The organism is Mycoplana dimorpha (assembly GCF_003046475.1).
Lineage (GTDB): Bacteria > Pseudomonadota > Alphaproteobacteria > Rhizobiales > Rhizobiaceae > Mycoplana > Mycoplana dimorpha.
The window spans coordinates 221,211-336,104 of record NZ_PZZZ01000006.1 but is presented as its reverse complement, the minus strand read 5'-3'; the positions used below and the strand labels follow the sequence as shown (position 1 = coordinate 336,104).

Genomic DNA, 114,894 nt, shown 5'->3' with positions numbered 1-114,894 from the left:
GGAGATGCAGACGTCGACGTCGCGATCATCGGGGGCGGCTATACGGGACTGTCGGCGGCGCTCGCTCTCGCTCGCGACCATGGCATCAAGGCGACTGTCCTGGAGGCGCGGTCGTCGTCGTGGGGCTGCAGCGGCCGCAACGGGAGCTTTGCCCGGATTTCTGGCGGTCGCGTTCCCTGGTCGCGACTTGTCAAGACCTATGGCGCCGACGTCGCCCGCGCTTATTTCCAGGAGCTCAGGCAGGGTCTCGATACCGTGCGCGGCTTGATCGCGGATGGAGAAATCGAGTGCGCCAAGCAGCCCGATGGGGTCTACAAGGTGGCCACCTTCGGCCCCCACGCCGACTCGCTTCGGCGCGAGGAGGAGCTTTACAACACGGTTCTCGGCTACCCGGCCCGCTATGTCGAGGCCAGCGACTTGCGCGGCATCCATGAGGGCCCCGAGAGCAACGGCGCCCTGTACCTGCCTGACGGGTTCTCGCTGAATCCGCTCGCGCTGGCGCGCGGCCTGCATCGCATGGCGCGCGGCCACGGGGCCCGCATCCATACGAATTCTCCGGTGACGCAGTGGATCGACGAGGGCGGGGTGCACCGTCTGGTGACGCCGACCGGCACCATCCGTGCCCGGCGCGTCATCGTGGCGACGAACGGCTATACCTCGTCCCGGCTGCACCCGCGGCTTGCCGCGCGCGTTCTGCCCGTGCATTCGCAGATCATCGTCACGGCTCCAATGAGTGACGCGCAGGTGGCGGCGAGCCTCCCGTCCGGCAAGTGCATGTTCGATACCCGCGAGCTGCTCTTCTACTATCGCCGCCTGCCGGACAACCGCATGCTGTTCGGTGGCCGCAGCGCGATCTCAGGGGCCGATGCTTCGGCCCCCCGCCATCGTCAGTATCTCTATGACGCGATGGTGAGGAAGTTTCCGGCGATTGGCGGGATCGGCGTCGAGCACTGGTGGGGCGGCTGGGTCGCCGTCACCCGCAATTCACTGCCATTCTGCTACAAGGTGCCGGGAGCGGGTGACGTGTTCACGGCGGGTGGCTATGCGGGCAGCGGCGTCTCGTGCTCGATCCATATGGGTACCAAGCTTGCGATGATGGCGGCTGGCCGCCCGTACGAAACGGCCGCGTCCTTCCTCACGAGTCAGCCCGGACGCTATCCGTTCGCCTCCTTCCTGCGGCTCGGCCAGTGGATGGCGTATCGCTGGCTGCATGCCAAGGACGCCCGCGAAGCGAAAAGGGCAGGGTGACGTTCATGCGGAAGGTGACGCAAATGCTCTCAGGATACGCAGGTTCGGACTTTGGAGGCCCGCGGGCGCTGCCATGCGGCAGGTCGTTCGGAGTGCCGGCAGGGAAGGAAATCTCATGAGCGCAGATCCGTCCAACCTGATGCGATCGGTGACGACGCCGGACGCCGAAGAGTCGCCACTCTACGTTACCGCGCTTGCCAAGGGCCTGTCGGTGTTGACGGCATTCGGTCCGTCCCGACCCGCGATGAACCTGCTCGAACTGGCCGAAGCCACCGGCTTGAACAAGAGCACGATCCAGCGCTCGGTGTTCACGCTCGAGGCAATGGGCTATCTGGCGCGCGAGGGCGGTTCCAAGCGCTACCGGCTGACGGTCAAGTCGCTGGAGATCGGCACCGGGTACCTGCAGACGGCAGAGTTGATCGAGCGGGCCAATCCCTTCGTCCAGCAGCTGAACCGGCAGACGGGCGAGAGCTGCAACCTGCTCGAGCCCTGGGGCACGGACATGGTCTATGTGGCGCGCTTCACCAGCCACAAGGAAATGCCGATCCATGTCCCGATCGGGCAGCGCCTGCCGATGTACTGCACGGCGGCCGGACGCGCCTACCTCTCCGCCCTCCCGACCGAAGCCGCCATGTCTTATATAGAGCGGTCCAATCGGGTGGCATATACGGCGCATACGGTGACGGACCCTGAACAGCTGCTGGCGCTGCTGCGGCGCGCGCGTACCGACGGGTTTTCCCTGATCACCGAGGAAATCTATGTCGGCGACATCGCCGTCGGCGCGTGTGTCGTCAATGCGGACGGGCAGCCGCTCGCGGCGATCAACATTTCCGTGCCCTCCAGCCGCTGGCGCCCGGAGGACGTAATCGCGGAGCTTGCTCCGCAGCTCGTCAACGCGGCCCGGGCGGTATCAAGCGCGGCCAAGGGACTGAAACCCCAGGCGCGCTGAAGAACAAACCACAACGATCGACAATATTCTCAGGAGGAAACATGCCGATCCAACGTTTCGAACCCAATGGAAAGCGCCTCAGCCACGTGCTCGTCCATAACGGGATCGCCTATGTCACGGGCCAGGTGCCGGCAGACCGCGACCAGGACGTCGCCGGGCAGACGGCCCAGGTGCTCGCGCGGATCGACGAACTGCTCGCCAAGGCCGGCACGGACAAGTCGAAGATCCTGTTCGCACAGATCTGGCTGAAGCATGCCGTCGCGGATTTCGCGGCCATGAACAAGGTCTGGGAGGACTGGATCCCCGCGGACGCATTGCCGGCGAGAGCGACGGTCGAGGCCAATCTGGCCGCCGAGAACATCCTCGTCGAGATCGCGGTGCAAGCCGCAATCGAATCCTGAAAGCACGATCAACAACCATCAACTCGATACTACAAGGGTGGGAACCAAAAATGCGTAAGACCTTAGCAATAACGGCCGTGGCAGCGCTCCTTACGAGCACTGCGGCCAATGCTGCCGAAACGACCCTGACGATCTCCAGCTACGGCGGCGGATACCAGGAGGCCCAGTCGAAGTCCTATTTCCAGCCTTTCATGGCGCAGAATCCTGGCATCAAGATCGTCGAGGACAGCTCCTCGAGCAACGCCAAGCTCAAGGCGATGGTCGAAACCGGCAACGTCACGCTCGACCTTATGCTGACCGACGACAGCTTCGGCCTCGACGCGGACGCGCAGTGGCTCGAGCCGATCGACTACTCGATCGTCGACAAGTCGAAGTTCATTGAAGGCGCGGCCGGCACTTATCGTGTCGCTTCGGACATCGAGGCCACGGTATTGGCGTACAATGCCAACGAGTACGGCGGAGAGGCACCGAACGGCTTTGCCGACTTCTTCGATACCGAGAAGTTTCCGGGACTGCGCGCCGTATGGAAGTATTCGGCCTCGGGCATCTTCGAAGCCGCCCTCATCGCAGACGGCGTGAAGCCGGAGGACCTCTATCCGATCGACGTCGAACGGGCGCTCAAGAAGCTCGACAGGATCAAGGACGACCTCGTCTGGTGGGAAAGCGGCTCGCAGTCCGAGCAACTGCTCGCCAGCGGCGAGGCGAGCATGGCTCTCGTCTGGGTCTCGCGCGCGCTCAGCGTCGGCGAGAAGGGCGTGAAGATCGACTGGACGAACTGGACGTCGCAGACCGGCTACTGGGTGGTCCCTAAGGGCACCAAGAACAAGGAAGCCGCCATGAAGGCGATCAGCTTCTTCACCGAGCCGGCCCAGCAGATCGAGTTCACCAAGTACATGCCGTATGGTCCGTCGAACAAGCACGCCGTCGATTCGGTTGACGCCAAGTTCAAGGGCAACCTGCCCACCGACCATCTCGACACCCGCATTCTCATGGACGCCGAGTGGTGGGCTGAGAACGGCGCGAAGGTCGATCTCCGCTTCCAGGAGTGGCTTCTCCAGTAAGCCGTCACGGAAAGTGGCCCGCCTGCATTGGCAGGCGGGCTCCATCCCAATATTTCGTTCGGAATTACGATGACCGCAACAACTAACGATCGCAGCGTGCCCGTGAAGGCGGGATCATCGCGGGGCTTCCGGTTGCCGCCGGCGTTCTGGCTGATCGTCCCGTCCGTCCTGTTCCTCGCCCTGTTCTTCGTGTTTCCGCTGTTGAAGCTCGTGGCGATCTCGCTGCCCGACGGCAGCCTCGAGTACTACCATCAGATCTTCACGACACCGGTCTTCCTGCGGGTCATCGGCGAGACGTTCCGGGTTTCGCTCATCGTAACCGTCGTTACGGTCGCAATCGCCTATCCTTATGCATACGCCATGGCGCACGGGGGACGGGCGGTGCTGCTCGTCCTGACGATCGCCTTGCTCATTCCTTTCTGGGTGAGCCTCCTGCTGCGCAGTTTCTCTTGGGTCGTGTTGCTCCAGAACAGCGGCCTGGTCAACGACTTCCTGATCGCCACCGGGTTGATCGACAGGCCGCTTCGGCTTATCCGCACGCCGTTTGGCGTGATCATCGGGATGGTGCATATCCTCCTGCCCTACGCGGTTCTGCCGCTCTACACCGTCATGAAGAAGATCGATCTCCGGCTGATGGAGGCCTCGTCCATCTGCGGCGCGAGCTGGCTGCGAGGGTTCGCGCGCGTCTACTTCCCGCTGTCGCTGCCGGGCGTCATGGCCTCTGCCATCCTGGCGTTCACCCTGGCACTGGGCTTCTACATTACCCCCGCCCTGCTCGGCAGCCCGCGCGACATGATGATCGCCCAGATGATCGCCGGACAGTTCAACGAGCAACTGAACTTCGGCCTCGGCGCCGCCCTCGCAGTCGTCCTCATGGTGCTGACGGCCATCGCATTCGGCCTGTTCGGCGCGGTGCGGGCCGCCCTGCAAATGCGCGGCCGCCGGACCGGGGAGGCGTGACATGGACAAGCTGAGACGTATTTTCTTCTGGGTGGTGGTCAGCCTGACGGCGCTGTTCCTGCTGTTGCCGACGCTGATCATCGTTCCGATGTCGTTCACGACGACGTCGACGCTCGAGTTCCCCCCCGTCGGCTTCACGATGGAATGGTATGGCAAGGTGATCGGCGCGCCGGACTGGCAGGCCGCGCTGATGAACAGCCTTGTCGTCGCCTTTGCCGCAGCGATCCTCGCCACCGTCATCGGGACGGCGGCGGCGCTCGCGCTGCACGCCAACCGCTTCCCCGGCAAGCCCATAGTCATGGGCCTGCTGCTCAGCCCGATGGTCACGCCTGTGATCGTGCTTGCGGTCGGCATGTACATGGTCTTCTCCGGATGGGGACTGGTCGCCACCCGGCTCGGACTGGTCTTCGCCCATACGGTGCTGGCGATCCCGTTCGTCGTCGTCTCGGTGCTGGCGAGCTCGCGAATGGTGAACCCATCGCTGGTGCCGGCCAGCCTCGGGCTTGGGGCGGGCCACTGGTTCACCTTCCGGCGCGTCACGCTGCCGCTGATCATGCCCGGCGTGCTGTCGGGCGCGGTGTTCGCCTTCATCACCTCATGGGATGAGGTCGTGATCGCGCTCTTCCTCGCCGATGCCCAGACCCGCACCGTTCCGATCATGATCTGGAACCAGGTGCGAACCAACCTCGACCCGGCCACGGCCGCCGTCGCCGCGATCCTCATCGTGCTGTCGGCCCTTGGCGTCCTCCTCTCGTATAAATTCAGGGAATCCAGATGATGAATGCCGCTCATCAGAACATCGCGGGAACGGCAATGAAACTCGAGGGGGTTTCGAAGCTCTACTGCGCCGTCAAGGCTCTCGACAACGTGTCGTTCGAACTTCGCAAGGGCGAGTTCCTGACCATGCTCGGGCCATCCGGGTCCGGCAAGACGACCTCGCTGCGGGCCATCGCCGGCTTCATCCAGCCGACCTCGGGAAGGCTTTCCATCGACGGCCGGGACATGACCGGGGTGCCGCCGCAGAAGCGCAACATCGGCATGATGTTCCAGGACTACGCGCTCTTTCCGCACATGACCGTCCTGGAGAACATCGGCTATCCGCTGGAAACGCGCGGCATCAAGCGGGCCGAGCGCGAAAAGCGCAGCTTGGAGATGCTCGAAATCGTCGGCCTTGCGCATTGCGCCAAGCGCTATCCGAAGGAAATGTCCGGTGGCCAGCAGCAGCGCGTGGCGCTGGCCCGCGCCCTCGTGTTCAAGCCCGACATCGTCCTCCTCGACGAGCCGATGGCCGCCCTCGACAAGAAGCTGCGCGGCCAGATGCAGATCGAGATCATGCACATCACCCGGCAGGTCGGCGCCACCGTGGTCTCGGTCACGCACGACCAGGAGGAGGCGCTGGTGATGAGCGACCGCATCGCGATCTTCAAGGACGGTCGCCTCGAGCAGATCGGCACGCCGCATGAGCTCTATCTGCAGCCGCGGTCGGAATTCGTCGCCGACTTCATCGGCGAGGCCAACCTCCTGCGCGGCGCCGTCCGAGCCACGGACAATGGGGTTACAGTGGAAGGCGAAGGCTGGAAGGCCAGCCTGCCCAAGTGCGACCCGCGCTGCGCGGCCCTGAAGTCCGGCCAGGGGGCCTGCGTGGTACTGCGCCCCGAACGCATCCATGCGGTGCCGGCGGGGACGGCGACGGACAATGCCGGCGAGGGGGTGATCGAGGACAAGATCTACCTCGGCGTCGAATACCGGCTCGTCGTCCGGATGGGTGACGGCGGCAAGGTCAACCTTCGCAGCCGGGACGTGGCTTCCATCGCCGCAATGCAAGCCGGTGAGCGGGTAGGCCTTTCCTGGAGCGCCGAAGACATCGTGGTCATCGGCGGCTGAGCGGGCGGGGAGGGGAAAACATGAGCCATGACAACCAGCACGCGGAGGTGACGTTCTTCTGGAACGGCTCCTGCATCAAGGCGCGGCAGGGTGATAGCGTTGCGGCAGCCCTGTGGCGGGCCGGAATCACCACGCTCGCCCGCTCGCGCAAGCTGCACCGTCCCCTCGGTTACAGCGGATCGTATCCGACCGGCGTCCTTGCCCGGGTGAACGGCCGTCCGAATGTCCGCCTCGACCAGGTCCGCGCACAAGAGGGCCTGGTCGTCGAGACGCAGAATACCTGGCCGTCGCCGCGCTTCGATCTTCTCAAGCTCGCTCAGCTCCTGCCGGCCAAGGCCGTCTACGGCGGCTTCGAGCACGGCGCCTGGATGCCGACGTCGGGGCTCGGCTATCGCTTGGCCGAACGTGCAATGGCCAATCTCGCCGGCGTGGCCCGGCCCGCCGATGTCTCCGTCCAGCCTGCTGCGGTTGCCGGGGAGCGCCTCTCCGTGGATTGCCTGGTCGTCGGCGGCGGCCCTGCCGGTATTGCGGAGGCAAACCGACGGGTCCAGGCAGGTGAGACGGTCGCCCTCGTCACGCGCGGGGATCGGCTCGCCCGCTTCGCAGATTCGTTCGGCGCATCCCTCGAGCCGCTCAGCCCCCAGGTCCGGCTGTTCGCCGGCATGGAGCTGTTCGGCGTCTACCGCGAGGGCGCGCTCATGGTCGCAGCGCCGCATGACAACACCCGCGGCGCTGTCGTGTTCGATCCGAAAGCGGTGGTGTTGGCGACCGGACGGCGGTCCATACCGCCGCTGGTCAAAGGCAATCAGTTGCCGGGCGTGCTGGATGCTCATTCCGCGCTCCAGCTGGCCGCCGTCCACGGCGTCATGCCAGGCCGGCGCGTCGCAGTCGTGGGGACCGGTGCGGAAGACGCGATCGCGGCCAGACTTGCCTCGCTCGGCGTTGAGGTGGTCCACAAGGGGCGTGTCGAGGAACTGAAAGAGATCAAGGGTCGCAGCCGCGTCGCGGCCATCCGCGCCGCCGCCGAGATCCGCTGCGATGCCGTGGTTCATGGCGGACCTTGGCGGGTCGACCCGAGCCTTGGGTTCCAGGCCACGGGCGAGGGGATGTTCCAGGTGCAGGCGCATCCCTTGCCGGAAACGATGTCCGTCGTCGGTGCCGCGGCGCTGGGCGACGAACGCATTTCCGCCCACCGGCATCTTCACCCCGACACGCTGATCTGCCCGTGCATGGACGTGACGGCCGGCGAACTCTACTGCCACATCGATGACGGCGAGACGGATCCTGAAGTCCTGAAGCGGCTGACATCCTGCGGCATGGGAACCTGCCAGGGCTTCCCGTGCTGGGAACACATGCTGGCGATGCTCGCCGCGCGCATCGGCGTTGAGCCGGAAGCGTTCGCCCGCCCCACCCATCGGCCGCCGCGACGTTCGATAACCGTCGCGCAGGCGGCCGGACTTGCCGGACTCGTGGAGCCTGACCGATGAGCAAGCCGCTTCCCAAACGTGCATCCGTCGTCATCATCGGCGGCGGCGTACAGGGTCTCTCCGTCGCATTCAACCTGGTGGAGCAGGGGCAGCGCGACATCCTCGTTCTCGATGCGGGCTATTGGCAGGGCGGCGCCTCGGGCCGCAACGGCACGCTGATCCGGCCGGGCTTCGCATCCGTGGCCTGGACCGAGCTGTTCGTGCTGACCGTCAACGAATGGCAGACCTGGTCGAAGCGTCTGGGCGAGAACGTCATGTTTACGCGGCGCGGATACTCCGTGGTTTCCGAGGCCGAAAAGAGCGAGGCGATGCTGCTCGAGGGCCTGAAGGTCCAGAAGAGCCTCGGCGTCAACAGCTGGATGCTGTCGCGCCGGGAGATCGATGAGCTTCTGCCGGCGATCAACAAGTCGCGCGTCAGGGCCGTGCAACACCAGCCGGACGGCGGCGTTGCCCCGCATCACGCGGTGATGAAGGGCCTTCTGGCGTTCTGCCAGCGTAACGGTGTCGACGTTCGATACCGAACGGCGATCACCGGCCTGGAGCGGACCGGCTCGCGGGTGAGCGCCGTGCTGGTCGGAGACCATCGCATCGAGGCCGATTGCGTCGTCTCCTGCGCCGGACCGAACAACCCGGATATCGCCGCCATGGCGAACGTGCCGCTGAACGGCTTTGGAATGCGCATCGAGGCGATGGCGCTCGAGCCCACCCGGCCGCTCATCAAGCCGGCCATTGCCCTGATTGACAGCCTCGCCTACTTCCACCAGACCTCGCGCGGCGAAGTCGTCGGCGGGACCGAGGTGCCGGAGCGACCGCGCATGTCGTTGAAGGTCGATGTCCCGGTGATGGCGAACATGGCGAAGGTCTATCTCGAGATGTTCCCGCAGCTCGGCGAGGTCCGCATCCTGCGCCACTGGGCGGGTCAGCTTCATGCGTCATCCGACTATGCCCCGCTGCTGGGCGAACACCCGGACCTGAAGGACTTCTGGTTCTCGGCCGGATGGTCCTACGGCTTCGCGGGCGCTCCGGCGGCCGGAAAGCTCCTGGCGGAAGCGATCGCCAAGGGCCGCATCGACCACCGGATGAAGCCGTTCGCACTCGACCGTTTCGAGAAGACAGGACCGATCGTCGAAGGTGGCATCGTGCTCGCGTGACGTCCGGCAACCGGTCGCAATCTCCACACAGACACAGAAAGGACAGCTCCGATGAGCAATCACGAGAAGTTTTACATCAACGGCGAGTGGGTTTCCCCCGTCAAGCCGCAGACCCTCGACGTCATCAATCCGGCAACGGAGGAGCCGTTCACGCGGACCTCCGTCGGTTCTGCGGCCGACGTGGACAAGGCGGTCGCTGCGGCGAAGGCCGCGTTCGAGACGTTCTCGCGGACCAGCCACGCCGAGCGGCTCGCCCTGCTCAAGCGCGTCCTCGAGGTGTATCTCGACCGCTTCGAGGACATCGCACAGGCCGTCTCCGCGGAGATGGGTGCTCCGCTTTCGTTCGCTCGCGATGCACAGGCATGGGCGGGCCGCGGCCATCTCGAGTCCACGATCAAGGCGTTCGAGACCTATTCGTTCAGCGAAAAGCGCGGCACGACGATGATCGTCAAGGAGCCGATCGGCGTCTGCGCGCTGATCACGCCCTGGAACTGGCCGCTGAACCAGATCGTCTGCAAGGTCGCGCCGGCGATTGCGGCCGGGTGCACCGTCGTGCTCAAGCCGTCGGAGATCGCGCCGGTCTCGGGCATCGTCTTTGCGGAAGTCATGGATGCGGCGGGCGTGCCGAAGGGCGTGTTCAACCTCGTCAACGGCACGGGGCCGGACGTCGGACAGGTCATGGCCTCCCATCCCGACGTCGACATGGTCTCCTTCACCGGATCGACCAGAGCCGGTGTTATCGTCGCCAAGGCGGCGGCCGACACGGTCAAACGCGTGGCGCAGGAACTCGGCGGCAAGTCGGCGAACATCATCCTCCCCGACGCCGACTTCGAGACCGCAGTGACGAAGGGCGTCCGCGGCTGCTTCAGCAACACCGGGCAGTCCTGTGACGCGCCGACCCGCATGCTGGTTCCGAAGGACCGGCACGACGAGGCGCTTGCCATTGCCAAGACCGCAGCCGAGGCCTTCCGCACCGGTGACCCGAACTCCGAAGAAACCAACCTCGGGCCGGTCGTCAGCCAGCTCCAGTTCGACAAGATCCAGCGGCTGATCGAAACGGGCATCAGCGAGGGCGCGACGCTCGTGACGGGCGGTCCCGGACGTCCCGACGGCCTGAACCGCGGCTACTATGTGCGGCCGACGGTGTTCGGCAACGTCACCCCCGACATGACGATCGCGCGGGAAGAAATCTTCGGCCCCGTCCTTTCCGTCATCTCCTATGAGGATGAAGAGGATGCGATCCGCATCGCCAACGACACCGTCTACGGGCTGGCCGCCTATGTCCAGTCGCAGGACATCGAGCGGGCTCGCCGGGTGGCGGCGCGCATGCGGGCGGGTTCCGTCTACCTGAACTATCCGGCGTGGGACACGATGGCGTCCTTCGGTGGCTACAAGCAGTCCGGCAACGGGCGCGAATACGCGGATTTCGGCATCCACGATTTCCTCGAGATCAAGAGCATCGTCGGCTACGGCGACGAGTAATCGCAGGACGCGGCGCTCGTGCGCCGCGTCTCCCGGATGATCGAACGGTGGTTCGATCGTCCGATCCCGCGACGATCAGGCTGTTCTCGTGATATAAGCTGTTTCGCGTTGCGGCGCCGGCAACTATCATTGTGGGCTCTGAGCGCCCCTAAGGCGCAATGCGCACTGTCGCTCATAGGCAGATGACCAACGCTGCTGAACGTCAAAGGCGCTGAAAGGTTCCGGGCAGCGACAGATTAAAAAGATACTTCCCAGGGGGAAATTGGCGGAACGATCCCGATCAGGGCGCATTCCAAATAATTGATCCGAAGGAAGCCGTCATGTCGTCGACAAGAAACGAGCGGACCCGCGCGGAGATCGTGGCCTATATGCCGGCCCTTCGCTCTTTTGCCTACAGGTTCCACCGAAGCCGCACCGATGCGGAAGATCTCGTCCAGGAAACGCTGGTAAAGGCACTCGCCAATCTGGACAAGTTCCAGGAAGGTACCAACCTGAAGTCCTGGATGTTCACCATCATGCGCAACACCTTCTGCACGCGGGCCAAACTGGCCAAACGCGAAGCGCCCGGTCGCGACGAGGATTGCGGGACCCTTGGGGGAGCGGCGCCCGCCAAGCAGGAGTGGCATCTGCGCGGCCGCGAGCTGGAGCGGGCCATCGCCCGCCTTTCCCCGGCGAGCCGAACGGTCATCGAAATGGTGGCCATCGAGGGTGCAACATACGAGGCGGCCGCGGCCCGGCTGAACTGCGCCGTCGGCACGGTCAAGAGCCGCCTCAACCGGGCCCGGGTCCGCCTTGCCGCCGAACTCGAAGGCTCGACCCCGCGGTAAGCCCGCGCGGCCCGCGGGTAGGCGGCCGCCACACGATCATCCAGCCTCGCCTTGCCACCTCCGGAACAAAAGCGGTTCCTCGGAACTTTGAGAAGGTGTTCCAACTTGAAAAAGCGAGGAAAGACCATGAAAACCATCTGCCTGGCAGGCATCGCGCTGGCGTTGGCCGCTGCCCCTGCGTTTTCCCAGAGCAACCCGCCGGCCGCTAAATCCGGCGACACGCCCGCGATCGCGACCCCTGGTGAGCAGAATCCGGCTGCGCCGGTTCAGGGCGAAAACAGCTTCACCGAAGATCAGGCCAAAAACCGCATGGTCGACGCAGGATACAGCGACATCACCGATCTGAAGCTGGACGATACCGGTGTGTGGCGCGCCAAGGCCAAGAAGGACGGGAAAGCCGTGGTCGTCTCGCTCGACTACCAGGGCAACATCGTCATCAACTGAACAATGGGAGAAGCAAGATGCGAACCGTAACAGGGCTTTTTGATTCATACGACGACGCCCACCGTGCCGTGTCCGAGCTGGAGACCGCCGGTGTCCCCTCATCCGATATCAGCATCGTTTCCCACGCGGGCGATCGTGACCGAGACGGCGACGACAGCCTGGCAGCGGAAGGTGCCGGGACCGGCGCCGGCATCGGAGCTGTCGCCGGCGGAACCGGCGGGCTGCTGGCCGGGCTGGGCATCATGGCCATTCCGGGCGTCGGGCCCGTGGTTGCTGCGGGCTGGCTTGCGGCCACCGCGGCCGGCGCGGTTGCAGGCGCTATCGCTGGCGGCGCCGCCGGTGGGCTTGTCGGCGCAATGATGCGGGCCGGCGTCCCCGAGGAGGACGCGCACGTCTATGCAGAGGGCGTTCGCCGCGGTGGCACGATGGTGGTCGCCAAGGTCGATGAAGGGCAGGTTGCCGTCGCCGAGGATATTCTTCAGCGCGCCAACCGGGTTGACATTGATGCCCGCCGTACCGCTTACCGGCAGGCAGGATGGGAGCGTTTCGACGAGAGCGCGGAACCCCTCGATGATCTCGAAGCCGAACGGGCGCGTTGGCGCCGCTAGCGGCAGGTAGGGTCCCCGGACGCGAGATTGATACGCGGCAAAGGGGCACCATCAGCGCCATCCGTGCCAACCGGCACGGATGGCGCTTGATTTACAATCTGGAATTGTGGGCTGCCCAGAGCCTTCTGGCTGCCCACCGACTATTTAAATCACGCGGGTCAAATCACCTTCGCTGGGTTGCATTGCGCTCTGGGTGGGCGAGGTAACCTGCAGGGGGCGGAGTGGTTACATGGAGGCCCGCCTCGAGGCAGGCGGCCACGAAGGCTTCCCGTCCGACGGCCAGAGGTGTGGTTCGTTCAAGTGCAGAGCGGCAAAGGCGGACCGCCCGTTCGTAGTTTCGGCCATGGCGGAGCGGCCATTCGTTTTCCAGGAAGTCGAGAGCGTCGTAAGGGCTTTTGAACAGGTGATAGGTGCCGTTCTGGAGCCTTACCGAGAGCGGGTTGGACCACGGTAAATCCGGAATGCGCATCTGCTTCCTCCTTTCATTACAGACCGGACTAAACGAAGTGCAAAACATATCGGCGGGGCGTGCCCCGTCTTCAAGAGCCGGCCCTGCCCGGAGGGGCCGGCTTCGTGCTGCCGAGGTCGACGGTTCCAGCGGCGCCAGAGACGCCGTCAGGTTCACCATCAGCATGGACGCAACTATAGGTAAAGATACCTCCTTCCTTCCCTGACGCACATCGCTTTCAGCATCGCTAGCCCGAAATAGCCACAAACAGAAGGGGAACAACCGGGCCGACGGCGCGCATCCCCCTGTTGCCGGCGGCGCCGGTGCGCCTGGCGGGACGGGCACCGAACGAGTGCCCGTGCCGGGCTAGAATGCCGCCCTTGAGCCTGACCTCGCTGCGGCCGCAGTGGTTCGGCGTGGGTCTTCGGCTGGAACTGGGGCTGCCCAGACCGGCACCAATTCGCCGCCTTAGCAGAGGGAACTTTCGCATTGCTCCGCGGTTCTGCCCCACTCATCCAGACAAGGGAGACATCAGCGATGGCAGATGATTGGTACAGGCAGGACAGGCGCGACGACCGCGAAAACAGCTCCCGCGAGGGAAGAGGCTCGCAAGGCCGCTGGCAGGGCGGCGGATACCAGGGTGGCATGTCCTCCAATGACGAGAACCGGGGCAATTATGGCCGTGGCTGGCGCGGTTCTGACTATGATCGCGGCGACCGCGACAGGTGGACGAGCGACGATCTGGGCTATGGGGACCGCGGCTCTGGTTACTATGGCGGCGGCCGGTACGGCACGGGCGGCGGCGGCTACGGCGACCGTAACAGCCGTTATGGCGATTACGGCGGCTTCGGCGACCGCTACGGCGGCGGCTACGGCGGACAGGGGCGTGGCGGTGGCCAGTTCGGCTATCGCGACTACGATCGCAACCGCGACTACGATCGCAACCGCGACTACGATCAGGGTCGCGACCGCGGCTTCATGGACAAGGCCGGCGACGAGGTGGCATCCTGGTTCGGCGATGAAGACGCGGCCCGGCGGCGGCAGATGGACCAGTACCGCGGCAAAGGCCCGCGCGGCTATACCCGCTCCGATTCCCGGATCGAAGAGGACATCAACGACCGCTTGAGTGACGACCCCTATCTCGATGCCAGCGACGTGGAGGTCAAGGTGTCGAAGGGCGAGGTCACCCTGAGCGGATACGTTTCCAGCCGCCAGGACAAGCGCCGCGCCGAGGACTGCGCCGAAGCCATCTCGGGCGTTTCCAATGTGCAGAACAACCTGCGCATCAGGACATCCGCCGAGTCGAGTTCGACGACATCGAAGACCGGCGCGGCGGGCGCGACCGGGACCACCGGCAGTGCCGGGTCGGGGGCTGCCGGGACGACGGGCGGATCCTCCAGCACCTACGGCACCGGCAGCAACCAGACGTGAACTGCCAGGCCCCCGATCTTCCACGGGGGCCCTGCGCACTAGAAACCCAGATGAAAATGCGTCCGGCGCCGTGTATTGCGGCGTCGGACGACTGATTGACCGCCCCCGGCCCCGCGGACGTCAGATTGTGGGCCATCGAGGCGCCGCTATGGCGCCCGTATCCCACGGAAGAACAACCGCGAGGAACCTCCATGGCAAGAAACCTGCGTGACAGCGTCGTGGTCATCACGGGCGCCTCGAGCGGCATCGGCCAGGCGACGGCGCTGGCCTTTGCAAGGGAGGGCGCAAAGCTGGTGCTTGCCGCGCGCGACGCGGCGGCGCTGCAACAGGTGGCGAAGAGCTGCAGGGAGTATGGCGTGGACGTGCTTGTAGCGCCCACCGACGTCACCGACGCCGACGCCGTGCGGGCGCTCGCCGAGCGGGCGATGAGCTTTGGCCGGATCGATGTCTGGGTCAGCAATGTCGGGGTGGGCGCAGTCGGCCGCTTCCACGAGACGCCGATCGAAGCCCACCAGCAGGTGATCCGCGCCAATCTGGTCGGGCACATCAATGACGCGCACGCGGTCATTCCGATCTTCATCAAACAGCGCCGCGGCACGTTCATCAACATGGTCTCGGTCGGCGGCTTCGCCGCGACACCTTTCGCCGCTGCCTACTCGGCCAGCAAATTTGGCCTGCGCGGCTTTTCCGAGGCCTTGCGGGCCGAGCTTTCCGCCTTCCCCGACATCCACATCTGCGACATCCATCCGAGCTTCGTCGACACGCCAGGACTGCTGCACGGCGCCAACTATGTCCGGCGGGCGGTTCGACCGCCACCCGGTATGTCGGACCCGAGAGCAGTCGCGGCCGCGATCGTCAGCGCGGCCCGCAATCCGCGCGACGTCGTGACCGTCGGTCCGCTGACAAACCTGATCCGTTTTGTGCATTTCCTGTCACCCACTTTGAGCGCCCGGGCCGCCGAATGGGTCATACGGCAATACTTCCGGCAGGCCGACAGGGTACCCGCCTCCAGCGGCAATCTCTACCGGCCACCCGTCGATCCCGGCGGCATCGACGGGGGCTTCCGCTCGAAACACCGTAACGGCTATGCGCCCATCTTCCTGATCTCCCTTTGCGTCGGCATGGCGCTGGGCGCGGCGGCGCAGCGTCGGGGCAACCGTTTCCATCCGGCCCGCTAACCGGCCGGAGCGTTTCTTGCTCCAAATGTGAGCTGGCTTCAGAAAAGACTATCGCCGGCAGCCATGCGACGATATGTCGACAGGGATCGTGAACCTGATGGTCGCGACGGTGGATGGAACAACGGGAGGAGACGGTTGTTCAGCTTTTATTCGAGGGGGGAAACCCTCCGGCGGAAGAGACACAAATGAAGGAAGCGTATAGCTACGCCCGGCTCTTCAATGGAAAACGTATTCTAGTCGTCGAGAACGAGTATTTCCTGACCCGCCAGGCCCGCTTGAAGATGGAGGAATTCGGGGCGATAGTGGTCGGGCCTACCGGCAGCGTAGAGTTGGCACTGAAATTCATCCACGAACAACCGATCGACGCGGCGATACTTGACGTCCACCTGGCAGCCGAGCTGGTATTGGCCTTGTCCGACCGCCTGATAGAGCTTGGGATCGCATTCGTCTTCGCCACCGCCTACGACCCCTCGCTGGTCGCCGACCGCTTCCCCGGATATCTGCTCTGTGACGATCCCACAGCGCTCGGGCAGATCGCCAAGGCGCTCTTCGCGACCAAACGGCCAATTCACTAAGAATTTCGCTGCGGAAGCCGCCGCAGAGGCGGGCCCGGGGCATACATTGCTGCGGCGCAAGCCGCGGTGCCATCTGCGCAATGGGCGCGTCTTCGTCGGCTTTGCCTGCCATCACCAATCTCGCCTGCCTGCGGAACCAACGCACAGAAGACCCGCCGCCGGGGAATGGGGAACAAACCGCCGTCGCCACCGTTCGAACTCATCAGCACGTACACTTTGCCGGCCGGCCGGCGACACGGTTCCTCAAGCAGGGAGTTGGCGATGAGCGAGGCAAAAAAGACGTCGAACCATTCTGAGATCAGGAAATGGGTCGAAGAGCGCAACGGTCGCCCCTCGCGGGTCAAGGGGGCCGGTGAAGGCGGAGTGCTGCGGATCGACTTCGGAAAGCCGGAAGACAACCTCGAGGCGATCTCCTGGGACGATTTCTTCCGCATCTTCGACGAGAACCAGTTGGCGTTCCTTCACCAGGACAAGACCGCGGACGGCAAGGTGAGCCGCTTCAACAAGTTCGTGGAAAAGGACTGAGTGCGGCCTTTGTCGTCGCCCGCGCTCGGCGGAATGTTAGCTTAAGATGTCGCTGCCGTTGACGATCGTAAATGTATTGGCCGTGACTGGCAGCAAATGAAACGCAGTTTGGCAGCAAAGATGAATATGATACAAGCTAGCCCATGTCGTCTCTGACACAGCTTATTGCGGCATCGGAACCCGACGCCGGAAAAAACTTCCTCCTCACAGCTCTCTCGACGGAACTGGACGGCTGGGCTCTGTTCCTGGATGTCGATGGTACGCTGCTTGATCTTGCGGAAACACCGAACGCCATCGCTGTTCCGCAATTGCTGCCTGCGAATCTCGAGGCTCTGTCGAGCAAGCTCAGGGGTGCTCTGGCGCTCGTGACGGGGCGGCGGCTCGATTATGTCGATCAGCTTTTCTCGCTCCCATCGCTGCCCGTTGCCGGGCTTCATGGAGCGCAGCGCCGCGACCCGGATGGCCGTTTGCACTCACCGGTGGAGACGCCGGAGTTCGGGCAGCTGAAAGCCGAGCTTGTCGCCGACGTTGCCGGTTGGCCAGGCGTTCTGATCGAGGACAAGGGGCCGGCCGTCGCCGCCCATTACCGGCTTGCGCCGGAAAGAAAACATCAGGTCGAAGCGCTGATGCAACGGGCACTGGCCCGAGCCGGGCCGGATTGGACGATCCAGCATGGCAAGATGGTGTTCGAAATCCGCCCCGCCGCTGCCGACAAGGGTCAGGCCGTCTTGGAATTTCTCAAGCAGCCGCCCTTTGCCGGCAGACAGCCGATCGCGATCGGCGACGATGTGACCGACGAGGCGATGTTTCGCGCCGTCAACCGCCTCGGCGGCTGTTCGATCCGCATCGGATCTCCCTCAGCCGCCAGCGAGGCGCTCGGCTACATCCCCTCTGCCGCGGTGTTGCGCGACGTCATCGCGGCGTCGGTCTCGTGAATATTCAAATGTATTTTCTGATGTGAAAGGACTCCGGCATGGGCCGTCTCGTCATTGTTTCCAATCGTGTGCCAGTTCCCGAAAAGGGCGGCGCTGCGGGCGCCGGCGGACTTGCGGTTGCGCTGAAGGCTGCCTTGGAAGACCGGGGCGGCATCTGGATGGGCTGGTCGGGAAAAACCAGTGGCGAGGACGAACCGCAGCCGCTTTCGCACCAGCAGCAGGGAAACATAACCTATGCGTTGACGGATCTAACCGACACCGACGTGGAGGAATATTATCGCGGTTTCGCCAACCGCGTTCTCTGGCCCATCTGTCATTACCGCCTGGATCTCGCCGAATACGGACGCAAGGAGATGGCCGGCTATTTCCGCGTCAACCGTTTCTTCGCCCACCGGCTGGCGCCGCTGATCAAGCCCGACGACGTCGTCTGGGTGCACGACTACCATTTGATCCCTCTCGCCGCCGAACTGCGTGCCATGGGCTTGAAGAACCGCATCGGCTTCTTCCTCCACATACCGTGGCCGCCTGCGGACGTGCTCTTCACCATGCCGGTCCATGAAGAGATCGTGCGAAGCCTGTCCTACTATGATCTCGTCGGCTTTCAGACCGACCATGATCTTGAGAATTTCGCCGGCTGCCTGAGGCGGGAAGGCATCGGCTATGAAGTCGGCCAAGGGCGCTTCAGCGCTTACGGCCGCATCTTCAAGGGCGGCACGTATGCAATCGGCATCGAGACTGCGGCCTTTGCCAACTTCGCCAAGAAGGCATCGGCGAACAAGACGGTGAGGAGGGCGCGGGAAAGCCTTCAGGACCGCAGCCTGATCATTGGCGTCGATCGGCTAGACTATTCCAAGGGTATCACTCAACGCATCGATGCCTTCGAACGCTTCGTCCTGGCCAATCCGGCCCATCAGGGACACGTCACCTATCTGCAGATCACCCCGAAATCCCGCTCCGAAGTGCCGGAATACGAAGCCATGCAGAGCATGGTTGCCGAACAGGCCGGCAGGGTGAACGGGGCGCTCGGCACTGTCGATTGGGTGCCCATTCGCTACGTCAACCGCTCGGTGGGCCGGCATATTCTCGCGGGGCTCTACCGGCTTGGCAAAGTCGGTCTGGTGACACCGCTTCGGGACGGCATGAACCTGGTGGCCAAGGAATATGTGGCCGCACAGGATCCCGAGGATCCCGGCGTGCTTGTGCTTTCACGATTTGCGGGAGCCGCGCGTGAGTTGAAGCAGGCGCTGCTCGTCAATCCCTACGACATTGAAGGTACGGCCAACGCCATCGCCCGCGCCCTCAGCATGCCGCTGGAAGAGCGCCAGGAACGCTGGAAGACAATGATCGACCAACTGCTGGAGCACGATGTCTCCTCCTGGTGCCGTGTCTTTCTCGAAGACCTGACGGCGTCGCCGGTCCAGACCTGTTAGAGCATTTGCCCGCGTGGCTTTCAGGTTGCAGCACTACTTCAGGCTGGCCAATCGGGTCTTCAGCGAGCCGATGATGCGTTGGGCAAGGGCCTCGTAATCGCCATCGAAATGGTGACCGCCGTCGATGCCGATCGCTTCAACGCCCCTGCGGGTAAGTGCGGGGCAGGGGTCGTCATCCTCGTCCCTGCCGTAGATGCATTGCACGATGCGCGGATCGATCTTCTCGATATCGGCTACCGGATCGCCCGTGCTGGCGCCGCCGGCGAGGCCGAGCCAGCCTTCGACCGAGATCTCGTAATCGACGCGGCGGGACAGCGCCATGAGGGTCAGCTGCCTCACCCGCGCCTTGTCCTCATCGGACAGCAGGTTGTAGGTGGCAGGCAGAAGGTCGGCGCCGAACGAGTAACCGGCGAGCAGGACATGGCGAACGTTCCATTCCTTGCGATACGCCTCAATGATGCGGGCCAGATCATCGGCGGTTTCCTGCGGCTTCCGCTCCGACCAGAAGTAGCGCAGCGAATCCACGCCGATCACCGGGATCCCCATGCCCTGCAGTGCGCCCCCGACCTGCTTGTCGAGATCGCGCCAGCCACCGTCGCCCGAATAGATGATCGCCATGGCATCCATGGTCGGCTTGGTCTCGAGCACCGTGATCGGCAGGCCGAGCGGATCGTCGCTGCCGCTCGACACGTCGATGCGATCGGCGAGGATCTGCGCGAGGGCATCCATCGGCGCTGCATCCGCGTCGTTCAGGTCGATTGCGGGATGGGTCTGCGCCAGTTGCCTGACATGATCACGCCCGGCCAGCGGGGCGGCCCTTGAGAAACGGACGGTGACCGCCGCAGGCAGGCTTCCGTCGACGAAACCGTAGATGGTCCTGCCGTCGCTGCGAGTCTTCGAGGCAGGGGTGCAGAGCACCTTGTCGAGCGGGATGCCGGCTTGCGGATCGACTGCCACCGCTTCGCCGATCGTGGCGGCCGGGCTCTGGGAAATCATCGCCAGCGCCAGCGCCGCGCCTTCGCCGACACCGGCGATGATCGGCGGCTTGTAGCTTGTGGCGCCGGCTGCGCGCTGCACCTGATGGGCCAGCGCCTCCACATCGGAAATCATGTAGACGCAACTCCCGGCGTCCGATTGCAGAGCCCGCAGGTAGGACGGGAAGTCGATGCCGACAATGGCCGCGCCCTTTGCGACCAGCGCCTCGGCCTTTTCCTGCTCGAGCGCCCCCCAGCCGCCGGCATCCGATATCAGGAACACGTTGGCCCGCAACTCGCCGTCCGGCAACAGGATGTGGCCGCCGGGAATCATGCCGGTATCGAACGTCTGCTGGGGCTGCTGGCCAACGGCTGTGATCGGCAACAGGCTTGCCAGCAGGGAGATGGCCGCAAGGAACTTCCAGGTTCTCATTTTCCGATCACTCCCCTCACTCCGCCGCCGATGAGCAACGTGACGTCCATGAGTGCAAGCGCGGCTCCCGTCCCGTTCGACACGGCGAGATAGCGCGGCTCCCAGCGCGGATGGAACTTCGATTTGAAGGTACGCAGACCCTTGAAGTTGTAGAAGCGTTCGCCGTGTTCGAACAACAGTCCGCCGAGTCGGTCCCAGACCGGGGCCGCCTCGCGACGCGCCATCCCCGAGAGCGGCGCCATGCCCAGGTTGAACGTCCGGTAGCCCTCGGCCTTCAGATGGTTCAGGATGCTGACGAAGAGAAAGTCCATGGTCCCTCGCGGCACGTCGGGGCTGAACCGCATCAGGTCTACCGTCGCCTCGACCATCGTGTCGGTCAGCATCAACGTGGCGAAAGCGATGATCCGGTCATGCCTGCTGACCACAGCGACGGGTTGCGACATCACGTAGCCCCGTTCGAAGGCGCCGAGCGAGAAGGTCTTCTCCCGGGTGTTGTGATGGGCGAGCCAGGCGTCGGAAATAGCCTGCAGTTCGTCGATGATGCCCGGGACATTCGCCGTCGCGACGATCGAAAACGACAGGCCGTCGCGCACGCCGCGATTGAAGGACTGCCGCAGGCCGGAGAAGCGGCTGCCCGTCAGTTCGAACCGGGTGAGATCGACGACGGCAAGCTCACCGAGCTTGAATGCCCGCAAACCCGCATCGGCGCAGGAGGACAGCAGCAGCGGCGAGATCTGGTAGAAGGCCGCGCGGCCGCCGCCGGCACGCGCCGCCTCGACCAATTGCCAGACCAGTTCGTCGAAGTCCTGTTTGGCGCCGACCGGATCGGCAAGCGCAATCCACGAGCGTCCCTGTATCCCGTACATCAGGAAGGCGTCGCCCGACTGGGAGAACAGGATGCTCTTGTCGCCCATCCTCACGAGGTTCGCGTCGGCGACGTGCTGCCGCCGGACGATCTCGACGGCCCGGGCGATCTCTTCCAGGGCGGGAGGCTTCGGTCGATGGGCCGCCGGGCGCAGCAGGCTGAAGATTGCGACCACCGATGCGCCGATCGAAAGCCCCAGCAATGCGCGCAACCCGCGCGGCGCCTCTTGGGAGAACTCGAACTGCCACCAGAGCTCATGGGTGTATTCGGTGTCCCGGTAGATGAACAGCAGGATGACAAGGGCGGCCACGATGATGACGGCGATTGCCGCGAGCCAGGTGGGACCAAGCGCCTGGCGTATCAGCGAGGCCGGCCGGGTGAAGCTGGCTCCGCTGAAGATTAGGGCCATGATGAACAGCGCCAACAGCGCGGCCTCGAAAACCGCAACCGCCTTGAGAAAGGACAGGACGAGCGCCGCCGCGGCACTGACAAGCGCCATCCACCAGGCACCGTCCAACCTGAGCGCCAAGCCACGCGAAGTCACGAACAATCCCAGCCCCAATAGGCTCGAAAGGAAGTGCGCCGCTTCGACGATGGGCAAGGGCAGCATCGCGGCGAGGAAGTCGAGGTCGGCGTCGGGCGTCGGCACCACGCTCGAGAAGATCAGCATTGTTCCGAGCAGCAGGGCAAACGCGGACAGCAGCGCCGGAGACAGCCGCGTCGCGATCTGCCCGACCTCGGCGGCAACCGGCTGGGACGCCAGCTGGCGCATCTCGCTGACAAGCATCACGACGACGGCGATGAGCAGCGGCAGCACATAGTAGATGAGCCGGTAGAGCACGAGGCTGCCAAGCAACTGGTCGACGCTGATGGCGTTCGAGAGACCCGCCATGATCACCGTTTCGAAGACGCCGAGACCGGCCGGCACGTGGCTGAGCACGCCGATGCCGACAGCCGTCGCATAGATCGCCAGGAAGGTCGGCCAGCTGACGTGTGTCTCCGGCAGGAGGACGTAGAGTGCGGAGGCGGAAGCCGCGATATCGAAGGCGGAGACGAGAAACTGGCGGGACGACGTCCGGCTATCGGGCAGGTGCAGTGTGAGGCCCTTGAGCTTGATGGTCCTGCCGTTGCGCGACAGGAACAACACGATCCCCATCACCGCGACGACGGCGAGGGCGGCCGCCTGCAGCCAGGCCGGGCTCATGCCGACCGTACGCGATATCTGCCGCGCCACGGCCAGTGTCGACAATGCGCTGACCATGAAGAGGCCGAGACCGAACGAGAGGGTCACGAAAGCGATGACGCGGGCGATGTCGCCGGGCGCGAGGCCGAGCCGCGAATAGGCGCGGAAGCGGATCGCGCCGCCGCTCAAGGGGCCGAAGCCGACCGTGTTCCCGACGGCATAGGCGACGAACGCACTGGCCGCCACCGAGGGCCACGGCAGCCTTCGGCCGATGTATTCAAGGGCGTTCAGGTCGTAGAAGACCAGCGCCACGAAGCTCAGGCCGGTGAAGAACACGGCGAGCGCGATGGCGGACCAGGGTGTCGCCGCGAGAGCAGCCAGCACGTCCTCGTAGCGCACCTCCGACGTCAGCCGGTAGATGGCGACCGAAACCAGGCCGAACACGGCGATGACGCCGGCCGCCGCCGCGTAGAGCCTGTACCGAACGAAGAACTGACCGACCTGGCCGTCTTGGGAGGTGCCCGCCGAATGGCTTTCCGTTGTCATGCCCTCGTGTCTCACATCCTCGAGATCGATCCGTGCGCATCGGGCCGCCGCATTAGGGAAATGCCTCGCAACGCGCTAGTCAAGTGCAACTCGCCGCGGGCATGACCCGTCGGGCGGCGCGGCGCCGCAGCTCTCGGCGGATGCCAACGGGGAGCGCCACTTCTGCAAGTTTCTTTAAATGAAAGAAAATTGAATGGCAGTTGACTTGTGCGTGGCTCAACTGTTAGAAAGCGGGCCGCAGGATCTCGCAGCCCCATGGCTGATATGCCTCGTAGCACCTTGGGCCAGGAGACCTTGTCGGGAGGGATGACGGCACAATGGCGACAGTGATTGATGGCAAGGCGGTCGCGGCGGATGTGCTCGCCACGATCAAGGCGGCATCACAGCGCCTGACCGCGGAAACCGGCGTTGTCCCCGGTATCGCCGTGGTCATTGTCGGGCACGATCCTGCCAGCCAGGTCTATGTCGCCTCCAAGGGCAAGAAGGCCAAGGAGTGCGGCTTCAACTCGATCGAGCATGCGCTGCCATCCGAGACCACCGAAAAAGAATTGGTGGCGCTGGTCGAAAAACTCAACGCCGATCCCGCCGTCCACGGCATCCTCGTGCAACTTCCGCTACCTGATCACATCGACTCGGGCAGCATCATCCAGACGATTGCGCCTGAGAAGGACGTCGACGGCTTCCACTTCATCAATGTCGGCAAGCTCGGCACCGGTGAACTGGATACAGCCTTCGTTCCGTGCACGCCCGCCGGTTCCATGCTGTTGATCGAACGCGCGCTTGGCCGCGACCTGTCCGGCCTCACCGCCGTAGTCGTCGGACGCTCCAATATCGTCGGCAAGCCGATAGCCAACCTCCTGCTGAACGCCAACGCCACCGTGACCATCGCTCACAGCCGCACCAAGGATTTGCCGGCGCTGTGCCGCAGCGCCGATATCCTGGTGGCCGCCGTCGGCCGCCCGGAGATGATCAAGGGTGACTGGGTCAAGCCCGGTGCGACTGTCATCGATGTCGGCATTAACCGCATTGCCGGTGGCGATGGAAGGGCCAGGCTGGTTGGAGATGTCGCCTACGCGGAAGCCGAAGCGCGGGCCGGTGCGATCACACCAGTGCCCGGAGGGGTCGGCCCAATGACCATCGCCTTGCTGATGGCCAACACACTGACTTCGGCCAGACGGGCCGCAGGCCAGACGCCGCCGCCCTTATAGGAGCAACATCCGGCTCCCATTGACTCGCCTCTAACCCCCAACTGTTAACCCCATCATCAAAGGCAGAAGACATGGCCGAAGTGAAATCCGACATTGAGATCGCGCGCGCTGCCAGGAAGAAGCCGATCCAGGAGATCGGTGCCAAGCTCGGCATCCCGGACGAGCATCTGCTGCCCTATGGCCATGACAAGGCTAAGGTGTCGGCCGAATTCATCGCCGCCGCCCGGAACAACAAGACCGGCAAGCTGATCCTCGTCACCGCCATCAACCCGACGCCGGCCGGCGAGGGCAAGACCACCACGACGGTTGGCCTCGGCGACGGGCTGAACCGCATCGGCAAGAAGGCCATCGTCTGCATCCGCGAAGCCTCGCTCGGCCCCAATTTCGGCATGAAGGGCGGTGCGGCCGGCGGCGGCTACGCCCAGGTTGTGCCGATGGAGGACATGAACCTCCACTTCACCGGTGACTTCCATGCCATCACCTCGGCGCACAACCTGTTGTCGGCGCTGATCGACAACCATATCTACTGGGGCAATGAACAGGGGATCGACACCCGCCGCGTCGTCTGGCGTCGCGTCATGGACATGAACGACCGGGCGCTGCGCGACATCATCGCCTCGCTCGGCGGCGTCGCCAACGGCTATCCGCGCGAGGCCGGCTTCGACATCACGGTGGCCTCGGAAGTGATGGCGATCCTGTGCCTGGCCACTGATCTCAAGGACCTGGAAAAGCGCCTCGGCGACATTGTCGTCGCCTACCGCCGCGACAAGACGCCGGTGTTTGCCCGCGACCTCAAGGCGCCCGGCGCCATGGCCGTGCTGCTCAAGGACGCCATGCAGCCGAATCTGGTGCAGACGCTGGAGAACAATCCGGCCTTCGTGCATGGCGGCCCCTTCGCCAACATCGCGCATGGCTGCAATTCGGTGGTCGCCACCAGCACGGCGCTGAAGCTTGCCGACTATGTTGTCACCGAGGCCGGCTTCGGCGCCGATCTGGGGGCGGAGAAGTTCTTTGACATCAAGTGCCGCAAGGCCGGCTTGAAGCCGGCGGCGGCGGTGATCGTGGCCACCGTGCGCGCCATGAAGATGAATGGCGGCGTCAGGAAGGAGAACCTCGGCACGGAAGACATTGCGGCGGTGAAGAAGGGCTGCGCCAATCTCGGCCGCCACATCGAGAACGTAAAGCAGTTCGGCGTGCCTGCGGTGGTCGCCATCAACCATTTCCACTCCGACACCGAAGCCGAGATCCGGGCGTTGAAAGACTACGTTGCCTCGATGGGCGAAGAAGCGATCCTGTGCAAGCACTGGGCGCAAGGCTCGGCCGGGATCGAGGAGCTCGCGCACAAGGTGGCGGAGCTGGCCGAATCTGGCGCGTCGCAGTTCGCGCCCCTCTATCCCGACGCGATGCCGCTGTTCGACAAGATCAACACCATCGTCCAGCGTATCTATCGCGGCTCGGAGGCCATCGCCGACAAGAGCGTGCGCGACCAGCTTCACGCCTGGGAAAAGGCCGGCTACGGCCATCTGCCGGTCTGCATGGCCAAGACGCAGTACTCGTTCTCGACCGATCCCAACCTGCGCGGCGCGCCGAGCGGGCACACGGTTCCGGTGCGCGAAGTGCGGCTCTCGGCCGGCGCCGGCTTTGTCGTCGCCATCTGCGGTGAGATCATGACCATGCCCGGCCTGCCGTCGAAACCGTCGTCGGAAAACATCTTCCTCAATGAACAGGGGCAAATCGAAGGCCTGAGCTAGATGCAGCTTGCGAGCAGACCTGCTCTGTTCGCATGCTGCATCGGCTGCATCTCCGTGGCCGCGGCGTTGCCCATTCAAATATCGCGCTACCGTCCTGCCCGATGCCGGTGTTGTAACGCGGCGGGAATATGTTTACCTGAGGTGAACATTGTGGGTTTCGCAGCGTGGATGGATTTGACATGGCAAAAACGAAAAAAGGTGACATTGGCACTAAGACGTCGGTCGCCCCAGCCCCAGTCAAGAAAGCCGCGTCGGCTGCAGCGGCGCCTGCGCGTCCGGTTCCGTTGACGCAGGATCCCCACGCCGTTCGGGACACCAGGGAGAAAGTCCTGGAAGTCGCGATAGGTCGCGAGGTCCGCGCCTTCCGCAAGAAGCTCGGCATCACTGTCGCTGATCTTGCAAGCGCCACCGACATTTCGCTCGGCATGTTGTCGAAGATCGAGAACGGCATAACATCGCCATCGCTGACGACCCTTCAGACGCTGTCCCGTGCGCTTGGCGTACCGCTCACCGCCTTTTTCCGCCGCTTCGAGGAAGAGCGTAACGCCGTTTTCGTCAAGGGGGGCGAGGGCGTCGACGTCGAACGGCGCGGCACCCGGGCCGGTCATCAGTATACGTTGCTTGGCCATATCGGCTCGAACACCAGCGGCGTCGTGGTCGAACCTTATCTCATTACACTGTCGGAAGACTCCGATGTTTTTCCGACGTTCCAGCATGACGGCATGGAGTTTCTCTACATGCTCGAGGGTGAGGTCGTGTACCGCCACGGCAGCAACCTATATCGGATGCTGCCGGGAGACAGTCTGTTCTTTGACGCCGACGCGCCGCACGGTCCGGAAGAGTTAAGCAAGCTGCCGATCCGCTATCTCTCGATCATTTCCTACCCCCAAGGCGGCGGGCACGAGTAGCCTTTCCAAGCGGTCGGAAGACGACAAGGCGTCGAAAGCTTCCGCGCTGCTTCGCCGTCGTTGATGATGGCAAGGCTTCGGTGAATGGCGAGCGCTTGCTTGCCCGCCATCGATCAATTTTCGTTTTGACTTTCCCTCTGGTCCGGCATCCGGATCCGGCAGCCTCGTGGCCGTCGGCAGAGCCAACAGCCGAGTTGTGCCCCTCATTGCATGGCGGACGGGGCGGACTGGGCTTGCACAAATGGCAGATCCGCCTGGCGTGACTTCGGTCGAGAGGCAAGGCGTCGCCGGCTATCGACCCGTGTTTGCTCCTATGAAAATAAAATTCATCGGAGTTGAATTGCGCTTCCGAACCTGCTACCAGTTTCTTCAGCTGCAATTGCATTGGGGTAATCGTCATGTGCGGAATTGTAGGACTCTTCTTGAAGGACAAGTCGCTTGAGCCCCAATTGGGCGCGATGCTGTCGGAAATGCTTGTCTCTCTTACTGACCGCGGACCCGACAGCGCGGGCATCGCCATCTACGGGCCGGCCCGGGCCGGACGGGGCAAGATCACCATCCAATCTCCTTCGCCGCGGTCCGATTTTTCCGGTCTTGCTGCCGAGCTCAGCAGCAAGATCGGCGCCGAGGCGACGATCACCGTCAATTCGACGCATGCGGTCATCGAATTGCCGCCGGCAAAGCTTGACGAGGCACGTGCCGCACTTGGCGAACTGCGTCCTTCCGTTCGCGTCATGGGCTCGGGCGATACTGTCGAAATTTACAAGGAAGTCGGCCTGCCGGAGGAGGTGGTCAAGCGTTTCGACCTGACCAAGATGGCCGGGTCGCACGGCATCGGCCATACCCGGATGGCCACGGAATCCGCTGTGACGACCATGGGCGCGCATCCGTTCTCGACCGGGCCGGATCAGTGCCTGGTTCACAACGGCTCGCTGTCGAATCACAACAACATCCGCCGCGAACTCAAGCGCGAAGGCATGAAGTTCGAGACCGAGAACGATACCGAGGTGGCGGCTGCCTATCTTTCGTCAAAGATGGCTCACGGCATGAAGCCCGGCGATGCGCTCAAGCATACGCTCGATGATCTCGATGGTTTCTTCACCTTCATCGTTGGCACCAAGACCGGTTTCGGCGTCGTCCGCGATCCGATCGCCTGCAAGCCCGCCGTCCTCGCTGAAACCGATCGGTACGTGGCGTTCGGTTCGGAGTATCGGGCGCTCGCGATGCTACCGGGCATCGAGGAGGCCAAGGTATGGGAGCCGGAGCCCGCAACCGTTTACTTCTGGGAGCATTGAGGCCATGCACACAACCAATCTTGCAACGGCTGCCATATCGCGCGAATCCGACCATTCGCCCGCAAAATACGATCTGGCCAGGACGCCACTGCGGGAACTCAACCAGGCGCTTCACAATGTCCAGCCCGGCTCCAACGGGACGGCTTTTGAAGTCATCAACCCCAAGGGCAGCCACGCGGTGGCGGTCGGCGTCAATGCGCCCATAACCGTCGATGTGCGCGGCAGTGTCGGCTATTACTGCGGCGGCATGAACAGCGAGGGCACGATCACCGTGCATGGCTCCGCCGGCCCCGGCGTCGGCGAGAACATGATGTCGGGCACCATCATCGTGAAGGGCGACGCGAGCCAGTATGCCGGCGCCACCGGCAGGGGCGGGCTCCTGGTCATCGAGGGCAACGCTTCGTCGCGCTGCGGAATTTCGATGAAGGGCATCGACATCGTCGTGCACGGCAATATCGGACACATGTCCGCGTTCATGGGGCAGTCGGGTCACCTCGTTGTTCTCGGCGATGCCGGCGACGCGCTCGGCGATTCCATCTACGAAGCCAAGCTGTTCGTGCGCGGCAAGGTCAAGAGCCTGGGCGCCGACTGCATTGCCAAGGAGATGCGGCCGGAGCACATCGCCAAGCTGCAGGAGCTGCTCGACCGGGCCGGCGTCAAGGATGTCAAGCCCGAGGAATTCACGCGCTATGGTTCGGCGCGTACGCTCTACAACTTCAACATCGACAACGCCGCCGCGTATTGAGGCTGACCATGACCTATCAGAATCCGCCAACGATCCCGCGTAAATCCGCGACCTTTGACGATTATACGCTTTCGGAAATCCGGCGCGCAGCGGCGACCGGCATATATGATATCCGCGGCAGCGGCGCCAAGCGCAAGGTGCCCCATTTTGATGACCTGCTGTTTCTCGGCGCTTCGATCTCGCGTTACCCGCTCGAAGGCTACCGCGAAAAATGCGACACCACCGTCGTCCTCGGTTCGCGATACGCCAAGAAGCCGATCACGCTGAAAATCCCGATCACCATTGCCGGCATGAGCTTCGGGTCGCTGTCGGCCCCGGCCAAGGAAGCGCTTGGACGCGGCGCCACGCTGTCAGGCACCTCGACGACGACCGGCGACGGCGGCATGACCGAGGAAGAGCGCGGCCATTCGGAAACGCTGGTCTACCAGTACTTGCCGTCGCGCTACGGTATGAACCCGCGTGACCTTCGCCGTGCCGATGCGATCGAGATCGTTGTGGGCCAGGGCGCGAAGCCCGGTGGCGGCGGCATGCTGCTCGGCCAAAAGATTTCCGATCGCGTCGCCGAAATGCGCACCCTCCCAAAAGGAATCGACCAGCGCTCCGCCTGTCGCCATCCCGACTGGACCGGCCCGGACGATCTGGAGATCAAGATCCTCGAGATCCGTGAAATCACCGACTGGGAAAAGCCGATCTACGTCAAGATCGGCGGCGCGCGCCCCTACTACGACACTGCCCTTGCGGTAAAGGCAGGCGCCGACGTGGTGGTGCTCGACGGCATGCAGGGCGGCACCGCCGCAACGCAGGAAGTGTTCATCGAGAATGTCGGTCAGCCGACGCTCGCCTGCATCCGGCCCGCCGTTCAGGCGCTTCAGGATCTCGGCATGCACCGTAAGGTGCAACTGATCGTGTCTGGTGGCATCCGCAACGGCGCCGATGTCGCCAAGGCGCTGGCGCTTGGCGCCGACGCCGTTTCGATCGGAACGGCGGCGCTTGTGGCACTGGGCGACAACGACCCGCGTTGGGAAGACGAGTACCAGAAACTCGGCACCACCGCCGGCGCCTATGACGACTGGCATGAGGGCAAGGACCCGGCCGGCATCACGACGCAGGATCCGGTGTTGATGAGCCGCGTCGACCCGATCGCAGCCGGCAGACGGCTTGCGAACTATCTGAAGGTGATGACGCTGGAGGCGCAAACGATCGCGCGAGCCTGCGGCAAGAATCACCTGCATAATCTTGAACCGGAGGACCTTTGCGCCCTGACCCTTGAGGCCGCGGCGATGGCGGGTGTTCCATTGGCTGGCACGAACTGGATACCGGGCAAGAACAATTCCTAAAACAACGATCTGGGAGGAGGGTGTTTATGGGAAGTGCGTTCGAAAGCAAAACGAAACCCGCGGCAATACGGGATCTGACGGAGTTTGCCAGGGCGAGAAACATCAACTACTTCATGATCTCTTACACGGATCTGTTTGGCGGTCAGCGCGCCAAGCTGGTTCCGACCCGCGCCATCGCGGAGATGCAGAAGGATGGCGCCGGTTTTGCCGGTTTCGCCGGCGGCATGGACATGACGCCAGCGGATTCCGACATGCTAGCGGTTCCGGATCCGAGTTCGGCCATCCAGCTGCCCTGGAAGCCGGAAGTGGCTTGGGTCGCGTCCAATTGCGTGATGAACGGCAAGAGCGTCGATCAGGCTCCGCGCAATACGCTGATGCGCCTCGTCGAGGAAGCCGCCGCGCAGGGCGTGCGGGTGAAGACCGGCGTCGAGCCGGAGTTCTCCTTCGTCAGCTTTGACGGCAAGTCCCTCTCGGACGAGAACGATAACTCCAAGAAGCCTTGCTATGACCAGCAGGCCTTGATGCGCCGCTTTGACATCATTCGCGAAGCCAGCGATGCGATGCTCGAGCTTGGTTGGGAGCCGTATCAAAACGACCACGAGGATGCCAACGGCCAGTTCGAGATGAACTGGAAATATGACGACGTCCTGGTCACTGCCGACAAGTACTCCTTCTTCAAGTTCATGATCAAGTCGCTGGCCGAAAAGCACGGTTTCCGCGCCACGTTCATGCCGAAGCCGTTCCCGAACCTGACCGGCAACGGTTGCCATGCGCACATCTCCGCGTGGGATCTATCGGGAAAGACCAACGTCTTCGCCGATGACAGCTCGCCGGACGGTCTGTCGCAGAAGGGCATGTACTTCCTCGGCGGCATCATGAAATACGCCGCCGTCATGACGGCCATCATCTGTCCGACGGTCAATTCCTACAAGCGCATCAACGCGCCCCGCACGGTTTCCGGCTCCACCTGGGCGCCGAATGCCGTGACCTGGACCGGCAACAACCGCACGCATATGGTGCGCGTCCCCGGCCCCGGCCGCTTCGAGCTCAGACTTCCCGATGGCGCCGCCAATCCCTACCTGATGCAGGCGGTGATCCTGGCCGCGGGATTGAAGGGTCTTCGCGACAAGATCGAACCCGGTCCGCGTAGTGACATCAACATGTACACCGAAGGGCACACCATCAAGGATGCTCCGAGGCTGCCGTTGAACCTGCTCGATGCCTTGCGTCTGCTCGACAGCGACAAGGAGTTCAAGTCCGTCTTGGGCGAAGATCTCGTGAACGGCTTCGTCAAGATGAAGACTGCGGAATGGAATTCCTATACCTCGCATCTCACGCAGTGGGAACTCGACCACACGCTGGACTGCTGAACCACGCCTCCAGGAACCGGAACAGCAGGCCGTGTCGCGGAAACAAAGTGATGAAATACTCGATCTTTTCCTTGGCGCGAGCTGCGCTTTCCGGTCACAAGTCCTGGGCGCGCACATGGCGCGACCCAGCCCCCAAGAGCCACTATGACGTGGTGATCATCGGCGGCGGCGGCCACGGATTGGCCACTGCCTATTTCCTTGCCCACACATATGGCATCCGCAACGTCGCGGTGCTGGAAAAGGGGTGGATCGGCTCCGGCAACGCCGGCCGCAACACGACCATCATCCGCTCCAACTACATGCTTCCCGGCAACACCGGCTTTTACGAGCTGTCGATGAAGCTGTGGGAAAGCATGGAGCAGGACCTCAACTACAACACGATGGTGAGCCAGCGCGGCATCATCAACCTGTACCACTCCGACGCCCAGCGTGATGCCTTTGCCCGGCGCGGCAACGTCATGCGCATCAACGGCATAGACGCCGAACTGCTCGATGCTGTGCAGATCCGCAAGATGCTGCCGTTCCTGAACTACGACAATGCGCGCTTCCCGATCCAAGGCGGCCTGCTGCAGCGCCGTGCCGGCACTGCGCGCCATGACGCTGTCGTGTGGGGCTATGCTCACGCCGCCGACAAGCTCGGTGTCGATGTCATTCAAAACTGCGAGGTCACCGGCTTCACCCGCGACGCCAACGGCAAGGTGACCGGCGTCGAGACATCGCGCGGACGGATCGGTGCGGGCAAGGTCGGCATGGCGGTGGCCGGAAGCTCGTCACGGGTCGCGGCAATGGCCGGCCTGCGCCTGCCGATCGAAAGCCATGTGCTGCAGGCCTTCGTGTCGGAAGCGATCAAGCCGCTCATTCCCGGCGTCATCACCTTCGGCGCCGGTCATTTTTACGTCAGCCAGTCCGACAAGGGCGGCCTGGTCTTCGGCGGCGATCTCGACGGTTACAATTCCTACGCCCAGCGCGGCAACATGCCGGTGATGGAAGACGTCTGCGAAGGCGGCATGGCGCTGATGCCAATGATCGGCCGCGTACGCCTGCTGCGTCAGTGGGGCGGCATCATGGATATGTCGATGGACGGCACGCCGATCATCGACCGGACGCCGGTCGACGGCCTCTACATCAATGCCGGCTGGTGCTACGGCGGCTTCAAGGCGACGCCGGCATCGGGGCTGACCTTTGCGCATCTGCTGGCTCGCGAAGAACCGCACGAGGAAGCCAGGCGCTTCCGCCTCGACCGCTTCCAACGCGGCCTGATGATCGACGAAAAGGGCCAGGGCGCCCAGCCGAACCTTCACTAGGACCAGAACAGGACGATCGGAAATGCGCATAGCATGTCCCTTTTGCGGCGAGCGCGAAAACGGCGAATTCACCTATCTCGGCGACGCCAAACCGCAACGGCCGGCCATGGTCGCGCTCGAGGTCGCCGGTGGCGCCGCCGGCGAGGCGGAGGCGTTCTACGACTATGTCTACCTGCGCGACAACGTCGCCGGCGAGATGGACGAATACTGGTATCACGGCGGCGGCTGTCGCTCATGGCTGCGCTTGACCCGCAACACCGCAACGCATGAAATCACTTCGGTTGAGGCAGCGCCCGGCACGGGCGCCTCCTCCTCGCCGGCATCAACGGCAGGCACAATATCATGACTGGCTCGCTATCGCTCACCTCCGCCGAAGCCAGGTTTGCGGCCGGAGCCAAGGCTCCCGTGGCGCCTTCCGGCAGCACTCAATCCAACCGGCTCGACACCGGCGGCCTGATCGACCGCGCTGCGCCGCTGAACTTTACCTTCGACGGCAAGGCGATGACCGGCTTTGCCGGCGACACACTTGCTTCCGCCCTCGTCGCCAACGGCGTCAGGCTGGTCGGCCGCTCGTTCAAGTACCATCGCCCGCGCGGCATCCTGACGGCCGGCTCGGAAGAGCCGAACGCGCTGGTCGAACTGCGCAGCGGCGCCCGCCGCGAACCCAACACCAAGGCGACGACGGCCGAGCTCTACCAAGGCCTCGAGGCGCTCAGCCAGAACCGCTGGCCGTCGCTGCGCTACGATGTGATGTCGGTCAACCAGCTGCTGTCGCCGATTTTCGTCGCCGGCTTCTACTACAAGACCTTCATGTGGCCGGCAAAATTCTGGGAGATGATCTACGAACCTGCCATCCGGCGCGCCGCCGGCCTTGGCCGGTCGAGCGGTCTGGCCGATCCCGATCACTACGACAAGGCCTGGGCGCATTGCGACGTGCTGGTGGTCGGCAGTGGCCCGACCGGCGTTTCGGCCGCACTCGCCGCCGGCCGCGCCGGCGCACGCGTCATCCTCGCTGAAGAAGACAGCCGTGCCGGCGGCCGCCTGTTGTCCGACGGCGGCGAAATCGGCGGCATGTCCTCGCGCGAATGGCTGGCCAACGCGCTGGCCGAGCTGTCGTCTCTGTCCAATGTCCGCGTCATGACGCGCACGGCTGTGTTCGGCGTTTACGACGGCGGCACCTATGGCGCGCTCGAGCGGGTCAACGACCATGTCGCGACGCCTCCCGAGCATGAGGTTCGCCAGCGGCTCTGGCGCATCGTGGCCAAGCGCTGCGTGGTGGCGGCCGGCGCGATCGAACGTCCGATCGTATTTTCGGGCAACGATCGCCCAGGCGTCATGATGGCTTCGGCAGTCCGGACCTATATCGAACGGTTTGCAGCCCTTCCCGGCAAGCGCGTTGCCTTGTTCACCAACAACAGCGACGGCTGGAGAACCGTCGAGGCCGCCCTTCGTGCCGGCGTCGAGATTTCCGCCGTCATCGATTCAAGGCCCGGTATCCCCGAAGAACTTCGGGCCATGGCCGAGGTCTCGGGCTTCCGCGTGTTCAATGGCGTCGTCCACGATGTCAGGGGAGGGGCGTCGGGCATCAGCAGGATCAGCGTCGCCCAGGCCAAGGGCACAACGGTCGAAATTGCCGCCGACACGCTTGCCATGTCGGGCGGCTGGAACCCGTCGGTCGGCCTGGCGTCGCATCACCGCGGCCGGCCTACCTGGCGCGACGACATCGCAGCCTTCGTGCCCGGCGAGTGCCCGCCCGGAATGGTCGTTGCCGGCGCCGCAAACGGCGACTTTTCGCTCGGCGCCTGCCTGCGCGCCGGCCATGCGGCCGGCATTGCCGCGGCCGCCGAAAGCGGCCGCACGCAAAAGGCCGGCTCGCCCGCGGCTGCGTCCGACGAAGCGTTGTCGATCACGCCGCTGTGGCATGTCGAAGGCAAGCACAAGGCGTTCGTCGATTTCCAGCACGACGTGACCGCGTCCGACATCGCACTGGCGCAGCGCGAGGGCTTCGAATCCGTGGAGCATCTCAAGCGCTATACCACGCTTGGCATGGCGACCGACCAGGGCCGCAATTCCAACGTTACCGGCCTTGCCATCATGGCCGAGGTCAGCGGACGCACGATCCCGCAGACCGGCACCACCATCTATCGGCCGCCGCAGGTTCCGGTGGCGATCGGCGCACTTGCCGGCCACCATCGCGACGAGAACTTCCATTCGACCCGGCTGACGCCCTCGCATCGCTGGGCCGCGGAACGCGGCGCGACCTTCGTCGACACCGGCCTGTGGAAGCGGGCGCAATGGTATCCGCTGCCCGGCGAAAAAGACTGGCTGACCTCGGTCGACCGCGAAGTCCTGACCGTGCGCAACGGCGTCGGCTTCTGCGACGTCTCGACGCTGGGCAAGATCGACGTGATGGGCCCCGACGCAGGCGCCTTCCTCGACCGTGTCTACATCAACGCCTTCTCTTCGCTTGGTGTCGGCAAGGCGCGCTACGGCCTGATGCTGCGCGAGGACGGCATCGTCATGGATGACGGCACCACGTCGCGGCTGGCCGAGGATCACTACTTCCTGACCACCACCACGGCCAAGGCAGGCCCGGTGATGCAGTATCTCGAATACTGCCGGCAGGTGTTGTGGCCCGAACTCGACGTGCAACTGACCTCGTGCACCGATCAGTGGGCGCAGTTCTCGATCGCCGGCCCGAAGACCCGCGACCTGCTGCGCGAGATCGTCGAGCCGTCGGAAGACCTGTCCAACGAAGGCTTCCCCTTCATGGCGGTTCGCGAGGTGAAGCTGCGCGGCGGGGTCGTGGCCCGGCTGTTCCGCATTTCGTTCTCCGGTGAAATGGCCTTCGAAATCTCCGTTCCGGCACGCTTCGGCGACGCCCTGGCGCGCAACCTGATGATCGCGGGCAAGCAGTTCGGCGTCATCCCCTACGGTACCGAAGCACTCGGCGTGATGCGCATCGAGAAGGGTCACGTTGCCGGCCCGGAACTCAACGGCACGACAACCGCCGGCGATCTCGGTCTCGGCAAGATGGCGTCGAAGAAGAAGGACTTCGTCGGCCGCGTTCTCGCCGCCCGCGAAGGCCTCGTCGACCCCAACCGACAGGTTGTGGTCGGCCTGAAGCCAGTCGACAAGGCAAGGCGCCTGCGTTCGGGCGCACATACCATCCCCAAGGGCGCGAGACCGTCTCCGGAAACCGACCAGGGCTACGTCACTTCGGTCTGCCACTCGCCGATGCTCGGCCAGTGGATCGGCCTTGGCCTGGTCGAGCGCGGCCGCGAGCGCTATGGCGAAATCGTCCGCGCCCACGATCCGCTGCGCGGCGAAGACTACGACGTCGAGATCTGCAATCCGGTCTTCTACGATCCCGAAGGAGGACGCCAGCGTGGCTGATTTTACCTGGACCGCGACGTCGCCGCTGCAGCACGCGACGCGTCCCCGTCGCCATGGCGCGGCCGTGCAGCAGTCCGGCATCGTCTTGTCGGAAGTGCTCGATTTCAGCCTTGTCCTGATCCTTGCCCGGCGCGGCCAATGGTCGGCGACCGCCAAGGCGGCCAAGGAGTTTTTCGGTGCCGAAGCGCCGGCCAAGCCCCTTGCTGTCCGGGGCAAGACGACGACGCTGTTCTGGTCTGGTGCCGATCAGTTCTACGCGCTGTTTCCACGGGTGCCCGCAGCGCAGCCATTGGACGGCATGCGTGAACCGTTCGCGGCGAAGGCCTCGCTGTCGGACCAGTCGGACGGCCGCTGCCTGATACAGATATCCGGGCCCAAGGTGCGGGCCATGCTGGCCAAGCTGTCGTCGCTGGATTTAGATGGCTCGGTCTTTCCCGTTGGCGCCGCGGCTGCAACCTCGATCGACCACAGCGGCGTCAATCTGTGGCGGGACACGGACGCTGCCGACGGATCCCCGGTGTACAACGTCCTGGTCTTCACCAGCTTCGCCGACAGCATCTGGCACACCATACTGGACTCGTCAGCGGAGTATGGCGTGGAGGTGGTGCGGCCACACGCCCTCGACGAAAAGCCGTCGTCGTAACGATCGATCGCCGCAAATCAGATTGGGCCACCCTAGTAGCGCGGGCGTTGTCACTCATCTGACAGTGATTGCGCCTGTCGCGGTGCCGCTCAATTCGCAAGGTCACCCAGCCCCGCTTCCATTCTGCCATCGCTTGCAGGCGGTAAATGTGGATGGCCAGAGCATGCCGGGCGCGATCGTGCCCGCCATCGGTCACTTTTGCGGCCACCGGTGCCTGCGGCAGCAGATGGCCTTCATCGGATCGACGGTTAAACGCCCGGGTTGGAGTCGGTACCCTGCTCGCGGCCGAACACCAGCGGCAGAACGAACATCTCGACGCCGACAAGAACGATGCCGGATATCAAGAATACAATCGTGCCGATCGCATTGAGCGACGGATCGACGACAGCCTTCAGGACGGAGAAAATGGCGACCGGCAGCGTCTGGTCAAATCCCGCCACAAACCACGCGATCAGGAATTCGTCGAAGGAAAAGGTGAAGGCAAGCAGCCAGCCGCCGACGATTCCGGGCAAGGCCCACGGGATGACGACCCGCCGAAGCGCCTGCCATTCGGTCGCGCCAAGATCCCAGGCCGCCTCTTCGTGCGATCGCGGCAATTGCGAGAGGCGCAGCTGGATGATCGCCAGCGCCGGCGCCGTCGTCAGCAATACATGCATGAGGAAAACCGAGTACAGCTCACCGTTCAGGTGCAGTCGCGACAGCAGGCCGAGACACGCGACACCCAGAATCAAGCCCGGTATCAACACTGGCATGATAAAGATCCCGGTCAGCAGGTTTCGGCCCCTGAACTCGAAGCGATTGATCGCATAGGCCGCCAGGAAGCTGATTATCGTGGCGACGGTTGCCGCCGCCGGAGAGACAAGAATGCTGTTGCCGAGCGCGGTGATGAGCGTGCCGTCGTTGAACAGCTTCCGATACCACTCGGTGCTGAATCCCATGAGCGGGAAACTCGCGAACTGGTTCTTCTGCATCGAAAACAGGATGAGCATGAATATCGGCAAGTAAAGGAACACAAGGAAAATGCCGATCCAGATGCGGGCGGCAACAATCCACGCCCTGCGTTCGCCACCTTCGGTCATCGACGGTTACCCTTCAAGGCCGGTGTCATGAGCCGGATTGAGATCGCAAGAACTATCAGCATGATGACGACGAGGATCGATGCCATGGCGGTGGTTCGGGGTAGATTGGAAGAACTTCCATATTCGGACATGATCATGTCCGGGAAGGTTGGAACGCGCCCTATCAGAGAGGTGCCTCCGCCCCCTCCCAGCAACGACCCTGACAGAAAATCTCCAAGGCAGATGATCGTTGCAAAGCTGACCGAAGTAATAAGGCCTACCCTGCTGAGCGGGAGGATGACCTTCCGAAACGTCTGCAGCCGGGTCGCGCCCAAATTGCGCGACACGTCGATCAGCGCCCTGTCGATGTTCGAAACCGTCACGTACAGAATGATGATCAAGATCGGCGTGACGTAATGGATGAGGCCTATCCTTGTCGCGATCTGGGTATACATCAGCGCGATACGCCATTCGCCCAGGCCTATCGCCGTCAGAAGGGAATTGATCGCGCCTTCGCGTGCGAGGATGATCTGCCATGCATAGAGGCGCAACAGGTAGCTGCTCCAGAACGGAGCGACCGTGAGCAGAAGCGCAAGACGTTGGCGCCTGGCCGGTACGCCGTACACGATGGCAAGCACGACCAGGTAGGTGCAGGTCGTTGCAATCAAAGCGGCTGGCACGGAAACCCACAACGACTGGGCTATTCCCCAGCCATAGTTGGATCCTGTGAACATGTTGGCGAAAATCTCACGATAGTTCGTGAGCGAGAAGTCCGCCACAGGACTGTAGTCCTCGACGCGCCAGAAGCCGAACCACAGGAAAAAGCACAGCGGCCCGAAGAAGAACACGCCATACCATGCCACCGCAGGCAGGAGGCAGAACTCCCGGAGCCAGCTCTGATTGGGTGTCCGCACCTTGGCGCCACGCAGAGCGATCGCTGAATTCTCCATGGCAACCTTCGTATTTTCGCCTGCGATTGTCACATCAGGGCTCCACTGGAATTCGACGGATTCTATTGAAACCCGATGATGAATGCGTCTCTTACCGAGAAGTACAGATCTGAAGGCGATCCGGACAATTTCTCCGGCGGCGAGCCTGGCTCGTCTTCAGATACGATCTTGATTTCATTGCCGTTGGGCAGGTCAAACAGATAGACGTTGTGAGAGCCGGCAAATTCCCTGCCTCTCAGTATTGCGTTGATCCTGTTCTCGTTGGACGTGTGTGCCGTCGCTCTTTTGATCTTGTCGGCCTGGACGACCACATGCACGGTTTCGCCGATCCGGGGCGATTTCGACCCGGTAACGGCACGGATCGGCCCATTGTCCGAGGCGATCTCCGTGTAATGCTCGCTGACGGTCGCCACCTTGCCCGAGAACAGGTTGTTCATCCCGACAAACTGGGCGACGAACCGGCTGCTCGGGTGATGGTAGATCGCTTCCGGCGTGCCAACCTGCTCGACGCGGCCCTTGTTCAGCACGGCGACACGATCGGCCATCGAGAAGGCCTCGTTCTGGTTGTGCGTGACATAAATGAACGAGATGCCGAGTGCTTGCTGGAGGCGCCGCAGTTCACCTTGCATCCTTATGCGCAGGTGAGCGTCAAGCGCGCTCAGCGGCTCATCGAGCAACAGGATTTCCGGCTCCGTTATGATCGCGCGAGCGAGCGCGACGCGCTGCTTCTGTCCCCCGGAGAGCTGGCTGATCCGACGATCGAGCAAACCTTCCAGGCTGACCAGATCGGCCATCTCAAGGACCTTTTTGCGCAGCTCGGAAGGCACGTGGGGCCCCAGCCTGGGCCCGAAGGCGATATTGTCGAACACGTTGAGGTGGGGGAAAAGCGCATAGTCCTGCCACACCAGCCGGGTTGGCCGCCGGTGTATCGGAACGGCGGCCAAGTCACGGCCCTTGACCAACATCCGTCCGGACGTTGTTGATTCAAGACCCGCCATGATGCGCAGCAGCGTGGTCTTGCCACAGCCGCTCGGCCCCATGATCGCCACGAACTCGCCTTGACCGACTTCCAGATCGATCCCGTCCAAAGCGACGAACTCGCCAAAACGCCGGGTGATGCCGATCAGTTCGAGATCCTTGGTTGCCACCGCTTTTCCCCCCTGCATTCGAACCTGCCTTAGGACGCCGACTTGAACTCGTTGTAGATATCGATCCATTTCCGCTCGGGCTGAAGGCTGGGCAGCGAGCGCGGCACGCTTCGTTCGAGAAGCGTCTCCACGAGCAGTTGCTTGGGATTGTTCGGATCGGGCACGTAGCTGAGCAGTTCGCGTTGCTGGTCGTTCCAGTAATCAACGACCTTCATGTTCGGCGCCCGGGCCTTGAACGCATTGGTATAAACCAGCTGCGACTGGGTCTTGGCCCGCATCATGTATTTGATCCATTCCATCGCGAGTTCCTTGTTGCGGCCCTGCGCGCACAGGGCGGCCGTCTCCTGGAAGCGCACGCCGCCCTGCTTGGGAATGGTCGAACTATAGTTCTTGTGGCCGGCGAGGATCAGATCGATCTCGAAATCGCCGACGGGGGAGGCGTAGATGTCTTCCGCCAGCATCGCCTGCACCAGAGGCTGGTTTGCGGCTGCAAACATCAGAACCTGCGGGCGCAACTTGAGAAGCCATTGTCTCACCTTTTCGAGGGCTTCATCGGAGATGGCATACGGATCCTCGATGTTCGGCTGGACGGCCATGCTGACATTGCCCATGTTCGGCAAATACCAGTCGAAGACGCCGATCCGCCCCTTCAGCTTGGGATCGAACAGGATGTTCCAATCCTGCGCTTCCTCATGGGAAATGACATTCGTGTTGTAGGAAATGCCGTAGAAGCTGAACCGCGTGACAACCGACCAGACCTTTCCATCGTCGGCGCGCAGCATTTTCACGTCGCGCAGCTTCGGATGGTAGTTGTCGATGTCCGGCATGCCGGCAGTGCTGAACGGCTCCAGGGCATTCAGCGCCTTGAGTTTGCCGATGTACTCGGAATCGCTGATGATTGCGTCGAAGGTCCCGCGCGGCGTCTGGGAGAAATACGAGAGCATTTGCTCGCCGCCGATATAGATCTTGAAATCGACCTTGACCTTGTGCGTGTCCTCGAATTCCTCGATGACGCCGCGCTCTTCGTAGCCGGGCCAGCACAACACCCGCAACGACTGGTCCGCGGCATGGGATCTCGAAAAGATCGAAAATGACGTGACCGCCGCAGTCGCGGCCGCGCCGGTCTTCAAGACCTTGCGACGGGTCATCGTCGCGCCTTCTGTGCCGAGGATATCGCTTTTATTACGTTTTCGCTCGCTCATATCAGATTCCCCCAGTTGTTGGTTGTATTAATGAAGTCCACAGGCAGGAAAACGCAGGTATGTCGTCTATTGTCCAAGCGGCGCCGCATAGCGCTCTATGTGATAGTGCCGCCTGGCCAATCCGATGCAGAAATCACCGACGATCTTCTCGAGCGCCGCGCCGACATTTCTTGCCGGAAGCGTCAGTTCCATCAGGCGCTCGCGCGCCGCTTCGACACGAACTGACAGATCTTCGAGGTTGCAGCTGCGATGACGCCGGTCCTTGACGACAAACGCACCATTGACGATCACGTGCTTCGGTCCGGTTCCATCCTCCGCGAGCACGAGTTGATTTGCCGGATCGTTGAGCGGCATCCAGTTGGTGCTGTTCAGATCGATGAAGACAATGTCGGCGCGGTATCCCGGTGCGATCTTGCCGATGTCGCCAAAGCCGAGCGCATAGGCGCCGCCTTGCGTCGCCGCCCTGATGATCTCCGGGCTGGAGAGCCAACGACGGTAATCCGGGCCCCGCACGTTTGACGCCATGGATGCGTAGCGCATCGCTTCGTACATATTCTGGTTGTCCGAGCAATTTGCCGAATCCGTGCCGATGGCCAGATTGACGCCGAGCTCGATCATGCGGCGCGCATCGGCGATGCCGCAGCCCAGGCGCATGTTGCTGCCGGCGCAGTGCGCCACCGAGCTGCCGTTGTCGGCAAGCCTGCGCATGTCGTCGTCGTCGAGCCACACACCGTGGGCGACGGTGAAATTGGGGCCAAGCAAGCCAAGCGAGTCCAGGTGAGCGGTCATCGTGTTGCCGTAGGCAGTCAGCGAGGAGACCGCCTGGACCTTGGATTCCGCGACGTGGCTATGCAGAACAACCGCGTATTCCCGCGCAAGATCTGCGCAATCCGTCATCAGACCGTCACTGCAGTGAAGGGGAATGACCGGAGCTATGCCAAGCGACACCCGATCGCGCTCGTGGGGCCAGTCCCGAAGCAGTTGGCCCATCATCCGGATGCCGTCGTGGGGGCTGGAGCTTCCGTGCTGAGCGGTCGCCGCTTTCAATGACGACGGTATATGGTCCAGCAAGCCTGGTATCGCTTTATAGAAGCTGCGGTCGGCCAAACTGGGCGCCACCACGGCCCGCATGCCGGCATCGATGTAAGCCTGCCCAATCGCGACCATTTCATCAATCGTGGCGAACGGAAACCCGAACGTCAGGTCACAGCACGCGGTGCAACCTTTCATCAGCATTTCGACTGCACCCAGGTATGTGCTCAGGTGCTTCATCTCGGCGGAATGCTGGGCAATCATCGCAGGCGCATTGACCAGCAGAAGTTCGAGCGAAGATCTGTCCGACATTCCCTTGCAGAGATTGAACATCCCATGGGTGTGCGCCTTCACGAGGCCGGGATGCCTCAAGAGGCCCGCCGCATCGATGGCCTCGGCTGTGGCAGGCGCATCGAGCCCGGGATTGCCTACCTGAATGATGCGGCCATCGGCAACGAGTATGTCCTGGAAAGGGGCGGCTCGCGTTTCGAGGTCCAGTAATCGACCACCCCTGATGATCATGTAGTCTTTTGCCATCCCAGGCCCCAGAGTTGATCGGCAAGCAGACTCGCTCTCAGCTTGGACGGCGCGCAGTCATTTGCGTCATCCTGCAGCACCGCCTCCTGGACGATCCGATCGGGGTTCAGATTGCGCGGCCTGATTTAGCGTTATTTGGACCATCACTTTAGTAAACCCCAAAATATCGAAGCCTAAGCATTGAGCCTGTTGATGTTAGGGGCGGCAGCCATGTCCGCTTGCCGTACGGCATTATGGCCAGCGTATCGGGGGTTTCAGCGGCGAAGATCCCTTGAAGAGCGGTCGGAGATGCCTGCCGCCCCGGCCCGGCCAGTCATTTTAGTCGGACCCTGCATGCGTGGGTCGACAATGGTCGATGATTGACGGCGACAATGCATTCCATGCGACTTCTGGGGGTTTATATCCCGCGGCAATGTTCCGAATAATCAATGGCCAGCGTAGCGAGAATCGTCAGAGAGGGGCAGGTCGGAGCCCGCGGCGCCACCTGGGCCGAAGAGGAGAGACCATAGCATGATCGGGGAGAAAACCGCCGAAGTGCGCGCCTTCTGGGACAGCCAACGGGCCGCATTGGGCATCGACACCGAATCCTATCAGGCCAGTACCTTCGCCGATGTAAGGTTTGCCACCTACCACGATGAACTGCTGGAGCTGGTCGCGGCAGGAAAGAAGCGGGCAACAGCCCACCTGCAGCTGGATTTCGAGCGTAACGACATTCGCCGCCGCGGCGTCGGTGATTATTGGGTCGTCGTCAATTCCGAATCCCGGCCGCGCTATCTGATCCGTATCACCGATGTCGATGTACGGCCCTTCAATCAGGTCGCACAGTCATTTGCCGAACGCGAGGGCGAGGGCGACAGCAGCTTGGACTATTGGAGGAACGTTCACAGGGAATACTTCGAACTGCAGTGCGCTGAATGGGGCGTTCCCTGGTCCGAAGACCTCCTCACCGTTTGTGAAGGGTTCGAGCTGCTCGCCGTGGCTCCAGCCGGTTGACCCGCAGGGGCGCCTGCGATCGCTCTTTAACGTCTGTGTTGCAGGCTCGATTGCGAGAGCAATGTTGAAGCCGCTGGCCGACCATCATGGCGCCTCAGCCCACGTCCGGCTTGACGATCCACCTGACCATCATCAATATCCAGGCGCGTCGGCTCGCTGCATGGGGTGGTTGGGGGGAAATCATGGCCAGAACTCGCCGGATGATCGTTTGCCAATGGTGACGAAAGACAGCTCCGGTTTTCACCGCAGGATAGACTGGAATCTGTTTCGCACATTTCATGAAATCGTCCGCGCCGAAGGCGTGACCAAGGCCGCAGAAGCGATGGCCCGCAAACAGTCGGCCGTGAGCCTCGCCCTCAAGCGGTTCGAGGATCATCTCGGCGTCAAGCTTTGCCACCGAGGGCCGGGCGGGTTCTCGCTGACCGACGAGGGGCTGATCGTCGCCGAGACCTGCGCAACCTTGCACGCGATGGTTTCGGCCACGCCGAGCCGAATTGAGATGCGGGCCGAGCAACTGGTGGGCCGCATCAACATCAACATGATCGGCAATATCGTCTGCGAAAAACTCGACGCTGCCATAGCAAGTTTTCATGCGCGGCATCCGCACGTCCAGATCAGCATCGATATCTGTACCTGGGACGTGGTGGCAGGCTCGCTGGTGCGCGAGGTTTCGGACATCGGTATCTCGCCGGTCCGCCACTTCCGCGCCGATCTTGAATACAACCTCCTATTCGACGAGGTTCATCGACCCTATTGCGGGACGGGCCACCCACTTTTCGGTCGCAGTTTCGCGGATCCCTCGGAGCTCCGCAACGAGGCGTTTGTGCTGACCGGCAACGATGAGCCCGACGAACTCACCGCCTACCGCATTGCCCATGGACTGGGGACACGCATTGCCGGGGTGTCCGACTCCCCGGAAGAGGCCATGCGTCTCGCAAAGCTTGCCCTTGGCATCTGTTTTCTGCCGGAGGGGCTGGCGGCCGGTGCGGTAGCGCAGGGACAGCTGTGGCCGCTGCTGAGCATTGAGTCCGCTGTGCGGCTCCGCATCTATGTCATCACCAACCCTGCGGCCCACCGCCATATGGCCCGTGATCGTCTGGTAAGCGAGATTCTGTCGATGGAGCTTTGACGCGCCGCACCATTGATTGAATTGATGAGGAGGAACGGTGGAATAGGAGTTGCCTCCACCTTCAGGCTTATTCAGGTTACATCGCAGTTCCGCTGGAGAACAGGAGCGTGCGATGAGTGCCTCGACTGTCCAAGAAGCAATTGTGGAGCGTGCCACCGGCGCCGGAGGCCGCTCTGAACTGAACGAATCGCCGATCTACGTTCCGCCGCGCGCACGTATATTCGAGTTCCGCAGCAAGCCCAGCCCCGCACGGGCCGCGGTTTTCGCCGCAGTCGGCCTCGGGGCGTTCTTTCTCGTCTGGCAACTGGGCCATTACTTCAGTTCTGACGTGAACCAGAAATTCTTTCCCTCGCCGGTGCAGGTGCTGACCGCGCTGTACACGCTCTTTGCGGCCAATAATTTTCTAGCCGATGTGCTGAAGAGCTGTTACCGCGTTTTCGCGAGCTTCGCCCTCGCGGCGCTGGTTGCCGTGCCGGCGGGCTTGCTCATGGGCTCCTTCAAGTCGGTGCGGGCCCTGCTTGGCCCCCTCGTTTCGGCCTGGCGCTATCTGCCGGCCGCCTCCTTCATCCCGCTGCTCCTTGTCTGGTTCGGGCCGAACGATACCTCGAAGCTGGCGCTCCTCTTCCTCGGCGTGATCTTTTTCCTCATCGCCCTTGTCGTCGACAATACCGAGGCCGTTCCAAATGAATTCATCGAAGCGGGTCTCACCATGGGCGCGAGCCGCAGCAAGACGCTGATGGACATCATCATTCCGGCGGCAGCTCCCGCGATCATGGATTCGCTGCGCAACATGATCGCCGTCAGCTGGACCTATCTTGTCATCGCAGAGATCGTCGGAGCCCAGGACGGCATCGGTGCCGTCATGATGCGGGCCGGCCGGTTCCTCAAGGTCGACATCATCATGGCCGGCATCCTGATGATCGGCATCCTTGGCGTGTTCACCGATGTGCTGTTTCGAACGATTGCCCGGCTTTCGATGCCCTGGGCTTTCAAACGCTGATGATGGTGGCGGAGATGAATGCTATGCAAATGAGCAAGATAGCCGTGCCGGTCATTCAGGCAAGCAGGGTCTGGAAGCAGTTCGGCAACGGTGCGGTGACCGCCCTCAAGGATGTTTCCATCGATCTCCGGGAAAACGAATTTACGGCCTTCGTGGGTCCCTCGGGCTGTGGCAAGACGACGATGCTTCGCATCATTGCGGGCCTTGAGCATCCGACGCGTGGCCGTGTCAGCATGAATGGCGCCACCATAACCGGCCCCAGCCCCGAACGCGGCATGTTGTTCCAGGCCTATACGTCCTTTCCTTGGCTCACGGCACGCAGGAATGTCGAGTACGGCATGAAGCTTCTCGGCGTGCCCAAGGCCGAGCGCGAGGCGAGCGCCATGGAATTTCTCCGCCTGGTGCGTCTTGAGAAGGTGGCCGACAAATATCCTGGTGGTTTCTCCGGCGGCATGAAGCAGCGCGTGGCCTTGGCAAGGACGCTTGCCCAGAACCCGAGCGTGCTCTTGATGGACGAGCCGTTTGGCGCACTCGACGCGCAAGTTCGCTGGGAAATGCAGGAACTCATGATCGAACTCATGGAGCGCGAGCGGAAGACCGTCGTTGCGGTGACCCATGACATCGAAGAGGCCATCTATCTGGCGGATCGCATTGTCTTCTTCAGTTGCCAGCCCGGCCGCGTCAAGGCTGATATCCAAGTGGAATTCAAGCGAGGCCGCCGCTTCCCGAAAAAGGAGGACCTGCTGGCGCAGCCCGGCTACACAGAGTTGGAACAGCACCTCTTTGCCATGATGCGCGAGGAAATCCAGGCCGCTGCCGCAGCTGCCTGACCACAACAAGAGTGATATCAAGGAGGAGCGAATATGCCGACCAAGACCCTGCGTTCACTCTCAGCCTTGCTTCTAGGCACTGTTTGCGCCGCCGGTCCGGCTCAAGCCAAGGAGCAGGTCAGCGTAGCGATCATCTCGTTCTCTCCTTATGCCGCCTGGTATATCGTGAAGGAGAAAAACCTCGCTCCGGAGATCGACCTCAATGTGAACATCATCGAGGGCATCACCGAGAAGAATGCCGCCCTGACGTCGGGCCAGGTCCAGTGCATGAACAACACGCTGGACAGCATGGTCGTCGCCCGCTCTGGCGACCTGCCGATCAAGGTGGTCGCCTTCTCCAACATGTCCTATGGGCTCGACAAGATGGTCGTCGCCGAGGGCATCAATACTGTCGAGGACTTCAAGGGCAGGTCGTTCGGCGCCGACTTCGGGTTCCTCAACCACATGTGGATGCTGCTCAGCCTGCAGCGAGCCGGCATTGATCCGGCAGAACTGCAGCATGTCGTGCTGCTGCCCCAGGAAAGTGCGGCGGCCTTCACCAGCGGCGGTCTTGACATCGACGTGAACTACGAGCCCTTTGCCTCGCAGTCGCTGAAACGGCCTGGTGCGAAGATCCTCAAGTCCAGTCTCGACGATCGCACCTGGGAACGCGGCCTCATCTCCGATGCCATCGCGTGCAACGAGCAGTGGATGAAGGACAAGCCGGCCGTCGCCAAGGAGCTGATCCGGGCCTGGTTCGAGGCCGTCAACTGGTGGAAGCAGAACCCGGCGGAGGGCAATGCCATCATCGCCAAGGGTTTGGGCTGGCCGGAAGCCGACGTGCGGCTCAATCAGGCCGGTGCGATCATGCTCAATCTCAGCCAGAACCTCGGTGCCTTCGGTCTGGCCGGTGCCAAGCCGCTTTGCGAGGATCTGCCGGCCGACGCCCCCAAAGCGCCCGCTGACGCCAAGGGCTGGGGCGTGCTGTTCGATGGCAAGGACTGCACGGCGGGATACGCGCCCGGGACCTGGGACCTGTTCAGCCACACCTATCTGAAAGCGGGCGTGGTCCAGACAGAGACACCCGCCGCTGACGGTTTCGACACTTCGATCCTTGAGGCGCTCGGCGCTGACAAGTACCAGGAAAAATACAATTCCAATCAGTGGATCGGTCGCGTCGGCCTGTGAGCTCTAAAGGGCGGCGCATAGTGTGCCGGGTGGGGCGCTGGCGGCGGCGGACTGCCTCTGGAAGGTGCCCGCTGCTCGGAGGCGCGTTGGCGCAAAACGGCGACCGGCAGATCGTCCCCGGCCATTGAAGCACTCAGCATAACCAACTCTTGCGGCAGCTCCGCGCAACGAGCCCTGCTCGATTGTCTACATCCGATCTCTTCGCCGGCGTATGTGGTCGGCCTTTCAGAGAACATGTTCATCTGTTGTAACGGAATTGCCTAAGAAGAAAAAAATATTCTTCTCAGTTGATTGCCGCTATATAGCGTGATACCACTATTTCATGAAACTGGGGACTGCTAGATGGTGGCAGCTCTCCCTCGATGTAAATAATGATCAGGTTCCAAGTGTACGGAGCTTGAGCGCAAATATAGGGCAGAAGCGAACGGAAGAAGAAGGGCCCAACACGCTTTGTTGGATCTTGAAGAGGAGATGCACATGCAGATGGTTCTTTCGGAACTTCACGAGGGCCACGCGCCCATCACCCTCCAGAACGCCTTTCATGATGCGCTCGAGGCGCTCGAAGCGTGGGAGGAAGGAACCGAGGAACCTCACGTGGTGGTGGATGGGCGCAGCGTCCCCATCAGCCAGGTCTTCGCTCATATGAGCGCCTGCACCGACCTGCTGCCGCTCCGGACGCGCGATGTGCTCGAAACGATCATTGACAAGACGTCGTTCCGTGCTTCAGGTGCCGCACTCTATGGTGACGGCTCGCGGTTGGTCATTCCGCTTTGCCTCGATCGTGTGACGGTTCCGCAGCTGCGTCCGACCTCGTCGACGATGCAGTTTACATCAGCCGTCGAGGCCTAAGTAGTTTTCTCTGCCGATACGTATTGTTTTTGCCCATGCGGCTCGATCCTCCCAAGTTCGTTTTACCGCGCCAAACTAAAATGGGAGCCCTGTCCATCGGACCGGGCTCTTGTTTTTTCGGTTTGGACGCGGCCTGCGCCGCCCCTTTGCGCGGCTTTTCCGTCCAGTCCATCGACGGCAAGATCGTCAGCGACAATTTCTAGGCGCGTCGCCGATGGTCGCGGCACTGATTGGATCGTGAATACGCCCGCGGGTAGGTCTCATCCTATCCGATCGACATCATGAATGGGTAGGTCAAGCCCAATGCCCAAGGGCCCGTGAATTTACCCCAACAGGTGTTGTGGGGTGACGACGGTGAACCGATCATTTCCTGAAAGCCACAGATGGGCGCAGCGCCCAGAGCAGCCTTCGGGAGGACTTTACATGGCCGGCTTCACCCAGCTTTTCGTTCCAGGACCGACCAATGTTCCGGAGACAGTCCGGCAGGCGATGAACATGCCGATGGAGGACATGCGCGCCCCGGACTACCCGACCTTCACCCGCGGCCTCTTCGCCGACCTGATGAAGGTGTTCCGCAACGAGACCGGCCGCGTCTTCATCTTCCCGTCCTCCGGCACCGGCGCCTGGGAATCGGCGATCACGAACACGCTGAGCCCCGGCGACCGGGTTCTGATGTCGCGCTTCGGTCAGTTTTCGCATCTGTGGGTCGACATGGCGCAGCGCTTCGGCCTCGATGTCGATGTGATCGATGTCGATTGGGGCACCGGCGTGCCGGTCGAGATCTATGCCGAGCGCCTGGCCGCCGACAAGGAGCACCGTATCAAGGCGGTCTTCGTCACCCACAATGAGACCGCAACCGGCGTGACCAGCGATGTCAGGGCTGTGCGCGCAGCCCTCGATGCCGCCAGGCACCCAGCGTTGCTCTTCGTCGACGGCGTCTCTTCGGTCGGCTCGATCGACTTCCGCCAGGAAGAGTGGGGCGTGGACTGTGCCGTGTCCGGTTCGCAGAAGGGATTCATGCTGCCGCCGGGGCTAGGTTTCCTGTCGGTCAGCCAGAAGGCGCTGGCCGCCGCCCGGACCGCGACACACCATCGCTGCTACTTCGCCTTCGAGGACCAGATCCGCGCCAACGACACCGGCTACTTCCCCTACACCCCGGCGGTACAGCTGCTGCGCGGTCTGCGCGCTGCCCTCGATCTCCTTCATCAGGAAGGCCTTGATAACGTCTTCGCGCGCCATCACCGCTTGGCGACCGGTGTGCGCAAGGCGGTCGAAGCGTGGGGCCTGAACCTCTGCGCCAGGGAAGCCAAGTGGCACTCCGACACCGTCAGCTCGGTCCTAGCACCGGAAGGCATCGACAGCGCAGAAATCGTCCGCCGGGCCTATTACGGATACCAGACCTCGCTCGGCGTCGGCCTCAGCAAGGTCGCCGGTAAGGTGTTTCGCATCGGCCATCTCGGCTGGGTCAACGAGGTGATGATGTGCGGCGCGATCTCGGCGGCCGAAATGGCGCTGCGCGATTGCGGCGTCAACGTGCGCCCCGGCTCCGGCGTGGGGGCCGCGCTCGAGCACTACCGGCTGTCGGCGCAGCCGGCGATTGCCAAGGTCGCCTGACGCGCCAGTCCGCGCGGCCCTTCGAATGCTGCTCCACAGGAGGAACACGTGAGCCATACCATTCACCATCTGCGCAAGCTGCGCCTTCAGCGCAGCGAACTCGCGGTGCCGGGCTCCAACCCGGACATGATCCGCAAGGCTGCCGACTGCGCTGCCGACTACATCTTCCTCGATATCGAGGACGCGGTCGCCCCGCCCGACAAGGAGCGGGCGCGCAAGAACATCATCGAGGCGCTCGACCAGATCGACTGGCGCGCTCGCGGCAAGACCATTTCGGTGCGCATCAACGGCCTCGACACCCATTACATGTATCGTGACGTCGTCGACGTGATGGAGCAGGCGGGCGATCGGCTGGACACCATCCTCGTGCCCAAGGTCGGCGTCCCCGCCGACCTCTACATGGTCGAGGCGATGGTCAGCCAGATCGAGACCGCCAAGGGCTTCAAGTCCCGAGTCGGCCTCGAGGCGCTGATCGAGACCGCGCTGGGCATGGCCAATGTCGAAGCCATCGCCGCCTATGGAGGCCGGCTCGAGGCGCTTCACTTCGGTGTCGCCGACTACGCCGCGAGCCTCAAGGCGCGCACGGTCAACATCGGCGGCCTCAATCCCGACTATCCCGGCGACCAGTGGCACGCAGCGCTATCGCGCATGACGGTAGCCTGCCGCGCCTATGGCCTGCGCGCCATCGACGGACCGTTCGGCGATTTTTCCGATCCGGACGGTTACACGGCGGCCGCCAGGCGCGCCGCCGCACTCGGCATCGAAGGCAAGTGGGCGATCCACCCCTCGCAGATCGAACTCGCCAACACCGTGTTCTCGCCGCCGGAAAGGGAGGTCACCCGCGCACGCCGCATCATCGAAGTGCTCAAGGAGGCCGAAGAACAGGGCAGGGGGGCCGCCGCCCTCGACGGCAAGATGATCGACGCCGCATCCGAACGCATGGCCCGCAACGTGCTCGTCATGCACGAGGCAATCGAGCGGTCGGCGCCGTCGCGCATCCGTGCGCCGAACTGAGGAGGGAGCATATGGACATTCACGAATACCAGGCCAAGGAACTGCTTTCGCGCTACTCGGTGCACATCCCGCGGGGCGGCCTCGCCTACAGTCCGGAGCAGGCGACCTACCGCGCCAGCGAGATCGGCGGAGACCGTTGGGTGGTCAAGGCGCAGATCCATTCCGGTGCGCGCGGCAAGGCCGGCGGCGTCCGCATCTGCAAGTCCGACAGCGAGGTGTCCGAAGCCGCCGAATACATGCTCGGCCGCAAACTGGTAACGCACCAGACCGGTCCCAGGGGCAAGCTCGTTTCGCGCCTCTACATCGAGGAAACGGTCGATATCCGGCAGGAGCTCTATCTCGGCATCGTGCTCGACCGGAAATCGGAGCGCGTCATGATCGTGGCCTCCGCCTCCGGCGGCATGGAGATCGAGGAGATCGCCGAGAAGCAGCCCGACTCGATCATCCGTGCGATCGTCGACCCGGGCGCGGGCATGCAGGAGTTCCAGGCGCGCGAGATCGCTTTCGGACTTGGCCTGGAGAACAGCCTGATCGGCAAGGCGGCCGACACGCTGATCGGCTGCTATCGTGTGTTCCGCGACTTCGACGCCGCCATGCTGGAAATCAATCCGCTGGTCGTCACCCGCGACAACAATCTGATCGCGCTGGACGCCAAGATGTCCTTCGACGAGAACGCCCTTTACCGTCGACCGGAAATCTCGGAGTTGCGTGACAAGTCGCAGGAAGACCCACGCGAGACCTTCGCCAGCGACCGCGGTCTCTCCTATGTCGGCCTCGACGGCAACATCGGCTGCATCATCAACGGCGCCGGCCTGGCAATGGCGACCATGGACATGATCAAGATCGCCGGCGGCATGCCCGCCAACTTTCTCGACATCGGCGGAGGCGCCTCGCCCGAACGCGTCGCCAAGGCCTTTCGCGCCGTTCTCGCCGACGACAATGTCGAAACCATCCTGGTCAACATCTTCGCCGGCATCAACCGGTGCGACTGGGTGGCGGAGGGGGTGCTCAAGGCAATCCGCGAGGTCGGCGTGCATGTGCCACTGGTGGTTCGCCTTGCCGGAACCAACGTCGAGGAAGGTCGCCGCATCCTCGCCGACTCCGGCGAGAAGGTCATCGTGGCCGAAACGCTGGCCGAAGCGGCCGAGAAGTCGGTCGAGGCAATGCGCACTTTTGCCGAGCGGAAGCACTGACGGGAGGTCGGAATGGCAGTTCTCTTGAATCGCAGGACGCGGGTCATCGTCCAGGGCCTGACCGGCAAGATCGGCACGTTCCATGCCGAGGACATGAAGCGCTATGGCACGAAGGTCGTCGGCGGGGTCACCCCGGGCAAGGGTGGCCAGATGCATCACGGCATCCCGGTGTTCAACACCGTCAAGGGTGCTGTGCGCGAGACCGGCGCGGATGCCTCAATCGTGTTTGTGCCGCCGCCCTTTGCTGCCGATGCGATCATGGAGGCGGCCGATGCCGGCCTGAAGCTCTGTGTCTGCATCACCGATGGCATCCCCTCGCAGGACATGATGCGGGTGAAGCGCTACATGCGCCGCTTCCGCTACGAAGATCGCATGCGCCTGATCGGTCCCAACTGCGCCGGCGTCATCACGCCCGGCCAGGCACTGATGGGTATCATGCCCGGCAGCATCTATCTGCCCGGCCGCGTCGGCATCGTCGGCCGTTCGGGCACCCTCGGGTATGAAGCAGCGTCGCAGATGAAGGCGCTGGGTATCGGGGTTTCGACCAGCGTCGGCATCGGCGGTGACCCGATCAACGGTTCGTCTTTCGTGGACGTCCTCAAGCTGTTCGAGGAAGACCCTGACACCGACGCCGTGGTGATGATCGGCGAGATCGGCGGTCCGCAGGAGGCGGAAGCCGCCGAATGGGCCAGGCATCACATGCGCAAGCCGCTGATCGCCTACATCGCTGGCCTGTCGGCGCCAAAGGGCAAGCGCATGGGCCACGCCGGCGCCATCATCTCCGCCTTCGGCGAATCCGCCCAGGAGAAGGTCGAGATCCTGCGCGACGCGGGCGTCACTATCGTGCCGACCCCGGCCGACTTCGGCCCGACCGTGGCAGGCGTGCTCGAACGGCGGGAGAAGGCGGCTTGATCGGCTTTCAGAGGAGCGTCGAAAATGTGATGATAGGTAGTAGCATCAGCCTACATCGCGTGATCGCGCCCGCCTGGGTGCCACCGGCGTTCCAGCCGCGACCAACATTTCGATCGGCATGCTGTCAAAAATCGAAAATGGCAACACGTCACAGTCGCTGACAACCCTAAAGGCGCTATACCGGGCACTCGCCGTACCCCTTACCTCCTTGTCACGTCGCTTCTTGAGAGGAGCAGACGGGGCTGTAGAGGAGCAGACGGCGCTCTTGCCTTTCCCTGCTCGCAATTGTCCCGCGCCTTGCATGTCTCCCAAATGTCTGATCGGAACGCACTGGAATGAAAAAATAATTCATTGTATGAATAAGACGATGAGGGCCCAACAGCGGGACGGATCCAGCTAAGCGCGCGATGAAAGGCTATCGGAAGTCGAGAGAGGCGGCATCCGCCGCAACCAGGAGGCACATGAACGCGGAGTGGACAAAGCAGCGCCTGGGGAGGTGGCAATGACCGCCTCAGAAAGGCGGTTCAGGGTTCTGATAGCGGAGCGAAATCCGCTGGTGACGGCTGCGCTCGGCGACATGATCAACGACGAAGGCCGTTTCGAGCTGGTCGGCAGCGTCCAAACCGGGGAAGCGTTTCTTCGGGCAGCGGCCGCCGCAGAGCCGAACTTCGACATCGCCGTGCTCGGCTGGAAGCTGTCCGACATGGACAGCGGCGAGGTGCTTGGCGAGGTGCAAAGACGCGGCCTGCATGCACGTGTTGTCATTTTTTCCAACGATCAAGATATCGATATCCTGAAGCGGTGTGTGCGCCTCGGCGTGCTGGGGTATTGCTACCAGTTCGACGATCCGTCGATCATTTTCGACACCCTCGTGGCGGTCGCGCACGGCCGTATCTGTATTCCTTATATCGACGTCTCCAAGATCAATGAAACGCCCCTTGCATGCTTGACGACGCGCGAGCGTGAACTGCTTTCAGTTCTTGCCGACGGCTGGACAAATCTGCAGATCGCTGCGCGCACTGGGATTTCGGAAAACACGGTCAAGTATCACCTCAAGAATCTTTATGACAAGCTGGACGTCCGCAACCGCGCCATGGCCGTCGCGCTCTACGCCCGCGAAAAGAACCGCGGCGCGTATACGAATTCGTAGCCACGGTCATCGCGCCTCTGCATTGGGTGCCCCCCATAGTCATTGGCCAACGCGTCGAGCGTGTCGCCAATTGGCGTGCGAACGAAAGGCCTCGGCGCGTCGGCAACCTCTCACCGTTGACTGGCGGCTTGGCCATCCATGCAGGGGATCTCCCCGCCGCCTACCAGACGTAACTGCATTGCAGGCCCACTTGACCAGCCCGCCCGACGCCTGGCGGGCTGGTGCTATGCGGACCGGCTTTCCCCGCGGCGACACCTCGCGCCGTTGCGGTCCCGAAGCGACGCGGAATTGGCCTCGTCAATGTTTGATATTGGAATTCAGGTCGTTGATGTCGAACTATGCCGCAGATACATCTTTTATTGTGAATGACGAATAGGCGAGTTTTATTCGACTGAATTCTTCTGATGCCGGCGCGGCAATATTTCAAGAAGTTCAGTATAGCGGCGCTTTTTGCCAATGCTTGCGTGCGGCACTCGGAAGCGAATGGAGCCATTTCGGAGATGACGGCCTAGGCTGTTCACTTCAGACGTAAGGACAGAGCGATGGGAAATGGACCTCACGATCATCACCACCACGGCGGCGACCATAGCCACTCTCATGCGGACGAAACGCGGAACTCGACCGATGGGCGGCAGGCGCTGGAGCGACTGTCGCGCATCTCGCAGAAGAAGCAGGCGGAAGAAACAGCCCGTTCGCTCGAGCTGGGGCTCGAGGCAGCATCATCGGTCGTCGACCGCAGCATCTCGCTGTTCAGCCGCGGTCACCAGCCGGCCTTCGCCGGCATCAACACCTTCATGAAGGTCCCCTATTGCGAGGACATCCGCAAGATCGGGCAGTATGAGGCGGCATTCGTCGGCGCCCCGTTCGATTCCGCGACGACCTACCGCCCCGGAACGCGCTTCGGCCCGCAGGCGGTTCGGCGCATATCCGCTCTCTATGACGGTTACTGGTTCGATGGCGGCGTCGACATCTACGAGGAACTGGACCTCTGCGACGCGGGCGACATCTTTGTCATCCCGGGCAACATCGAAAAGACCTTCGATCAGGTCACCAAGGCGGTGTCCCACATCTATACGTCCGGTGTCTTTCCGATCATTTGCGGCGGCGACCATAGCCTCGGCTTCCCGAACGTCCGCGGCATCGCCCCGCACATCGACGGCAACGTCGGCATCATCCACATCGACCGCCACATCGACATCCAGGAAAAGGATATGGATGAGCGGATGCACACCACGCCGTGGTTCTGGACTACGCATGAGGGCCGCGAGACATCCCATCGCGACCACAGCCACATGCACGATGTCGGCCTGCCGAACTGCCATCCCAAGAACCTGGTGCAGCTCGGAATCGGCGGGTGGTATGGCAACCGGCCTGGCAGCGCCGTCGCCCATCGGCGTGGCACCAGCGTCATGACGATGTTCGATCTCGAGAAGCATGGCCCCAGGAAGGTGGCCGAAATGGCGCTCGAGATGGCGTGGGAAGGGTGCAAGGCGGTTTACCTTTCGTTCGACATCGACTCCATCGATCCGGGCTTCGCTCCGGGAACGGGGTCCCCCGAGCCCGGTGGATTGCTGCCGCGGGAAGCGTTCGAGATCATTCGCACGATCGCGGCAGAAGGTCTGTGCGGCATGGAAGTCGTGGAGGTCTCGCCGCCCTACGACGTCAATGACAATACGGCACAGCTCGCCTGCCGCGTCATTCTGGATACGCTGGGCACGCTGATTGCCAACAACAAGCTGGGACATCGCGACAAGGCCAAAGCCGGTAATCCTGGCTGAGCCGGCCCGTGTTTCCCTTTCCGAACTACACTGAAATCCTCACGATCTCTGGGTGTAACATGTCAAAATACGGAATTCGCGCACTCCTGGCGACGGCAGTCGTTCTTCTCCCCGGTCTGGCGATGGCTCACACCGGGCATGGCGAAACCGCCGGGTTAGCGCATGGCTTTGCCCATCCGCTTGGCGGTCTCGACCATGTTCTTGCGATGATCATGGTCGGCGTACTGGCCGCACGGCTTGGCGGCCGGGCGCTCTGGCTCGTTCCGGCAAGCTTCGTGGCGGTTATGGCCATTAGCGGCGCGGTCGGCCTCGCTTTATCCGACCTCCCGATTGTCGAGTTGGGCATTGCCCTGTCGGTCGTCGCACTCGGCGCTGTCATCGCGTTCAATCTCAAAGCGACGGTCGCTGCTGCGATGGCACTGGTCGGCTTCTTTGCAGTCTTCCACGGCGCGGCCCATGGCGCCGAGATGCCGGAGACGGTCGATGGCTTTGCTTATGGGGCGGGCTTCATCGCCGCCACCGCGCTGCTACATGCTGCCGGCATTGCCGGCGGGCTACTGCTCGGCCGCAACGACGGGGCGACGGGGGCGGCGCTGGTCAGGGGCCTGGGCGGCAGCGCGTCGCTTGCCGGCTTAGGTCTCCTTACCGGACTCCTCTGATCATGAAAGAGGCGCCCGAACGGGGCGCCTCTTTCATTTATATCGGATGAGGCCTGGCTGGCGATCCGCTTCGCGCCGTGGTTTCCTACCGCTGCGGTGGTCCGGCGTCTGAAGACAATCGAAAGGTGCTGACGCTGATATCCCAGCAGGCAATGAACCTTCGCGAAGCTTGCTCCGCCGCGTCGCGGATTACTTGAGAAACGTCCGATCCTTTGCCTTTGATTTTTCCACCAGCCTTTACGATCTCGTGAAATGTCTTCAGCAAACTCCAGTCGAGCTCGCGGGCAAATCATCAGTTGACGTCAGAGTACGTTTGTATTGGCAACTGTATTTCTGAATTGGATCGTCGTGATGGGAGTTCGGGTTGTAATGGCCCCTGTGTCCTTAGCGCCAATCCTGCATCAGGCAAGACAAGGTTCATGCAGACGACAAGGATAAAAGGAGCAAGGACTGATGAAAGCCGGAGCTGTCTGCCGGTGCTTTCGGCGGTTTCGAACCACTCTATACCGGATCCTTGTCGCAAGGGCAGGGCGGCTTTAGAGCCTGACTCGAAACGGATCTGACGAGAGCAACACCCTGCCCGACCGCTTTGTTATGTGCGAATGTGGGTGATCATGTTTCATGCCCGGCTGCCGCTCGGCTATCCCCACGCACCTAAGTTAGACAGGATTCGCCACGGCAGCCCCCTAAAACCACTTTCGTGGTTACCCGGCCGGCCTCGCTTGACCATGGCGCTCGTCGGCCGCGCCGCGGCGACCGATCCGGACGGTCCCCGCCCCTCGGCCGTGGTCAGTTTCGCCGGCCTCACCGACTATCTCTACCGCCAACCAGGACCCCTAGACGTTGCAGTTGCACGTCGACAGGGGATTGGCGTCCTACATCTGGTCCTGGTGCGAGACCCAGCTGACCCTTCGGGACTGCCTGTGGTGGAGCAACGGGCCTGGCTGCGGGATGAGCTCGTCGCCTTCCGTCGAGCCCCTCAGCGCCGTTCCTGTCATGCTAGGGAGAACACAAGACGCCTCGGCTTCCCGGGGTCGCGCAACGGAACTGGCGTCAGCTCGGATACAGGCCGTCAGTTTGTCCCAGGCCACTCACCCATCGCGCCAGCGGCGAATGTCGTCGGCGCTTGCCTTGCCGCCGCGCGGTCCATGGATCGTCACCGAACGGGAGGCGGCGGCGACCGAAAACGCCAGCGCCTCGACAAAGGGCTGGCCCTGCGCCAGGCACCAGGTCAGCGTGCCGCCGAAGGTGTCGCCGGCACCGGTGACGTCGACGACATCGACCGCAAAGCCAGGGAAACCGACCTGGTTGAAGATGACGACCGCAGCGCCGGTTAGGTAGGGCATGTCCTCGGCCGTGCAGCCGCCGACATCGAGATCGAAGATGGCCCTGCGGCCATGGCGGCGCAGGTCGGCCAGCAGCCCGGCCTGCTTGATGACGCCGTCCTCCGTCTCGGCATGCAGCCGGCGGGCGCGGTAGAGCGTGGTGTAGAGAAAGCCCGGCTGGCGCAGCGCGGCAAGCGTAGCCGGCGCCAGCCACATCGGCTGCTCGCCCATTTCGACGGTGAGCACGACATGCTCGCCGTCGACTAGGAAGATCAGGTTGCGCGATTCCGGGATGGCGGGGTCGATCAGCATGTGATCGACGCCGACGCCGTTCTGCTTCAGGTCGGCGCACGTTACCGTTTACGGTCGTTGAGCGTCGTGAAGCGAGTTCCATAAGAAACCTTACGCAACATGAAAGCCCGAAGCGGTACATTCTATTTCCAAGTACGACATGCCAATGATTTCAATGGTTTCACTTTGGAGATTTTGGCATGTCCCGATGCTATGCGCAATTGACCCTCGCCGATCGACGGCGGCTTCACCACCTCGTCGCGCGCAAGGTGCCGATCAACGAGATGGCCCGCCAGCTCGGGCGCCATCGTTCGACCATTTATCGCGAGATCAAGCGCAATACGTTTAGGGATCCCGAACTGCCAGATTACGACGGCCACTACAGCACGGTTGCCGACGACATCGCCAAGGAACGGAGACGGCGCTTGAGAAAGCTGCGGCGCCATCCGCATCTGCGTCGCATGGTCATCGAGAAACTGGCGGCCTACTGGTCGCCTGAGCAAATTGCCGGCCGTCTTCTGGCCGATGGGATCAGCTTGGTCCGGATCTGCAAGGAGACGATCTACCGCTTCATCTACGGCAAGGAAGACTACGGGCTTGGCCTTTATCGCTATCTGCCCGAGGCGCGTCGCAAACGCCGTCCGCGTGGCTCGAGGAAGCCGCGAAACAGCGTGTTTCCAGCCAGCCACAGGATATCGCAACGTCCTGATTTTATTGGCGATCGATCGGTATTCGGGCATTGGGAGGGCGATCTTTTGATCTTCGAGCGGGAGCTCGGCCATGCCAACATCACCTCACTGGTCGAGCGTAAGAGCCGCTACACGGTCATGATCAGGAACCCAAGCCGGCACTCGCGGCCGATCATGGACAAAATCATCGAAACATTCGCGCCCTTACCATCCTTGGCACGGCAGAGCTTCACCTTTGATCGCGGCACGGAGTTTGCCGGCTTCCGGGCTCTGGAAGATGGGATCGGTGCGCGTAGCTGGTTCTGCGATCCCAGCGCACCGTGGCAAAAGGGTGCCGTGGAAAACGCCAACAAGCGCATTCGCCGCTTCGTGCCAGGCGATACTGACCTGGCAGGCGTGTCACAGCGCGACCTCACCCAACTCGCCCGCCATCTTAACGACCAGCCGCGGAGATGCCTTGGCTACAAGACGCCAACCGAAGTGTTTATGGCGCATTTGCACGACGAAGTATGATCCCCTACCCTGCAACGCAGGCATGATGCACTTGGGTTAGCTTGCTCCAAGCAAAATAAATGAATGCTCCTTTTACAAAGGAGCGACCCGCTTCGACGACAACACCCAAAAGGCGCTTGTCGCGCTGCCCGGGGCGGTCCCGTTCGCCGGCGATCTGTCGGATGGGGCCGCAGCGGCCGGTCGGGTGCAGCACGTCGAACAGGAGGTCGGCGCCATCGACGTGCTGGTGAACTGCGCCGGCGCGGCCAAACACATGCCGCCCGACGAACTCATCCCCGCTGCCTGGCGCGCGGCGATGGACGCTAAACTCTTTTGCACCACCAATGTCGTGGATCCGGTGGTGAAGCTGATGGCCAAGCACGGGGGGCGGCGTGATCGTCACGGTCATCGGCGCGGGCGGCAAGATCGCCAGTCCCGCATATCTCGCCGGAGGTGCTGCCAATGCCGCGCTGATGCTCGCCACCGCCGGGCTCGGCAATGCCTATGCGGTAAGGGCGTTCGGGTGCTGGGCATCAACCTCGGACTGACGCAGACCGGGCGGGTTGCCTAAGGCATGGCCGCCGCTGCGCGCCGGAGCGGGATCAGCGAAGAGGAAGCCATCGAGCAAAGCATCAGGCATATCCCGATCGGACGCATAGCGTCGCCAGAGGACGTCGCCAATCTGGTTTCCTCGCATCCGACAAGGCGAGCTATCTCACCGGCATCCACCATAACCGTGGATGGCGCGCAATATCCCGTGGTGGTGTAAGCGGCGCGATAGCCCTCACCGGCATGATGCCCAGCCGCGGTTGATCTCGGCGGATGGCAGCCGGGCAGCGCCGCACGCCCACTCCGAAGAACGTCGCCGGGGTCGTGTCGAGCCGGCCAGCACCGGTCAATAGAGCATCTCGACGCCGGCGGTTTCCAGCGCGGCGTAGACGGCGGCCGGCGGAGGCTGATCCGTCACCAACAAATCGATGCCCGTGATCGGCATGATCGAGAACTTGTCGGTGTTCTGCAGCGCCGCATTGGTGGCCAGCACCACGAATTTGCGGGCCTGTCTGCGTACGACCTGCGCCATCTGAAGATGGCGTTCCGACGGGCCGAGCAGACCGCGCCGGACGTCGAAGCCGCTCGCGCCCACCAGCGCGATGTCGAAGACGCGGCGGGATATGACCTCCATGGTCTCGAAGCCGAAGCAGGCGCGGGTCTGCTTGTCGAACTGGCCGCCGCACAGCGTCAGGTCGGTCTGGCCGCCCATGGCCAGGACCAGCATGACGTCGACCATCAGGGACGTGGCGACGATGGGCGGATTGTGACGCGCCTCCCATGCGGCGGCGAGCGCCGTCGAGCCGCCGCTAAAGAACACCGACATGCCCGGCTCCAGAAGGCCGTGCGCCAGCCGGGCGATGCGCTCCTTGGCCTCGCGGTGCGCGCCGATGCGCAGGTCGATATGCGGTAACCCGCTGGCGGTGACGGCCCGCGCGCCTCCATGCATGCGTTGCACCTGCCCCCTCTCCTCCAGCAGGGCGAGGTCACGGCGGACGGTTTCGATCGAAACGCCGAAGGCCTCCGCCAGCTCGGCGCAGGACGCGTCGCCCTGGCGGATGAGCCTGTCGCGGATGCGGTCCTGCCGGTCGGAAGGGCGAAGGGGTCGTGGGGTCATGTCTTTCGTGGCTCTCCAGTCTCGGCCGTCTGCGTGGTTGGAAGCGGCGTAGCGGCATTTCCTCACAAAAATGCGACAGGTGAAGCATGAAACGGGCATTCAGCGGGCAGTGTGCGCACGAAGCGGTCACGACGGACCATCGGCCTGTCATCCATGGCTGATAGCTTCCGGTCATCCCGCATACAGGAGCAATGCACATGGTTGAAATTTCCCGACGCGGCCTGCTGGCCGGATCCGCCGCCGTCGCCGCCGCCACGGTGGTGGGCGCGCGCCCCGCCCTTTCGAGCGACGCCACGATCGAGATCTCCAGCATCTGGGGGCCGGACAAGCCGTTCCAGAAGGTAGTCGACGCCTTCAACGCGCTGAAGACGGGCGTCACGGTGACGAACCGCTTCGATGGCGACTACGAAACGGCGACAGCCAAGGCGCTCGCCGGTATCGCCGCCGGCAAGCCCCCCGCGATGATGACCACCGGCTGGAAGTTCGGCTATTACGCCCGCCGCACGCTGGGCGCGCGCGACCTCAACGAAATCGATTCCGAAAAAGCCGCGTCGATCATCGCGAACTTCGTGCCCTCGCTGATGCCGCTGGTCACCATCGACGGCGCCGTGATCGGCCTGCCCTGGGCCATGTCGACGCCGATCACCTTCATCAACAGCGCCCTCTGGCAAGAGGCCGGGCTCGACGCCAACCTGCCCGACTACCCGGACACCGACTGGCTCTACGAGGCCGCGCGCAAGCTCGACGCGGCGCTGAAGGGCAAGCATGCCACCTACCGCTCGGCGCTGGCGCTGTCCAACAACGAATGGACCAGCCAGTCCTTCATCCAGAATGCCGGCGGCTACATCATCGATCCGGACGGCAAGCTCGCCCTGAACAGCGCCGAAGCGGTGCGCGGCATGGAGCTGTTCTGCCAGCCCGCCCATGAGGGCCTGTGGACGCCGGTCAGCGGCAAGGAGCAGGATGCCGCCTTCGAATCCGGGGCGCTGGCGATCTGCACCACCAGCTCGACGCGCGCCGCCAGCTTCCCGTTCGGCGCCGCCAAGGCGATCACCGCCCGCTTCCCCGGCATTCCCGGCCAGGCGCGCAAGATGAACAGCGGCGGCAACTTCCTTGCCGTCTATGCCCGCAACGACGAACAGGCCAAGGCCTCGCTCGCCTTCCTCGAATTCTGCGCCTCCGCAGAGGGCCAGAAGATCTGGTCGGAAGTCGGCTACCTCAACACCTCGGTGCACGACATTCCGCTGATCAACGACTTCATGAAGCCGGCCGCGGGGCAGTTGCAGGATGGCCTGACAGCGGAAACCATCTGGCCGGGCAAGCGCGGGCTGGAAGGCCAGACCATCTGGCGCAAGTGGGTTTCGCGCATGCTCATGAAGGAAGTCGACGTCCAGGCCGGCCTCAAGGGCGCGCATGACGAGCTTGCCGCCGTCCTCCAGGATGCCTGACCGGATATGACCCGGTCATTCGTTGCAAAGCTGGCCCCATGGTTGTTCGTGGGGCCAGCCGTTCTTTCGGTGGTGGTGTTTCTCTACGGCCCGATCCTGGCGTCGGCCGGCCTGTCGGTCGTGGACTGGAACCTGTTGTCGCCGCAGGTCGACTTCGTCGGCCTTAACAATTACCGTTCGCTCCTCGCCAATACCGATTTCCAGCTTTCCGCCTGGAATACGTTCCTTTACTGCGTCATCCTCGTGCCGGCGCAGATCGTCCTGCCGCTGCTGTTCGCCGTCATGATTCATGCGGTGCGCGGTTCGCGGATGGAGCGCGTCTATCGCGGCTCCCTCTTCCTGCCGACGATCCTTGCCTATTCGGTCGCCGGGGTGGCGTGGTCCCGGCTGCTCAACCCGATCAACGGCCTCTTCAACGAGGTGCTGGTGTTCTTCGGCTTCGGCCCGTCACGCTGGCACACTGATCCGGACCTGGCGCTGCTGTGCGTCTGTCTGGTCACCTTCTGGAAGAGTTTCGGCCTCAACATGCTCCTGTGGATCGCTGCACTTGCCAATGTGCCGGACACGCTGCGCGAAGCCGCGCGGCTTGACGGTGCCGGACCGTGGCGGCGCTTCTTCTCGATCGAGCTTCCGCTCATCAGCCCGACGGCCTTCTTCATCTCGGTCACCACGGTCTTCTCCGTGCTCGACGACATCGTCGGCGTCGTTGACGTCCTGACCGGCGGCGGGCCGGCCGGCCGAAGCTCCAACTTGCTCTATTTCCTCTGGCAGCAGGGCCTGCAGTTCTTCCAGTTCGGACCCGCCAGCGCGGTCGCGATGGTGTCCATCGCCATCGTCCTCGCCATCACCTGTGCTCAGTTCTGGTTCGGCGAGAAACGGGTGCATTACCAATGACCTCGACTGCCTCGACTGCCTCGAACGCCGCATTGCGACGCGGCGCGGTCCATCTCATGCTGGCCGCGCTATCGCTGTTGACGCTTTTTCCGCTGCTGTGGATGCTGTCGGCGGCCTTCACGCCCAACGAATTGATCACCCAGAGGGCCTTCCGCCTGTGGCCGGAAGAGGCGAGCCTGTCGAACTTCCGCATCGCGGGCGAAAAGCATCCGATCTGGTGGTGGCTGTTCAACTCGGTGCTGACGGCGAGCGCGATTACGCTCGGCAAGCTGGCGATCAGTCTGCCTGCCGGCTACGCGTTTGCGCGTCTGCCCTTCAGGGGGCGGCGATTCCTGTTCGGGCTGGTGATCGCCACCATGTCGTTTCCCGCGGTTCTCGCGATCATTCCGACCTATATCGCGGTTGTTAAGATCCAGGCGTTCGACACCTATTCGGCGATGATCGTTCCCTCGATCCCCTATATCGGCTTCTACGTCTTCTATTTCCGGCAGGCGTTCCGCTCGCTGCCCGACGAGATGTTCGAGGCAGCGCGCATCGACGGTTGCGGGATATGGAAGCAGTTTCGCGACATCGCCGTGCCCAATGTGCTGCCGGCGATCGCCGCCCTGTCGGTCATCTCCTTCATGGGCGCGTGGAACATCTATCTTTGGGGCCAGCTCGTGCTTGAGGACAGCGCCCGCAAGACGCTGACAACGGGCATCGCCATGTTCGCCGACGTAGATGGTGCCGATACGCCCTGGGGGCCGCTGATGGCGACGAGCCTGCTGTCCGTGCTGCCGGTCCTCGGCCTGTTTCTGCTGGCCCAGCGCTATATCGTCCAGGCCTTCTCTTCCGGAACGGTGGAAAAGTGATGGCGCGCGTTCTTGTCATCGGCCATGTGAACCACGACCGCCTGTGGCGGCTCGACCAGCCGCTTCGGCCGGGTGGGCGTATCGGCTGGACCGCGCGCGAGGTCTGCCTCGGCGGCGGCGCTTTCTTCACCGGCGCCCAACTGCTGTCGCTCGGCCACGCCGCCGTCCTGGTCAGCACGCTGTGCGGCGACCAGCTTGGACGCGAGACGCGGACACGGCTGGCGGCGGACGGATTCGACGTGACGCATGTGGCCGAACCGGATGGTGAGACGGCGCTGACCGAGATTCTACTGGAACCTTCTGGAGAGCGGACCATCCTGAACGCCCGATCGGCGCTGATGCGGGTCGTCGAACTGTCGGGCGAGCCCATCGCCGAGGCCGCCTACATCAATTGCCTCAACCCCGGCCGCCGCGCGGTGGCGCGCCTCGAAACCCTGCCGTTCGTGGTCTCGCAGTTCCCGGTGAGAGAGGACGCGGCGGCGCGTCCGGCCGATCTGGTGATCGGCTCACGCGACGACTTTCCAGGCGAGAGCCTCGAATTCCTGTGGCGGAGGGCGGCAAGCCATTGCGGCGGGCGGCTGAAACACCTTGTCCTGACCGATGGGCCGGGGCCGATCACTATCCTCGACGGCAGGAGCGTGCAGACCGTGGTGCCGGCGCGGCAGGTTCCGACCAGCAACGCGATCGGCGCCGGCGACACCTATGCGGCGGGGTTGATCGCCGCGCTGCTCGACGGCCTGCCGATCGAAGTCGCGGCGCGCGCAGCAAGCGAAACCACGGCGCAGTGGCTGGAAGCGCGCGAGCGCGTCGATCCGGCAGCGTGAGGCCAAGACCAAGACCCCTGGAATTTGGAGGCCGTGCGGCGGCCTTTGTTTGAAAGGAATGACACTTATGGCTGGAATCGTCCTGCGGGACCTGAAGAAGGTCTATGCCGACGGCGCGGAAGCCGTGAAAGGCATTTCACTCGACATCCGCGACGGCGAGTTCATCGTGCTCGTCGGCCCCTCCGGCTGCGGCAAGTCCACGCTGCTGCGCATGGTGGCGGGGCTGGAAACCGTCTCTGACGGCGAGGTCCGCATCGGCGAACGTCTCGTCAACACGGTGGAGCCCGCAGACCGCGACATCGCCATGGTGTTCCAGAACTATGCGCTCTATCCGCACATGACGGTCTACGACAATCTCGCCTACGGCCTTCGAAACCGAAAGACCCCGAAAGCCGAGATCGAGGCGCGGGTCGGCGAAGCGGCCCGGATGCTTGAGATCACTCCCTATCTGCAGCGCAAGCCGAAGGCCCTCTCCGGCGGCCAGCGGCAGCGCGTCGCCATGGGCCGGGCCATCGTGCGCAAGCCGTCCGTCTTCCTCTTCGACGAGCCGTTGTCCAACCTCGACGCCAGGCTGCGCGTGACGATGCGCGGCGAGATCAAGCGTCTGCAGAAGCGGCTCGGCACGACCTCGCTCTATGTGACGCACGACCAGCTGGAGGCGATGACGCTGGCCGACCGGCTCGTGGTGCTGAACGGCGGCCGGATCGAGCAGATCGGCACGCCGCTCGAGATCTATCACGAGCCGGCGTCCGCCTTCGTGGCAGGCTTCATCGGCTCCCCGGCCATGAACCTGATCCCCGCTGAACTGCGTGGCGGCCGGCTGTTGATCGGAGACACGGCCCTGCCCGTTCCGGGGTTCGTCCCGGCATCGGGACCGATCGTCGCCGGCCTGCGCGCCGAGGACCTGCGCCCGGCGAAGCCTGGCGAGACGGCCCTGCCCTTCCGACTGGATTACATCGAGGAACTCGGGGCGCAGCGTCTCGTGCATGGAACCGTTCACGGCCACCCGATGGTCGTCGCCGTCGCCGCCGCCTTCGTTCCCCTGGCCGAGGAGATGCGTCTGGCGACCGCCCCGGAGCGGCTTCATTTGTATTCACCGGAAACCGGAGCCCGGATCCGGATTTCCGCCGGCGTCGAGACGGCAAGGACGACCGCGGAGCCCGTGCCCGCCTGAACAAGCGCCGGCACGTTGCAGCCGAGCAGACATCAACCCGCCTCGACGGCGGAATCAAAGTGAGAACAATGGACGACAATCGCAAGCGCCCGAAAATCGCCGAGACCTTCATCGACCCGACGGCAGCCTTACGCGAAACAGCAATCGGCAGCCGTTGCGAGGTCCTGGAGCGTACGCGCGTCGAGTACAGCACACTGGGCGACTTCAGCTATCTCGGCCCGAACTGCATGGTGGCCGATGCCCACATCGGCAAGTTCTGCGCGATCGCTGCATCGGTACGCATCGGCGCGCCCAACCATCCCATGGACCGCCCGTCGCTACACCGCTTCACCTATTGCCCCGAATATTACAGCGCCGAGGCAGTGCGGGACGAACGGTTCTTTGCCGATCGGCGTGCTGCGGTCGTGACGATCGGCCACGACGTCTGGATTGGCCATGGCGTGATCGTGCTGCCCGGGGTCACGGTCGGAGACGGCGCGGTGCTGGCCGCAGGGGCGGTTGTGTCCCGTGACGTCGCTCCCTATACGATCGTCGGCGGCGTGCCGGCGAGGATGATCCGGGAGCGCTTTCCCCGGGACATCGCTCGACGGCTGGCGCAGATCGCCTGGTGGGATTGGCCCTTCGAAACGATCTTGCAGCGGCTCGAGGCGTTCCAGAGCTCCAATATCGAAGAGTTCTGCGCCGCATGGGAAGCAGCTGCCTGATCCAGCCCACAGCCGTCGCTGGAAGCTGCTGGACGTCCGTGCCGACCATGATTGAAGTGGTTCAGCGGGCGCCTCCTTTTGTGCGCCCCTGCCCTACGCCGTCATTGACCTGTCGAAAATATCCGATATTCTGGATATGTGGATGAACAACAAACGATCGCGGCCTTGGCGGCCCTTGCGCAGGCGACGCGCCTGAGGACGTTCCGGCTGCTGGTCGAACGCGAGCCAGAAGGCGTGGCGGCAGGCGAGTTGGCCAGGCTCGTCGACGTGCCGCAGAACACCATGTCGGCGCACCTCGCAACGCTTTCACAAGCGGGTCTTGTCCGCGGAGCGCGGCAAAGCCGCATGATCATCTACCGCGTCGACCTCGATCGGTTCCGCGCCGTGATGCTCTACCTCCTGCAGGACTGCTGCGGCGGCAACGTCACTCTCTGCGCGCCGTTGATCTCCGACCTGGCCCCCTGCTGCGCCCCCATTCCGAAAGCTGGTTGAAGCATGGGATTCGATCTCAAGCGCCGCCTTGCAGCCGAAGCCCTGGGCACGGCCATCCTTGTCGCGACAGTCGTCGGTGCCGGCATCATGGCCGATCGCCTCTCTGACGACGCGGCGGTCTCGCTGCTCGGCAACACCATTCCGACCGGTGCGATCCTTGTCGTGCTGATCACCATTTTCGGACCTATCTCCGGTGCGCATTTCAATCCGGCAGTTACAATGGTGTTTGCGGCGCGGCGGGAGATCGAGCCACCGGCGGCAGCACTCTACGTCCTTGCGCAGATTGCCGGTGGCATAGCCGGCACGCTGATCGCCCATGCCATGTTTGCGCTACCCGTTCTTCAGCTCTCGGAAAGTGTTCGCACCGGGACGGGCCAGTGGATCGCCGAGGCGGTTGCCACCTTCGGGCTCGTTCTCACGATCCTCGCGGGGCTGCGGTTCCGCGCCGACACGATACCCTGGCTGGTCGGCCTCTACATCACGGCGGCCTACTGGTTCACGGCGTCGACCTCGTTCGCGAACCCCGCCGTCGCCATCGCCCGTGCCTTCTCGAACACCTTTTCGGGCATCCGCCCCACAGACGTGCCGGGCTTCATCATCGCCGAAGTCTCAGGCGCACTGGTCGCCACGGCTGTCGTGGGATGGATGTTCGCCGACCGAGGCACCTCAACCTCACCCATAACCGTCAGAGGAGCCGAATGACCATGGACGCCACCATCTACCACAATCCCGCCTGCGGAACCTCGCGCAACACCCTGGCCCTGATCCGCCACGCCGGCATCGAACCGAAGGTCATCGAGTACCTGAAGACGCCGCCGAGCCGCCAGGAACTCGCGAAGATGATCCGCGACGCCGGCCTCTCCGTTCGCGAAGCGATCCGACAGAAGGAAACGCCCTTTGCGGAACTCGGCCTGGACGATCCGGCGCTCTCCGACGAGCAACTCCTCACCGCCATGCTCGAGCACCCGATCCTGATCAACCGGCCGTTCGTCGTCACCCCGATCGGCACCCGGCTGGCGCGGCCATCCGAGGCGGTTCTCGACATCCTGCCCGCTGACGCATTCAAGGGTCCGTTTGTGAAGGAAGATGGCGAGAAGGTCCTCGACGCAGAGGGCCGCCGCATTGTGTGATCCGACCACTAAGGCGAGCGCCGAAAGTAAGACCCGGAGAAGCAGCGGCACAGGCTGAAGCCTGTCGGACGCCGCCTCATGACGTCGCGACAGCGGCCCGTTTCGCAGCCGCCGCCACGGCGACGAATGCTGCCATGCCCAGCGCTCCGAAGCAGGCATTGGCCATCAGCGCGACGCTGGTCCCGCAACGCTCCACCAGCACCGAAAATGCGAAGGGCGCAATCGCGCCGGCTGCCAGCCGCGCGGCAGTCATGCGGCCGGTGATCGCTCCGTACCCCGCCGATCCGAACAGCCAGAGCGGCAGCGAGCCCTGCGCAATGCTGTTGATTCCCGATCCGAGGCCAAGGCAGATCGCGAAAGCTGCGGCCCCTGGCAGCCACGTTCCGGATGCGCCGAGAATGATGACGGCTGCGGCGATCAGTGCGGCCGCGAGCGTGGCGAGCCTCGGTGGCGAGAGGGTCGCGCCGAACGCCATGTTGATGAGCCTGCTCAGGACCTGCGCCGGGCCGAACAGCGACCCGATGACCACCGCAGCCGTCCCGAAACCGATCGTTGTCAGCAACGGAACCATGTGCGTCAGCATCGCCGACAGCGTGAAGCCCTGCAGCGCGAACGCCAATGACACGAGAACCATGCCGCGTTGCCTGAGATCCGCAGGAAGCGTGCCAACGATCGCCTTGCGCTCCTGGCCGGTGAATGCGCCTGCTCCGGACCTTCGCCCCCGCATGATCCAGTAGTGAATCGGGAGGCAAACGGAGAGGTTCAGTGCCGCGTAGGCAGTGTAGATTTCGCGCCAGGTCAGGTGCTCGACAAGGACCGCGGCGATCGGCCAGAAGATCGTCGAGGCGAAGCCGCCGATCAACGTCAGGCAGGTGATGCTACGCGCCGCCGCCGCTGGCCGGCTTTCCACAAGCGTCGCAAAGGCGGCCTGGTATTGCACCATGCCAGATGCAATCTCCAGGAACACGATGGAGGCAGCGAATACCGCAAGCGACGGAGACCAGGCGCACAGCAGCAGGGCTAGCGCCGAAATCGCCGAGCCGATGGTCATGATCGTCGCCGCCCCGAACCGGTCCATCCAGCCGCCGACAAAGGGAGCCGAAAGGCCGCCCACAAACAGCGAAGCGGAGAAGATGCCGAATATCTGCTCGACGTTCAGACCGAGGTCGCCGGCCATGCCGGGCGCGAGGATGCTGAAGCTGTAGTAGAGCGTGCCGTAGCCGATGATCTGCGTGAGACCGAGCGCCGCGACAGTGGCCATCGGAATAGCGGGCTTCATCTCAGGCATGCGCCTTCGACCGTCATTGAAGCAGGCAAGCAGCACATGTGATCTTTGTCGCATGTCGCCCGTTCGGTTGAGTTCCCGACCCCGCAACCGAACATCAGCGACCCCTTCATGCCGGGCCTAGCAGCGTACCTGCCACTGTAGAAAAACAAACGGGCCTCCCACCGTTTCACGGTCAAACCGGCCCTCTCCAGATCGTTCGGGTGGAAAAGGCACGTCAGACGGACCCGGCTGCCATGGCACGACGACCTGACATGATCAAGTGTTCTGATCCCTGACGTATTTGCTCGGAGAGAGCCTGCTCCGGACAAGAACTTCTCGAAGTCGTGTTCCCAGTAGCCCACCCGCACGGGCGGGTACTTCATCTCACGTCGGGTTTTCGAGGTTGAACTGCTTCGCCTGCTCGTCGTAACCGAACAGCTCCGCATAGCGCCCCCAGGAGATGATTGCGCGCATCGTCTCCTCGGCGCGGTCCTCGGACATGAAGTCCTCGAGCTCTTCCGAGAACCGTGTGAACGGAGCGAGATGGCTCGAGCGCTCGTCGAGCACGCGTCTGATAAGCGCAGCAAGCGGCACATAGGCGAGGAGATGCTCGGCAAAGAGGCGCTTGCGGGCGTCGACGTCGGAATTCACGAAGTGGCGCCCGAGCTCCGTCAATTGGACATCGCCGTCCGCCATCTCGGCAAAGCGCAGGAGTTGCAGCGTCTCGACCATCGGGAAGATCTCGTCGGCTTCCATCTGCAGCGTCGCGGCAAGGTCAGGCAGATCCGCCCGGCCGTCATAGGGCCGGGCCGCCAGCGCCTCCATCAGGCCGGCGAGGACGTTCGTCGACAGGTGCGGCAACGCCATGCCGATCCCGGTTCCCGGAAGGCCTTCGCTCACGCGCTTCTCCATCTTCTCCGCCGGAGCTCGCTGCGTCATGCGCCCGTAGATCTCGTCCACGAGTTGCCGGAATGCCGGATCGGCACGGCTGCGCGGATGATCCAGATCGATCCTCACCTCGCTCGCCACCTGTCCCGGATTGGAGGAGAAGATCAGCAGGCGGTCGCACATCAGCACCGCCTCCTCGATGTTGTGAGTCACCATCAGGATCGACTTGATCGGCAGCCGTCCCTCCATCCACAGATCGATCAGGTCGGTGCGCAGCGTCTCCGCGGTCAGCACGTCGAGCGCCGAGAACGGCTCGTCCATCAGCATCAGCCGGGGATGGACGACGAGCGCCCGGGCAAAGCCGACGCGCTGGCGCATCCCGCCCGACAGCTCCTTAGGATAGGCGCTTTCGAAGCCATCGAGGCCGATCAGGTCGATCGCCTCGAGGGCCCGTCGCCGGCGTTCGACTGCCGGAACGCCGATCGCTTCAAGGCCCACCTCGACGTTCTCCAGCACGGTGAGCCAGGGAAAAAGCGCAAAGCTCTGGAATACCATCGCCACCCCCTCGCTCGGACCGGAGACCGGCTGGCCACGCCAGTGGACACTGCCGCTCGATGGCCGGATCAGCCCGGCGATGATGCGCAGCAGCGTCGACTTGCCGGAGCCGGAGCGTCCGAGCAGGCCGACGATCTCGCCTTCCCGGATCGTCAGCGAAACATCTTCGAGCACGACCAGATCCAGATTGTCCTGCTTGTGGTAGACCTTGCAGACGCCGGCGAGATCGACGAGGGGCACGCCCGCCATGGCGGCAGTGGTCTTGGGGAGGTCGAACGTGGCCATGTGAACCTCAATCGAGACGCATACGGCGGCCGGCGAAGGCATAGAGCGGACGCCAGAGCAGCCGGTTGAAGACAATGACGAACAGCGACATGACAGCGACGCCAAGGACGACGCGCGGATAGTCCCCGGCCTCGGTCGCCTGGGCGATGTAGGCGCCGAGCCCGTGGGCGGTTAGCCTCGTGCCGCCCCAGCTTGCGACCTCGGCGACGATCGAAGCATTCCAGGAGCCACCGCTCGCGGTTATGGCGCCGGTGACGTAGTAGGGAAAAATCCCCGGAAGGATGACCTTGCGCCACCAGCTCCAGCCGCGGATGCGGAAGGTGCTGGCCGCCTCCTTCAGGTCATTGGGGAAAGCACTTGCGCCGGCGATGACGTTGAAGAGGATGTACCACTGCGTTCCGAGCACCATCAGCGGCGACAGACAGACGTCGGGACTGAGCCCGAGCCGGACAATGGCGACGACGGCGAAAGGAAAGACGATGTTCGCCGGGAAAGCGGCGAGGAACTGGGCCAGCGGCTGCACGCGTTCGGCCACGCGCGGCCGGAGTCCGATCCATACCCCGGCAGGCACCCAGATCACGGTCGCAAGCGCCATCAGTACGACGACGCGGAGCATCGTAATGACGCCGAGGCCGAGCACTTTTGCGACTTCCGGCCAGGCGAGTTCGGTCGCGACGAAGCTTGCAATCAGCCACAGCGCGTAAACCGAGACGACGACCACGAGGACGCTCCAGGCACGATCGGCCCAGGCGCCCCTCCATAGCTTGCGGGCCTTGTTCGGCAGAGCGGGCGAAAGTTGCAGGCGCTGCTGCGGCACGCGGCCAAGCAGGTCGCCCACGGGCGCCAGCACGATCTGGAGCAGCCGTGTCCGACGCGCGGCGTCGAGCAGCCACGAGCGGGGCGCCGAGCCGCCCGCCGATTGCTCGACGCGGAATTTGTCGCTCCAGGCGACGAGTGGCCGGAACAGGAGTTGGTCGTAGATCAAGATGACGGCTAGCATGGCTGCCACGGCCCAGCCGACGGCGGCAAGGTTGCGCTGCTCGATCGCGAGCGCGACATAGGCGCCGATGCCCGGCAGCGTGATCGTCGTGTTGCCGACCGAGATCGCCTCGGAAGCGACGACGAAGAACCAGCCACCCGACATCGACATCATGGTGTTCCATACGAGGCCCGGCATCGAAAACGGCACTTCAAGACGCCAGAAGCGCTGCCATCCGGAGAGACGGAAGGCACGCGACACCTCGTCGAGGTCGCCTGGAACGGTCTTCAGCGACTGGTAGAAGCTGAACGTCATGTTCCAGGCCTGACTGGTGAAGATGGCAAAGATCGCCGCCAGTTCGACGCCGACCACCTGGCCGGGAAACAGCGCCATGAAGCCGAGCACGGTGAAGGAGAGAAATCCCAGCACAGGCACCGATTGGAGGATGTCGAGGAGCGGGACCAATACCATTTCGGCACGCCGGCTCTTGGCCGCGAGCGCGCCGTAGGCGAAGGTGAAGACGAGCGATGCGATGATTGCCGCCAACATCCGCATCGTGGTTCGCAGCGCGTATTCGGGCAGCTTCGCTGGATCGAGCGAGACTGGAGATCGTTCGAGCGAGGCAAGCGGAGCCAGTGTCTCGCGCCCGCCGTGCACGAGGATGATGAGACCCGCAAACACCAGGCCGAAAGCGAGGGCGTCCCAGAGGTTGGGAACGTACCGTCGACGATGCACGGCCTCCATGGCCGGATGATGCATGGTCATGTCGAGACCCCTTCTTGCCGAAGAAAAAGATGCCGCGGGTCTGCAGCCGGCGACGTCCGCCCGAAGGCGCCGTTAGCGTCCTATTCGGTCCCCGCGGTGGCGGGACAAGGCAGGCTGGCGAATGCGGAAAATGGGCGCCCGCATGGTTTACCTCGCTGATCGCGCCTGTCGGCGGGGACGAGGGAAACGGACCCGATAGGTCAGCGCCGCGGCGTCGCTGCTGGCAGGCTCATGCTGGATCGACTACTGGAACCGTCCATCGAAGGAGCTATCCTCATTACCGTCGACACCTCACGTCGGCGTTGTGGATTGTGATCCGCACCAGCCCATAGTCAAGCCGGTTTTCTGCCTTGCGGCCAAGACCGTTTGTTATCGACGAACCGGTCTTGGCGAGGGATGTTTCGATCCGGGCTCGGGTCGTCAAACTGATGATCGAGAGAGATCTGCGCCGGGGTACGGGATGGCGCAGCAACTGCGCGGTCGCGGGGTCGACCCGCGTTCAAGTCTCCGGACCGCTCCATCCCGGCAGGTAGTCGGCCGATTTCTGCCGCGCCAGCAGCAGCGCCAGCTCGGCCGCCTTTTCGAAATTGTCCTTCAGGTCGTCGGAGTCGATCTTGCGGCGGAAAAAGTCCGCCCACAGGAACTCGGTGAACGGCGTGTCGACCTTGGCATAGCCGCCGCGCCGCCTTACCTCGCCGGCAAGGCTCCGATAGGGATCGTCGGCGAGATCCTCAAGGCTCTTCGGCACGTCTCGGTAGGAGCGCCGCGTGCCGGAAGCGTCGAATGGGTGCATCCAGGCCCGGTTGTCCAGCACGGTGAGGAAGGCGTCCTTGTCCAGCACCGACAGATCGCAGATCACCGTGACCAGCACCTGTTTGATGCCCTCCTTTCGCAGGGCGAGCGCCAGGTGATGGTGGTCCACGATGTGGTAGCGCCCTTTCGGACCGATCACGGCGGGGAGAGAATGCCTGGCGAGGAACATCCCCGTCTTGCCGGCACTCATCGCACGCAGGTCCCTGCGCTTCAGCGCCACCTCACGCAGCCCCACCGTGATCTGGGTCGGGCGCAGGTCGCCGACGGAAACGGTGTGCAGTATCGGAAGGACGTTCCTGGGCATGGCTCATGCCTTTTCGTTGCTGGAGGACGAAGCGGCGACACCGGGCCCGCCCGTCAATGCGCGGACAGCCTCGTCGACGCTCCGGAAGACCCGGGCGTGGCCCAGCTGGGCGGCGATGCCGAACCGCGCCAGCGCCGCTTGCGCCCTGACCGATTCAAGCCGGGCGATCGAGAAGGTGATCCCGGCGTCGCGGCAATAAGCGATGACCTCGCAAAGCGTCTGCGCCGCCGTGTAGTCGATGTCGATAACGCTGCTGGCCTCGAAGATGACGTGATTCAGGCTGCCCGCGCGCGCCGCCACCATCGCGCGGAAATCCCGGCCGAAGCGTCCGGCATTGACGAAGGACAGCGGCGCCTGGAACGCCACCACCAGCACGCCTTCGACGCGCTCGCCCGCCGGCTCTCCATTCGGCGGCCACCAGATGGAAGTGCCCGGCACGTGCTCGAACTCGATCATCCCCGCCTGCGTTATGGTCCACACACCATGCAGCAGCGACAGGCCGATGCCGATGGCGACGCCGATCTCGATCGGCAGCGCCACGATGGCAAGCGCGGTGGCAGCGACCAGCAGGAACTCGGTGGGCGCCTGGCGCAGCGTCGCCGCAAAGGTCTGCCAGCGCAATATGCGCATCGCCACGAAAAACAGCACGCCGGCGAGCGCCGACTGCGGGACGTTCTTCAAAAGGCCGGCACCGAACAGCACCAGCGCCAGCACGATCACAGCGGCAACCAGGCTGGCGACCTGTGATCGGCCGCCCGTCTCGACGACGATGGCGGTGCGCGGCGGGCTGGCATTGATGGGGAAGGCGCCGACCAAGCCACAGATCAGGTTTCCCGCGCCGACGCCGACGAAATCGCGGTTGACGTCGTCGCCCGAACCATTGGCGCTGGCGAAGGAGCGCGTGGTGGCTGCCGTCTGGACCATGACGACGATCGCGACGAGCAGCGTCAGCGGCACCAGCGTGCGCATGTCGTCGAACGTCACGGCGGGCAGATGCAGGCCGGGAACGGCCGCCGGCAGGGTGCCGAGAACCGCGACGCCGCGCCCGGGCAAGCCGAAGATGACGACGGCCAGCGAGCTCGCCGCCAGCGCGACGAGCGCGCCGGGGATGTGAGCGCTGATACGCTCGCAGACCACGATCACCGCGAACACGCCGATGCCGATTGCGGCACTGTAGAGGTTGATCTCGCCAAAACCTGAATGGACCGCGGCGAGACGTTGGAAGACGTTGCCGCTTGCCGAGGGAAGGCCAAGCAGTGCCGGCAGTTGCGAGACGACGATGTGAACCGAGATGCCGGCGAGGAAGCCGGCCGTGACCGGTACGGAAAGCAGATCGGCGATCCAGCCGAACCGCAGCAGGCCGGCCACGGCCACGGTCGCGCCCACCATCAGTGCCAGTAACGCCGCCAGCGCGGCGTAATGCGGCGAGCCAGACTGTGCCAGAAGCACCAGACCGGCCGCGAAAATCGGGGCGATTGTGGAATCCGCCCCCACCGACATGCTGCGGCTCGCCCCGAACAGCGCGAAGGCCACGGCGCCTGCCATGAAGGCGAGGAAGCCGGCTTGCGGGGAGAGATCGCCGAGGCGGGCGGTCGCCATCTGCTCGGGTATGGCAATGGCCGCCAGGGTCAGGCCGGCAAGCGCATCGCCGCCCAAATCCTTGCCGCTCCAGCCGCGCAGGGAGGCAAACAGCAGAGGCAGTGGCCCCTGCGCGTCCTTCTGGCCGTTCCGTGCCTGCTGCATGCGCGCACGACCTTTCCGCTGGCCCCAGGGCTACCTAACGTCGTGAAAATCTAGCGCGGCAATCGTGCGAAGGAAATGCGCAAGGCCGTTCATCATCGCTTTGGGTCGGGGACGCTGCGCCCCAAGGAGGAAAGTGCCCGAGGCGGACGCTACACGCGTTTTGCCGAAAGCACCTCGAAGGTCTTGCCGATGGTGGCGACCGAACGCTCGTAGTCGGCGAGCGCAAGGCAGGCGATCAGCGCGTCGACGATGGCGAGCTGGGCGATGCGGCTCGTCATCGCCTCGGTGCGGAACTGGGTCTCGCGCGCCAGCGTGTTAAGCACGATGTCGACATGGGCCAGCAGCGGCGATTTGCCGAAGTTGGTGATGGCGATAGTGGTGGCGCCGGCCGCCTTGGCCAGCCGCGTCGCGGTCAGCGTCTCGACCGTGCTGCCGGAATGGGAGATGGTGATCACCGCGACCGACGGATCGGCCAGCGATGCCGTGATCGCCTGGACGTGGCTGTCGACACTGGCCCGTGACTCGACGCCGATGCGCAGCAGGCGATAGTTCATGTCCTCGGCGATGGTGGCGGCGCTGCCGATGCCGAAGACTTCCACGCGTCGCGCCTTGCGGATCGCAGCCACCGCCTGCGCCATGGCCTCGACGTCCAGCGCCTTTTGCGTATCCTGCAGCGCCTGCATGTCGGAGCGGAAAACCTTTTCGATCACCGTCGCGACGGCGTCGTCGGGTGCGAGGTCCTCGTGGATGAACTGGACCGGTTGCACCAGGTCCCTGGCCAGCGAGATCTTCACCTGCTGGAAGCCGCGCGCCCCGAGCAGCTGGCATAGCCCGATGACGCTGCCCTCGCTCGCCTCCGCCCGCTCGGCGACTTCCGTCACCGACATGTGGACGACCTCGGCCGCATGGTCGGTGATGAAATCGGCGATGCGGCCCGCCGTCGGCGGCAGATCGCGACGGATCGCCCTGATCCTGTCGAGCACGCCGGCAACGCCCTGCCCCGGGTCGAGCTTCTCGCGGTCCATAGCCATTCCTGTCCTCCCCATCTACTGTGCCGGCTCCCGCGCCAGCCGCCGTTAACCCGCGGCGTACCGGAGGTGCGATTTCGCAGTGCGGATCAGGCCGCGCTCCACCTGCAGGAAACGCATGCCGATCCGCTTCGATCCGAGCCCGTCGGTCTCCGGGTTGTCGCCGATCATCAGTGCGTTTTGGGCGGCAATCCCGAGCCGCGCGCAGCCCATCTCGAACAATGCCGGCTCCGGCTTGCCGATCACCCGGTGCGGGATCGGCCCGACGCAGGCGAGGATCGCCGCGGCAAGCGCGCCCGTTTCCGGCACCGGCTTGCCGTTTGCGCCCGGGTGGTTGCGATCGGGTGCGGCCACGACGAAGCGGGCCCCGTCGCTGAGCGCGTCGGCGGCCTCGGCCAGCCGTGCATAGGAGAAATGGCGATCCCGGGCCACGAGCACGATATCGGGCCGCGGCTGATCGAGGCGAAGTCCGCTGCGGCGGGCATAGGTTCGCAGCGATGCGCTCGCCAGGAGCAGAACCGAAGCTCCGGGATATTCCGCAGCGATCGTATCGATGGCAGCCGTTCCGGCCAGCAGCAGTTGCTCCTGGGCGACACCCAAGCCCATGGCACGCAGCGCGCGGGCCAACTGGTGGGGCGTGTGCTCGGCATTGTTCGACACGATGACGAACCGGCCGCGCACCTGTTCCAGCAGCCAGAGCGCATCCGGAAGCACGCTCCGGCCCGCGATCAGCGTTCCATCCAGATCAATGAGATAGCCGTCGGCATCGAGGTCAGGTTCAGACAAGTCGGTATTCCTCTTCGGGCGCGGAACTTGGATTGAGACAAGCTCAATGTCAATAAAATTATGACTGAGACCTTTTCATCGTAGTGTCATAGACCGGCGCTATCTCTGCGGCGACCACCGCTTCCACCAGGGGCCGCCATGAAGATCGCCATCGTCACCGACATCCATCACGGGCCGCAGTCCCACACGAAGAAGCCGGGCTGGGACGGGCTGCCGGTGCTGGAGCGGTTCCTTCAGCGGGCCCGGGCCGAGAAGGTCGATCTGGTGCTGGACCTGGGCGACCACATCTCCGATACCAGCCACGACAACGACTATCGCGTCGCCTCGGAAGTGGCGGCGGCGTTTGCCGGCTATGACGGCCCGCGCGTTCACGTGATGGGCAATCACGACGTCGTTAACCTTTCGGTGGCGGACAACGAGGCGATCTTCGGACAGTCGATGCAAAGCCGGGTCGTCGACCTGGGCGAGACGCGACTGCTGGTGTGGCAGCCCGGCGTCCAGCTCAGCCGGCAGACCGGCTTTCCGGCGGCCGCCCCGGGCCTCGGCTGGCTGGTCGATGCGCTGATGGAGGACGAGCGCCCCGCCATCATCGCCACCCATGTGCCGCTGTCGGGGCATTCCCAGATCGGCAACTATTATTTCCAGCGCACTCCCCTGCATTCGACCTATCCGGATCACGCGCTGGTGCGGGAGGCTGTCGAGGCCACCGGGCGCGCGGCGCTGTGGCTTTCCGGCCATGTGCACTGGAACACGGTGACCAATGTCCGCGGCATCCAGCACGTCACCGTGCAATCGATGAGCGAGCGTTTCACCACCATGCCCGAACCGGCCGGCGCTTACGCCGATCTCGAAATCGGCAACGGCCAGTTCTCGATCACCGTCCATGGCGAGGACCCGTTCCACGCGAGGCTGCCGTTCCGCGCCTCGGGCGTGCGTCCGTGGATGCGGCCGCTCGAGACGCTCGAGGCGCGGGCCACCGCTCCGGAGCTGGAGGCGGCCGGTGCTTGATTTCCTCGCCAGGCGCATCTTCGGTGCCGCGGCGACCTTGCTGGTGGTCGTCACCGCGGTGTTCTTCGCCACCCGCCTGTCCGGCAATGCGATGGACTATCTGCTGCCGCCGGGCATTGACCCCGAAACCCAGGCGGCGATGGTCGCCCGGTTCGGGCTGGACCAGCCGCTGTTGGTGCAGTTCGGCAACTTCATCGCCGGGCTCTTCCAGGGCGACATGGGGCTGAGCCTCTATGAGCGCCGCCCGGTGACCGCGATCTACGCCGAGCGCCTGCCCAATACACTGGAGCTTTTTTTCTATGCGCTGGTGCTGTCGGTCGTCGTCGGGCTGCCGCTTGGCGTCGCCGCGGCCCTGCAGCGCAAGAACGCCATCGGCGCGGCGATCATGGGCGTCGCCTTCCTCGGCTATGCGACGCCCAATTTCGTGCTCGCCATCGTGATGATCCTGGTGTTCTCGTTCAAGCTGCACTGGCTGCCCAGTTCGGGTTCGGCGACGCCGCTGCATCTGCTGATGCCGGCGATCGTGCTGGCGGCGCCGATGCTGGCCGAGATCATCCGCTTTTCACGCAATGCCCTCCTGGACGTGATGAGCCAGGACTACCTGCGCACCGCACGTGCCAAGGGGCTGCCCGAACATCTGGTGATCGGCAAGCATGCGCTGCGCAACGCCGCCATCCCCGTGGTCACCGTCATCGGGCTGCAAGTCGCCGGCATGGTGGCGCGCTGCGTGTTGGTGGAGGCCGTGTTCGCCACGAAGGGCATCGGCGACCTCGTCGTGTTCGCCGCCATCGGTCGCGACTATCCGGTGCTGCAGTTCGGCGTGATCCTCATCGCTACGCTGGTGGTGACCGTCTCGCTTGTCGTCGACCTGCTCTACGTCCTGATCGATCCCCGCGTGAAGGTGACAGCATCATGACCGATCTCGTCTCTCCCGTGACCCATCCCAAGGGGCGCTCCACCCAACGGCGCTCCACCGGGTTCGCCCGGCTCTGGCAGAGGGCCGACAGGCCGGCGCGGCTGTACCTGTCGCTCTTTGCAGTGGTTCTGCTGGTCACGCTGGTCGGGCCGCTGCTGGCGCCGTTCCATCCGGACGAACAGTCGCTGCTGGCGCGGCTGCGCCCGCCGGTCGGCTTCGACCGGGCGATGCCGGCGCATCCGCTGGGGACCGACCAGCTCGGCCGCGACCTGCTCTCGCGTACGCTCCATGGACTGCAGCTTACCATGCTGATCGCGCTGGTCGGCAGCCTCATCAGCCTGGTGATCGGCGTCACGCTCGGCGTTATCGCCGGCTATGCCCGCGGCCGGCTCGGCAGTGCGATCATGGCGCTGGTCGACATCCAGATCGCCGTGCCCTTCACGCTGATCGCGCTCCTCGTCGTTGCCGTCTTCGGCAATTCGCTGCCGGTGCTGATCGCCGTGATTGGCGTGTCCGGGTGGGAAGTCTACGCGCGGATCGTTCGGGCGCAGGTGCTCTCGGTCTCGCGCCAGCCCTTCGTGGAGGCGGCGATCGCCGCGGGCGCGCCGCACGGCCGCATCCTCTTCAAGCATGTGCTGCCGAACGTCGCCTCGGCGATCATCGTCGTGTGGACGATGACGTTTTCGGCGGTGATCCTGCTCGAATCCTCGCTGTCCTTCCTCGGCCTCGGCGTCCAGCCGCCGACCGCAACGCTCGGCTCGATGGTCGGGCTGGGGCGTGACTATCTGGCCTCGAGCCCCTGGATCGCGGTGGTGCCGTCGCTCGTCATCATGTTCGTCTCGCTCCTGGTGCTGCTGATCGGCGACTGGCTGCGCGACGCGCTCGACGTCAAGCTCAAGTAACGCCCCGGCGGTCCCGGCCGCCGGCTCCCCCGAACTTCACCTATCCAGCGCTCGGCCGGCTCCTCCCTCCCGGCCGGACGGGATGACTCTGCAAGAAAAGGACCTTTAGACATGAAATCCAAGTTTCTCTTGTCGCTCGCGGCGACCCTCCTGGCCTCGACCTCGGCCATGGCCGCCAACCTGGTCGTCGCGACGCAGAACCTGCCCGCCTATGTCGACCCGGGCAAGGATCACTCCAACTCCGGCTCGCAGGTGCAGGTCAACGCCTTCGACCCACTGATCCAGAAGGATTACTCGCAGCCCACCCCGACCTTCAAGCCGGGCCTGGCCACCAAGTGGGAGCAGACCTCTCCGACCGAAATGGTCGTCACGCTGCGCGACGACGTCAAGTTCCACGACGGCACCACGATGACCGCCGACGACGTGGTGTTCACCTTCCACCGCATCATCGACGAGGTCACCCCGGAGTTCGGCTCGATCAAGAAGCAGTTCTTCTCCAACTTCGAGAAGGTCGAGGCAATCGATGCCAAGACGGTTCGCTTCACCACCTTCAAGCCCGAGCCGCTGTTCGAGACCCTGCTCAACGCCCAGCAGGGCTACATCATCCCGAAGGCCTACGTGATGGGCCTGACCGGTGACCCGCAGGTCGCCGAGCTATCCGACTTCGAGGCCTTCGGCCTGAAGCCGGTCGGCACCGGTCCCTACCGCATCACCGCCTTCCAGCCGGGCGAGACGGTCGTCTACGAAAAGTTCGCCGAGCACTACGGCGAGGCCGCCCCGCTCGAGCGCGTCGAACTGCGCCGCATTGCCGAGATGGCGACGCGCCTGACCGCGCTCGCCAACGGCGAGGTCGACATCATCACCAACGTGCCGCCGGACCAGCTGGCGACCATCGAGTCCAATCCGGCGCTCAAGGTCGAGGGCAACGTCACCCCGCTGTTCCACCTGGTGTTCTTCAACACCGAGAACCCGCGGCTGGCCGACAAGAAGCTGCGCCAGGCCCTAAGCCACGCCATCGACCGCGACCTGCTCAACGAGGCGCTGTGGCTCGGCAAGGCGGTGGTTCCCTCGACCCACACCTATCCGCAGTACGGCGCGCTCTACATGCCTGAGCTGAAGACGTTCGAATACGACCTGGAGAAGGCCAAGGCGCTGATCGCCGAGTCGAACTACGACGGCAAGCCGATCCGCTTCGACACCGACGCGGTCTACTACACCAACGGCCTGCTCGCCGCTCAGGCGATCAAGGAGATGTGGGGCGCGATCGGCGTCGAGCTGAACCTCAACGTCGATCCGAAGTGGACGGGCAACGACGCCGACATGGAAACCCGCAACTGGTCGAACCCGATGTACTTCGCCGACCCGGCCGGCTCCTACGGCACGATGTGGAGCCCGACCGGCGCTCGCATCACCGCCGGCTCCTGGAAGCCGAGCGAAGAATATAGCGCCATGTGGGAGCGCTTTCGCTATTCGACCGACGTCGAGGAGCGCAAGGCCGCCTACGCCGAGATCATGGCCTATGTGAAGGAAGAGGCGCCGTTCGTGCTGCTCTATCAGCCGTATGAATCCTACGGCCTGAGCAAGAACGTCGAGTGGAAGCCGCTGCCGGGCCACATCCCCTACGTGCTCGATTTCCGCGCCGGCGCCATCACCGTCAACAAGTGATCCACCATCGGCCGCCGGCGAGCTCACTCGCCGGCGGCTACCCTTGTCCGCCCCCCGAGGAACCTGCCATGACCGCCCCCATGCTGCTCAGCGTCGAGAACCTGCGCATCAGCTTTGCGACCTCGCGCGGCCAGTTGATCGCCGTCGATGACCTCTCCTTTGCCGTGGGCGCGGGCGAATGTGTCGCGATCGTCGGCGAATCGGGCTCCGGCAAGTCGGTGACGGCGATGTCGATCCTCGGGCTGACCGCCTTCAGCGGCGGGCGCATCGATGCCGGCGCCATCCGCTTCCGGCGCCGCGACGGGACCGGCTGCGACCTGACGCAACTGTCCGATAAAGCCATGCAGCAGGTCCGCGGCGACGAGATCGCGATGATCTTCCAGGAGCCGATGACCAGCCTCAATCCGGTGTTCACGGTCGGCGAACAGATCGCCGAGGTGATCCGCCAGCATCGCCGGGTCGATGCCGCCGAGGCGGCGCGGAAGGCGGTCGACCTGCTCAGGCGAGTCCGCATTCCCGAACCCGAGCGGCGCTTTGCTCAATATCCCCACGAGCTGTCGGGCGGTATGCGCCAGCGCGTCGTCATCGCCATGGCGCTGGCCTGCGAACCGCGCCTGCTGATCGCCGACGAGCCGACAACCGCTCTCGACGTCACCATCCAGGCGCAGATACTCGACCTCTTGCGCGAGCTCGCCGCCGAATCGGAAATGGCGGTGCTGTTCATCACCCACGACATGGGCGTGGTCGCCGAGATCGCCGACCGGGTGGTGGTCATGCATCACGGCCGCAAGGTCGAGGAGAACACGACGGCCGCCCTGTTTGCGGCTCCATCCGAGTCCTACACGAAGAGGCTGCTGGCCGCAGTGCCCAGGCTTGGCAGCATGAAGCCGTTTGCCGGTCCGCGGCGCTTCGGTGACGAGACGGCGGACGCGGAGCGTGCGAGCCCGCCCGAGCCGCTGCTGGCCGTGCGCGATCTCGTGACGCGCTTTCCCGTGCACAAGGGGGCATTCAAGCGGCACGTGGCCAACGTCCACGCCGTCGACGGCGTCTCGTTCACCCTCGGCAAGGGGGAGACCCTGTCTCTGGTGGGCGAATCGGGCTGCGGAAAATCTACCACCGGCCGCTCGATTCTCAGATTGGTCGAGCCCAGTTCGGGTACCGTCGAGCTCGAGGGCGAGAACGTGCTGGCACTGGGCAGGGACAGGCTGCGCGCCCGGCGCCGCGACATGCAGATCATCTTCCAGGACCCCTATGCGGCGCTCGACCCGCGCCTGACCGCCTTCGAGCAAGTTGCCGAACCGCTCGTCATCCACGGCGTCGAATCCGGCTCGGCGCTGCGCGATCGCGTCGTGTCGCTGGTCCAGCGCGTGGGCCTGTCCGAAGAGCAGCTGGAGCGCTATCCGCACGAGTTCTCCGGCGGGCAGCGCCAGCGGCTCTGCATCGCCCGGGCGCTGACGCTGTCGCCCAAGATCATCATCGCCGACGAGCCGGTATCGGCTCTCGACGTGTCGATCCAGGCGCAGGTCGTCAACCTGATGATCGAATTGCAGGAGGAGCTGGGGCTCTCCTATCTCTTCATTTCGCACGACATGGCGGTGGTCGAGCGCATGAGCCACCGCGTGGCGGTGATGTGCCTGGGACGGATCGTCGAGATCGGCCCGAGAGCGTCCGTGTTCGGCGACCCGCGCCATGACTATACAAGAACACTGCTGTCGGCCGTTCCCAATCCCGATCCGGCGAGGCGCCGCACGGCAGCACTGCCGGCGAGCCAGCTTCCTTCACCCATCCATCCGATCGGCCATGCCTTCGAGGCTCCGGCCTACGACCGGGTCGGCCCGGACCATTTCGTCCTGATGAACTGACGCATGACAGGAGACACCATGCTCGACACCTTCGCCTCCGCAGGGAAGTTCTACCGCGGCAATCTGCACACCCATTCGAACCGCTCGGACGGCGCGCTGGAGCCGCAGGACGTCTGCCGGCGCTACAAGGAGGCCGGCTACGACTTCCTCTGTCTTTCCGACCATTTCCTCGAGAGCTTCGATTATCCGCTGACCGATACTCGCCCGTTCCGCGACGAGACGTTCACCACGATCATCGGCGCCGAACTGCACGCGCCCGACACGCATCTGGGCGAGCTCTGGCACATCCTGGCTGTCGGCCTGCCGCTCGATTTCGCGGCCACCAGCGCGACCGAGACCGGCCTGCAGCTGGCCCGCCGTGCCGCCGAGGCCGGGGCGTTCGTCGGCATCGCCCATCCGCAATGGTACGGGCTCAACACCGAGGACGGGCTGTCGATCGATGCCGCCCACGCGGTGGAGATCTACAATCATACCTGCGAGATGCTGTCGGCGCGCCCCGACGGAACCATGTTGCTCGACCACCTCCTTAACGAGGGCCGCAAGCTCACCGGCTTTGCCGCCGACGACGCCCACTTCAAGGCCGACGACGCCTTCGGCGGCTGGGTGCATGTCAAGGCCGAGGAACTGACGCCGGAAGCCCTGCTCGCCGCACTTAAGGCCGGCCGTTACTACGCCAGCCAGGGCCCGGAAATCCTGTCGGTTACGCGCGACGGCGACCAACTCCACGTCGAGACCACGCACGTCCGTTCCGTCGCCCTGGTCGGCCGCGCCTCGGCCTCGGACGTCGTCCACGGCAACGGCATCACCAGCGCAACGCTGGACCTCTCCAAATTCACCGGCTCATGGTGCCGGTTGGTGGTCACCGCCGGCGACGGCAAGCGCGCCTGGAGCCAGCCGGAATTTCTGTGATCGACGGCTTTCTTTCGAGGGGCTGGCGGGCCGCAGGGCTCGCCGGTTCCGGCGATCCATCCAGAGCCCCGCCCTGCCCTACGCCTCAAAGCGGCTGGTCGGGTCGCGATCGCGGTCGTACCGTCTCGTCAGCGGAAACGGGGGCAGCCAGGATTCGCGACGGATGGTCCAGAGTTCGTAGGTCGGCTTTAGTTGGTCAGGGGCATCCAGAGACCCTAGGCTGACCTCGATCTCGTCTGCGGTGCGACCGAATACCGACGAGCCGCAGCGGGGGCAGAAAGACCGGCCCGCGTAGTCGCGTGTTTCGCCCTCGATCGTCACCGCATCCTGCGCGAATATCGCGGAGGCGTGAAACAGTGCGCCATGATGCTTGCGGCAGTCGAGACAGTGACAAAGGCCGACCCGATAAGGTCGCCCCGACGCCACGATGCGGACGTTGCCGCACAGGCAACCGCCGGTGAAACGGTCCATGCTGCGTTTCCTCCAGAGTTCGGACCGTCAAGTCGGCGACTTGCCGGCGCGCCGGTCAAGATTACGATCGGGGGCCCGCCCTGCCCTATCATGCTTGGGCCGGACCGATCCTCCAACGCCGCCCGGTCCTCGTCAAGGCGCAGGACGGGCGCGTCCCGAGCGGCCGCGCGGCTCGGCGGCGCCATGGATTGGAGCGCGCTGAGTCACCCTGCATCGTCATCTTTCTGCAGCTTGCGTCGCAACTCCACGCCACCCTTGACGGCGCGTCCGTTCTGGCCATAATCTTGGGCCATTCACCAGGGGGGTCTCGACAAGGGGCTGAGATACTGCTGGCGCGAATGGCGGCGCAAACCGCACCTCAAGCAGCGCAGTGACCCGTTGAACCTGATCCAGTTCATACTGGCGTAGGGACGGTGCAAGCGCTGAGCAAACGCAGATTCACGCCCCGAATCCGTATCGGCGTTCTTCCATCATTCCGGCTCGATGACTGGGTCTCCAACGCGAAAACGTGGAGCCTCACGATGACCATTGCCGCAAAGCCACAAGCCCTCACCGTCACCACCGGCCCCCTTCCGGCCTCGACCAAGGTGCATGTCCAGGGCAGCATCCACCCCGACATCCGCGTGCCGATGCGCGAGATCGTGCTGCACCCGACCGCCGGTGAACCGCCGGTGACGGTGTACGATTCGTCCGGTCCCTATACCGACCCGGCGCATGTCGCAGCGATCGAGTCCGGCCTGCCGCGGCTGCGCGAAGCCTGGATCGCCGCGCGCGGCGATATCGAGCCCTATCCGGGACGCACGGTCCGGCCCGAGGACAACGGTTTTGCGTCCGGCGACCGGCTTACACCGGAATTCCCGGTAGCCAACCGTCCGTTGCGGGCAAGGGACGGCAAGGCGGTGACGCAGCTTGCCTATGCGCGGGCGGGGATCATCACGCCGGAGATGGAATTCGTTGCGATCCGCGAGAACCTCGGCCGCAAGGCGATCAGTGAAAAGCTTGAGCGCGACGGCGAGAGCTTCGGCGCCGCAATCCCCGACTACGTGACGCCCGAGTTCGTGCGCGAGGAGATCGCACGCGGACGGGCAATCATCCCGGCAAACATCAACCATCCGGAAAGCGAGCCGATGATCATCGGCCGGAATTTTCTGGTGAAGATCAATGCCAACATCGGCAATTCCGCCGTCACCTCGTCGATGGCCGAGGAGGTCGAAAAGATGGTCTGGGCGATCCGCTGGGGCGCCGACACGATCATGGACCTGTCCACCGGTCGCAACATCCACAACATCCGCGAATGGATCATCCGCAACGCGCCCGTGCCGGTCGGCACCGTGCCGCTCTACCAGGCGCTCGAGAAGGTCAATGGCATTGCCGAAGACCTCAGCTGGGAGGTCTATCGCGACACGCTGATCGAGCAGGCCGAACAGGGCGTCGACTATTTCACCATCCATGCCGGCGTGCGGCTCCACTACGTGCCGCTGACGGTCAATCGCGTGACCGGCATCGTCTCGCGCGGCGGCTCGATCATGGCCAAGTGGTGCCTGCATCACCACAAGGAAAGCTTCCTCTACGAGCATTTCGAGGAGATCTGCGACATCTGCCGCGCCTATGACGTGTCCTTCTCGCTCGGTGACGGCCTGCGTCCGGGCTCGATCGCCGATGCCAACGACGCGGCGCAGTTCGCTGAACTGGAGACCCTGGGCGAGCTGACGAAGATCGCCTGGGCGAAGGATTGCCAGGTGATGATCGAGGGCCCCGGCCATGTGCCGATGCACAAGATCAAGGAGAACATGGACAAGCAGCTCGCCGTGTGCGGCGAAGCCCCGTTCTACACGCTCGGGCCGCTGACGACGGACATCGCGCCGGGCTACGACCACATCACCTCGGGCATCGGCGCGGCGATGATCGGCTGGTTCGGCACGGCGATGCTCTGCTACGTCACGCCGAAGGAGCATCTCGGCCTGCCCGACCGCGACGACGTCAAGACCGGGGTGATCACCTACAAGATCGCCGCCCACGCCGCCGACCTTGCAAAGGGGCACCCGGCCGCGAAGGTCCGGGACGACGCACTGTCGCGGGCTCGCTTCGAGTTCCGCTGGGAGGACCAGTTCAACCTCTCGCTCGACCCTGAGACGGCGCGGTCCTTCCATGACGAGACGTTGCCGAAGGAGGCCCACAAGGTCGCGCATTTCTGCTCGATGTGCGGACCGAAGTTCTGTTCCATGCGGATCTCCCACGACCTGCGCGCCGAGGCGCAGAAGGAAGGGCTCGAAGCCATGGCCGCAAAGTATCGCGCGGGCGGCGATCTCTACATGCCGGTGAGAGACTGACATGCGAATCCTTGTGAAGGGGGCCGGCGTCGCCGGCCTCGCAGTGGCGCATGAGCTGGCGTCGAGCGGTTTTGCCGTGGAGGTCGCCGACGTCGCGCCCTCGATCGAAGCGGGTGCCTCGTGGCTCGCCGGCGGCATGCTGGCGCCCTGGTGCGAGCGCGAGAGCGCCGACGAGCGGGTGCTGACGGCTGGACGGACTGCGACCGGCTGGTGGGACGCCGCCTTGCCGGGCGAAGTCATTCGCAACGGAACGCTGGTCGTTGCTCCGCCGCGCGACACTGGTGAGCTTGCCCGTTTTGCTGCCCGCACGTCGGGCCATGAATGGCTGGATGAGGATGGTATCGCCGCCCTGGAACCGGCGCTGGCCGGCCGTTTCCGCAAGGGACTGTTCTTCCGCGACGAGGCTCATCTCGATCCGCGGCGGGCCTTGAACGCACTCCAGCGATCGCTTCAGGCCAAAGGCGTCCGGTTCCGGTTCGGCACGGACCAAGCGGGAAGCGATTCCGATCGCGTCGTCGACTGCATCGGCGCTGCCGGGATCGGACGGATAAAAGGTCTGCGGGGCGTGCGCGGCGAGATGCTCTACCTCGAGACCGCGGAACTCGCGCTGTCCCGTCCGGTCCGGCTGCTGCACCCGCGTCATTCGATCTATGTCGTTCCGCGCGTCGGCGGCCGCTTCATGGTCGGTGCGACCATGATCGAAAGCGAGGTGGGCGGCGACCCGTCCGCCCGGTCGATCATGGAGCTTCTGAACGCAGCCTATACGCTGCATCCGGCCTTCGGCGAGGCCCGCGTCATCGAGGTAGGCGCCGGCATACGCCCGGCCTTCCCCGACAATTTCCCACGCGTGCTTCGCGCGGGGAACGTGCTGCATGTGAACGGCCTCTACCGCCACGGATTTCTGCTGGCGCCGGCCATGGCGCAGGAGGTGGCCCGGATGGTGGCCGCGTCCGACGTGAAGCAATCGATGACAGGAGTAATGCCATGAGACTGATCGTCAATGGCGAGGAATACCACCTCGATGCCGCGACTCTCGCCGACGCCATGACGAAGCTCGATTTCGAGGGCGGGTGGCTGGTGACGGCCGTGAATGGCGAACTCGTGCATCGCCAGGATCGAGCCGGGCATCGCCTGACCGAGGGTGACCGCATCGAAATCCTTTCGCCGATGCAGGGAGGCTGAGATGATCTCCCTCTATGGAAGCGAAATCGGTTCGCGGCTGCTGCTCGGCACGGCGCGCTACCCCTCGCCTGCGGTTCTCGAGCAATCGGTAAGGCGATCCGGAACGGAAATCGTCACGGTCTCGCTCCGGCGGGAAACGGCCGGCGGCAAGGCGGGCGGCGCGTTCTTCGAGATGATCAAGTCGCTCGGCGTGCGGGTGCTGCCCAACACCGCCGGATGCCATTCGGCATCGGAAGCCGTGCTGACGGCAAGAATGGCGCGCGAACTCTTCGATACCGACTGGATCAAGCTGGAGGTGATCGGCCATCACGATACGCTGCAGCCCGATGTCTTCGCGCTGGTGGAAGCGGCGCGGATACTTTGCGCCGATGGCTTCAAGGTCTTTCCCTACACCACCGATGATCTCGTCGTCGCCGAACGCCTGCTGGAGGCGGGGTGCCAGGTGCTGATGCCCTGGTGCGCGCCGATCGGATCGGCCATCGGACCGGTCAACATCATGGCGCTGAAAGCCATGCGCGCCCATTTTCCGGATGTCCCGCTGATCGTCGATGCCGGCATCGGCCGCCCCTCGCATGCGGCCATGGTGATGGAGCTCGGCTACGACGCGGTCTTGCTCAACACCGCCGTCGCCGGCGCGGGTGATCCTGCCGCCATGGCCGAAGCGTTTGCGAAAGCCATCGACGCCGGGCGCGGCGCCTGGCTCGCGGGCCTGCTCGAACCGCGCGACCTGGCGGTGCCATCGACGCCGGTGATCGGCAAGGCGGTGTTTTCATGAGGCTCGATCCCTTTTACCTGATCGTCGACAGCGCCGACTGGATCGAACGGCTGGTGCCGCTCGGCGTCCGGCTGGTGCAATTGCGGATAAAGGACAGGCCGAACGTATTGCGCAGTGAGATCCGCCGCGCGAAAGCCGTCTGCGCCGGGCATGACTGCCGGTTGATCGTCAACGATTACTGGCAACTGGCCATCGAGGAGGGCTGCGATTTCGTTCACCTGGGCCAGGAGGACCTGGAAGATGCCGATCACGACGCAATCCGTGGTGCAGGGCTGCGGCTCGGCCTTTCCACCCATGACGACGCGGAACTCGCAACCGCGCTGGCGGCGAGACCGGATTATGTGGCGCTCGGCCCGGTTTATCCGACCATCCTCAAGCAGATGAAGTGGGCGCCGCAGGGATTGGAGCGGATCGCAGGGTGGAAGCGGCGCGTCGGACCACTGCCGCTGGTGGCGATCGGTGGGCTGAACGTCGACCGGCTCCAGGGCGTCTTCGACGCCGGCGCCGATAGCGCAGCTGTCGTCACCGACATCACCCTGAACGCCGATCCCGAGGCGCGGACGCGCGAGTGGATCGAACGGACGCAGCAATGGCGGTGACCTCGGGAGCCAGAATGCTGATCGTCGCCGGTTCGGATTCCTCCGGCGGGGCAGGCATTGCGCGTGACGTGGCAACGGCGACCCGTTTCGGCGTGGGCGCCGCGCTGGCGGTCACCGCGATAACCGCGCAAACGCATGCCGCGGTCATCGCGGTCGAACCCGTGCCCGCGTCGCTGGTCGCCACGCAGATGTGGGCGGCGCTGGCGGCCGGTCCGATTGGAGCCGTCAAGGTCGGGATGCTGGCAACAGCGGAGACCGTGCAGGCGGTCGTTGACGTCCTTGCCGGAATTCCCGCGGTTGCCGTTGTTGTCGATCCGGTGCTGGCAAGCTCGTCGGGAGCCCGGTTGCTCTCCGAGCCCGGGATCGAAAGGCTCCGGCAGGCGCTCCTGCCGGCAGCGTTGCTGATCACGCCTAACCTTTTGGAGCTTGCGATCCTGGCAGGTAGTGACGTCGCACGAAGCGACGGCGAAATCGCCCGTCAGGCGGCCCGACTTCTGGGGATGGGCTGTCCGAACGTGCTGGTGAAGGGCGGCCACGCGGACGGCACTCTCTCGATCGACACGCTCTTCGCGCCGGGAACGCCGCCCCGCCGGTTCGCCTCTCGCAGGCGCGATGCGACGTTGCGCGGAACGGGGTGCATGCTGTCGAGCGCCATCGCGGCGCATCTTGCACTCGGTCACGACATGGCGGCGGCGCTTTCGGCCGCAAAGGCCTACCTCGACGATATGTTTGCTGCAGCGGTCGGGGGCCGGCAGACCTGACATGCCCTCGATCCCGGCCGTCTCGTGGAAGCGGCATCATTCGGCACCACGGGCTACAACGTCACTTTGCTGCGCCCGATAGGCCTGCATCCTCTGTCCGCCGACGCTTCAGCGCGATGCGATCGACTGCGGCAGCACGAAAGGCGTGCCGCCAGCTGGCACCGCACCCACCTTGAGGCGGCAGCCGAAGACCGTCTCGATCAGCCCGTCGTCCAGCACCTCGCCCGGGGTGCCGGCGGCGGCCAGCCGGCCGTTGTGCATGACGTGGATGCGGTCGGCATACATGGCGGCAAGGTTGAGGTCGTGCAGGATGGCGACCACGCCGCCGCCGCCGGCCGCAAAATGGCGCGCCACGTCCATCACCATCAACTGGTGGCGGATGTCGAGGCTGGAGACCGGCTCGTCCAGCAGCAGGTAGCGCGGCCGGCCGTCCAGCACCGGCGCCCAAACCTGGCATAGCACGCGGGCAAGCTGCACGCGCTGTTGCTCGCCGCCGGACAGTTCCTGGTAGAAGCGGCCGGCGTAGCCGGCGAGGTCGACGCGGGCCAGCGCCCGCTCGGGCAGCCGCCCCGCCTCACCGGCAGGCACGCCGGACCGGCCGCTGGCGAGCCCGAGCTTGACGACCTCGTGCACGGTGAACGGAAAGGCGAGGGTCGCGGCCTGCGGCAGCACGGCTCGAAGGCCTGCGGCTTCGGCCGGTTTCATGGCCGCGACGTCACCGCCATTGATGGCAATGCGGCCGCCATAGGCGAGGTCCCCCGACAGCGCCTTCAGTAGTGTCGACTTGCCTGACCCGTTCGGCCCGACGATTGCCGCCACCTCGCCCGGCCGCGCTTGCAGATTGACGCCGGACAGGATGCGCCTGGCGCCGATCGCAACCGATACGTCTCGCAATTCGATCATCGCAGGCTCCTCACAGGTCGATGATGCCGCGCCGGCGCAGCAGGATCCAAAGGAAGAACGGCCCGCCGATCGCCGCGGTGACGATGCCGATCGGCAGTTCGGCCGGTGCCACCACCGTGCGCGCGAACGCATCGGCGAGCAGCAGCAGGGCCGCGCCCAGCAGCGCCGAACCCGGCAGCAGGTAGCGGTTGTCCGGGCCGACGACGAGGCGCAGCACATGCGGCACGACGATGCCGACAAAGCCGATGCCGCCGCTGATCGCCACGGTGGCGCCGACGGCGGCCGACACGTTGACGATGGCGGCGTATTTCAGCCGCTGCACCGGCACGCCGAGATGGGCGGCGGTTGCCTCGCCCAGCGCCAGCGCGTTGAGGCCACGGGCGAGGAAGGGCATGGCCGCCAGCGCCGGCAGGATAACGACGGCGGCCGCCGCGAGCTTCTGCCAGGTGGCGCCGGCCAGCGAACCGAGTTGCCAGAAGGTCAGGTCGCGCAATTGCCGGTCGTCGGCGATGAACACCAGCAGCCCGGTCAGCGCCATGGCGAGCGCCGCCAGCGCAATGCCCGCCAGCAGCATGGTGGCGACGGAGGTGCGGCCCTGGCGGGTGGCGACGCGATAAAGGATCAAGGTGGCGGCAAGGCCGCCGGAGAAGGCGGCGAGCGGCAGCGCCGCTGGGCCGAGCAGGGCCGTGAGCGGGGCGAGCGATGTGGTGCCCAGCACGATCACCGACACCGCGCCGAGCCCGGCGCCGGCGGAAACGCCGACAAGGCCGGGATCGGCGAGCGGGTTGCGGAACAGGCCCTGCATGACCGCACCCGAGACGGCCAGCGCCGCCCCCACCAGCATGCCCATGACGACGCGCGGCAGGCGGATGTCGTAGATGATGAGGCGGTCGCGCGCGCTCAGCGCATCGGCGGGCGCGCCGGCGAACCAGTGCCGTAGCACGCCGAGCGCCGAAGCATCCGAGGCGCCGGAGGTGAGGCTGAACAGCGCCACCACGACGAGCCCCGCCGCAAGCACGGCCAGCGTCAGGAGGGCGCGGCCGGAACGATCACCGGCAGGGCGCGCGATCATGCCGGCCGGGCCGGCGAGCGACGGGTTTGCCATCTCGCCGCCTGCTTCAGCGGCTGGCCTGGTCGCCGTAGAGAGCGGCGGCCAGATCGTTGACGGCGTCGGCGGTGCGTGGGCCGAAGCCCAGCAGATAGCTGCCGTCCATGCGCACCAGCCTGCGGGCGGCGCCGGCCGGGGTCTGGGCGATGGCAGGATGGGCGAGCAGGTCGGAGTCGAAAATGCCGGGTCCGGCATGATCCACCACCAGCACCACGTCGGGTCGGGCGGAGACGATCGCCTCGTCGGAGAGCTGCTTGTAGCCCTGGTAGCCCTCGACGGCATTGACGCCGCCGGCCAGCCGGATCATGCCGTCCGCCGCCGTGCCGGAGCCCGAGGCCAGCACCCTGCCGCCGGCCAGCGACAGCGCGAACAGCACCCGCTTGCGCTCCGCCATGCCGGCCGTGCGGCCCTCGGCGGCCTTCAGCTTGGCGTCCACCTCGGCTGCGAGCGTCTCGGCCTTTGCCTCGACGCCCAGCGCCTTGCCGATGACGCGGATGCGCGCGAGGACGCCCTCGCGGTCGAAACTTTCGGGCACCTCGATATAGGGGACGCTCGCCGTCTTCAGCACCTGGATCGCCTGCGGCGGGCCGCTGCCCTGCAGGGCGAGGATGCCGGTCGGGTTCACCGAAAGCACGCCTTCGGGGGAAAGCTGGCGCATGTAGCCCAGGTCGGGCAGCTTGAGCGCCGCCTCCGGATAGAGGCTGGTCGCATCGCGGGCGACGAGATGGCTCTCCTCGCCCAGCGCAAACACGATCTCGGTGACCGAGCCGCCGATCGCGGCGATGCGCGAGGTGTCGGCGAACGCCTCCGCATCATCGGCAGCCGAAGCGGTGTCCGCCGCCAGGGCCGACAGGCCGAGGGCGCCGGCCAGCGCCAGTCCCAGCGCCAGTCCATGCAGGACTTTCATCGCTCGCCTCCTAGGCCGCAATCGGCGCGGCAAGGCGCGGCAGGTTTTCGGCCAGGGCACGCCAGTCGGCCCGCTCGGCTTCGCCTTCATGGCGCTGGCCGAAAAACTGGATGATCATCCGCCCGTTCGCGTCGTAGAGTTCGAGCGAGGTCACGTGGCCGTCCTTGGTCGGCTTGCGCACCAGCCATGTCTCGGCGACGTGATCGGTGCGCAGGTGCAGGTGGAAGGTCTCGTCCATCACGTTGAGCCACGGACCCATCGGCTTGATGTTCCTGACCGGACCGGAATGGATCTGGATGCAGCCGCGATTGCCGACGAAGCACATGATCGGCAATTCGGCCGTCACGACCCGCTCGAACATCAGCGATGCGGCGCCGGTTTCGAGCTGCGTGGCATACTCGGCGCCGACCATGCGCACCGCCTGCCGGCGGCCGAGCTTCATCTTGCGCAGCATGCCGAAGAACTGGTGCACGTCGGTGAGCTTGCTCCAGCCCTCGCGCAGCGTTTCTGCATCGGTCGGCGTGTCGGCGACCTCGGTGTCCATGTCGGCCGGCGGCGGCTCCACGGCGATCGCCGTTGACTGGTCGGCCGATTGCAGCCGGGCGACCAATTGCTGGTAGGCGGAGAGATCGGAAGACGGGCGCAGATGCACCTTGTGCACGGCATCGCCCGCCGCATCGAAGAACTGCAGGCTGCGCCGGATCTCGTCGCCGTCGCGCTTCTCCACCGCAAAGCCATGCGTCCAGATCTTCGGGAAGATGCGCAGGTCGATGTTCTCCCCAAGCGCCAGCGCGGCGTGCTCGCCGGTGACGATCTTGTCGTAGACGCCGATCTTCTCGTGCACCGCGCTGTCGTTGCGGGTCAGCGCCATGACCTCGCCGACGGCCTCCATGCCGGTCAGCAGATCGTTGGCGCGCGCTTCCAGGCGGACGACGCCGTCGCCGCAATGAGCCGCAAGCAACTCGGCCTCGGTGATGCCCATCTGGGCTGCGAGATCGCGCTCGCGCATCTTTAAATTTTCTGAGCGTGCCTGCCTGATCGCGTCGGGGCCGGGTCTTTCGCGCTGGTCCATGTCTACACCTTACTTGTTGAGAATGAGCTTGCCCTGTCGGGTGATCTTGAGCCGGTAGAGCGCGCCGCGGTGCTCGATGCCGATCTCATGCTCGCCCTGGAAAAGGGTGTCCGAAGGCAGGGTCCTGACCGAAACCGGGATGCGTTCGGCGCGCATCGGCGCTTGCGTTTCGACGCGACGGGTCCGGGGGCGGACATCGTCTGGATCGTGCGTGTTCATCCGGATCGGCTCCTGCGGGGAAGAAGCGGGCTTTGGAAACCGGCCCGCGGAAATCCAAATCATTTGTTGACTTCAATAATCATGTTTACTAGTCACTGCAATACCGGACTAACGGAGTCAAGATTTAAGTTACCGGATCTAACCAGAAATGCGAGCAAGCCATGGCCAGCCAGCATGCAACGAAGATTTTGGAGTTCGACTGCAATGGGGTTGGCAAATTGGGCATGGGCCGGTGCATCCGGACCGGAGAGCCGTAGGGCGACGAGCGGACTGACCGCGCTTTTGGCAGGCGTGGCGGCGGCCGCTTTGATGGCGGGATCGGCGCACGCACAGCAGGTGGTTCCGCTGGGCGAGCAAGACGAACAGGTCGAGCAGGCCGAAGCGAGTAAGCCGGATGAATCCGGCGCCACGCTGCTCGACAAGATGATGCTGACAAGCCGCATCGGTGAAACGGCCATCGAAAGCCCTTCCTCCTCCAGCCATGTCGACCAGGAGCAACTCGACCGGCGCATGGCGGCCACCCCGAACGAGATGCTGTTCGGCGTACCGGGCGTAACAATGCAGGCCGATTCCCAGCGGACGGCCTCCTCCGTCAACATTCGCGGTCTGCAGGATTATGGCCGTGTCGCCGTGATCGTCGACGGGGCGCGCCAGGATTTCCAGCGCTCCGGTCATGGCACCCAATCGACGTTCTACCTCGATCCCGAGTTGGTTAAGTCGGTGGACGTGATCCGCGGCCCGGTCGCCAACACCTACGGCTCCGGCGCCATTGGCGGCGTCGTCTTCTTCGAGACGAAGGACGCGGCCGATTTCCTCAAGCCGGACGAGAACTGGGCCGCGTCCGCCACCCAGGGCTACGAGAGCAACGGCCAGGGCTGGACCACCAGCGCCACCGGCGCCTACCGCTTCAATGACAACATCGATGCGCTGGGGAACATCGTCTACCGCGACTACGGCGCCTACAAGGACGGCGACGGCGACCGGGTCGACGGCAGCGGCTTCGAAGTGCTGGGCGGCCTGCTCAAGACCACCATCCTGCCGACCGACAACAGCGAGCTGAAGCTCGGCTGGGTCGGCGCCAGCGACCAGTGGAACCAATTCAGCGGCGGCGCGCCGGCTTACGACGTCGACCTCAAGCAGAACACCTTCACCGCCCGCTACAACATCACCGACGACGACCGGAGCTGGCTCGACCTGCACATCAACGGATCGTTCAACGGCACCAGGCTCGAGCAGACCAGCCTGGTGCCGGTCGGCGGACGCTTCGATCCCGCGACCGGCCTTCCGGTGGTGCTCCCGATCGGCTCAAAGGCGAACTACGATGTCGGCACCACCGGCTTCGACATCTGGAACACGTCCCGCTTCGACACCGGCCAGTTCGCGCATGAGCTGACCTATGGCGGCGACTGGGTGAGCGACGACGTCGACACCACTGGTACTGCGGGCGGCGACAACTTCTACACGCCTTCTGGCAAGCGTCGTGTTTCCGGCGCGTACATCCAGGACAAGGTCTCCTGGGAGTGGCTGGAGGTCATCGCCGGGCTGCGCTACGACAGCTATAGCCTGAAGGGCGACGACACCAATGCCTCGGGCGACCGGCTGTCGCCGCGCATCAGCCTCGGCGTCTCGCCGTTCAACGGCCCCGCTCTGGAAGGGCTGCAGTTCTACGGCACCTATGCGGAAGGCTATCGCTCGCCGTCGCTGAGCGAGACGCTGATCAGCGGCCTGCATCCGGCCGGCGTGGTGTTCCCCTTCCTGCCCAACCCGGCCCTGCGGCCGGAAACGGGCAAGACTTGGGAATTCGGCGCCAACTACAAGGCCGACGGCGTGTTCGCGGACGACGATGCGCTTCGCCTCAAGGCCGCCTACTTCAACAATGACGTCGACGACTACATTGACGGCGCCAACCTCAGCGCCGGCCAGCCGGGATGCCCGTTCATCCCCGGCCTGCCGCCGGTCTTCGTGCCCGGCGGCTTCTACGTCCCCACCTGCTTCCAGCACCAGAACTTCGCCAATGCGAAGATCCGCGGCTTCGAGTTCGAGAGCGTCTACGACGCCGGCTGGGGCTTTGCCGGCCTGTCGGCCTCGCTCATCGAGGGCTACACCGTCTCCTTTGCCGGCGTGCGCGCCGACCTGGCGACGATCCCCTCCTCGCAGGTCACGGCCCAGCTCGGCTTCCGGTTCCTCGATGACCGCCTGACGGTCGGCGGCGAGGTGCAGTACAACGGCAAGCCGAAGGGCAATCCGATTGCCGAGGACTTCACCCTCGTCAACACCTTCGCCAGCTACCAGGCCAGCGACAACCTGAAGCTCGACTTCCGCGTCGATAACCTCTTCGACGTCAACTACGTCAACCCGCTGAACGTCACGGTCACGACCCCGGTCTTCGAGCCGGGCGTGACCATCAAGCTGGCGGCGACCATGCGATTTGGAGGCTGACCAACCATGAAGACGGCTTCTAGCGTCTGAGCGGGGCACGGGGCGTCATGGCATATCTGGATCCCGCCTTTTCCACACAGGGCCTGGCCTGGTCTATGGACAGGTTCGGCGCCATGCCGGCGGAACCGGATGATCCCCGCATTCTCATCCGCGGCGGGGCGCTGCCTTGGGGCCGTGGCGACAGCCTGGAGCGCACAACGCTGACGCCAGCGAGTGCCACGCTTGGCACCGCCCCCGGCGAGCCGCTCGACAGCCGAACCCGGCCGGCGGAGCAGCGGCGCAAGTGGAAGGCAGCCCTGGTCGCCTCCTGCCTACTGCATCTCGCCACTGCCGCCTTCCTGCTGGCCGAAACCCACGACGCGGTGATGATCGCAGGTTCCGAGCAGGCTGGCGTGATGCTGCTTGGAAATGCCCCAAACGACCAGAGCGCAGCGGGCGCATCCTCTGAAATGCCGGCTGTCCGGATCACGCTGGTGAGCATGCTGGAGCCCAAGCCGGTCCAGACGGTCACCGCCGCATCCGTCCCGGCGGCGGAGGCGGCGGAGCCGGTCGAGGCCGAGGTGGCGGAAGCGGCGGTGACCGTGGAAACGCCGGTCGCGCCGCCCGCTGAAGCGGTCGCAGTCGAGCCGGAACCGGTCACGCCGGTGGTCGAGCGGGCGGCGGCCGAGTCCATCAAGGAAGTGCCGTACGGGGCCGCAGCCAATCCTGCCCCCGAAATCTTGACCGCGCTTCAACCCATCGAGGACGAGACCGCCGTTCCCTTACCTGCCGGGCAGGTGCCGGAGCAGCCGGAGCCCGCTGGCGCAAAGCCGATCGAAAGCGCGGAGGCCAAAGAGGGTGCGACCGGCGAGCGCGTCGTGGCCGAAACGGTCAAGCCGGCGCCCTTCGAGAAAATGGTTGTGGCAAAGGCGGAGCAGCCTCGAAAGAAGCCCGCCAGGAAGCGCGAGAGAAAGGCCGAACGGGCCCCGCCGAAAGCGGCTGCGCAAAGGCCCAAGTCCGGTTCCGGCGGCAACAGCGAGGCCGACGCACGGCGCGGCGCCGCCCAGGGCGAGGCCGGCGGCACGACCGTGAGCGCGTCGAAAGGCGGGGCGGCATCGGCCGCCGGCAACGCTGCCGTGTCCAACTATCCCGGCAAGGTGGCCGCCAGGCTGCGGCGGGCGGTGCGCGGCATTTCAAGCCTGGCGCGGACCAAGGCCCGCAGCGACGTGCGGGTGTCGTTCGTGGTGGATGCCAGCGGCGGGGTCGGCAGGATCCGGATCGTCCGCGGTTCCGGCTCGCCCGAACTCGACGAGGCCGCTCTCGCCGTCGTGCGGCGCGCCGCCCCCTTCCCGCCGATCCCGCCGCAGGCCGGCAGGTCCAGCTGGGCCTTCACCCTGCCCCTGGGCATCGCCCGCTGAGCTGGCTCCGTCGCAGGTGCGAGGTCTGACACAGCTCGAGGGCCCGGTTCGGACTGGGGATGCGTACTCGCTGCTGCCACCGTCGCAACCGGCAGCGTCAGTGGGAGCCCTCGGGCATGCCGCGTGAGCCTTGCACACCCGGACCGGTTCCGCGATGGACGCGCGCCTGGTCTGCGCGAAGAGCGGGATTGCCCGCTCGCGTCCCGCCGATCCGGCTCAATCGACCGTCCAGATCGCCACGTCGGCCGGTGCCAGCAGGCTTTCGCCGACCAGGAAGGTCGCGCCGGGCTTCGCCGGCACCGCCGCCGGCGCGGGGCCGTAGTTGAAGGCGAAGTGCAGGCGGCCGCGCCGGGCGACGCGCAGGTCGCCGAGATCCGGCAGCGTTTCGACGCCGGCCCATGCGAGCGCCTCGCCGATGAGCTTCAACAGGAACTCGCCCTGCGGCAGGGTTGCCAGATAGCGCGCCTTTTCGTTGCCGACCAGGGCGGGCGATCCGTTGCGGTAGGCTCCTTCGAACGTGGCGAGCACCGTCTCGCCGGTGCAAACGGTTTCACGCCAGGTGCCGACCGGATAGCTCGAGTTGCCGTGCAGCACCCGCTCATCATGAAAGTCCGGCAGCGACTCGACGCGGGTGACGCGGAGGTCGATGAGGTCGCAAAGCGGTCGCGGCGGCAGGTTTTCGGGGATGTGCATGTCACGGGTCTTGCTGCCGCTTCTCGGTCCGAACAGGATTTTTGCGTCGGAGGCCTTGAGCCGCGCCACGAAATCGGGATCGACGATAACGAGATCGGGTGCCAGCACCAGCGCGTAGCCGGCTAGGTCAGAGTGCTGGCCGATGATGTCGACATCGACGCCGAGGCGGGCGACGGCGGAATACCAGTCGAGGGCAATGGCCGCGCCGGCATAGCCGCGCCCCTGCGGCAGGGCGCGCGTCGCAAAGCGGGATTCGTAATCGAGCACGATCGCGACCTTCGCCTTTTCGCGGGCCTCGCCGCGCGGAATACGCTTCATCTCCTCGATGACCTGGGCCACTTCCAGATAGCCCTGGTCGGTCTCGCTGTCGGGAAGCAGCAGGCCGGCGTGGAACTGTTCCTGCGCGAACGGCGCCTGTCGCCAGCGGAAGTAGGAGACCATGTCGACGCCGTGCGCATAGGCGAGCCAGGTCCAAAGCCGCACCATGCCATCCGCTGGCGCCTGGTTGTGGGCTGCCCAGTTGACCGGCCCCGGCTGCTGCTCCATCACCCAGACGCGGCCGCGCCCGACGGCGCGATAGAGGTCGTGGTTGAAGGCGGTCTGGTCGGGGTCGCCGACGCGCAGGTAACGGGCCTTGTCCTCCGCCGACAGCCGGCCGTTCAGCAGCCCACCCATCGGGTAGACGTCCCAGGAGGCGACGTCGATGTCCTCACCGACCTTGTAGTGGTTGAAGTCGGTGTTCTGCGACATGAAATTGTGCGTCACCGGCCGTCCCGGCGAATGCCGGCGGATGATGTCGACCTGCGCCTTGTTGAAGCTCTTAACCTGGTCGGAGGAGAAGCGCATGTAGTCGACCAGATGGGTCGGGCTCGGCTCCTCGACGAGATTGTTGGGCAGGTCGATCTCGTCGAAGCCGTTGTAGTGCATGGCCCAGAACGACGTGCCCCACGCCTGGTTCAGCGCCTCGATCGTGCCGTAGCGCGCCGCGAGCCATTCCCGAAAGGCGCGCCGGGCCTCGTCCGAATAGCTGTGGATCGTGTCGTGGTCGCCGTATTCGTTATCCGTCTGCCAGGCATGAACGAACGGATTGGCGCCGTAGCGCGCCGCCATCGCCTCGACGATGCGGGCGGCCTCGATGCGATAGCGGCGGCTGGAGAAGCAATAGTGCCGGCGTGCGCCGAACTTGCGCACCACGCCCTTTACGTCGACCGGCAGGATGTCGGGATGGCGATCCACGAGCCATTTCGGCGGCGCCGCAGTCGGCGTCCCCAGGATGACCTTCAGTCCCGCCTTGCCGAGCACGTCGACTGCCTCGTCCATCGACTTCCAGTGGAATTCGCCCGGCCGGGGCTCGATATGGGCCCAGGCGAATTCGCCGATGCGCACCCAGGCGAGGCCGAGCTCGACCATGCGGCGCGCATCCTCCTCCCATTTCGCCCGCGGCCACTGCTCCGGGTAGTAGCAGACGCCGAGTTCCAGCATGTCGGCGGCCTGCTGGACGGGGTCGAAGCGGTTCGGGTTCGTCTGAGGCATGTGCAATTCTACTGTCCTTTGAATTACCTGGCCGGTTCGTTCCGGCGCTTTCTTGTTGTCTCTACTGAAAATAAACGTTTTTATAGCAGTGCGTGCGAGGGGAGCCACCCGTGCAATGCTCAGGTTGCGGAGGTCAGCCGGTCGTCGCAGCGTTCGACCAGGTTCGGCATCAAAAGGGTCTGCAGGGTATCCGGCCCCTCCCCCTCGATGCGGCGCAGGATGTAGGCGCCAAGCAGCGCGCTGGGCTCGCTGATCGGCAGGTAGAATGTGGTGATCGGCGGGGCGAAGTACTGGCTGACGTTGAGATCGTCGGTGGCGTTGACGACGGCGTCGCGGCCATGCACCAGGCCGCGCTCGTGAAAGCCGGAAAGCGCCCCGAGCGCACTGGCCTCGTTGGCGCAGATATAGGCCGTCGGTGGGCTTCCAAGGTCGGCCATCGTCAGCACCGTTTCGCGCCCGTAGGCCGGCGTCAGCCGGCCATTGGCGACAAGCGCCGGGTCGAAGGGCAAGCCGGCGGCCTCGAGGGCGCGCCGATAGCTCTGAAGCCGGGTGATGCCATAGGTCAGGCCCGCCGGCGGGTTGACCAGCGCGATGCGGCGGTGGCCGCGATCGATCAGCCGCTCCATGGAGACGCGGATCATCTGCTCGTTGTCGGCGTCGACATAGGCGTGCGGCGCGTTGGCGACGCTGGTGCCGTAGGTGACGAAGGGGAACTCCGCCGCCTGCATGGTGCGGATGCGCGGATCGTCGGGGCGCGTGCCGGTGATGATGATGCCGTCGGCCTTCTTCAGCGAGACGATCTGCTCGATGGCAGCCCGGCTTTCCTCGAAGTTGCGCACCGGATAGAGCGAAACCCGGTACGGGCTGTCCTCCAGCGCCCAGGAGATGCCGCTGAGGAGCTGGGCGTATTCCACACCTTCCCACTCGTTTTCCTGCGGCCCCGGCGCGGTCATGATCGCCGCCACCTGGTAGGTCTTGCCAGTGCGCAGTTGCACGCCGTGCAGGTTGAGCTGGTAGCCGATGCGCTCGGCCGCTTCCAGCACGAGGTCGCGGGTCTGCGGCCGCACCTGCGGCGAATGGTTCAGTGCCTTGGACACGGTGGCGATCGACAGCCCGGTTTCCTGGGCGATGGTCTTGATCGTCGGTCTCTGCGTGGCGTTTCGGTTCATCGGATATGGTCCTGCCGCCCGGAGGCGGATGCGCGGCCGGTGGGCAGACCGGCCGCATCGTGGGTGTCGCTCAAGGACTAAGGCGGGCGAGCGTGTCGTCGAGCGCGTTGAGGAAATAGTCGCAGTCCTCCGTGCTGAAGGGTGCCGGCGGCTTGATCTTCAGCACGTTGTGGTGCGGTCCCTCGCTGCTCAGGAGGATGCGGTGCCTCTGCTTCATCTCGGCAATGACCAGGTCGAGTTCGCGCGCGGCGGGCTCCAGCGTCTCGCGGTCGCGCACCAGCTCGATGCCGATGAAGAGGCCATGGCCGCGCACGTCGCCGATGATCGGATGGCGGGTCGCCAATTCCCGGGCGCCGTCCATCAGCCGCTCGCCGACGACGCGGCAGTGATGCATCAGCCGCTCGTCGCGGATCACGTCGAGCACGGCAAGCCCGATCTCGGCGGAAACCGGATTGCCGCCGAAGGTATTGAAGTACTCCATGCCATTCGCGAAGGCGGCGGCGACGGCTTCCGTGGTCACGACCGCGGCCATCGGGTGGCCATTGCCGATCGGCTTGCCCATGGTGACGATGTCCGGCACCACCCCTTGGATCTCATGCGCCCAGAAGTGGCTGCCGACCCGGCCGAAGCCGACCTGCACCTCATCGGCCAGGCACAGGCCGCCGGCGGCGCGCACATGGGCATAGGCCTCCTTCAGATAGTCGGCCGGCAGGGTCAGCTGCCCCCCGGTGCCGAGAATGCCCTCGCTGAAGAACAGCGCCGGCCGGCGTCCGTCCGCCGCGAGTGCCGCCACCTGGTTGCGCACGTCCTCGGCATATTTGCGCCCGGCGCTTTCGTCGCCATAGCGGAAGCGGCCGCGATAGAGGTCCGGCATTTCGGCGACGCGGACATGCGCCGGCCTTCCCTCGCCGCCCTTGCCGGCGAACTTGTAGGGGCTGACGTCGATCAGGCTGGAGAGATGGCCGTGATAGGCGTGGTCGACGGTGATGATGTCGCGGTTGCCGGTATAGGCACGCGCCAGCCGGATCGCCAGGTCGTTAGCCTCGCTGCCGGAGTTGACGAAGAAGCAGACGTTGAGCGGATCCGGAAACAGCGCCGCCAGCCTGCGCGAATATTCGACTAGAGAATCGTGCAGGTAGCGCGAATTGGTGTTGAGCCTTGCCATCTGCACCTGCGCCGCCTTGACGACGCGCGGATGGCAATGGCCGACGTGGCAGACGTTGTTGACCATGTCGAGCCAGCGCGTGCCGTCCTCGTCGATCAGGTAGGCCCCCTCGCCGCCGACGATCTTCAGCGGGGCGTCCGAATAGGCGATGCTCAGCGAGCGGCCGATTCGGCGCTGCCGCTCGCGGACGAGGAACGGCTTGTCGCGTGCCACGATCACCGAGGCGGGTACGGAATAGCCGAGGATGACGCTCGGATCCGGGCTGATGGCGCGCCAGACCTGCCACTGGCTGCGCACGCCGACGCCGTGCATGCGTGCCTCGAGGCCGAGATGGTCGGTGACGATCTGGAAATGCAGGTGCGGCGACCAGTTGCCGTTTTCGGACGCCGCGCCGAAGGCGCAGAACGCCTCGCCGCCGGCAATCGCCTGACCGATCGACAGCTTTGCGACGCTGTCGCGCGACAGGTGGCCGTAGAGGGTCCAGAAGACGTCGCCCTCGTCGGTTGCGTGTTCGAGCAGGACGGTCGGGCCGAAGCCGAAGGGAACCGCGTCGTCATAAATGAAGGCGACCTTGCCTTCGAACGGCGCGTGCACGGGCTCGTGGGCCGGCGCGAAGATGTCGACGCCGAGATGCACGGTGCGGCGGGCGCCGGGGGAGGCGGTCTCGAAGGCATCGCCCTTGTAGATGACGCGGTCCTCGCCATAGAGGCCGATGGCGAAATCGGCGCCGTGCTCGGCTATACGCTGATCGACCAGCGCCTCGGCCCCGGCGGCGTCGAGCGTTGCCCAGGCCTGCGCGTCAGGTCCATGGGCCGTCAGGTCCAGGGCGAGCACCTTCGGCCTTGCGATGCCGGGGCGCACGATCGGGGAAAATTCATGCGCATTGCGCTCCAGCCAGCGCTCGACCCGGGGCGCATGCGCAATCGGCGAAAAGCCGCAGGCGTCGCGAATGCGGGCAATCGCGACCGACCGGTTCTCCCGCTGCAGCCGCTGCAGTTCGCGCCAGACGTCCTCCTGGCTGACCAGCAGATAGGTATTTTCGGGATTGTCGCGGATCTGCCTGGCGGCCATGCACATGCTGACCGCATAGCGGGTGCAGACGAGATCGAAGATCAGCTCCGCCTCGACCTCGCCGATCGGGTTGACGGCGTGGTAGGCGGCGGCGAGCCGGGCGATCGTCTCGATCGGATCGGCGGTGCCGATCAGCGCATAGGCGCCGGCGACGGCAATCTCGATCACTCGCCATGTTTCCACCATGTCGCCGAAATCGAGGAGGCCGCTGACGCGCCCCTGGTCATCGAGCAGCACGTTGTAGTCGTTGGCGTCGTTGTGGATCACCTGGCGCGGGCAGGTCCGGAGGCGCGGCAGCACTGCCGCGGCGAAGCGTTCGAGGATGGCGCGCGCGGCCTCGCGCCTTTCAACGTCCTCGATCAAGCCGACGTTCTCCAGGTGCATGTCGGCGCGGCCGATATCCCAGCCGTAGTGGCGGCTGGCGCCGGCATGGCTGAAGCCCTCGAGGCTGCGGTCGAGCTCGCCGAGCAGCCGGCCGAGCGTTTCGACGCTCTCGTCGCCGCGGGCGCCGGAGCGCGACCACACCTCGCCGGGCAGCCAGGTCAGCAGGCGGGCGATCCGCTCGCCGCGAATGCGTGCCGTGGCGAGCGCGGCGCCGTTGCGGTCGGGCAGCGCGCGCGAGAGCGGCAGGTGCGGCGCGGTGTGGGCCAGGTGGTCCAGCACCGCCATCTGCATCGCCAGCTCCTGGGGCGCGCCCGGCGCATGCAGCTTGAGCAGGAACGTCGCGCCGTCCGCGGTGCGGACGCGATAGTTGAGATCGTGTTCGCCCGGGAGGGCCGTGACGTCCCCGGCCAGTCCATAGCTGTCGCGAAGCAGGGCGCCGATCGCCTCGCCTTCGTGATCGAATCCGTCTCTCGCATCCATCTGATCCAACTCCATCACCAGGAAACCTGTCGTCCGTCATAGCTGCGAAACGTGCCGCTTGCAGCCCTGTCTGTGCCATCAATGATTGCCTTCAGCGCCGCCGCGCTCGCCGCGACGTCGATCTTCGCCTCCTCGCCACCCATGTCGGTGCGCACCCAGCCCGGATGCAGCGAGACGACGGCGATCCCGTCGCCGCGCAGATCGTGGGCAAGCTTCGACGTCGCCATGTTCATCGCCGCCTTGGAGCAGCGATAGGCGTAGTCGCCGTCTTCATCATCGAGCGTGCCTTCGGCCAGCGATCCGGAGCGGCTGCTGATGTTGACTATCTTGCGTCCGCTGCCGGTCAATAGGTTGGGCAGCAGCGCGCGGACCAGCAGCAGCGGTGCCAGCGCGTTGACCCGTATCACCTCCAGGAAGTCGTCGGCATCGAGCGAGGCAAGGCCGCCGGTGTCGCCGCGGATTGCGGCGTTGTTTATCAGCACGTCGATCGCCACGCCGTCCAGGCGTCGCGCAAGGGCTGCGATCGAGCCCGGATCGGCGACGTCGAGTTGCTCGGTGACGATCGCGCCGGCGGCTGCATGCATCGGCTTCCGCATGCAGGCGATCACGGTCCAGCCGGCGTTCGCATAGGTTTCGACAAGCGCGCGGCCGAGCCCCCGCGAGGCGCCGGTGACGAGCACCGTGCGGCCGGAGCCGTCCGTCGGGCGCCGGGCCGCCTCTCCCTGCCGGGCGGTCTCAGCGATGCTTGATGTCATACTTCTTCTCGATCTGGTTGATGAGGCTTGCCGCCGCCAGCGTCAGCAGGATGTAGAGGATCGCCGCCGAGTTGTACGGCGCGAACGGCAGGAAGCTCGCCGACTGGAATTCGCGCATCCGCTGGGTGATGTCTCGGATCGAAAGGATCGACAGCAGCGAGGTGTCCTTGAGGATGGCGATCAGTTCGTTGCCAAGCGGCGGAATGACGATGCGAAAGGCCTGCGGCAGGATGATCAGGCGAGCGGTCTGCCAGCGGTTCAGGCCGATGCTCGCCGCCGCCTCGATCTGACCGACGGGGATGGCATTGATGCCCGAGCGGAAGATCTCGGCGAGATAGGCCGAATAGGCCAGCGCCATGGCGGCGATGCCGCGCATCAGGTTCGGCGGATCGAAGATGCCCTGTGTGGCGTCCTTCAGGGCGCCGCTCAGGGGCAGCCCGACATAGAGCACGATGACGAGCATCGGAATGCCGCGGATCGTGTCGACGATGAACTCCGATCCGATCGACAGCGGATGGCGCCGATGGAGGAAGCCGCCGAATGTCAAAAGCCCGACGGCGATGGCGAGCACGGCAAGGGTGATGCCGGCGGCGCGATCGCCGTCGTTGAGCGCCTCGACGCGCCACAGCACCGGCCAGTCGGCCGGCACCGCGGCGGCGGGCAGCAGGGCGCCGCTGACGTCCTCGTTCTTGCCCACCGCGGCGATCGCCTCGGGCGGCCCGAGGAAGGTCCTGACCGGCGTTTCAGTCAGGGGCGCGCCTTCATAACGGCCGAAACGGACGTCGCCGATCAGGCCGGACGGCGTGCCGGTGACGATGCCGACCTTGCCGTTCAGCGAGCCGGCGAGCACATAGGCGTCGCGCGGCTGCAGCAGGAACCAGGCGGAGGAAGCCGCAAGGACGACCGCCGCGGCTGCAAAGAGCACCAGGCTGCGGCGCGTGTAGTGCAGTTTCAGCAGGCCGACCCAGACCAGCCCGAGGACGGCGGCCAGCATGTAGGCCGCGATGGCGGCGCGGATCGTCGTCGCCAATCCGGCGGCAAAGGCGATATGGGCAAACAGCAGCACGAAGGCGAGACTGGCGCCGTTCACCCCGCCCAGCAGCCATGCGCCGGCCCTGCGCATGGCGCCTTGCGGCCCCGGCTGCGCGCGGCTGCCGGCGAAGAACAGGACGATGCCGGCAAGCAGCAGCGCGGCATAGGTCGGCCACAGCCAGCCCTCCACCCGGCGGACCATCAGGTCGGCGGCCTCCGTCAATTGGCGCGGTGTGGCGCCCTTGATGACCAACTCCGACTTGAACGAATCGACGCCGTTGGCGACGACCGAGGCGATGAACGGATGGACCGTATCGCCCGCGACGATGAAGGTTGCGGCGACAGCGCTTGTCAGGGCGGCGAGCGCGGCCATCCGCCGACGCGGAGCCTTGCCGCGCCACAACAGCGGAACTGCCAGCCCGGCCGAAAATGCGGTCGCAAGCATCAGGAACCCCGGCACGAAGGCCGACGAGCCGGGTTCGACGCCGACGATGGCGCGCAGCGACCGCTGGTAGTCGGCCGAGGACGCAAACAGGTAGACGATGAAGGGCAGCGCGGACAGGATGATCAGGTTGCTGGGCCTGATGCTTCTGACGAATGACATGCCTGTCTCCGGACGTCGTGATCGAAAAGGTGCCCGGGGGCGCGGCGCGCGTCCCCGGCTTGCCGGTCTCGGTGAGAACGGAGGGCCTAGTTGAGGCCCCAGTACTTGGCGATCAACTGGTCGAGCGTGCCGTCGTCCTTGATGGCCTCCAGCCCCTCGTTGAAGGCGGCGACGTTCTCGTCGCCCTTGCGGAACACCAGGCCGAGCGGGTCGGATTCGAGATCCTTGATCGCGGCGACGAGTTCGCCGGCGAACTCGCGCTCGTAGGCGGCGGCATTGGCGCCGTTGATCACCACGCCGTCGACGTCCTTGTTCTTCAGGGCGATGATCGCGGCGCTGAAGCTGTCATAGGCGACGACGTTCTCCTTGCCGACGACGTTCTCGGCGACCTGCGCATCGGTCGTGTTGGCCTGCGCCGACAGTTTGCGGCCCTGTGCCTTGAACTCTTCAAGGGAGAGGTTCTGGTCCTCTACGCGCGTCAGCACCGCCTGGCTGTTGACGATGTAGGGCTCGGAGAAGTCCATCGCCTTCTTGCGCTCATCGGTGATCGAGACGCCGGAGGCGACCAGGTCGAAATTGCCTTGGTCGAGTGCTGCAAAGATCCCGTCCCAACCGGTCGTCACGAACTCGACCTGGCAGTTGATCTTGGCGCAGATGGCGTTGACGACGTCGACGTCGAAGCCGACGACCTGGCCGGTTGCGGGGTCGATACTCTCCATTGGCGGCGACGTGGTGTCCGAGCCGACCTTGAGCAGCTTGCCGCCGAGATCGGCGGCCTGGGCGGCCCCCGCCATGAGCAGGGCAAGGGTTATGCTAGCAACGAGCTTCTTCATTCCATCCTCCGTTGATGAAGTCCGCCGGACCCGGTCGGGCCTCCTCTGCCCGTGCCGGTTCCGAATGTTGCCGAAAAGACGGTGGTTGAATACGGCTCGCAGGTTGGGGGCCAGCCGCAACGCGCATTCGCAACACCAGCGCAAGCTCCCGCGTCACCGCCGCACGATGCTCGGTTCAGGACGCAAGGCTATCCGCGTAGAAACCAGTAACAAGCAATAAAAACGTTTTCAACACTGAAGAAAACGTTTTTATTGGCGATTTGGCGGACCTGATCGCACCGTGGATCATGATGAGGAACTCCCTCGCCGCGCGGCCGGCTGGCGGCAGTCAGCGGCCGCAGGTCCTGTCACCAGGGGCCCGGCTGCCGGGCAGCCGGCTGTGGAAAACCTGTCCCTTTGCGAAGTCGGGGTCGCCTCTGTCCGGCAATGCCGCTTACCTGTCATCACGACAGAAATTGCCTCTTTACAGCCCCGCTCAAATGATGGTTTGTTGTGATCATAAAATTGTGAAGCCTATCACAAAGAAGCTGCGCCAAGCGGCCACCTGAAACCGCCAGCGACGAGGACGTCTCGTCGGGCAACACGGGGAACATATTGGACCAGTTCCATGCGAAGTCCGCGCACGGCGGCGCCATTGGCATGCGTGCCATCAGCAAGTCGTTCGGCACCTTCCTGGCCGTCGACAACGTAACCTTGGATATCCGGCCGAACGAGTTCTTCACCCTGCTCGGCCCCTCGGGATGCGGTAAGACAACGCTGCTTCGGATGATCGCCGGCTTCGAACTGCCGACCGAAGGACAGGTGCTGCTCGATGACAGGGACATTTCCAGCCTGCTGCCGAACCAGCGGCCGGTCAACACCGTCTTCCAGAACTACGCCCTCTTCCCGCACCTGACCGTCGCCGAAAACATCGGCTTCGGCCTGAAGATGCTCGGCAAGCCGAAGGCCGACATTGCGGCCGTCGTGGCGCGGATGCTGAAGCTCGTGCACCTGGACGGTCGCGGCGACAATCCGGTGACGCAGCTCTCCGGCGGCCAGCAGCAGCGCGTGGCACTGGCCCGCGCGCTGGCGCCGCAACCGAAGGTGCTGCTGCTCGACGAGCCGCTTTCGGCGCTCGACCTGAAGCTCAGGAAATCCATGCAGATCGAACTGAAGCGCCTGCAGGCGGAGACCGGCATCACCTTCGTGTTCGTCACCCATGACCAGGAAGAAGCGTTGACCATGTCGGACCGCATCGCGGTCATGTCGCAGGGACAGGTGCGCCAGGTCGGCAGTGCGCGTGAGATCTACGACCGTCCGGCGGACCGCTTCGTCGCCGACTTCATCGGCGAAACGAACTTTCTGGAAGGGACGCTGGCCGGGAGCGAGGGATCGATGGCTTCCGTACGGCTCAAGGCCGGCGGGATCATCCGGGCCGGCCTGCCGGAAGGCGGCGCGCCGAAGGCCGACCTGACCGTCGTCGTCCGCCCCGAACACGCCGAACTGGCGGCGGCCGGGTCCGGCACCTTCGACGGCACGCTCGGCGAGGTGATCTATTTCGGCACCGATACGCATTTCCACGTCCGTCTCGACGACGGCGGCACCTTCATCGTCCGACGGCAGAACACCCGGTCCGGCGCGGCGGCACCCGAAACCGGCGCGCGCGTCGGCGTCCGCCTCGGCGAAGGCGCCGCGCAGATCCTGAAGGACTAGGTCATGGCGCTCAGTGCTGCACAGGCCGGCGAAGCCCGACAGAAGAAGGACATTCGCGACCGGTGGCTGCTCAGCGCCCCGGCCCTGCTGCTGATCCTCGTCGCCGGCGTCGGTCCGCTCCTGATCGTCGTCCTCTACTCGTTCCTGGCGCCCGGCAGCTACGGCGACGTGAAGTGGGAGTTTTCGAGCCAGGGCTGGTTCAACGTCTTCTTCGCGCGTGACATCTTCGACGACACGGTGTCATTGGCGGACGCGCATTTCTCGATCTTTTGGCGCTCGATCAAGCTGGCGCTCGGAACCACGGTGCTGTGTGCGATCTTCGGTTTTCCCACCGCCTATTTCATCGCCACGCGTCCCCCACACAACCGCTCGGTCTGGCTGTTCCTGATCACCATACCGTTCTGGACGAACATGCTGATCCGCACCTTCGCCATCCAGGAACTGATCCGCACCGAGGGCATCATCAACTCGGTTCTGTTGAAGCTCGGCGTCATCTCGGCGCCGGTGCAGATGCTCTATACCGATTTCGCCATCCTGCTCGGCATGACCTATGTCCATCTTCCATTGATGGTTCTGCCGCTCTACGCAAGCCTTGAGAAGCTGGACTTCCGTCTGATCGAGGCCGCCTATGATCTCTACGCCAGCCGCTTCAACGTGCTGATGAAGGTGATCGTGCCGCTTGTGAAGCCCGGGCTAATCGCCGGCTCCATCCTGGTCTTCATTCCGGCGCTTTCCTCCTACGTCATTCCGCGCGTGCTCGGCGGCGGCAAGAACCTGATGATCGGCAACCTGATCGAGTTGCAGTTCGGCCAGGGCCGGAACTGGCCGCTGGGGGCGGCGCTGTCGGTCACGCTCGTCATCATCGTGCTGTTTGCGATGCTCTACTACGTCCGCAATGCCGGGAAGGCCGGAGGCAGCAGCCATGGCTAAGTCGTTCTCGATCAAGCGTCTGCCGGGCTTCTCGACGATCGCGATGATGACCTTCTTCGTGCTCTACCTGCCGATCGCGACCCTCGTCGCCTACGCCTTCAACTCCGGCGTCTCGGTGGCGATGTGGGAAGGGTTTTCGCTGCGCTGGTTCGAGGCCGCCTGGAACAACGACCTCGTCATCGAGGCCTCGGTCCGCTCGTTGAAGATCGCATCCGTCGCTGCCGTCCTGGCGACGATCTGCGCGACGCTTGCGGCGCTTGCGACGACACGCACGGCCGCCTATCGCGGCATGACCTTCAAATACGCCTTCATCAACCTGCCGCTTTTGGTGCCGGAGATCGTCACCGCCGTGGCGCTGCTGATCTTCTTCTCGCGCGTCAAGGTCTGGACCGGCTACTCCGGCCTCGGCTACCTGATGATGTCGCATGCGGCCTTCTGCGTCCCCTTCGCCTATCTGCCGATCCGCGCCCGGCTGGAGAGCATGGACCTGTCGCTGGAGCGCGCCGCGGCCGACCTCTACGCCACGCCGTTCAAGGCGTTCCGCTACGTGACGCTGCCGCTTCTGTGGCCGGGCATCCTCGCCGGCCTGATGCTCGCCTTCGTCATCTCGCTCGACGACGTCGTCATCACCGAATTCGTCAAGTCGGGCGGCCAGGACACGCTGCCGACCTATATGCTCGGCCAGCTCCGCCGCGTCGTGACGCCGGAGATGAACGCGATTTCGACGGTCTTCCTGCTGATATCGCTGGCGATCGTGACGGTCTTCTTCTTCCTCAGCAGGACACCCGAAAAAGACAATGGCTAATTCAATCAGGAGAACAGCAATGAAGCACAGACTGGGTTTCGCATCGCTCGCCCTCGGGCTCCTCGCCGGCACGGCGATCGCCCACGCCGAAGGTGAACTGAACATCTACAACTGGGGCAACTACACCAGCCCCGAGATGATCAAGAAGTTCGAGGAGCAGTACAAGATCAAGGTGACGATCACCGACTACGATTCGAACGACACCGCGCTCGCCAAGGTTCGCCAGGGCGGCCACGGCTTCGACATCGTCGTTCCGTCGGCAAGCGTCATGAAGGTCTGGATCGACGACGGTCTGCTGCTCGAAAGCCGTCCCGACCAGCTGGAGAACTTCAAGAACGTCGATCCGCAGTGGGTGGACGTACCCTTCGACCCGGGCCGTCACTATTCGGTTCCGTGGATGTGGGGCACGACCGGGGTCGCCGTCAACACCAAGGTCTACACGGGCGACATCAACACCTCGGCGATCTTCCTCGATCCGCCGGCCGAACTGGTCGGCAAGATCAACGTCGTGCCGGAAATGTCCGACGTCATGCACATGGTCGTGACCTATGCCGGCGGCGAGCCCTGCACGGGCGACCTGACGGTGCTGAAGAAGGCCCGCGACATCCTCGCCGCCGCCAAGCCGAAGTGGCTGTCGATGGAATACGGCACGATCGAGAAGCACGCCAAGGGCGACTTCGACGCCGGCGTCGACTGGAACGGCGCCACCTTCCGCATCCGCCTGCAGAACCCAGACGTGCATTACGGCTATCCGAAGGAAGGCTATCCGATCTGGATGGACAACGCCGCCATCCTGAAGGACGCCAAGAATGTCGAGAACGCCAAGCTGTTCCTGAACTTCATCATGGAGCCGGAGAACGCTGCGATGAATTCGGCCTTCGCCCGCTACGCCAACGGTATCAAGGGTTCCGAAGAATTCATGCCGGAAGACATGAAGACGGCACCGGAGATCATCGTTCCGGAAGAGCTGAGGGCCGCCGGCAAGTTCGGCCTTGCCTGCCCGCCGGAAGTCAATGATCTCTACACCAAGCTCTGGACCGAACTGCAGAAGTAACGGCCTCGGTACCTGGCCGTGTCGCGCCCTCGGGCGCGGCACGGCAGTATTGTGAATCCTCGCGCCGGACCCACGTCTGCGCGACCAGCAGGGACGACCGCCTCGGACAGGGCCGCGCGCCCGCCGCATGCGGCCGATGTTGCGATGCTCCCCACCTTCAAGGACCGCTACGGGTTCGCCCGTTCCGACGTTACGCTATCCAACTGGCGCACGGCCCCCTACAGCCGCTGGGCCTTCCAGAACGTGCGCGATCTCGTGCCGAGCGCGGCGATCCGCACCGCCAGCCCCGAGCCCGAGCAGGCAAGGGACTCCTCCGCGTTTCTCCAGTCCAGGATCGAGACCGGCATCGACGGCGCCGCGACCGTCAAGGACTTCCTCGACTACGCCCATACGGACGGTTTCGTCGTCATGCGCGACGGCAGGATCGTCGCCGAACATTATGCGCCGCATGCCGATGTGAACGCCCCGCACGTCATCTTCTCGGTCTCGAAGTCGATGACGGCGATCGTCTCCGGCATTCTTGAGCATCAGGGGCTGATCGATCCGGACCGGCTGGTGACGCACTACCTGCCGGAAGCGGCCGGCAGCGCCTACGGCACCTGCAGCTACCGCGACGTGCTCGACATGCGCGTCAGCCTGGATTTCGAGGAGGCCTATCTCGATCCGCTCGGCGCCTTTG

At 64.4% G+C, this 114,894-nt stretch carries 102 protein-coding genes, 2 pseudogenes and 1 riboswitch (2 of these 105 running past the window's edge); of the genes and pseudogenes, 75 read left to right on the top strand and 29 right to left on the bottom strand.

Features of this window, described 5'->3' with window-relative positions:
* The 13 genes from C7449_RS16220 to C7449_RS16160 form a co-directional block, all read left to right on the top strand.
* Positions 1-1,248, top strand: the 3' portion of a protein-coding gene (locus C7449_RS16220; RefSeq protein WP_108003925.1) for an NAD(P)/FAD-dependent oxidoreductase. Its footprint begins 111 nt before the window's first position; only the last 1,248 of its 1,359 coding nucleotides appear in the window; the start codon falls outside the window, past its left edge; it ends in the stop codon at positions 1,246-1,248.
* Between the two features lie 115 nt (positions 1,249-1,363).
* Positions 1,364-2,197 carry an IclR family transcriptional regulator gene (locus C7449_RS16215; protein ID WP_210204746.1) on the top strand — a complete coding sequence of 278 codons (834 nt, stop codon included), beginning with the start codon at positions 1,364-1,366 and terminating at the stop codon, positions 2,195-2,197.
* Positions 2,198-2,238: 41 nt separating this feature from the next.
* Entirely contained in the window at positions 2,239-2,598 is a 360-nt protein-coding gene (locus C7449_RS16210; RefSeq protein WP_108003924.1) for a RidA family protein, read from the top strand.
* 50 nt (positions 2,599-2,648) lie between these two features.
* On the top strand, positions 2,649-3,659 hold the full coding sequence (locus C7449_RS16205; protein WP_108003923.1) for an ABC transporter substrate-binding protein: 1,011 nt from the start codon (positions 2,649-2,651) through the stop codon (positions 3,657-3,659).
* A gap of 69 nt (positions 3,660-3,728) precedes the next feature.
* The gene (locus tag C7449_RS16200; RefSeq protein WP_108003922.1) at positions 3,729-4,619 is read left to right on the top strand and encodes an ABC transporter permease; all 891 of its coding nucleotides are present in this window, start codon (positions 3,729-3,731) and stop codon (positions 4,617-4,619) included.
* 1 nt (position 4,620) lies between these two features.
* Complete coding sequence (locus C7449_RS16195; RefSeq protein ID WP_108003921.1) at positions 4,621-5,397, top strand: ABC transporter permease; 777 nt, start codon at positions 4,621-4,623, stop codon at positions 5,395-5,397.
* Positions 5,394-6,503 carry an ABC transporter ATP-binding protein gene (locus C7449_RS16190; RefSeq protein WP_245414424.1) on the top strand — a complete coding sequence of 370 codons (1,110 nt, stop codon included), beginning with the start codon at positions 5,394-5,396 and terminating at the stop codon, positions 6,501-6,503. The genes C7449_RS16195 and C7449_RS16190 overlap by 4 nt, the downstream gene beginning before the upstream one ends.
* Positions 6,504-6,523: 20 nt before the next feature.
* Positions 6,524-7,990 (top strand): 2Fe-2S iron-sulfur cluster-binding protein, encoded by a 1,467-nt coding sequence (locus C7449_RS16185; RefSeq protein WP_108003919.1) that lies wholly within the window; start codon positions 6,524-6,526, stop codon positions 7,988-7,990.
* The gene (locus tag C7449_RS16180) at positions 7,987-9,141 is read left to right on the top strand and encodes an NAD(P)/FAD-dependent oxidoreductase (protein ID WP_108003918.1); all 1,155 of its coding nucleotides are present in this window, start codon (positions 7,987-7,989) and stop codon (positions 9,139-9,141) included. The genes C7449_RS16185 and C7449_RS16180 overlap by 4 nt, the downstream gene beginning before the upstream one ends.
* Before the next feature lie 51 nt (positions 9,142-9,192).
* Positions 9,193-10,623 carry an aldehyde dehydrogenase family protein gene (locus C7449_RS16175; RefSeq protein ID WP_108003917.1) on the top strand — a complete coding sequence of 477 codons (1,431 nt, stop codon included), beginning with the start codon at positions 9,193-9,195 and terminating at the stop codon, positions 10,621-10,623.
* Between the two features lie 320 nt (positions 10,624-10,943).
* Complete coding sequence (locus C7449_RS16170; RefSeq protein ID WP_108003916.1) at positions 10,944-11,450, top strand: sigma-70 family RNA polymerase sigma factor; 507 nt, start codon at positions 10,944-10,946, stop codon at positions 11,448-11,450.
* 126 nt (positions 11,451-11,576) lie between these two features.
* A complete protein-coding gene (locus tag C7449_RS16165; protein ID WP_108003915.1) occupies positions 11,577-11,894 on the top strand; it encodes a hypothetical protein in 318 nt (105 codons plus the stop codon).
* 17 nt (positions 11,895-11,911) lie between these two features.
* A complete protein-coding gene (locus C7449_RS16160; RefSeq protein WP_108003914.1) occupies positions 11,912-12,502 on the top strand; it encodes a general stress protein in 591 nt (196 codons plus the stop codon).
* Between the two features lie 163 nt (positions 12,503-12,665).
* Here C7449_RS16160 and C7449_RS16155 read toward each other — a convergent pair whose 3' ends face one another.
* A complete protein-coding gene (locus C7449_RS16155) occupies positions 12,666-12,971 on the bottom strand; it encodes a DUF982 domain-containing protein (RefSeq protein WP_108003913.1) in 306 nt (101 codons plus the stop codon).
* A gap of 516 nt (positions 12,972-13,487) precedes the next feature.
* Here C7449_RS16155 and C7449_RS16150 point away from each other — a divergent pair.
* The 6 genes from C7449_RS16150 to otsA all read left to right on the top strand — a co-directional run bounded on the left by C7449_RS16150 (position 13,488) and on the right by otsA (position 19,024).
* Entirely contained in the window at positions 13,488-14,381 is an 894-nt protein-coding gene (locus C7449_RS16150; protein WP_245414423.1) for a BON domain-containing protein, read from the top strand.
* Positions 14,382-14,572: 191 nt separating this feature from the next.
* Positions 14,573-15,559: an SDR family oxidoreductase gene (locus C7449_RS16145; RefSeq protein WP_108003912.1), complete on the top strand. Its 987-nt coding sequence runs from the start codon at positions 14,573-14,575 to the stop codon at positions 15,557-15,559.
* Positions 15,560-15,744: 185 nt separating this feature from the next.
* Positions 15,745-16,134, top strand: a complete 390-nt coding sequence (locus C7449_RS16140) for a response regulator (RefSeq protein WP_108003911.1) — start codon at positions 15,745-15,747, stop codon at positions 16,132-16,134.
* A gap of 261 nt (positions 16,135-16,395) precedes the next feature.
* Positions 16,396-16,659: a hypothetical protein gene (locus tag C7449_RS16135; RefSeq protein WP_108003910.1), complete on the top strand. Its 264-nt coding sequence runs from the start codon at positions 16,396-16,398 to the stop codon at positions 16,657-16,659.
* Between the two features lie 143 nt (positions 16,660-16,802).
* Entirely contained in the window at positions 16,803-17,594 is a 792-nt protein-coding gene (gene otsB / locus C7449_RS16130; protein WP_108003909.1) for a trehalose-phosphatase, read from the top strand.
* A 38-nt stretch (positions 17,595-17,632) separates the two neighbouring features.
* Positions 17,633-19,024 (top strand): alpha,alpha-trehalose-phosphate synthase (UDP-forming), encoded by a 1,392-nt coding sequence (gene otsA / locus C7449_RS16125; RefSeq protein WP_108003908.1) that lies wholly within the window; start codon positions 17,633-17,635, stop codon positions 19,022-19,024.
* A 33-nt stretch (positions 19,025-19,057) separates the two neighbouring features.
* Here the strand turns inward: otsA and C7449_RS16120 are convergent, their stop codons facing one another.
* Complete coding sequence (locus tag C7449_RS16120; protein ID WP_108003907.1) at positions 19,058-20,431, bottom strand: virulence factor family protein; 1,374 nt, start codon at positions 20,429-20,431, stop codon at positions 19,058-19,060.
* Positions 20,428-23,025: a bifunctional lysylphosphatidylglycerol flippase/synthetase MprF gene (gene mprF / locus C7449_RS16115; RefSeq protein WP_108003906.1), complete on the bottom strand. Its 2,598-nt coding sequence runs from the start codon at positions 23,023-23,025 to the stop codon at positions 20,428-20,430. Before mprF ends, C7449_RS16120 begins: the two co-directional genes overlap by 4 nt.
* A 317-nt stretch (positions 23,026-23,342) precedes the next feature.
* Here mprF and folD point away from each other — a divergent pair, with 317 nt between their 5' ends.
* The 11 genes from folD (at position 23,343) to C7449_RS16060 (ending at position 36,982) form a co-directional block, all read left to right on the top strand.
* Entirely contained in the window at positions 23,343-24,233 is an 891-nt protein-coding gene (gene folD / locus C7449_RS16110) for a bifunctional methylenetetrahydrofolate dehydrogenase/methenyltetrahydrofolate cyclohydrolase FolD (RefSeq protein ID WP_108003905.1), read from the top strand.
* 71 nt (positions 24,234-24,304) lie between these two features.
* The gene (locus C7449_RS16105) at positions 24,305-25,984 is read left to right on the top strand and encodes a formate--tetrahydrofolate ligase (protein ID WP_108003904.1); all 1,680 of its coding nucleotides are present in this window, start codon (positions 24,305-24,307) and stop codon (positions 25,982-25,984) included.
* Positions 25,985-26,163: 179 nt separating this feature from the next.
* Positions 26,164-26,892: a helix-turn-helix domain-containing protein gene (locus tag C7449_RS16100; RefSeq protein WP_245414422.1), complete on the top strand. Its 729-nt coding sequence runs from the start codon at positions 26,164-26,166 to the stop codon at positions 26,890-26,892.
* 398 nt (positions 26,893-27,290) lie between these two features.
* A complete protein-coding gene (locus C7449_RS16095; protein WP_108003903.1) occupies positions 27,291-28,187 on the top strand; it encodes a class II glutamine amidotransferase in 897 nt (298 codons plus the stop codon).
* A gap of 4 nt (positions 28,188-28,191) precedes the next feature.
* Positions 28,192-28,932, top strand: a complete 741-nt coding sequence (locus C7449_RS16090; protein WP_108003902.1) for a GltB/FmdC/FwdC-like GXGXG domain-containing protein — start codon at positions 28,192-28,194, stop codon at positions 28,930-28,932.
* An 8-nt stretch (positions 28,933-28,940) separates the two neighbouring features.
* A complete protein-coding gene (locus C7449_RS16085) occupies positions 28,941-30,269 on the top strand; it encodes an FMN-binding glutamate synthase family protein (protein ID WP_108003901.1) in 1,329 nt (442 codons plus the stop codon).
* Positions 30,270-30,295: 26 nt separating this feature from the next.
* Positions 30,296-31,639, top strand: coding sequence for a type III glutamate--ammonia ligase (gene glnT, locus C7449_RS16080; protein WP_108003900.1), 1,344 nt, complete (start codon positions 30,296-30,298; stop codon positions 31,637-31,639).
* A 50-nt stretch (positions 31,640-31,689) separates the two neighbouring features.
* Positions 31,690-32,943 (top strand): sarcosine oxidase subunit beta family protein, encoded by a 1,254-nt coding sequence (locus C7449_RS16075; RefSeq protein WP_108003899.1) that lies wholly within the window; start codon positions 31,690-31,692, stop codon positions 32,941-32,943.
* Positions 32,944-32,965: 22 nt separating this feature from the next.
* Positions 32,966-33,289: a sarcosine oxidase subunit delta gene (locus tag C7449_RS16070; RefSeq protein WP_108003898.1), complete on the top strand. Its 324-nt coding sequence runs from the start codon at positions 32,966-32,968 to the stop codon at positions 33,287-33,289.
* Positions 33,286-36,339: a sarcosine oxidase subunit alpha family protein gene (locus tag C7449_RS16065; protein WP_108003897.1), complete on the top strand. Its 3,054-nt coding sequence runs from the start codon at positions 33,286-33,288 to the stop codon at positions 36,337-36,339. Before C7449_RS16070 ends, C7449_RS16065 begins: the two co-directional genes overlap by 4 nt.
* Complete coding sequence (locus tag C7449_RS16060) at positions 36,332-36,982, top strand: sarcosine oxidase subunit gamma (RefSeq protein WP_108003896.1); 651 nt, start codon at positions 36,332-36,334, stop codon at positions 36,980-36,982. Before C7449_RS16065 ends, C7449_RS16060 begins: the two co-directional genes overlap by 8 nt.
* 248 nt (positions 36,983-37,230) lie before the next feature.
* On the opposite strand, the gene C7449_RS16055 is transcribed toward C7449_RS16060, so the two are convergent.
* The 5 genes from C7449_RS16055 to C7449_RS16035 all read right to left on the bottom strand — a co-directional run bounded on the left by C7449_RS16055 (position 37,231) and on the right by C7449_RS16035 (position 42,909).
* On the bottom strand, positions 37,231-38,061 hold the full coding sequence (locus tag C7449_RS16055; protein ID WP_108003895.1) for an ABC transporter permease: 831 nt from the start codon (positions 38,059-38,061) through the stop codon (positions 37,231-37,233).
* On the bottom strand, positions 38,058-38,990 hold the full coding sequence (locus tag C7449_RS16050) for an ABC transporter permease (RefSeq protein WP_108003894.1): 933 nt from the start codon (positions 38,988-38,990) through the stop codon (positions 38,058-38,060). Before C7449_RS16050 ends, C7449_RS16055 begins: the two co-directional genes overlap by 4 nt.
* A 62-nt stretch (positions 38,991-39,052) precedes the next feature.
* Positions 39,053-40,138 carry an ABC transporter ATP-binding protein gene (locus C7449_RS16045; RefSeq protein WP_210204745.1) on the bottom strand — a complete coding sequence of 362 codons (1,086 nt, stop codon included), beginning with the start codon at positions 40,136-40,138 and terminating at the stop codon, positions 39,053-39,055.
* 29 nt (positions 40,139-40,167) lie between these two features.
* Positions 40,168-41,340: an ABC transporter substrate-binding protein gene (locus C7449_RS16040; RefSeq protein WP_108003892.1), complete on the bottom strand. Its 1,173-nt coding sequence runs from the start codon at positions 41,338-41,340 to the stop codon at positions 40,168-40,170.
* Positions 41,341-41,406: 66 nt separating this feature from the next.
* Entirely contained in the window at positions 41,407-42,909 is a 1,503-nt protein-coding gene (locus C7449_RS16035; protein WP_108003891.1) for an amidohydrolase family protein, read from the bottom strand.
* A 510-nt stretch (positions 42,910-43,419) separates the two neighbouring features.
* Here C7449_RS16035 and C7449_RS16030 point away from each other — a divergent pair.
* From C7449_RS16030 to C7449_RS15965, 14 genes and pseudogenes are all read left to right on the top strand, one after another.
* Positions 43,420-43,902 (top strand): ASCH domain-containing protein, encoded by a 483-nt coding sequence (locus C7449_RS16030; protein ID WP_108003890.1) that lies wholly within the window; start codon positions 43,420-43,422, stop codon positions 43,900-43,902.
* A gap of 61 nt (positions 43,903-43,963) precedes the next feature.
* The gene (locus C7449_RS16025; protein ID WP_108003889.1) at positions 43,964-45,031 is read left to right on the top strand and encodes a LysR family transcriptional regulator; all 1,068 of its coding nucleotides are present in this window, start codon (positions 43,964-43,966) and stop codon (positions 45,029-45,031) included.
* Positions 45,032-45,143: 112 nt separating this feature from the next.
* Positions 45,144-46,031, top strand: a complete 888-nt coding sequence (locus C7449_RS16020) for an ABC transporter permease (RefSeq protein ID WP_108003888.1) — start codon at positions 45,144-45,146, stop codon at positions 46,029-46,031.
* A 29-nt stretch (positions 46,032-46,060) separates the two neighbouring features.
* Positions 46,061-46,861, top strand: a complete 801-nt coding sequence (locus tag C7449_RS16015; RefSeq protein ID WP_108003969.1) for an ABC transporter ATP-binding protein — start codon at positions 46,061-46,063, stop codon at positions 46,859-46,861.
* Positions 46,862-46,894: 33 nt separating this feature from the next.
* Complete coding sequence (locus C7449_RS16010) at positions 46,895-48,028, top strand: ABC transporter substrate-binding protein (protein WP_108003887.1); 1,134 nt, start codon at positions 46,895-46,897, stop codon at positions 48,026-48,028.
* A gap of 477 nt (positions 48,029-48,505) precedes the next feature.
* The gene (locus tag C7449_RS16005; RefSeq protein WP_146165095.1) at positions 48,506-48,877 is read left to right on the top strand and encodes a BRA0787 family protein; all 372 of its coding nucleotides are present in this window, start codon (positions 48,506-48,508) and stop codon (positions 48,875-48,877) included.
* A gap of 423 nt (positions 48,878-49,300) precedes the next feature.
* Complete coding sequence (locus C7449_RS16000) at positions 49,301-50,491, top strand: aminotransferase class V-fold PLP-dependent enzyme (protein ID WP_108003885.1); 1,191 nt, start codon at positions 49,301-49,303, stop codon at positions 50,489-50,491.
* Between the two features lie 48 nt (positions 50,492-50,539).
* On the top strand, positions 50,540-51,505 hold the full coding sequence (locus tag C7449_RS15995) for an HpcH/HpaI aldolase/citrate lyase family protein (RefSeq protein ID WP_108003884.1): 966 nt from the start codon (positions 50,540-50,542) through the stop codon (positions 51,503-51,505).
* Positions 51,506-51,516: 11 nt separating this feature from the next.
* Entirely contained in the window at positions 51,517-52,698 is a 1,182-nt protein-coding gene (locus C7449_RS15990; protein WP_108003883.1) for a malate--CoA ligase subunit beta, read from the top strand.
* Positions 52,699-52,710: 12 nt separating this feature from the next.
* Complete coding sequence (sucD, locus tag C7449_RS15985) at positions 52,711-53,610, top strand: succinate--CoA ligase subunit alpha (RefSeq protein ID WP_108003882.1); 900 nt, start codon at positions 52,711-52,713, stop codon at positions 53,608-53,610.
* A gap of 64 nt (positions 53,611-53,674) precedes the next feature.
* Positions 53,675-53,833: pseudogene (locus C7449_RS22140) on the top strand (helix-turn-helix domain-containing protein); the annotation flags it as partial.
* Between the two features lie 279 nt (positions 53,834-54,112).
* On the top strand, positions 54,113-54,760 hold the full coding sequence (locus C7449_RS15975; protein WP_108003880.1) for a LuxR C-terminal-related transcriptional regulator: 648 nt from the start codon (positions 54,113-54,115) through the stop codon (positions 54,758-54,760).
* A gap of 542 nt (positions 54,761-55,302) precedes the next feature.
* Positions 55,303-56,538 (top strand): agmatinase family protein, encoded by a 1,236-nt coding sequence (locus C7449_RS15970; RefSeq protein WP_170115913.1) that lies wholly within the window; start codon positions 55,303-55,305, stop codon positions 56,536-56,538.
* A gap of 59 nt (positions 56,539-56,597) precedes the next feature.
* Complete coding sequence (locus C7449_RS15965) at positions 56,598-57,197, top strand: HupE/UreJ family protein (protein WP_108003879.1); 600 nt, start codon at positions 56,598-56,600, stop codon at positions 57,195-57,197.
* Between the two features lie 1,091 nt (positions 57,198-58,288).
* On the opposite strand, the gene C7449_RS15960 is transcribed toward C7449_RS15965, so the two are convergent.
* Positions 58,289-58,834: a carbohydrate kinase family protein gene (locus C7449_RS15960; RefSeq protein WP_108003878.1), complete on the bottom strand. Its 546-nt coding sequence runs from the start codon at positions 58,832-58,834 to the stop codon at positions 58,289-58,291.
* 179 nt (positions 58,835-59,013) lie between these two features.
* Between C7449_RS15960 and C7449_RS15955 the strand changes: the two genes are divergently transcribed.
* The 3 genes and pseudogenes from C7449_RS15955 (at position 59,014) to C7449_RS22130 (ending at position 60,542) form a co-directional block, all read left to right on the top strand.
* Complete coding sequence (locus C7449_RS15955; protein ID WP_108003877.1) at positions 59,014-60,015, top strand: IS30 family transposase; 1,002 nt, start codon at positions 59,014-59,016, stop codon at positions 60,013-60,015.
* 55 nt (positions 60,016-60,070) lie between these two features.
* Positions 60,071-60,322 (top strand): annotated as a pseudogene (locus C7449_RS22465) (SDR family NAD(P)-dependent oxidoreductase); the annotation flags it as partial.
* Positions 60,323-60,386: 64 nt separating this feature from the next.
* Positions 60,387-60,542, top strand: coding sequence for a hypothetical protein (locus C7449_RS22130; protein WP_245414420.1), 156 nt, complete (start codon positions 60,387-60,389; stop codon positions 60,540-60,542).
* A gap of 347 nt (positions 60,543-60,889) precedes the next feature.
* On the opposite strand, the gene C7449_RS15945 is transcribed toward C7449_RS22130, so the two are convergent.
* Positions 60,890-61,660 carry a DeoR/GlpR family DNA-binding transcription regulator gene (locus tag C7449_RS15945; protein WP_170115912.1) on the bottom strand — a complete coding sequence of 257 codons (771 nt, stop codon included), beginning with the start codon at positions 61,658-61,660 and terminating at the stop codon, positions 60,890-60,892.
* Positions 61,661-61,857: 197 nt separating this feature from the next.
* Here C7449_RS15945 and C7449_RS15940 point away from each other — a divergent pair, with 197 nt between their 5' ends.
* The 9 genes from C7449_RS15940 to arsC all read left to right on the top strand — a co-directional run bounded on the left by C7449_RS15940 (position 61,858) and on the right by arsC (position 69,177).
* The gene (locus tag C7449_RS15940; protein WP_170115911.1) at positions 61,858-63,108 is read left to right on the top strand and encodes an extracellular solute-binding protein; all 1,251 of its coding nucleotides are present in this window, start codon (positions 61,858-61,860) and stop codon (positions 63,106-63,108) included.
* A gap of 6 nt (positions 63,109-63,114) precedes the next feature.
* Complete coding sequence (locus tag C7449_RS15935) at positions 63,115-64,002, top strand: carbohydrate ABC transporter permease (RefSeq protein ID WP_108003874.1); 888 nt, start codon at positions 63,115-63,117, stop codon at positions 64,000-64,002.
* The gene (locus tag C7449_RS15930; protein ID WP_108003873.1) at positions 63,999-64,853 is read left to right on the top strand and encodes a carbohydrate ABC transporter permease; all 855 of its coding nucleotides are present in this window, start codon (positions 63,999-64,001) and stop codon (positions 64,851-64,853) included. The genes C7449_RS15935 and C7449_RS15930 overlap by 4 nt, the downstream gene beginning before the upstream one ends.
* Positions 64,853-65,677: a PfkB family carbohydrate kinase gene (locus tag C7449_RS15925; protein ID WP_108003872.1), complete on the top strand. Its 825-nt coding sequence runs from the start codon at positions 64,853-64,855 to the stop codon at positions 65,675-65,677. Before C7449_RS15930 ends, C7449_RS15925 begins: the two co-directional genes overlap by 1 nt.
* Before the next feature lie 67 nt (positions 65,678-65,744).
* On the top strand, positions 65,745-66,851 hold the full coding sequence (locus C7449_RS15920; RefSeq protein WP_108003871.1) for an ABC transporter ATP-binding protein: 1,107 nt from the start codon (positions 65,745-65,747) through the stop codon (positions 66,849-66,851).
* A 68-nt stretch (positions 66,852-66,919) separates the two neighbouring features.
* Positions 66,920-67,555 carry a DapH/DapD/GlmU-related protein gene (locus tag C7449_RS15915; RefSeq protein WP_108003870.1) on the top strand — a complete coding sequence of 212 codons (636 nt, stop codon included), beginning with the start codon at positions 66,920-66,922 and terminating at the stop codon, positions 67,553-67,555.
* Positions 67,556-67,693: 138 nt separating this feature from the next.
* The gene (locus C7449_RS15910) at positions 67,694-68,047 is read left to right on the top strand and encodes an ArsR/SmtB family transcription factor (RefSeq protein ID WP_108003869.1); all 354 of its coding nucleotides are present in this window, start codon (positions 67,694-67,696) and stop codon (positions 68,045-68,047) included.
* Between the two features lie 3 nt (positions 68,048-68,050).
* The gene (locus C7449_RS15905; protein WP_108003868.1) at positions 68,051-68,749 is read left to right on the top strand and encodes an aquaporin; all 699 of its coding nucleotides are present in this window, start codon (positions 68,051-68,053) and stop codon (positions 68,747-68,749) included.
* A gap of 2 nt (positions 68,750-68,751) precedes the next feature.
* On the top strand, positions 68,752-69,177 hold the full coding sequence (arsC, locus tag C7449_RS15900) for an arsenate reductase (glutaredoxin) (RefSeq protein WP_108003867.1): 426 nt from the start codon (positions 68,752-68,754) through the stop codon (positions 69,175-69,177).
* Between the two features lie 76 nt (positions 69,178-69,253).
* Here arsC and arsK read toward each other — a convergent pair whose 3' ends face one another.
* From arsK to C7449_RS15865, 7 genes are all read right to left on the bottom strand, one after another.
* Positions 69,254-70,456, bottom strand: a complete 1,203-nt coding sequence (arsK, locus tag C7449_RS15895; RefSeq protein WP_108003967.1) for an arsenite efflux MFS transporter ArsK — start codon at positions 70,454-70,456, stop codon at positions 69,254-69,256.
* Between the two features lie 372 nt (positions 70,457-70,828).
* Entirely contained in the window at positions 70,829-72,136 is a 1,308-nt protein-coding gene (locus tag C7449_RS15890) for an ABC transporter ATP-binding protein (protein ID WP_108003966.1), read from the bottom strand.
* 43 nt (positions 72,137-72,179) lie between these two features.
* Positions 72,180-73,916, bottom strand: coding sequence for an ABC transporter permease (locus C7449_RS15885; RefSeq protein WP_108003866.1), 1,737 nt, complete (start codon positions 73,914-73,916; stop codon positions 72,180-72,182).
* Positions 73,917-74,415: 499 nt separating this feature from the next.
* Positions 74,416-75,033: a ParB-like protein gene (locus C7449_RS15880; RefSeq protein WP_108003865.1), complete on the bottom strand. Its 618-nt coding sequence runs from the start codon at positions 75,031-75,033 to the stop codon at positions 74,416-74,418.
* A gap of 3 nt (positions 75,034-75,036) precedes the next feature.
* Positions 75,037-76,776 carry a SulP family inorganic anion transporter gene (locus tag C7449_RS15875; RefSeq protein WP_108003864.1) on the bottom strand — a complete coding sequence of 580 codons (1,740 nt, stop codon included), beginning with the start codon at positions 76,774-76,776 and terminating at the stop codon, positions 75,037-75,039.
* A 149-nt stretch (positions 76,777-76,925) separates the two neighbouring features.
* Complete coding sequence (locus C7449_RS15870) at positions 76,926-77,807, bottom strand: MurR/RpiR family transcriptional regulator (RefSeq protein WP_245414418.1); 882 nt, start codon at positions 77,805-77,807, stop codon at positions 76,926-76,928.
* 45 nt (positions 77,808-77,852) lie between these two features.
* Positions 77,853-78,590 carry an HAD-IIA family hydrolase gene (locus C7449_RS15865; RefSeq protein WP_170115910.1) on the bottom strand — a complete coding sequence of 246 codons (738 nt, stop codon included), beginning with the start codon at positions 78,588-78,590 and terminating at the stop codon, positions 77,853-77,855.
* 138 nt (positions 78,591-78,728) lie between these two features.
* On the opposite strand from C7449_RS15865, the gene C7449_RS22125 reads away from it, so the two are divergent.
* The 6 genes from C7449_RS22125 to C7449_RS15835 all read left to right on the top strand — a co-directional run bounded on the left by C7449_RS22125 (position 78,729) and on the right by C7449_RS15835 (position 85,852).
* A complete protein-coding gene (locus C7449_RS22125) occupies positions 78,729-79,598 on the top strand; it encodes a metallophosphoesterase family protein (protein WP_108003862.1) in 870 nt (289 codons plus the stop codon).
* Positions 79,591-80,514, top strand: a complete 924-nt coding sequence (locus C7449_RS15855; RefSeq protein ID WP_245414417.1) for an ABC transporter permease — start codon at positions 79,591-79,593, stop codon at positions 80,512-80,514. Before C7449_RS22125 ends, C7449_RS15855 begins: the two co-directional genes overlap by 8 nt.
* Positions 80,511-81,416 (top strand): ABC transporter permease, encoded by a 906-nt coding sequence (locus tag C7449_RS15850; protein ID WP_108003860.1) that lies wholly within the window; start codon positions 80,511-80,513, stop codon positions 81,414-81,416. The genes C7449_RS15855 and C7449_RS15850 overlap by 4 nt, the downstream gene beginning before the upstream one ends.
* A gap of 111 nt (positions 81,417-81,527) precedes the next feature.
* On the top strand, positions 81,528-83,081 hold the full coding sequence (locus tag C7449_RS15845; RefSeq protein WP_108003859.1) for an ABC transporter substrate-binding protein: 1,554 nt from the start codon (positions 81,528-81,530) through the stop codon (positions 83,079-83,081).
* Positions 83,082-83,149: 68 nt separating this feature from the next.
* Positions 83,150-84,943 carry an ABC transporter ATP-binding protein gene (locus C7449_RS15840; RefSeq protein ID WP_108003858.1) on the top strand — a complete coding sequence of 598 codons (1,794 nt, stop codon included), beginning with the start codon at positions 83,150-83,152 and terminating at the stop codon, positions 84,941-84,943.
* A gap of 3 nt (positions 84,944-84,946) precedes the next feature.
* Complete coding sequence (locus C7449_RS15835) at positions 84,947-85,852, top strand: CehA/McbA family metallohydrolase (RefSeq protein ID WP_245414416.1); 906 nt, start codon at positions 84,947-84,949, stop codon at positions 85,850-85,852.
* Positions 85,853-85,930: 78 nt separating this feature from the next.
* On the opposite strand, the gene C7449_RS15830 is transcribed toward C7449_RS15835, so the two are convergent.
* Positions 85,931-86,323 (bottom strand): GFA family protein, encoded by a 393-nt coding sequence (locus C7449_RS15830; protein WP_108003856.1) that lies wholly within the window; start codon positions 86,321-86,323, stop codon positions 85,931-85,933.
* A gap of 288 nt (positions 86,324-86,611) precedes the next feature.
* A riboswitch (TPP riboswitch) is annotated at positions 86,612-86,752 on the top strand.
* A 92-nt stretch (positions 86,753-86,844) separates the two neighbouring features.
* On the opposite strand from C7449_RS15830, the gene thiC reads away from it, so the two are divergent.
* Genes thiC through C7449_RS15800 form a run of 6 tightly spaced genes read left to right on the top strand, consistent with a single transcriptional unit; the run spans position 86,845 to position 91,970 of the window.
* Positions 86,845-88,653 carry a phosphomethylpyrimidine synthase ThiC gene (gene thiC / locus C7449_RS15825; RefSeq protein ID WP_108003855.1) on the top strand — a complete coding sequence of 603 codons (1,809 nt, stop codon included), beginning with the start codon at positions 86,845-86,847 and terminating at the stop codon, positions 88,651-88,653.
* 1 nt (position 88,654) lies between these two features.
* Positions 88,655-89,641: a glycine oxidase ThiO gene (gene thiO / locus C7449_RS15820; protein ID WP_108003854.1), complete on the top strand. Its 987-nt coding sequence runs from the start codon at positions 88,655-88,657 to the stop codon at positions 89,639-89,641.
* Complete coding sequence (gene thiS / locus C7449_RS15815; RefSeq protein WP_108003853.1) at positions 89,638-89,835, top strand: sulfur carrier protein ThiS; 198 nt, start codon at positions 89,638-89,640, stop codon at positions 89,833-89,835. The genes thiO and thiS overlap by 4 nt, the downstream gene beginning before the upstream one ends.
* Position 89,836: 1 nt before the next feature.
* Positions 89,837-90,610, top strand: coding sequence for a thiazole synthase (locus tag C7449_RS15810; protein ID WP_108003852.1), 774 nt, complete (start codon positions 89,837-89,839; stop codon positions 90,608-90,610).
* On the top strand, positions 90,607-91,209 hold the full coding sequence (locus C7449_RS15805) for a thiamine phosphate synthase (protein WP_108003851.1): 603 nt from the start codon (positions 90,607-90,609) through the stop codon (positions 91,207-91,209). Before C7449_RS15810 ends, C7449_RS15805 begins: the two co-directional genes overlap by 4 nt.
* Before the next feature lie 14 nt (positions 91,210-91,223).
* A complete protein-coding gene (locus tag C7449_RS15800; RefSeq protein WP_245414415.1) occupies positions 91,224-91,970 on the top strand; it encodes a hydroxymethylpyrimidine/phosphomethylpyrimidine kinase in 747 nt (248 codons plus the stop codon).
* 108 nt (positions 91,971-92,078) lie between these two features.
* Here C7449_RS15800 and C7449_RS15795 read toward each other — a convergent pair whose 3' ends face one another.
* The 5 genes from C7449_RS15795 to hemP are packed head-to-tail and all read right to left on the bottom strand — an operon-like array spanning position 92,079 to position 96,179.
* Positions 92,079-92,873: a heme ABC transporter ATP-binding protein gene (locus C7449_RS15795; protein ID WP_108003849.1), complete on the bottom strand. Its 795-nt coding sequence runs from the start codon at positions 92,871-92,873 to the stop codon at positions 92,079-92,081.
* 10 nt (positions 92,874-92,883) lie between these two features.
* Positions 92,884-93,978: a FecCD family ABC transporter permease gene (locus C7449_RS15790; protein WP_108003848.1), complete on the bottom strand. Its 1,095-nt coding sequence runs from the start codon at positions 93,976-93,978 to the stop codon at positions 92,884-92,886.
* Positions 93,979-93,991: 13 nt separating this feature from the next.
* Positions 93,992-94,888 (bottom strand): heme/hemin ABC transporter substrate-binding protein, encoded by an 897-nt coding sequence (locus C7449_RS15785; RefSeq protein ID WP_108003847.1) that lies wholly within the window; start codon positions 94,886-94,888, stop codon positions 93,992-93,994.
* Positions 94,889-94,898: 10 nt separating this feature from the next.
* Positions 94,899-95,960 carry a hemin-degrading factor gene (locus C7449_RS15780; RefSeq protein ID WP_108003846.1) on the bottom strand — a complete coding sequence of 354 codons (1,062 nt, stop codon included), beginning with the start codon at positions 95,958-95,960 and terminating at the stop codon, positions 94,899-94,901.
* Positions 95,961-95,969: 9 nt separating this feature from the next.
* Entirely contained in the window at positions 95,970-96,179 is a 210-nt protein-coding gene (gene hemP, locus C7449_RS15775) for a hemin uptake protein HemP (protein WP_108003964.1), read from the bottom strand.
* Positions 96,180-96,383: 204 nt separating this feature from the next.
* Here hemP and C7449_RS15770 point away from each other — a divergent pair, with 204 nt between their 5' ends.
* Together C7449_RS15770 and C7449_RS15765 are read left to right on the top strand one after the other, a co-directional pair.
* Positions 96,384-98,618 carry a TonB-dependent hemoglobin/transferrin/lactoferrin family receptor gene (locus tag C7449_RS15770; RefSeq protein WP_108003845.1) on the top strand — a complete coding sequence of 745 codons (2,235 nt, stop codon included), beginning with the start codon at positions 96,384-96,386 and terminating at the stop codon, positions 98,616-98,618.
* A gap of 47 nt (positions 98,619-98,665) precedes the next feature.
* Positions 98,666-100,015, top strand: a complete 1,350-nt coding sequence (locus C7449_RS15765; RefSeq protein ID WP_108003844.1) for a TonB family protein — start codon at positions 98,666-98,668, stop codon at positions 100,013-100,015.
* A 216-nt stretch (positions 100,016-100,231) separates the two neighbouring features.
* Here the strand turns inward: C7449_RS15765 and C7449_RS15760 are convergent, their stop codons facing one another.
* The 6 genes from C7449_RS15760 to C7449_RS15735 all read right to left on the bottom strand — a co-directional run bounded on the left by C7449_RS15760 (position 100,232) and on the right by C7449_RS15735 (position 109,734).
* Complete coding sequence (locus tag C7449_RS15760; RefSeq protein WP_210204744.1) at positions 100,232-102,247, bottom strand: beta-galactosidase; 2,016 nt, start codon at positions 102,245-102,247, stop codon at positions 100,232-100,234.
* Positions 102,248-102,360: 113 nt separating this feature from the next.
* Positions 102,361-103,410 carry a LacI family DNA-binding transcriptional regulator gene (locus tag C7449_RS15755; RefSeq protein ID WP_108003843.1) on the bottom strand — a complete coding sequence of 350 codons (1,050 nt, stop codon included), beginning with the start codon at positions 103,408-103,410 and terminating at the stop codon, positions 102,361-102,363.
* Positions 103,411-103,480: 70 nt separating this feature from the next.
* The gene (locus C7449_RS15750; RefSeq protein WP_108003962.1) at positions 103,481-106,510 is read right to left on the bottom strand and encodes an aminotransferase class III-fold pyridoxal phosphate-dependent enzyme; all 3,030 of its coding nucleotides are present in this window, start codon (positions 106,508-106,510) and stop codon (positions 103,481-103,483) included.
* A gap of 14 nt (positions 106,511-106,524) precedes the next feature.
* Positions 106,525-107,190 carry an SDR family NAD(P)-dependent oxidoreductase gene (locus C7449_RS15745; protein ID WP_108003961.1) on the bottom strand — a complete coding sequence of 222 codons (666 nt, stop codon included), beginning with the start codon at positions 107,188-107,190 and terminating at the stop codon, positions 106,525-106,527.
* 55 nt (positions 107,191-107,245) lie between these two features.
* On the bottom strand, positions 107,246-108,901 hold the full coding sequence (locus tag C7449_RS15740; protein ID WP_108003842.1) for an amino acid ABC transporter permease: 1,656 nt from the start codon (positions 108,899-108,901) through the stop codon (positions 107,246-107,248).
* An 86-nt stretch (positions 108,902-108,987) separates the two neighbouring features.
* Complete coding sequence (locus tag C7449_RS15735; RefSeq protein ID WP_108003841.1) at positions 108,988-109,734, bottom strand: transporter substrate-binding domain-containing protein; 747 nt, start codon at positions 109,732-109,734, stop codon at positions 108,988-108,990.
* Positions 109,735-110,373: 639 nt separating this feature from the next.
* On the opposite strand from C7449_RS15735, the gene C7449_RS15730 reads away from it, so the two are divergent.
* The 5 genes from C7449_RS15730 to C7449_RS15710 form a co-directional block, all read left to right on the top strand.
* On the top strand, positions 110,374-111,426 hold the full coding sequence (locus tag C7449_RS15730) for an ABC transporter ATP-binding protein (RefSeq protein WP_108003960.1): 1,053 nt from the start codon (positions 110,374-110,376) through the stop codon (positions 111,424-111,426).
* Positions 111,427-111,429: 3 nt separating this feature from the next.
* Complete coding sequence (locus tag C7449_RS15725; RefSeq protein WP_108003840.1) at positions 111,430-112,356, top strand: ABC transporter permease; 927 nt, start codon at positions 111,430-111,432, stop codon at positions 112,354-112,356.
* A complete protein-coding gene (locus C7449_RS15720) occupies positions 112,349-113,161 on the top strand; it encodes an ABC transporter permease (protein WP_108003839.1) in 813 nt (270 codons plus the stop codon). Before C7449_RS15725 ends, C7449_RS15720 begins: the two co-directional genes overlap by 8 nt.
* Positions 113,162-113,180: 19 nt before the next feature.
* A complete protein-coding gene (locus tag C7449_RS15715; RefSeq protein WP_108003838.1) occupies positions 113,181-114,215 on the top strand; it encodes an ABC transporter substrate-binding protein in 1,035 nt (344 codons plus the stop codon).
* Between the two features lie 144 nt (positions 114,216-114,359).
* A protein-coding gene (locus tag C7449_RS15710; protein WP_108003837.1) for a serine hydrolase domain-containing protein crosses the window boundary here: on the top strand, positions 114,360-114,894 show its beginning. 647 nt of this gene lie beyond the right edge of the window; 535 of the gene's 1,182 nt are visible here — the first part of the coding sequence; its start codon is at positions 114,360-114,362; its stop codon lies beyond the right edge, outside the window.

Excerpts from the sequence above, each read along its gene's own strand:
- C7449_RS16215 (WP_210204746.1), top strand. The coding sequence starts at position 1,364 with ATGAGCGCAGATCCGTCCAACCTGATGCGATCGGTGACGACGCCGGAC.
- C7449_RS16210 (WP_108003924.1), top strand. The coding sequence starts at position 2,239 with ATGCCGATCCAACGTTTCGAACCCAATGGAAAGCGCCTCAGCCACGTG.
- C7449_RS16205 (WP_108003923.1), top strand. The coding sequence starts at position 2,649 with ATGCGTAAGACCTTAGCAATAACGGCCGTGGCAGCGCTCCTTACGAGC.
- C7449_RS16200 (WP_108003922.1), top strand. The coding sequence starts at position 3,729 with ATGACCGCAACAACTAACGATCGCAGCGTGCCCGTGAAGGCGGGATCA.
- C7449_RS16195 (WP_108003921.1), top strand. The coding sequence starts at position 4,621 with ATGGACAAGCTGAGACGTATTTTCTTCTGGGTGGTGGTCAGCCTGACG.
- C7449_RS16190 (WP_245414424.1), top strand. The coding sequence starts at position 5,394 with ATGATGAATGCCGCTCATCAGAACATCGCGGGAACGGCAATGAAACTC.
- C7449_RS16185 (WP_108003919.1), top strand. The coding sequence starts at position 6,524 with ATGAGCCATGACAACCAGCACGCGGAGGTGACGTTCTTCTGGAACGGC.
- C7449_RS16180 (WP_108003918.1), top strand. The coding sequence starts at position 7,987 with ATGAGCAAGCCGCTTCCCAAACGTGCATCCGTCGTCATCATCGGCGGC.
- C7449_RS16175 (WP_108003917.1), top strand. The coding sequence starts at position 9,193 with ATGAGCAATCACGAGAAGTTTTACATCAACGGCGAGTGGGTTTCCCCC.
- C7449_RS16170 (WP_108003916.1), top strand. The coding sequence starts at position 10,944 with ATGTCGTCGACAAGAAACGAGCGGACCCGCGCGGAGATCGTGGCCTAT.
- C7449_RS16165 (WP_108003915.1), top strand. The coding sequence starts at position 11,577 with ATGAAAACCATCTGCCTGGCAGGCATCGCGCTGGCGTTGGCCGCTGCC.
- C7449_RS16160 (WP_108003914.1), top strand. The coding sequence starts at position 11,912 with ATGCGAACCGTAACAGGGCTTTTTGATTCATACGACGACGCCCACCGT.
- C7449_RS16155 (WP_108003913.1), bottom strand. The coding sequence starts at position 12,971 with ATGCGCATTCCGGATTTACCGTGGTCCAACCCGCTCTCGGTAAGGCTC.
- C7449_RS16150 (WP_245414423.1), top strand. The coding sequence starts at position 13,488 with ATGGCAGATGATTGGTACAGGCAGGACAGGCGCGACGACCGCGAAAAC.
- C7449_RS16145 (WP_108003912.1), top strand. The coding sequence starts at position 14,573 with ATGGCAAGAAACCTGCGTGACAGCGTCGTGGTCATCACGGGCGCCTCG.
- C7449_RS16140 (WP_108003911.1), top strand. The coding sequence starts at position 15,745 with ATGAAGGAAGCGTATAGCTACGCCCGGCTCTTCAATGGAAAACGTATT.
- C7449_RS16135 (WP_108003910.1), top strand. The coding sequence starts at position 16,396 with ATGAGCGAGGCAAAAAAGACGTCGAACCATTCTGAGATCAGGAAATGG.
- otsB (WP_108003909.1), top strand. The coding sequence starts at position 16,803 with ATGTCGTCTCTGACACAGCTTATTGCGGCATCGGAACCCGACGCCGGA.
- otsA (WP_108003908.1), top strand. The coding sequence starts at position 17,633 with ATGGGCCGTCTCGTCATTGTTTCCAATCGTGTGCCAGTTCCCGAAAAG.
- C7449_RS16120 (WP_108003907.1), bottom strand. The coding sequence starts at position 20,431 with ATGAGAACCTGGAAGTTCCTTGCGGCCATCTCCCTGCTGGCAAGCCTG.
- mprF (WP_108003906.1), bottom strand. The coding sequence starts at position 23,025 with ATGACAACGGAAAGCCATTCGGCGGGCACCTCCCAAGACGGCCAGGTC.
- folD (WP_108003905.1), top strand. The coding sequence starts at position 23,343 with ATGGCGACAGTGATTGATGGCAAGGCGGTCGCGGCGGATGTGCTCGCC.
- C7449_RS16105 (WP_108003904.1), top strand. The coding sequence starts at position 24,305 with ATGGCCGAAGTGAAATCCGACATTGAGATCGCGCGCGCTGCCAGGAAG.
- C7449_RS16100 (WP_245414422.1), top strand. The coding sequence starts at position 26,164 with ATGGCAAAAACGAAAAAAGGTGACATTGGCACTAAGACGTCGGTCGCC.
- C7449_RS16095 (WP_108003903.1), top strand. The coding sequence starts at position 27,291 with ATGTGCGGAATTGTAGGACTCTTCTTGAAGGACAAGTCGCTTGAGCCC.
- C7449_RS16090 (WP_108003902.1), top strand. The coding sequence starts at position 28,192 with ATGCACACAACCAATCTTGCAACGGCTGCCATATCGCGCGAATCCGAC.
- C7449_RS16085 (WP_108003901.1), top strand. The coding sequence starts at position 28,941 with ATGACCTATCAGAATCCGCCAACGATCCCGCGTAAATCCGCGACCTTT.
- glnT (WP_108003900.1), top strand. The coding sequence starts at position 30,296 with ATGGGAAGTGCGTTCGAAAGCAAAACGAAACCCGCGGCAATACGGGAT.
- C7449_RS16075 (WP_108003899.1), top strand. The coding sequence starts at position 31,690 with ATGAAATACTCGATCTTTTCCTTGGCGCGAGCTGCGCTTTCCGGTCAC.
- C7449_RS16070 (WP_108003898.1), top strand. The coding sequence starts at position 32,966 with ATGCGCATAGCATGTCCCTTTTGCGGCGAGCGCGAAAACGGCGAATTC.
- C7449_RS16065 (WP_108003897.1), top strand. The coding sequence starts at position 33,286 with ATGACTGGCTCGCTATCGCTCACCTCCGCCGAAGCCAGGTTTGCGGCC.
- C7449_RS16055 (WP_108003895.1), bottom strand. The coding sequence starts at position 38,061 with ATGACCGAAGGTGGCGAACGCAGGGCGTGGATTGTTGCCGCCCGCATC.
- C7449_RS16050 (WP_108003894.1), bottom strand. The coding sequence starts at position 38,990 with ATGGAGAATTCAGCGATCGCTCTGCGTGGCGCCAAGGTGCGGACACCC.
- C7449_RS16040 (WP_108003892.1), bottom strand. The coding sequence starts at position 41,340 with ATGAGCGAGCGAAAACGTAATAAAAGCGATATCCTCGGCACAGAAGGC.
- C7449_RS16035 (WP_108003891.1), bottom strand. The coding sequence starts at position 42,909 with ATGGCAAAAGACTACATGATCATCAGGGGTGGTCGATTACTGGACCTC.
- C7449_RS16030 (WP_108003890.1), top strand. The coding sequence starts at position 43,420 with ATGATCGGGGAGAAAACCGCCGAAGTGCGCGCCTTCTGGGACAGCCAA.
- C7449_RS16025 (WP_108003889.1), top strand. The coding sequence starts at position 43,964 with ATGTTGAAGCCGCTGGCCGACCATCATGGCGCCTCAGCCCACGTCCGG.
- C7449_RS16020 (WP_108003888.1), top strand. The coding sequence starts at position 45,144 with ATGAGTGCCTCGACTGTCCAAGAAGCAATTGTGGAGCGTGCCACCGGC.
- C7449_RS16015 (WP_108003969.1), top strand. The coding sequence starts at position 46,061 with ATGAGCAAGATAGCCGTGCCGGTCATTCAGGCAAGCAGGGTCTGGAAG.
- C7449_RS16010 (WP_108003887.1), top strand. The coding sequence starts at position 46,895 with ATGCCGACCAAGACCCTGCGTTCACTCTCAGCCTTGCTTCTAGGCACT.
- C7449_RS16005 (WP_146165095.1), top strand. The coding sequence starts at position 48,506 with ATGCAGATGGTTCTTTCGGAACTTCACGAGGGCCACGCGCCCATCACC.
- C7449_RS16000 (WP_108003885.1), top strand. The coding sequence starts at position 49,301 with ATGGCCGGCTTCACCCAGCTTTTCGTTCCAGGACCGACCAATGTTCCG.
- C7449_RS15990 (WP_108003883.1), top strand. The coding sequence starts at position 51,517 with ATGGACATTCACGAATACCAGGCCAAGGAACTGCTTTCGCGCTACTCG.
- sucD (WP_108003882.1), top strand. The coding sequence starts at position 52,711 with ATGGCAGTTCTCTTGAATCGCAGGACGCGGGTCATCGTCCAGGGCCTG.
- C7449_RS15975 (WP_108003880.1), top strand. The coding sequence starts at position 54,113 with ATGACCGCCTCAGAAAGGCGGTTCAGGGTTCTGATAGCGGAGCGAAAT.
- C7449_RS15970 (WP_170115913.1), top strand. The coding sequence starts at position 55,303 with ATGGGAAATGGACCTCACGATCATCACCACCACGGCGGCGACCATAGC.
- C7449_RS15965 (WP_108003879.1), top strand. The coding sequence starts at position 56,598 with ATGTCAAAATACGGAATTCGCGCACTCCTGGCGACGGCAGTCGTTCTT.
- C7449_RS15960 (WP_108003878.1), bottom strand. The coding sequence starts at position 58,834 with ATGCTGATCGACCCCGCCATCCCGGAATCGCGCAACCTGATCTTCCTA.
- C7449_RS15955 (WP_108003877.1), top strand. The coding sequence starts at position 59,014 with ATGTCCCGATGCTATGCGCAATTGACCCTCGCCGATCGACGGCGGCTT.
- C7449_RS15945 (WP_170115912.1), bottom strand. The coding sequence starts at position 61,660 with ATGACCCCACGACCCCTTCGCCCTTCCGACCGGCAGGACCGCATCCGC.
- C7449_RS15940 (WP_170115911.1), top strand. The coding sequence starts at position 61,858 with ATGGTTGAAATTTCCCGACGCGGCCTGCTGGCCGGATCCGCCGCCGTC.
- C7449_RS15935 (WP_108003874.1), top strand. The coding sequence starts at position 63,115 with ATGACCCGGTCATTCGTTGCAAAGCTGGCCCCATGGTTGTTCGTGGGG.
- C7449_RS15930 (WP_108003873.1), top strand. The coding sequence starts at position 63,999 with ATGACCTCGACTGCCTCGACTGCCTCGAACGCCGCATTGCGACGCGGC.
- C7449_RS15925 (WP_108003872.1), top strand. The coding sequence starts at position 64,853 with ATGGCGCGCGTTCTTGTCATCGGCCATGTGAACCACGACCGCCTGTGG.
- C7449_RS15920 (WP_108003871.1), top strand. The coding sequence starts at position 65,745 with ATGGCTGGAATCGTCCTGCGGGACCTGAAGAAGGTCTATGCCGACGGC.
- C7449_RS15915 (WP_108003870.1), top strand. The coding sequence starts at position 66,920 with ATGGACGACAATCGCAAGCGCCCGAAAATCGCCGAGACCTTCATCGAC.
- C7449_RS15905 (WP_108003868.1), top strand. The coding sequence starts at position 68,051 with ATGGGATTCGATCTCAAGCGCCGCCTTGCAGCCGAAGCCCTGGGCACG.
- arsC (WP_108003867.1), top strand. The coding sequence starts at position 68,752 with ATGGACGCCACCATCTACCACAATCCCGCCTGCGGAACCTCGCGCAAC.
- arsK (WP_108003967.1), bottom strand. The coding sequence starts at position 70,456 with ATGAAGCCCGCTATTCCGATGGCCACTGTCGCGGCGCTCGGTCTCACG.
- C7449_RS15890 (WP_108003966.1), bottom strand. The coding sequence starts at position 72,136 with ATGGCGGGCGTGCCCCTCGTCGATCTCGCCGGCGTCTGCAAGGTCTAC.
- C7449_RS15885 (WP_108003866.1), bottom strand. The coding sequence starts at position 73,916 with ATGACCATGCATCATCCGGCCATGGAGGCCGTGCATCGTCGACGGTAC.
- C7449_RS15880 (WP_108003865.1), bottom strand. The coding sequence starts at position 75,033 with ATGCCCAGGAACGTCCTTCCGATACTGCACACCGTTTCCGTCGGCGAC.
- C7449_RS15875 (WP_108003864.1), bottom strand. The coding sequence starts at position 76,776 with ATGCAGCAGGCACGGAACGGCCAGAAGGACGCGCAGGGGCCACTGCCT.
- C7449_RS15870 (WP_245414418.1), bottom strand. The coding sequence starts at position 77,807 with ATGGCTATGGACCGCGAGAAGCTCGACCCGGGGCAGGGCGTTGCCGGC.
- C7449_RS22125 (WP_108003862.1), top strand. The coding sequence starts at position 78,729 with ATGAAGATCGCCATCGTCACCGACATCCATCACGGGCCGCAGTCCCAC.
- C7449_RS15850 (WP_108003860.1), top strand. The coding sequence starts at position 80,511 with ATGACCGATCTCGTCTCTCCCGTGACCCATCCCAAGGGGCGCTCCACC.
- C7449_RS15845 (WP_108003859.1), top strand. The coding sequence starts at position 81,528 with ATGAAATCCAAGTTTCTCTTGTCGCTCGCGGCGACCCTCCTGGCCTCG.
- C7449_RS15840 (WP_108003858.1), top strand. The coding sequence starts at position 83,150 with ATGACCGCCCCCATGCTGCTCAGCGTCGAGAACCTGCGCATCAGCTTT.
- C7449_RS15835 (WP_245414416.1), top strand. The coding sequence starts at position 84,947 with ATGACAGGAGACACCATGCTCGACACCTTCGCCTCCGCAGGGAAGTTC.
- C7449_RS15830 (WP_108003856.1), bottom strand. The coding sequence starts at position 86,323 with ATGGACCGTTTCACCGGCGGTTGCCTGTGCGGCAACGTCCGCATCGTG.
- thiC (WP_108003855.1), top strand. The coding sequence starts at position 86,845 with ATGACCATTGCCGCAAAGCCACAAGCCCTCACCGTCACCACCGGCCCC.
- thiO (WP_108003854.1), top strand. The coding sequence starts at position 88,655 with ATGCGAATCCTTGTGAAGGGGGCCGGCGTCGCCGGCCTCGCAGTGGCG.
- thiS (WP_108003853.1), top strand. The coding sequence starts at position 89,638 with ATGAGACTGATCGTCAATGGCGAGGAATACCACCTCGATGCCGCGACT.
- C7449_RS15810 (WP_108003852.1), top strand. The coding sequence starts at position 89,837 with ATGATCTCCCTCTATGGAAGCGAAATCGGTTCGCGGCTGCTGCTCGGC.
- C7449_RS15805 (WP_108003851.1), top strand. The coding sequence starts at position 90,607 with ATGAGGCTCGATCCCTTTTACCTGATCGTCGACAGCGCCGACTGGATC.
- C7449_RS15800 (WP_245414415.1), top strand. The coding sequence starts at position 91,224 with ATGCTGATCGTCGCCGGTTCGGATTCCTCCGGCGGGGCAGGCATTGCG.
- C7449_RS15795 (WP_108003849.1), bottom strand. The coding sequence starts at position 92,873 with ATGATCGAATTGCGAGACGTATCGGTTGCGATCGGCGCCAGGCGCATC.
- C7449_RS15790 (WP_108003848.1), bottom strand. The coding sequence starts at position 93,978 with ATGGCAAACCCGTCGCTCGCCGGCCCGGCCGGCATGATCGCGCGCCCT.
- C7449_RS15785 (WP_108003847.1), bottom strand. The coding sequence starts at position 94,888 with ATGAAAGTCCTGCATGGACTGGCGCTGGGACTGGCGCTGGCCGGCGCC.
- C7449_RS15780 (WP_108003846.1), bottom strand. The coding sequence starts at position 95,960 with ATGGACCAGCGCGAAAGACCCGGCCCCGACGCGATCAGGCAGGCACGC.
- hemP (WP_108003964.1), bottom strand. The coding sequence starts at position 96,179 with ATGAACACGCACGATCCAGACGATGTCCGCCCCCGGACCCGTCGCGTC.
- C7449_RS15770 (WP_108003845.1), top strand. The coding sequence starts at position 96,384 with ATGGGGTTGGCAAATTGGGCATGGGCCGGTGCATCCGGACCGGAGAGC.
- C7449_RS15765 (WP_108003844.1), top strand. The coding sequence starts at position 98,666 with ATGGCATATCTGGATCCCGCCTTTTCCACACAGGGCCTGGCCTGGTCT.
- C7449_RS15755 (WP_108003843.1), bottom strand. The coding sequence starts at position 103,410 with ATGAACCGAAACGCCACGCAGAGACCGACGATCAAGACCATCGCCCAG.
- C7449_RS15750 (WP_108003962.1), bottom strand. The coding sequence starts at position 106,510 with ATGGATGCGAGAGACGGATTCGATCACGAAGGCGAGGCGATCGGCGCC.
- C7449_RS15740 (WP_108003842.1), bottom strand. The coding sequence starts at position 108,901 with ATGTCATTCGTCAGAAGCATCAGGCCCAGCAACCTGATCATCCTGTCC.
- C7449_RS15735 (WP_108003841.1), bottom strand. The coding sequence starts at position 109,734 with ATGAAGAAGCTCGTTGCTAGCATAACCCTTGCCCTGCTCATGGCGGGG.
- C7449_RS15730 (WP_108003960.1), top strand. The coding sequence starts at position 110,374 with ATGCGTGCCATCAGCAAGTCGTTCGGCACCTTCCTGGCCGTCGACAAC.
- C7449_RS15725 (WP_108003840.1), top strand. The coding sequence starts at position 111,430 with ATGGCGCTCAGTGCTGCACAGGCCGGCGAAGCCCGACAGAAGAAGGAC.
- C7449_RS15720 (WP_108003839.1), top strand. The coding sequence starts at position 112,349 with ATGGCTAAGTCGTTCTCGATCAAGCGTCTGCCGGGCTTCTCGACGATC.
- C7449_RS15715 (WP_108003838.1), top strand. The coding sequence starts at position 113,181 with ATGAAGCACAGACTGGGTTTCGCATCGCTCGCCCTCGGGCTCCTCGCC.